The sequence below is a fragment of the Flavobacterium foetidum genome (assembly GCF_004634245.1).
Classification (GTDB): Bacteria; Bacteroidota; Bacteroidia; order Flavobacteriales; family Flavobacteriaceae; genus Flavobacterium; species Flavobacterium foetidum.
The window spans coordinates 288,356-403,698 of the sequence record NZ_SJTF01000003.1 but is presented as its reverse complement, the minus strand read 5'-3'; the positions used below and the strand labels follow the sequence as shown (position 1 = coordinate 403,698).

Annotated in this window: 76 protein-coding genes, 1 tRNA gene and 2 pseudogenes (2 of these 79 running past the window's edge); 45 read left to right on the top strand and 34 right to left on the bottom strand. The window is 35.6% G+C overall.

Annotation, left to right across the window (positions count from 1 at the left end; all coding sequences use genetic code 11):
• From E0W73_RS06365 to E0W73_RS06325, 9 genes are all read left to right on the top strand, one after another.
• Positions 1-1,903, top strand: the 3' portion of a protein-coding gene (locus E0W73_RS06365; protein ID WP_135221247.1) for a RagB/SusD family nutrient uptake outer membrane protein. The gene continues 197 nt to the left of window position 1, outside the view; 1,903 of the gene's 2,100 nt are visible here — the last part of the coding sequence; the start codon falls outside the window, past its left edge; the stop codon is at positions 1,901-1,903.
• A gap of 230 nt (positions 1,904-2,133) precedes the next feature.
• The gene (locus E0W73_RS06360; RefSeq protein WP_244248443.1) at positions 2,134-3,645 is read left to right on the top strand and encodes a sialate O-acetylesterase; all 1,512 of its coding nucleotides are present in this window, start codon (positions 2,134-2,136) and stop codon (positions 3,643-3,645) included.
• A 221-nt stretch (positions 3,646-3,866) separates the two neighbouring features.
• Positions 3,867-4,886: a family 43 glycosylhydrolase gene (locus E0W73_RS06355; RefSeq protein ID WP_135221246.1), complete on the top strand. Its 1,020-nt coding sequence runs from the start codon at positions 3,867-3,869 to the stop codon at positions 4,884-4,886.
• A 3-nt stretch (positions 4,887-4,889) separates the two neighbouring features.
• Positions 4,890-5,219: an L-rhamnose mutarotase gene (rhaM, locus tag E0W73_RS06350; protein WP_135221245.1), complete on the top strand. Its 330-nt coding sequence runs from the start codon at positions 4,890-4,892 to the stop codon at positions 5,217-5,219.
• A gap of 109 nt (positions 5,220-5,328) precedes the next feature.
• Positions 5,329-6,663, top strand: a complete 1,335-nt coding sequence (locus E0W73_RS06345) for a glycoside hydrolase family 88/105 protein (RefSeq protein WP_135221244.1) — start codon at positions 5,329-5,331, stop codon at positions 6,661-6,663.
• Between the two features lie 245 nt (positions 6,664-6,908).
• Positions 6,909-8,249 (top strand): TolB-like translocation protein, encoded by a 1,341-nt coding sequence (locus E0W73_RS06340; RefSeq protein WP_135221243.1) that lies wholly within the window; start codon positions 6,909-6,911, stop codon positions 8,247-8,249.
• Positions 8,250-8,309: 60 nt separating this feature from the next.
• The gene (locus E0W73_RS06335; protein WP_135221242.1) at positions 8,310-9,713 is read left to right on the top strand and encodes a family 43 glycosylhydrolase; all 1,404 of its coding nucleotides are present in this window, start codon (positions 8,310-8,312) and stop codon (positions 9,711-9,713) included.
• Positions 9,714-9,733: 20 nt separating this feature from the next.
• The gene (locus E0W73_RS06330) at positions 9,734-11,062 is read left to right on the top strand and encodes a rhamnogalacturonidase (protein ID WP_135221241.1); all 1,329 of its coding nucleotides are present in this window, start codon (positions 9,734-9,736) and stop codon (positions 11,060-11,062) included.
• 244 nt (positions 11,063-11,306) lie between these two features.
• Complete coding sequence (locus E0W73_RS06325) at positions 11,307-13,748, top strand: glycosyl hydrolase 115 family protein (RefSeq protein ID WP_135221240.1); 2,442 nt, start codon at positions 11,307-11,309, stop codon at positions 13,746-13,748.
• A 242-nt stretch (positions 13,749-13,990) separates the two neighbouring features.
• Here E0W73_RS06325 and E0W73_RS06320 read toward each other — a convergent pair whose 3' ends face one another.
• The 3 genes from E0W73_RS06320 to E0W73_RS06310 form a co-directional block, all read right to left on the bottom strand.
• A complete protein-coding gene (locus tag E0W73_RS06320; RefSeq protein WP_135221239.1) occupies positions 13,991-15,499 on the bottom strand; it encodes a rhamnogalacturonan acetylesterase in 1,509 nt (502 codons plus the stop codon).
• Between the two features lie 168 nt (positions 15,500-15,667).
• Complete coding sequence (locus tag E0W73_RS06315) at positions 15,668-18,535, bottom strand: glycoside hydrolase family 2 TIM barrel-domain containing protein (RefSeq protein ID WP_135221238.1); 2,868 nt, start codon at positions 18,533-18,535, stop codon at positions 15,668-15,670.
• 17 nt (positions 18,536-18,552) lie between these two features.
• Positions 18,553-19,911, bottom strand: coding sequence for a rhamnogalacturonan acetylesterase (locus E0W73_RS06310; protein WP_244248442.1), 1,359 nt, complete (start codon positions 19,909-19,911; stop codon positions 18,553-18,555).
• Positions 19,912-20,156: 245 nt separating this feature from the next.
• Between E0W73_RS06310 and E0W73_RS06305 the strand changes: the two genes are divergently transcribed.
• The 13 genes from E0W73_RS06305 to E0W73_RS06245 all read left to right on the top strand — a co-directional run bounded on the left by E0W73_RS06305 (position 20,157) and on the right by E0W73_RS06245 (position 47,419).
• A complete protein-coding gene (locus E0W73_RS06305) occupies positions 20,157-23,774 on the top strand; it encodes a DUF4450 domain-containing protein (RefSeq protein ID WP_135221237.1) in 3,618 nt (1,205 codons plus the stop codon).
• A 202-nt stretch (positions 23,775-23,976) separates the two neighbouring features.
• Positions 23,977-26,103, top strand: coding sequence for a hypothetical protein (locus E0W73_RS06300; protein WP_135221236.1), 2,127 nt, complete (start codon positions 23,977-23,979; stop codon positions 26,101-26,103).
• A 151-nt stretch (positions 26,104-26,254) separates the two neighbouring features.
• Entirely contained in the window at positions 26,255-28,105 is a 1,851-nt protein-coding gene (locus E0W73_RS06295) for a rhamnogalacturonan lyase (RefSeq protein ID WP_135221235.1), read from the top strand.
• A 251-nt stretch (positions 28,106-28,356) separates the two neighbouring features.
• Positions 28,357-29,727 (top strand): glycoside hydrolase family 28 protein, encoded by a 1,371-nt coding sequence (locus E0W73_RS06290; protein WP_135221234.1) that lies wholly within the window; start codon positions 28,357-28,359, stop codon positions 29,725-29,727.
• Between the two features lie 17 nt (positions 29,728-29,744).
• Entirely contained in the window at positions 29,745-31,334 is a 1,590-nt protein-coding gene (locus tag E0W73_RS06285) for a family 43 glycosylhydrolase (RefSeq protein WP_135221233.1), read from the top strand.
• 234 nt (positions 31,335-31,568) lie between these two features.
• Positions 31,569-32,168, top strand: a complete 600-nt coding sequence (locus E0W73_RS06280) for an RNA polymerase sigma factor (RefSeq protein WP_162847671.1) — start codon at positions 31,569-31,571, stop codon at positions 32,166-32,168.
• Positions 32,169-32,303: 135 nt separating this feature from the next.
• Positions 32,304-33,452 carry a FecR family protein gene (locus E0W73_RS06275; RefSeq protein ID WP_135221231.1) on the top strand — a complete coding sequence of 383 codons (1,149 nt, stop codon included), beginning with the start codon at positions 32,304-32,306 and terminating at the stop codon, positions 33,450-33,452.
• 101 nt (positions 33,453-33,553) lie between these two features.
• Complete coding sequence (locus E0W73_RS06270) at positions 33,554-37,144, top strand: SusC/RagA family TonB-linked outer membrane protein (RefSeq protein WP_135221230.1); 3,591 nt, start codon at positions 33,554-33,556, stop codon at positions 37,142-37,144.
• Positions 37,145-37,154: 10 nt separating this feature from the next.
• Positions 37,155-38,552, top strand: coding sequence for a RagB/SusD family nutrient uptake outer membrane protein (locus E0W73_RS06265; protein WP_135221229.1), 1,398 nt, complete (start codon positions 37,155-37,157; stop codon positions 38,550-38,552).
• A 65-nt stretch (positions 38,553-38,617) separates the two neighbouring features.
• On the top strand, positions 38,618-40,612 hold the full coding sequence (locus E0W73_RS06260) for a TlpA disulfide reductase family protein (protein WP_135221228.1): 1,995 nt from the start codon (positions 38,618-38,620) through the stop codon (positions 40,610-40,612).
• A 24-nt stretch (positions 40,613-40,636) separates the two neighbouring features.
• Positions 40,637-42,028: an alpha/beta hydrolase family protein gene (locus E0W73_RS06255; protein WP_135221227.1), complete on the top strand. Its 1,392-nt coding sequence runs from the start codon at positions 40,637-40,639 to the stop codon at positions 42,026-42,028.
• 248 nt (positions 42,029-42,276) lie between these two features.
• Positions 42,277-44,346: a protein-disulfide reductase DsbD family protein gene (locus tag E0W73_RS06250; protein WP_135221226.1), complete on the top strand. Its 2,070-nt coding sequence runs from the start codon at positions 42,277-42,279 to the stop codon at positions 44,344-44,346.
• 250 nt (positions 44,347-44,596) lie between these two features.
• On the top strand, positions 44,597-47,419 hold the full coding sequence (locus tag E0W73_RS06245) for a M16 family metallopeptidase (protein ID WP_162847670.1): 2,823 nt from the start codon (positions 44,597-44,599) through the stop codon (positions 47,417-47,419).
• A gap of 364 nt (positions 47,420-47,783) precedes the next feature.
• Here the strand turns inward: E0W73_RS06245 and E0W73_RS06240 are convergent, their stop codons facing one another.
• The 4 genes from E0W73_RS06240 to E0W73_RS06225 are packed head-to-tail and all read right to left on the bottom strand — an operon-like array spanning position 47,784 to position 50,523.
• Entirely contained in the window at positions 47,784-48,437 is a 654-nt protein-coding gene (locus E0W73_RS06240; protein ID WP_135221224.1) for a response regulator transcription factor, read from the bottom strand.
• A gap of 3 nt (positions 48,438-48,440) precedes the next feature.
• On the bottom strand, positions 48,441-49,214 hold the full coding sequence (locus E0W73_RS06235) for a sensor histidine kinase (RefSeq protein WP_135221223.1): 774 nt from the start codon (positions 49,212-49,214) through the stop codon (positions 48,441-48,443).
• Positions 49,211-49,849 (bottom strand): hypothetical protein, encoded by a 639-nt coding sequence (locus tag E0W73_RS06230; protein ID WP_135221222.1) that lies wholly within the window; start codon positions 49,847-49,849, stop codon positions 49,211-49,213. Before E0W73_RS06230 ends, E0W73_RS06235 begins: the two co-directional genes overlap by 4 nt.
• 11 nt (positions 49,850-49,860) lie before the next feature.
• On the bottom strand, positions 49,861-50,523 hold the full coding sequence (locus tag E0W73_RS06225; protein WP_135221221.1) for a hypothetical protein: 663 nt from the start codon (positions 50,521-50,523) through the stop codon (positions 49,861-49,863).
• A gap of 317 nt (positions 50,524-50,840) precedes the next feature.
• Between E0W73_RS06225 and E0W73_RS06220 the strand changes: the two genes are divergently transcribed.
• The 7 genes from E0W73_RS06220 to E0W73_RS06190 all read left to right on the top strand — a co-directional run bounded on the left by E0W73_RS06220 (position 50,841) and on the right by E0W73_RS06190 (position 63,807).
• The gene (locus tag E0W73_RS06220) at positions 50,841-51,248 is read left to right on the top strand and encodes a hypothetical protein (RefSeq protein ID WP_135221220.1); all 408 of its coding nucleotides are present in this window, start codon (positions 50,841-50,843) and stop codon (positions 51,246-51,248) included.
• Positions 51,249-51,280: 32 nt separating this feature from the next.
• Positions 51,281-52,393, top strand: coding sequence for a matrixin family metalloprotease (locus E0W73_RS21515; RefSeq protein WP_208730528.1), 1,113 nt, complete (start codon positions 51,281-51,283; stop codon positions 52,391-52,393).
• 96 nt (positions 52,394-52,489) lie between these two features.
• Entirely contained in the window at positions 52,490-52,915 is a 426-nt protein-coding gene (locus E0W73_RS06210) for a hypothetical protein (RefSeq protein WP_135221219.1), read from the top strand.
• Between the two features lie 237 nt (positions 52,916-53,152).
• Entirely contained in the window at positions 53,153-56,851 is a 3,699-nt protein-coding gene (locus E0W73_RS06205; RefSeq protein WP_135221218.1) for a two-component regulator propeller domain-containing protein, read from the top strand.
• Between the two features lie 176 nt (positions 56,852-57,027).
• Positions 57,028-59,997 carry a SusC/RagA family TonB-linked outer membrane protein gene (locus E0W73_RS06200; protein ID WP_135221217.1) on the top strand — a complete coding sequence of 990 codons (2,970 nt, stop codon included), beginning with the start codon at positions 57,028-57,030 and terminating at the stop codon, positions 59,995-59,997.
• 15 nt (positions 59,998-60,012) lie between these two features.
• Positions 60,013-61,755 carry a RagB/SusD family nutrient uptake outer membrane protein gene (locus E0W73_RS06195; protein ID WP_135221216.1) on the top strand — a complete coding sequence of 581 codons (1,743 nt, stop codon included), beginning with the start codon at positions 60,013-60,015 and terminating at the stop codon, positions 61,753-61,755.
• 258 nt (positions 61,756-62,013) lie between these two features.
• Positions 62,014-63,807, top strand: coding sequence for an alkaline phosphatase (locus E0W73_RS06190; RefSeq protein WP_135221215.1), 1,794 nt, complete (start codon positions 62,014-62,016; stop codon positions 63,805-63,807).
• Between the two features lie 139 nt (positions 63,808-63,946).
• Here E0W73_RS06190 and E0W73_RS06185 read toward each other — a convergent pair whose 3' ends face one another.
• Genes E0W73_RS06185 through E0W73_RS06155 form a run of 7 tightly spaced genes read right to left on the bottom strand, consistent with a single transcriptional unit; the run spans position 63,947 to position 69,310 of the window.
• Positions 63,947-64,444, bottom strand: a complete 498-nt coding sequence (locus tag E0W73_RS06185) for a 4'-phosphopantetheinyl transferase family protein (RefSeq protein WP_135221214.1) — start codon at positions 64,442-64,444, stop codon at positions 63,947-63,949.
• Positions 64,441-64,695 carry an acyl carrier protein gene (locus tag E0W73_RS06180; protein WP_135221213.1) on the bottom strand — a complete coding sequence of 85 codons (255 nt, stop codon included), beginning with the start codon at positions 64,693-64,695 and terminating at the stop codon, positions 64,441-64,443. The genes E0W73_RS06185 and E0W73_RS06180 overlap by 4 nt, the downstream gene beginning before the upstream one ends.
• 4 nt (positions 64,696-64,699) lie before the next feature.
• The gene (locus E0W73_RS06175; protein WP_135221212.1) at positions 64,700-65,974 is read right to left on the bottom strand and encodes a beta-ketoacyl-[acyl-carrier-protein] synthase family protein; all 1,275 of its coding nucleotides are present in this window, start codon (positions 65,972-65,974) and stop codon (positions 64,700-64,702) included.
• Entirely contained in the window at positions 65,971-66,408 is a 438-nt protein-coding gene (locus E0W73_RS06170; protein WP_135221211.1) for a 3-hydroxyacyl-ACP dehydratase FabZ family protein, read from the bottom strand. The genes E0W73_RS06175 and E0W73_RS06170 overlap by 4 nt, the downstream gene beginning before the upstream one ends.
• Before the next feature lie 18 nt (positions 66,409-66,426).
• Positions 66,427-67,479: a type III polyketide synthase gene (locus E0W73_RS06165; RefSeq protein ID WP_135221210.1), complete on the bottom strand. Its 1,053-nt coding sequence runs from the start codon at positions 67,477-67,479 to the stop codon at positions 66,427-66,429.
• Positions 67,476-68,147, bottom strand: coding sequence for a methyltransferase domain-containing protein (locus tag E0W73_RS06160; RefSeq protein WP_135221209.1), 672 nt, complete (start codon positions 68,145-68,147; stop codon positions 67,476-67,478). Before E0W73_RS06160 ends, E0W73_RS06165 begins: the two co-directional genes overlap by 4 nt.
• Positions 68,148-68,179: 32 nt before the next feature.
• Positions 68,180-69,310: an NAD(P)/FAD-dependent oxidoreductase gene (locus tag E0W73_RS06155; protein ID WP_135221208.1), complete on the bottom strand. Its 1,131-nt coding sequence runs from the start codon at positions 69,308-69,310 to the stop codon at positions 68,180-68,182.
• A 300-nt stretch (positions 69,311-69,610) separates the two neighbouring features.
• Here E0W73_RS06155 and E0W73_RS06150 point away from each other — a divergent pair, with 300 nt between their 5' ends.
• Complete coding sequence (locus E0W73_RS06150; RefSeq protein ID WP_162847669.1) at positions 69,611-70,144, top strand: YceI family protein; 534 nt, start codon at positions 69,611-69,613, stop codon at positions 70,142-70,144.
• A gap of 69 nt (positions 70,145-70,213) precedes the next feature.
• Here E0W73_RS06150 and E0W73_RS06145 read toward each other — a convergent pair whose 3' ends face one another.
• From E0W73_RS06145 to E0W73_RS06135, 3 genes are all read right to left on the bottom strand, one after another.
• Positions 70,214-70,477: a hypothetical protein gene (locus tag E0W73_RS06145; protein WP_135221206.1), complete on the bottom strand. Its 264-nt coding sequence runs from the start codon at positions 70,475-70,477 to the stop codon at positions 70,214-70,216.
• Between the two features lie 161 nt (positions 70,478-70,638).
• Positions 70,639-72,459 carry a M1 family metallopeptidase gene (locus E0W73_RS06140; protein WP_135221205.1) on the bottom strand — a complete coding sequence of 607 codons (1,821 nt, stop codon included), beginning with the start codon at positions 72,457-72,459 and terminating at the stop codon, positions 70,639-70,641.
• Between the two features lie 174 nt (positions 72,460-72,633).
• Positions 72,634-75,348: a S8 family serine peptidase gene (locus E0W73_RS06135; RefSeq protein WP_135221204.1), complete on the bottom strand. Its 2,715-nt coding sequence runs from the start codon at positions 75,346-75,348 to the stop codon at positions 72,634-72,636.
• Between the two features lie 496 nt (positions 75,349-75,844).
• Here E0W73_RS06135 and E0W73_RS06130 point away from each other — a divergent pair, with 496 nt between their 5' ends.
• Positions 75,845-76,675, top strand: coding sequence for a M57 family metalloprotease (locus E0W73_RS06130; protein WP_135221203.1), 831 nt, complete (start codon positions 75,845-75,847; stop codon positions 76,673-76,675).
• An 867-nt stretch (positions 76,676-77,542) separates the two neighbouring features.
• Here the strand turns inward: E0W73_RS06130 and E0W73_RS06120 are convergent.
• The 3 genes from E0W73_RS06120 to E0W73_RS06110 are packed head-to-tail and all read right to left on the bottom strand — an operon-like array spanning position 77,543 to position 79,067.
• Entirely contained in the window at positions 77,543-78,526 is a 984-nt protein-coding gene (locus tag E0W73_RS06120) for a HipA domain-containing protein (protein ID WP_135221201.1), read from the bottom strand.
• Positions 78,527-78,528: 2 nt separating this feature from the next.
• On the bottom strand, positions 78,529-78,852 hold the full coding sequence (locus E0W73_RS06115) for a HipA N-terminal domain-containing protein (RefSeq protein WP_135221200.1): 324 nt from the start codon (positions 78,850-78,852) through the stop codon (positions 78,529-78,531).
• On the bottom strand, positions 78,849-79,067 hold the full coding sequence (locus tag E0W73_RS06110) for a helix-turn-helix domain-containing protein (RefSeq protein ID WP_135221199.1): 219 nt from the start codon (positions 79,065-79,067) through the stop codon (positions 78,849-78,851). The genes E0W73_RS06115 and E0W73_RS06110 overlap by 4 nt, the downstream gene beginning before the upstream one ends.
• A gap of 892 nt (positions 79,068-79,959) precedes the next feature.
• On the opposite strand from E0W73_RS06110, the pseudogene E0W73_RS06105 reads away from it, so the two are divergent.
• The 7 genes and pseudogenes from E0W73_RS06105 to E0W73_RS06085 all read left to right on the top strand — a co-directional run bounded on the left by E0W73_RS06105 (position 79,960) and on the right by E0W73_RS06085 (position 87,874).
• Positions 79,960-80,625, top strand: a pseudogene (locus E0W73_RS06105) (IS6 family transposase).
• A gap of 78 nt (positions 80,626-80,703) precedes the next feature.
• A complete protein-coding gene (locus E0W73_RS21385) occupies positions 80,704-80,877 on the top strand; it encodes a hypothetical protein (protein WP_162847668.1) in 174 nt (57 codons plus the stop codon).
• Positions 80,878-81,235: 358 nt separating this feature from the next.
• Positions 81,236-82,834, top strand: coding sequence for a helix-turn-helix domain-containing protein (locus E0W73_RS06100; protein ID WP_135221198.1), 1,599 nt, complete (start codon positions 81,236-81,238; stop codon positions 82,832-82,834).
• Positions 82,835-82,967: 133 nt separating this feature from the next.
• Positions 82,968-83,132, top strand: a complete 165-nt coding sequence (locus E0W73_RS21380) for a hypothetical protein (protein ID WP_162847667.1) — start codon at positions 82,968-82,970, stop codon at positions 83,130-83,132.
• Between the two features lie 12 nt (positions 83,133-83,144).
• Positions 83,145-84,827 (top strand): S8 family serine peptidase, encoded by a 1,683-nt coding sequence (locus tag E0W73_RS06095; protein WP_135221197.1) that lies wholly within the window; start codon positions 83,145-83,147, stop codon positions 84,825-84,827.
• Positions 84,814-87,006: a lantibiotic dehydratase family protein gene (locus tag E0W73_RS06090; protein WP_135221196.1), complete on the top strand. Its 2,193-nt coding sequence runs from the start codon at positions 84,814-84,816 to the stop codon at positions 87,004-87,006. The genes E0W73_RS06095 and E0W73_RS06090 overlap by 14 nt, the downstream gene beginning before the upstream one ends.
• Positions 86,957-87,874: a thiopeptide-type bacteriocin biosynthesis protein gene (locus E0W73_RS06085; RefSeq protein WP_135221195.1), complete on the top strand. Its 918-nt coding sequence runs from the start codon at positions 86,957-86,959 to the stop codon at positions 87,872-87,874. The genes E0W73_RS06090 and E0W73_RS06085 overlap by 50 nt, the downstream gene beginning before the upstream one ends.
• Positions 87,875-88,217: 343 nt before the next feature.
• Here E0W73_RS06085 and E0W73_RS06080 read toward each other — a convergent pair whose 3' ends face one another.
• From E0W73_RS06080 to E0W73_RS06065, 4 genes are all read right to left on the bottom strand, one after another.
• Complete coding sequence (locus E0W73_RS06080; RefSeq protein ID WP_135221194.1) at positions 88,218-89,873, bottom strand: hypothetical protein; 1,656 nt, start codon at positions 89,871-89,873, stop codon at positions 88,218-88,220.
• Between the two features lie 82 nt (positions 89,874-89,955).
• Positions 89,956-90,957: a grasp-with-spasm system SPASM domain peptide maturase gene (gene gwsS / locus E0W73_RS06075; RefSeq protein ID WP_135221193.1), complete on the bottom strand. Its 1,002-nt coding sequence runs from the start codon at positions 90,955-90,957 to the stop codon at positions 89,956-89,958.
• Positions 90,947-91,129: a hypothetical protein gene (locus E0W73_RS06070; protein WP_135221192.1), complete on the bottom strand. Its 183-nt coding sequence runs from the start codon at positions 91,127-91,129 to the stop codon at positions 90,947-90,949. Before E0W73_RS06070 ends, gwsS begins: the two co-directional genes overlap by 11 nt.
• Positions 91,119-91,424: an ATP-grasp domain-containing protein gene (locus tag E0W73_RS06065; protein WP_135221191.1), complete on the bottom strand. Its 306-nt coding sequence runs from the start codon at positions 91,422-91,424 to the stop codon at positions 91,119-91,121. Before E0W73_RS06065 ends, E0W73_RS06070 begins: the two co-directional genes overlap by 11 nt.
• Positions 91,425-91,565: 141 nt before the next feature.
• Between E0W73_RS06065 and E0W73_RS06060 the strand changes: the two are divergent.
• Positions 91,566-92,231 (top strand): annotated as a pseudogene (locus tag E0W73_RS06060) (IS6 family transposase).
• Here the strand turns inward: E0W73_RS06060 and E0W73_RS06055 are convergent.
• The 4 genes from E0W73_RS06055 to E0W73_RS06040 form a co-directional block, all read right to left on the bottom strand.
• Positions 92,174-93,301 (bottom strand): site-specific integrase, encoded by a 1,128-nt coding sequence (locus E0W73_RS06055; RefSeq protein ID WP_135221190.1) that lies wholly within the window; start codon positions 93,299-93,301, stop codon positions 92,174-92,176. The pseudogene E0W73_RS06060 and the gene E0W73_RS06055 overlap by 58 nt on opposite strands.
• A gap of 415 nt (positions 93,302-93,716) precedes the next feature.
• A complete protein-coding gene (locus tag E0W73_RS06050) occupies positions 93,717-95,027 on the bottom strand; it encodes a site-specific integrase (RefSeq protein WP_135221189.1) in 1,311 nt (436 codons plus the stop codon).
• A gap of 281 nt (positions 95,028-95,308) precedes the next feature.
• Positions 95,309-95,393: transfer RNA gene (locus tag E0W73_RS06045), tRNA-Ser, on the bottom strand.
• A gap of 237 nt (positions 95,394-95,630) precedes the next feature.
• Positions 95,631-99,695, bottom strand: a complete 4,065-nt coding sequence (locus E0W73_RS06040; RefSeq protein WP_135221188.1) for a hybrid sensor histidine kinase/response regulator transcription factor — start codon at positions 99,693-99,695, stop codon at positions 95,631-95,633.
• A gap of 717 nt (positions 99,696-100,412) precedes the next feature.
• Between E0W73_RS06040 and E0W73_RS06035 the strand changes: the two genes are divergently transcribed.
• From E0W73_RS06035 to E0W73_RS06010, 6 genes are all read left to right on the top strand, one after another.
• Entirely contained in the window at positions 100,413-103,355 is a 2,943-nt protein-coding gene (locus tag E0W73_RS06035) for a SusC/RagA family TonB-linked outer membrane protein (protein ID WP_135221187.1), read from the top strand.
• 10 nt (positions 103,356-103,365) lie between these two features.
• Positions 103,366-104,973, top strand: a complete 1,608-nt coding sequence (locus E0W73_RS06030) for a RagB/SusD family nutrient uptake outer membrane protein (RefSeq protein ID WP_135221186.1) — start codon at positions 103,366-103,368, stop codon at positions 104,971-104,973.
• A gap of 28 nt (positions 104,974-105,001) precedes the next feature.
• Positions 105,002-106,069, top strand: a complete 1,068-nt coding sequence (locus E0W73_RS06025; RefSeq protein WP_135221185.1) for a SusE domain-containing protein — start codon at positions 105,002-105,004, stop codon at positions 106,067-106,069.
• 331 nt (positions 106,070-106,400) lie between these two features.
• A complete protein-coding gene (locus E0W73_RS06020; RefSeq protein WP_244248441.1) occupies positions 106,401-107,498 on the top strand; it encodes a glycoside hydrolase family 53 protein in 1,098 nt (365 codons plus the stop codon).
• A gap of 75 nt (positions 107,499-107,573) precedes the next feature.
• Positions 107,574-108,533 (top strand): glycoside hydrolase family 53 protein, encoded by a 960-nt coding sequence (locus E0W73_RS06015; RefSeq protein ID WP_244248440.1) that lies wholly within the window; start codon positions 107,574-107,576, stop codon positions 108,531-108,533.
• 143 nt (positions 108,534-108,676) lie between these two features.
• Complete coding sequence (locus tag E0W73_RS06010) at positions 108,677-111,112, top strand: DUF4982 domain-containing protein (RefSeq protein ID WP_135221184.1); 2,436 nt, start codon at positions 108,677-108,679, stop codon at positions 111,110-111,112.
• Positions 111,113-111,677: 565 nt separating this feature from the next.
• Here the strand turns inward: E0W73_RS06010 and E0W73_RS06005 are convergent.
• The 6 genes from E0W73_RS06005 to E0W73_RS05980 form a co-directional block, all read right to left on the bottom strand.
• A complete protein-coding gene (locus tag E0W73_RS06005) occupies positions 111,678-112,073 on the bottom strand; it encodes a hypothetical protein (RefSeq protein ID WP_135221183.1) in 396 nt (131 codons plus the stop codon).
• 145 nt (positions 112,074-112,218) lie between these two features.
• Positions 112,219-112,773, bottom strand: coding sequence for a YceI family protein (locus E0W73_RS06000; protein ID WP_135221182.1), 555 nt, complete (start codon positions 112,771-112,773; stop codon positions 112,219-112,221).
• A gap of 6 nt (positions 112,774-112,779) precedes the next feature.
• The gene (locus E0W73_RS05995) at positions 112,780-113,187 is read right to left on the bottom strand and encodes a c-type cytochrome (protein WP_135221181.1); all 408 of its coding nucleotides are present in this window, start codon (positions 113,185-113,187) and stop codon (positions 112,780-112,782) included.
• Positions 113,188-113,207: 20 nt separating this feature from the next.
• Complete coding sequence (locus E0W73_RS05990; protein WP_135221180.1) at positions 113,208-114,050, bottom strand: DUF5777 family beta-barrel protein; 843 nt, start codon at positions 114,048-114,050, stop codon at positions 113,208-113,210.
• Positions 114,051-114,059: 9 nt separating this feature from the next.
• Complete coding sequence (locus E0W73_RS05985; protein ID WP_135221179.1) at positions 114,060-114,461, bottom strand: OB-fold protein; 402 nt, start codon at positions 114,459-114,461, stop codon at positions 114,060-114,062.
• Positions 114,462-114,686: 225 nt separating this feature from the next.
• Positions 114,687-115,343 carry the final stretch of a TonB-dependent receptor gene (locus E0W73_RS05980; RefSeq protein ID WP_244248439.1) on the bottom strand. Its footprint extends 1,794 nt past the window's final position, so 657 of the gene's 2,451 nt are visible here — the last part of the coding sequence; its start codon lies off the right edge, out of view; its stop codon occupies positions 114,687-114,689.

Genomic DNA, 115,343 nt, shown 5'->3' with positions numbered 1-115,343 from the left:
TTATGGTAACACATTGTATGGTACAGATGAGTTTACCAATGCAAATGACCTTACCAACGAAATGTGGAATACTTATGATAATCGTTTTGGACCAGTAGGAGCATCAACTGCAACGGGAGCAGCAAATGGAAATGCAACGAATCCAAATGCACTTTGGGACGAAATGTATTACGGTATTGCATCTTGTAATACGATTATTGCTAAAGCAGAAACGGTAATTTCAGATTTAAAAATCAGAAACCGTTGCTTAGCTCATGCTTATTTTTTAAGAGGATATAACTATTACAGACTTGTTGCGCAATACGGAGGTGTTGTGCTGCAGACAAAACCTATCGAAGGAGTGGTTCGTAACTACGAGCGTGCCACGGAAGAAAAATGCTGGGAACAGGTAATATCTGATTTCCGTAATGCTTATGCTCTGTTTGAAGGTGAAGTTTTTACTTATGGAAAAGGAATTACTTGGACAAAAGCTACTGCTGCACATTTCTTAGCCAAAGCATTGTTGTTCCGTTCTTCTGAGCGTAATGACGCTTGGAATGCTGCTTATAAAGATACTGATCTAAAAGAAGCAATCGATGCTTGTTCGTATGCCATTACAGCACGTGGACCGTTGACGCCTAATTATAGTGATTTGTATGCTAACTGGACAGGGATTGACTGTCCGAATGAGCAGTTAAACGAAATTTTAATGGCTGCAGGTCACAATGGAGATGCCTCTACTGTAGGTCGTTTTGGAAATCGTACATATAGCTATTTTGCTCCTCAATTTTCAAGTTTTTCAGGAGGATGGGTGAGACGTGGTGTTTGGATTGGAAGTATGGATTTTCAGCGTTGTCGTCCAACGGAATATACATACGGAATTTTTGATCACGTAAATGATGCCCGTATGTGGAAGACCTTTAGAACTGTTTATGGTGCAAATACTGTTGTGACTGCAAGTGCAGGGGTGAAAGTCGGAGATCCTGGTATTGTAATGATTTTGAATACTAAAAATGACAATACGTATAACAATGCTAAATTTGGTTGTAGCGTACAGGCGCCAACTTGGACAGATGTCAATGGTCGTCTTCCTGAGTGGAATACTGGGGCAAGACAAACTGCTACTTCGGGGACTTTAGCAGTTAAAAAAGGACAATTTGTACCTAACTCTTCGGTATTATACCAAAATGGAGTCTATGTAGCACCGACATTTAAAAACCAGCCAATTTGTAACTTCTTTGCGGGTATTAATAAAACAGAGTGCGGATCTCGTACAGCCGAAAGAGGTGATTCACATCGTGATGTAATTATGGCACGTCTTGCCGAAACTTATTTAGTGCGTGCAGAATGTTATGCTCGTTTGGGGCAGTATGGAAATGCAATGCAGGATATCAACGTAGTGAGAGTTAGAGCGCAATGGAAGGCTGGAGAAAACAGATCTTATTATAATGATGGTTCTCAGGCGTTCAAAGTAAATCCTTTAAATACGGGAACTTCGGCTACAAATTTTACAGCTTCTAATTTAGATATGAATACCTATTATTTATCTAATCCAACGCTTGCAGTTACTACTGCAGCTTCAGATTTAAGATTAACTACTTTCCCTAACAACCTTCCTCCAGAAGACGAAGCGGTTATGGTTAAAATTGGAGCTTCAACAGATAAAGAACGTGCTATAAACTTTATTCTAAATGAGTCTACTCGTGAGCTTTTAGGAGAATGGCAACGTTGGGAAACGCTTTCTCGTACTGGAATGCTTATTAAACGTGCTAAAGCATTTAATGCTGAAGCAGCGCCAAATATTACAGCTAATAAACACGAACTTCGTCCAATTCCTCAAACGTTTATTGATGGTTTGTTAAATGATGATGGTTCAAATTTATCTAGTGCACAAAAGGCGGCATGGCAGAATCCGGGTTATTAAGAAAAAGATTTCTATATTTTGTTTTTTTTGAAAAGAGCCGCCTCGTTTTAGGCGGCTTTTTCATTCGTTTCGAAAATCCGTGGAAATTCTGATTTTTAAGCGGAGCTTTAAATGAAATTGTGTTTTAAAATTGAAAATATCAGGACAGGGCACTACAGGATACGGAAAACGATTTAGTGTCATATCTTTAAAATTTTAGGAGTAAAATTGTGTAACTAATTATTTATTCAGTGAAAAATTTTGTATTACTTATTTTTTTTGGAATAAGGCTGGACCTCGCAGCACAAGTAAAACTGCCTGCTTTGGTAGGGGACAATATGGTCTTACAGCAAAATTCGAAAGTGAATTTATGGGGATGGGCTTCTCCGAACGAAAAGATAAATATCAAACTAGGATGGCAACAGAATCCCGTCGAAGTTGCAACAAATCTAGATGGTACATGGAAAACAGCTGTACAAACACCACAAGGAACTGAAAAGGCATATGAAATCACCATCGAAGCTTCAAATAAAATCATTCTTAAAAATATACTGATTGGAGAAGTCTGGGTTTGTTCCGGACAGTCAAATATGTACTTTCCTGTCGGAAAAGAAGACGGTACTTGGAAAACAGGTGTTAAAAATTACGAACAAGAAATTCAAAACGCCAATTTTCCATCCATCAGATTATTTACCGTTCCGACCAAAGCTTCTCAAAAACCTTTGGATGAGGTCGGTGGAAACTGGAAAGAATGTTCACCAGCCTCCATCAAAACATTTTCGGCCGTGGCTTATTTTTTTGGACGCGATTTGTACCAAAATTTAAAAGTTCCGATTGGATTAATTTCGTCTTCTTGGGGAGGAACAAAAGCAGAAGCTTGGACTTCGCAGAAAGTATTGGAAGAAAATCCAGACTTTTTGGGAATATTAGAAAATGATGCCAAAAATGAAAAGCTATTTCAAGAGAAGCTGGAAAAATATTACGCCGATTTAAAAGCGGAAAGAATTTCAAACAATAACGATGTAACCAAAACGGAGCTTAAAAAACCGAAAAAAGAAGAAAACAAAACTTCGTATGTGTTGTACAATGCCATGTTGCATCCTTTAATCAATTACACAATAAAAGGAGTGATTTGGTATCAGGGAGAAAGTAATGCCGGAAGCGCCTTTTTGTACAGAAGTCTTTTTCCTGCTATGATAAAAAATTGGAGAAGCGATTGGAATCAGGGAGATTTTCCGTTTTATTTTGTTCAGATTGCACCGCACAAAGGTCAGAATCCTGACATAAGAGAAGCTCAATTATTGGTTTCAAAATCGGTTACAAATACTGGAATGGTCGTGACTACAGATGTTGGAGATGAGAACAATATCCATCCTATCGATAAACAGACAGTTGGTTATCGTTTAGCTTTACTGGCGAAATCTAAAACGTATAACGAAAAGAATCTAGTAAATTCTGGACCAGTGTATAATCATATGAAAATCAAAAAGCAGAAAATTCAGTTGTTTTTTGATGAGGTGGAGAACGGATTTAAAAAGACAGCCGATTTAAGAGAATTTGAAATTGCAGGAAGCGATCACGTTTTTTATCCAGCTGATGCAAAAATTGACGGAAAGACCATTGTTGTTTCTTCATCAAAAGTAAAAAATCCAGAAGCGGTGCGTTTTGCATGGAAAGCCGTTCCGAATCCAAATTTATTTAATGCCGAAAATCTTCCAGCATCACCTTTTAGGACTGATGACTGGGTGAATACTAAAAATTAAAGATTAAGAATTAAAAATTAAAAGTTTGTAGACTTTGTAAAAAATTAAGTCCAGTTTGTCATTCCGAGGAACGAGACTCGAGCGATAGCGAATAGGCGGAGCAAATCACACTAGTAATTCCGCACAGTAACCATACAGTAATTCGTCAATCTTTGTTGAGTTGCGATTTTTATTCCTCGTTCGTCGGAATGACAAAATTGAGCAAAAAATGACAAAACCAAATGAAAAATAAACTAAAAAATCTTTTTCTAAATCTTGCAATTGTGTTGTTCACTTTGACAATTTCGGCTCAGAATGAAAATAAAAAAGATTTGAAACATACGGCGCCAAAACCATTGTATCGCGACCCCATTTTTGACGGTGCAGCCGACCCAACAATTATCTGGAACAAAAAAGAAAAACTGTGGTTTATGTTCTATACCAATCGAAGAGCAAATGATTCGACGGTCAAAGGAATAACATGGGTTCACGGCACTAAAATCGGAATTGCAGTTTCAAAAGACGGCGCAAAGTGGACGTACAAAGATACTTGTAACATCGATTATAAACTTAAAGATATAACCTACTGGGCTCCAGATGTAATTGAGTATCAAAATAAATACCACATGTATCTAACGATTGTACCTGGAATATTTAATGACTGGTATCATCCGCGTTCGATAATTCATCTTACCAGTACTAATTTGATGGACTGGAATTTTGAATCAGAATTAAAATTGGCTTCTGAGCGATGCATTGATGCTTCGGTATTTAGACTTCCAAATGGAACATGGAGAATGTTTTACAATAATGAAAATGACGGAAAATCAATTTATTATGCAGACAGTAATGATTTGTACAATTGGAAAGACAGCGGTACAAAAATTATAAAAGACCGTGGCGAAGGGCCAAAAGTCTTTGTTTGGAAAGGAAAAAACTGGCTGATTTCTGATTCATGGAGAGGATTGAATGTATATTCTTCAGAAGATTTTCTTAACTGGAACCGTCAGGAAAAAAATATACTGCAGGTTCCGGGAACTGGTCAAGATGATAAAGTAATTGGAGGACATGCAGATATTGTGGTAAATGACGGGAAAGCGTATGTGTTTTATTTCACCCACCCGGGAAGAACTCCAGAAAACAAAGGAGTTGACAACTATGAAACCAAAAGAAGTTCTATACAGGTGGCAGAGCTTGAATATAATAACGGAGAAATCAGCTGTAATCGTGACAAATCAGTTCAAATCAATTTAAAACATTAGAAAATGGAAAATAAAAGTACCATTAGGAATGCTTTCAAAATGAAATTAAAACCGGGTTTTGAAGCAGAATATAAAAAAAGGCATGACGAAATCTGGCCAGAATTACAGACTTTATTGTCTGAAACTGGCATACAGGATTACAGTATTTTTTTAGATGAAGAAACACTGATTTTATTTGCAGTTCAAAAAATCAGTACCGATTTTGATGAAAAGCATCTTCCGAACCATCCATTAGTAAAAAAATGGTGGGCTTATATGGCTGATATTATGGATACCAATCCAGATAATTCTCCGATTGCCATTCCGTTAAAAGAAGTTTTTCATTTAGATTAAAAAATAATTTTTATAACTTCTTCGCTTTCAATGACAATAGACCACTTTGGGAAACCAAAATTGTTATTGCAGCGTTAAATTGAATCTTATTTAACCAAAAATACTAACTATGAACCATTCATCTGTAAAAATACTTGCCTTAATCGCATTTGGGGTTTTTGCTTCCGCGAATGCGCAGACAAATGATGTAACCACACCTTTGCATGCCATGCAGCCGGATTATGTAACGCCATATGTTGTTCCGGAAAAAAATAATATTGAGGCGGTTTTAAATCGAGTATATAATTTCCTTGAAGAAAATACCGCTTCAAAAGTGCTGCATGCAAATGACAACTCAGAAGTAAAAGATTTTAAAAAAGCAAAAGGGAAACTTATTTTTTCTCCCAGCTCTTTCAGGCTTACAAGCTACGAATGGGGCGTTACCTATGCCGGAATGCTTTTAGCATCTGAAGCAACAGGAAAAAAAGAATATGCAGAATATGCCAATAAGCGAATTAAATTAATTGCTGATATGGCTGAAAATTTTAAAAGTGAAAATCTACAAGATTCACCAATTCGCACCGTTTTAAAGCCACATGCATTAGACGATGCGGGAGCGCTCTGTGCTGCTTTCATCAAAGCAAAAAAAGCGGGATTAAATGCCAATGTTGACCCCGTTATCAATAACTTCATTAAATACATAAGCGAAAAAGAGCATCGTTTAAAAGATGGAACACTAGCCAGAAACAGACCGCAGAATAATACATTATGGCTGGATGATATGTTTATGAGTGTTCCTGCCTTAGCGCAAATGGGCAGTTATACAGGAGATAAAAAATATTTTGATGATGCGGTAAAACAAGTCAATCAGTTTTCAGAAAGAATGTTCAATAACCAGAAAGGAATTTACAAGCACGGTTGGGTAGAGTCAATGCAGGTGCATCCTGAGTTTCATTGGGCAAGAGCAAATGGATGGGCAGTGATGACTATGGTCGAATTATTGGAAGTGCTTCCCAAAAACCATCCAGGATATTCTCAGGTTCTAGCACAACTTCAAAAACATATCGGTGGGCTTATGCAGTATCAAGACGGAACTGGTTTCTGGCACCAATTGCTGGACCGAAACGATTCTTATCTTGAAACTTCAGCAACTGCCATTTATACGTATTCTATTGCAAGAGCGATTAATCGTGGTTATGTAGATAAACTGGCTTACGCACCAGCAGTTTTATTGGCGTGGAATGCGGTAGCCTCTAAAGTAAATGAAAAAGGTCAGGTAGAAGGAACCTGTGTAGGAACCGGAATGGCATTTGACCCTGCGTTTTACTATTACCGCCCTATAAATTTATATGCTGCTCACGGTTACGGACCCGTTTTATTGGCTGGAGCCGAAATAATTACGCTTTTAAAAAATAACCAATTTGAAATGAATGACAGTTCTATTCAGTTGAAAATTAAGGGGTAGGGGAGTTATGAGTTAAGAGTTATGAGTTAAGAATTATGAGTTAAGAGTTATAAGTTAAGGGTTATGATTTGATGGTTATATGGTATGCGAAAGAGTTTACCGTTCCAATTTTAAAACATAGCCCATAGTTTCAACTATGGGAATGCGATGATTTGTGCAATATGCTTTTATCATTTTAATTTTAAAACATAGCCCATAGTTTTAACTATGGGAAAACCGTGCTAAGGTTAATCAAAAACAAACAGATGAAATTCAAATCAATCTCCATTATATTTTTATTTTTTTTCTCGGCGACAGCTTTTAGTCAGATTGGGAAACGTTTTCCATCTGAGAAAAAGATAATCAAAGATCCTGTCACGGGTGTCGATTTGATCTTTTTGACTACGAAATCGGCAGGTGATTCGAAAACATATCCAACTCATCCGCAATGGACAGCAGACGGCGAGTGGCTTATTTTTAGAACTAAAAGAGCCAATGGTGATGCAGTTGCAGTCAATGAAAAATCGGGCGTGATGGTTCAGGTTACAGAAGGTGGTTACAGCGGTACTTTGTGTATGGCGCAAAAATCGATGAAATTGTATTATATGCGCAAAGGCGAAGAAAATACAATGCAGATTGTAGAAGTAAATCTGGACAACGTTTTTAAGGATAGTCAAGCTGGAAAAATGAAATCAGTTGCAGCTTACGAACGTATTTGCGGGATAATACCTTCAGAAATGGGAGCATCGGGAGATATGGCTTTGGATGCCGACGAAGACCGAGTCTATTTTAGAATCGGAAGAGAAGAAGCGGCAAAACATTTGGATCCGAACATTAAAATTGAAAAAAGCTTTGGTCCCAGAAATATGGGCGCAGGACCGGGCGGTATTGGCAGTATGAATATAAAAACAGGAGAGTTGAAACATGTAGTTTCGGTGCCGTTTCAGGTAGGCCATATTCAATCGAATATCTGGAATCCTGGCGAATTGGTTTTCTGCTGGGAAACTGGCGGTAAATCGCCTCAGCGCACTTGGACGGTTATGGCAGACGGTTCGGGTTTAAGGCCTTTGTATCCTGAATCGGATTATGAATGGGTGACACACGAAGCGGTAATTTCTAAAGATGAGGTGGCAATGGCTATTATGGGACACCGAAAAATAGATATTCAAAAAGAAGCTCCAGTTGAAGTTACCGAAAGTACAGAAGTCAGAAACCCGCAGAATCCAGGTCAAGAAAGCAATTGGGGAAACTCAGGAACACGAGAAAAACCAACAGGTTTAGCGATTGTAAATTTAAGAACCCGCGAAATGATTATTGCTGGACAAACTAAAAGTGGCAGCGGATTATGGCATGTACACGGTTCTGCTGACGGAAGATGGGCGGTTGGGGATGATTTCTCCAGAAGTTTATATTTAATAGACCGTAAAACCAACGAAATGATAATGCTGACAACAGGTCACAAACAAACCGCTGCAGACCATGTACATCCGACTTTTAACAGGGACGGAACTAAAATCCAAATTCAGTCGGCCATGCTTTCAGAAGATAACAGGACTATGAATATTTGTATTGTAAATGTGCCTAAAGAATGGTTGAAGAGGAAATAGCTTTGTAAAAAAACATCAAATTTTAAACCCCAAATTCCAATAAAAACAAAAATATAAACAATGAAAAAAACAGTATTCTGGATTATTTTCCTTGCCAATATCATTATTTCTTCTGCTCAAAAGTTGGAGAGGATGGATGCTGTTTATTCTGGAGTACCATGGTTTGACCAGAACGGAAATATTGTAAGCGCACACGGAGCTTGTGTTGTAAAAGAAAAGGAGACTTTCTATCTTTTTGGAGAAGCTCATTCTGACGATAGCAATGCATTTGCTGGATTTAATTGTTATTCTTCTAAAGACCTTTACAATTGGAGGTTTGAAAACATTGCACTTCCAGTACAAAAAGAAGGTAAACTAGGCCCAAATCGTGTTGGAGAAAGAATAAAAGTGATGAAATGTCCCAAAACGGCTGAGTATGTAATGTATATGCACGCCGATTCTTTAACCTATAAAGACCAATTTGTAGGTTATGCTGTTTCAAAAAACATAGAAGGACCTTATACATTTAAAGGCCCGCTTTTGTTTGAGGGAAAACCAATAAAAAAATGGGATATGGGAACTTTTCAAGACGATGACGGTTCAGGATATATTCTGGTTCATGGTGGTGAAATTTATAAATTAAGTGATGATTATAAATCGGTTACAGAAAAAGTGAACGAAAACATAACAACAGGTTTTGAATCGCCAACGATGCTTAAAAAAGACAATTTGTATTATTTTATTGGCTCGCATCTGACCAGCTGGGAACGAAATGACAATTATTATTACACTTCAAATTCAATTAAAGGGCCTTGGGAATCCCGTGGTTTAATCGCTCCCGAAGGAACATTGACGTGGAATTCCCAGTCGACTTTTGTTTTGCCTGTTCAGGGTTCTAAAACAAAAAGTTATATATTTATGGGAGACCGCTGGTCTTTTCCAAAACAGGCTTCTTCGGCAACTTATGTCTGGCAACCGCTTACTATTTCGGGAACTTCTTTAAAAATCCCAGAATATAAGGAAAGCTGGCAGATTGACTTACAAACGGGAATTGTAGCTGTACCAAAAAATGCAGATAAAATTGTAAAGAATACAGATTCTAAAATTAAATATTCTGGCAAGTGGAATCATGCTGTAAAAGAGAATAGGATTTCAGAAAGCAAATCAGATGATAAAGAGGCTTCATTTTCGATTCAATTTAAAGGACAGCAGATTGGTTTTTCGAGTTTTGTTGGTCGTGAAAATGGTTATGCCAAAGTTGTTGTTACAGATGAAAAAGGAAAAATAGTTAACAGCGCAACGGTAGATATGTACAGCAAAAATGCAATGGAAGCAACAGTTTATAAATCTCCAGTCTTAAAAAAAGATAATTATACATTGACAGTTTATGGAACTGGAGAAAGACCCAATTGGTCAGACAAAAGAAAATCAAATTACGGCAGTACAGGAAATTACATATCTGTAACTCAAATTGCTATTAGATAATAAAATAAAAATAGGATACAATGAAAAAGTTTTTCACTTTAGTTTTTTGCGTTTTGGGAATGGTTCAAAACGCTTCTTCACAAAAATACAGCAATGACAAGTTTCCTGATGGAAGCGAAATTACGCCATGGTTTAAAGATTATACCAAACTGGAACTTAAAAATCTAGGCAAACAGTATAAAATTACAGACCATGGCGTGAGGACAGACAGTACCAAAATGCAGACAGCGGCCATTCAGAAAGTGATAGACAAAGCAGCTGCAAACGGCGGTGGCGTAATTGTGATTCCAAAAGGCGTTTTCCTAAGCGGTGCTTTGTTTTTTAAGCCTAAAACAAAATTGTATATCAGCGAAGGCGGCGTCTTGAAAGGTTCAGATAATATCGCTGATTTTCCGATTATGGCTTCTAGAATGGAAGGGCAGAATTTAGATTATTTCCCAGCTTTGGTCAATTCGTACGGAGTTGATAATTTTTCAATTTCAGGAAAAGGAACTATCAACGGAAACGGAAAAAAATATTGGGATGCTTTTTGGGCGCGTCGTAAAGAAAATCCAAAATGTACGAATTTGGAAGTTTCGAGACCAAGATTGGTATTTGTGTGGAATTCAAATAATGTGCAGTTTCAGGATGTGAAATTGATTAATTCTGGTTTTTGGACGAATCATTTTTACAAATGCAACAATGTTAAACTGCTCGATTTGTATATTTTTTCTCCGCATATTAAGGACAAAGCACCAAGCACTGACGCTATTGATGTAGATATCTGCACCAATGTTTTAGTTAAAGGCTGTTATATGTCGGTTAATGATGATGCCGTTGCGCTTAAAGGCGGAAAAGGTCCTTATGCAGACCAAGACCCAAATAATGGAGCAAACAAAAATATTATCATCGAAGACTGTAATTTCGGTTTCTGCCATTCAGCTTTGACTAATGGAAGCGAAGCAATTCACAATAGAAATGTAATTATGCGTAATTGTAAAATTGACGGCGCTTCAAGATTATTATGGCTGAAAATGAGACCTGACACGCCACAGCGCTACGAATACATCAGAGTTGAAGATATCAAAGGAGAAGCAAAAACAGGATTGGCGGTTTTTGCCTGGAAACAATTCTTTGATTTAAAAGGACGTCCCGATATTCCGCTTTCTTACGGCGATAATGTGACTATGAAAAACATCGAATTGAAATGCGATACTTTTTACGGAGTAGAAAACGACCCGAATGTTCGTTTGTCTAATTTCACTTTTGAAAACTTAAATATAGAATCTGCAAAAACAAATATTGATAAAAGTTTGATAAATGGTGTGACTTTTAAAAATGTTTATTTGAATAAGCAACTTGTGGATTAAAGGTTCTAAGATGCTAAGCTTCTAAGGTGCTAAGGTTTAGAATTGAAAAAATCCAAAAGATGAAAGAGATTAGTTTTGATTTTTACAAAATTTAACCCAAACCTTTAAAATTAAATTGAATTGCCTCCATCTTTAGCTGGAGGTATTGAACATGTCATGCAAAAATGGCTTTAGCCAAATAATGAGTTTCCTAAAAAATGACTTTGTGCCTTAGCGCCTTCGTGGCAAAAAAAAAACAACAATAATGAAAAAAACACTGCTATTAATTTTCTCAATTTTATCTATAAATGTCTTTTGCCAAAATAAAAATGCAACTGAGTTTTTAATTGCAGATTCCAATCATGCAGTAAATATTTTCATTGACAAAAACACGGATTCACTAATAGTTTGGGCTGTAAACGAACTCGCAGATGACATTAAGGAAATAACAGGAAAACGTCCTGAAATTGTTACTGTAAATGACGTTTCTAAAAAAGGAATTTATGTTGGTCAGGTTTCTTCAAAATTATTTCAATCCAAAAGTAATGAGAAAGAATTAGCGAATCACTGGGAAAAATTTTCCATTAGAAAAGAAAAAGATAATCTTCTGATTGTTGGTTCAGATGTCAGAGGAACAGTTTATGCAATTTTTGAAACCACCAAACGTCTCGGAATTTCTCCTTGGAAATGGTGGGCAGATGTTCATCCGTTAAAAAAAGAAAATCTTTTGTTGCCTCTTCCGTCAAAAGGAATTGTTGAAGCGCCATCAGTACAATATAGAGGTATTTTTTTAAATGACGAAGACTGGGGATTACAACCATGGGCAGCCAAAACTTTTGAACCAGAAACAGGAGATATCGGCCCTAAAACCTATGAGAAAATTTTTCAGTTGCTCCTGCGTTTAAAAGCGAATACAATCTGGCCCGCGATGCATCCTTCTACAAGAGGTTTTTTTACCCTTTCGGGGAATAAGGAAATGGCGCAGCGATATCGAATTGTGATTGGTTCTTCTCATGCCGAACCTATGCTTCGAAACAATGTTGACGAATGGAAACCGAAAATTTATGGCGATTACAATTATTTTACGAATAAATCTCAGGTCGATAAATATTGGCAGGAGCGATTGGATGAATTAAAATCGGCTCAAAATGAAACAATTATGACCTTAGGAATGCGTGGTGTTCATGACAGTAAAATGGAAGGCGCAAAAGATTTAAAGGAATCGATTTCAATGGTCGAGAAGATTATTCTGAATCAACGCGAAATGCTTTCAAACACTTTTAAAAAACCGCTTTCAGCCATTCCTCAGGCTTTTGTTCCGTATAAAGAAGTATTGGAATTATACGATAACGGACTCAAAGTTCCAGACGATATAACCCTTGTCTGGCCTGATGACAATTACGGTTACATTCGTCGTTTGAGCAGTCTCGAAGAGCAAAAGCGAACAGGAGGAAGCGGTGTGTATTACCACATTAGTTATTGGGGACGTCCTCATGATTATCTTTGGCTGAGCACCACACAGCCAGGTTTGATTTGGTACGAAATGACAAAAGCCTATCAAAATGGTGCAAAAAAAATGTGGATTGTAAATGTTGGAGATATTAAACCAGCAGAATACGATACTGAGTTTTTTCTGGATTTAGCTTGGAATGTCAACAGTATTAAATCGGATGGAATTGATGAATATCTTAAAAACTGGACAGCAAGAGAGTTTTCTGCCGAAGTAAGTGAAGAGTCAGCATTAATTATAAAAGAATATTACCGTTTAGCAATGCTCAGAAAACCTGAATATATGGGATGGAGCCAGACAGAACCGACAACTCCCGTTAAATTTTCTGATTTTTCTGAAGAAGAGTCCTTAAACCGAATAAAAGTTTATGAAAATCTAGTCCAAAAAATAGACGAACTGGAAAAGCTTATTCCTGAGGAAAGGAAAGACGCTTGGTTTCAGTTAATGGTTTATCCTGTTAAAGGTGCTGCTTATATGAATTATAAATTTTTATATTGGAATTTAGCAGCTATGGTTTCAGATGTAACTCAAAAAGAAAAGTATAATACTTTGGCTACTCAGGCTTTTGAGAAAATTCAGGAATTAACTCGTTTTTATAATGAAAAAGCAAGCAATGGCAAATGGAATTATATGATGTCGATGCAGCCGAGAAAATTACCTGTTTTTGAAGCAGTTAAAACTAGTGAGGTTTCTAAAGAAAAGGCAGTAAAAACATCGAATAGAATTTATATTCAAGCAGACCAATTTACTTCCAAAAAAGAGGTAGAAAATTATCAATGGAAAACAATTCAAGGTTTAGGATATAGTGATAATGCGGTGACTTTATTTCCGTTTACGCAGCGTTATTTTAAAAATGAAAAACCGTCTGTTTCTTATGAATTTGAAATTGAAAAAGCCGGAGATTATGAAATTGAAGTACGTCTGCTTCCAACTCATTCCAATAATTTTGACCATGAAATCGGAATTAAGGTAGACGGAAATAATACAGAATACTTTAAAATAAACACAAAAGACCGAGATAAAACTTGGAAAGAAAATGTGCTTAGAAATAGTGCAATCGTAAAAATTCCAGCCACAAATCTTTCAAAAGGAAAACATAACGTTAAGATTGAAGTCAATCAAACTGGAATTGTACTTGACCAATTAGCAGTTTACTTAGCTGCTGAAGGAGGAACTTATGAAATTCCATTGAAATAAAATTTAGCTCAAAAGCAAAACTCTCTTTTTGTAAGCTTCGGAGAAGCGAAATATTTATAGAAAAATTAAATGTTTACAATGGAAAGCTCCAGAGGAGCGACATATAGTGCGGATTGTAAAAATCATGTTGATAATCTAAAGTTTATTTAACCACAAATTACACAAATTTTCGCAAATTAATTTGTGGGAATTTGTGGCTAAAACAAGTTTCCAACCTTAAGAACTTCGAGTTACTGCCTGCTTTATTTCGGGATTTCAATATAATCCCTCAAATTGCAGTTTTTTAGTTTTTGAATGCTTTCAGCCACAGTAAGCGCGTTCATTTGTGCGCCTTCCAAACCAGTATGCGTATGGTCTTTTGGGAAAAAAGCTTTTACCTTTTCTTTTCCGAGTAACTCATATTTTTGCGCCACAATTTCATTCAAATCAATGTAGAGAACATTTTGTTTTTCTGCAGCAATTTTAGACCAATTGCCATAAGTATCAGTTCTTCGTTGTACTTTATCATTTGGCCATTCATTTCGAGGCGTCTGGCTAAGAACGATTGGAATTGCGCCTTTTTCTTTGGCTTCGCGAATGAATTTCTCCATATACCAGCCAAAAGTATGAACAATTTCTTTAGTTCCGTCCGGACGAGTAACTTCCTGTGTTTCTTCGCCGTTTCCTTTCAAAGAACCTCTGAATTTTTCTTTATCAATATCGCCGGCATCATTATGTCCAAATTGAATCAGAATAAAATTTCCAGGTTCCAGCTGGTTTTTAACTTCAGTCCATAAACCTTCATAGTCAAAAGTTCTGGTGCTTCTGCCACCACGTGCTTTATTGATTACTTTAATTCTGGTTGTATCGCAATATTGAGGAAACGGAACTCCCCAACCCACAGCATCAGGATTATTGTTATTGTTAGCCATAGTCGAATCGCCTATCAAAAAGACTTTTTTCTTGGTAGGAAGTACAATTTTTGGATTGTTTAGAATGTATTTTTTTAGGGAATTTTTACTGTTTTTCAGTTCATCAATAATAACAGAAGCCGAAAGAACAGCTCCTTTTGCCGAAGTATGCGTGTGGTCTTTTTTATAGAAATAAGTGCCTGTAACTTTTGTTTCTCCAAATTTTTCCATTTCGAGAGCCATTTTTTCGTTCAGGTTGATAAAAGTTACCTTTTCCTTTTCCGCAATTTGTTTAGCCCATAATCCGTAAGATTTATCATTTCGTGGTACTTTTCCGTCCTGCCAGTCATTGCGTGGAATAGGAGAGCAGATAATCGGAATGGCGCCTTTTGATTTTGCTTCACGAACTACCTTCTGAATATACCAGCCATAAGTATGTACAATTTCATGTTTTTTGGTCAAGATATTGTCTATTTCTTCGGTTTCAGAACCAATTCCTTTAATGGTTCCTCTTGCACGCAGACTGTCATTTACGGGGCCATTGTCATTATGTCCAAACTGAATCAGTACATAATCTCCTTTTTTTAGTTTATTTAAGACTGCCGTCCAAAGTCCTTTATCCTGAAAGGTACGGCTGCTGGTGCCTCCCAAAGCATGATTTTCAATCCTGATTTTTGTTGTATCCAGATATTGCCCAATAAAATCTCCCCAGCCCCAAAGACCGCCGGCTCCATCTCCTTTTCCATTTTTCACAGTCGAATCTCCAACCATAAAAAGAGTAGGTTTATTGTCTTGTTTTGATGTAAAATTGAAAAATAATACAGCCAAAAGTAGTACAGAAAGTATTTTAAATAATTTCATGTTTTGAATTATAATTTATGAATAATGTTGTGCTTGTTTGCTTAACCGCAAAGTTCGCAAAGGTTTTACGCAATGAGCGCAAAGCTTTGCGAACTTATTTTTTTCAGTATAAGCAGATAAAATCTTTGCGTTCTTTGCGGTTAAAAGATTTAGTCCTTAAACTTGAAATTAAATCTTATCTCTAAAATCAAACCATAGATTCATTTTTATCCCGTCATCTCCGCTTTTGATGCGGATATTGGTTGGCTGACTTTGAGGTCCTTGCTGTTCAAGAGGTTTAAAATCTCTCATGGCCGGAATTTCATACATAAACGAAATATCTCCCTCAGGAAAAGCTGGCTGTGGATAACTGCCTGGGAAACCATTTTTAGGTAAATCAGGAGTAAATAATCTCAAAAATAGATTATCTGATTCGCTGAAAACTTTAAAAGAAGAAGCTCCAGCTTTTAAATTCGCTCCAATGACATTAGCATGATACCCTTTAAATTCAGGATACACCAAATTTTCAAAACTTTCTCCTGTTATCGTAGTATTATAATCTTTCTCCCAAATTCCGTAGGTTGTGCCTTTTATTCTATTTTTCCAAACACGATATGGCCCTCTTCCAAACCATTTCATTCCCGTAACATCCTTTTCAGGAAAACTGAAAGTAATTCCGAAAGAATTGATTTTATCTTCAAAAAATGCTCCGTCAAAACCATCAAAACCGCTTGGTGCTTTTTCGTTTTTCAGTACAATCATTTCCATTTTAAATCTTCCGTCAGCTTCCATAGTCCATTTTATAGTTGAAATTCCACCAACATAGGAAACCAGACAAACTGCTTTATCTCCTTCTTGTGAAACTTGAATGTCTTTTAGTTTCGTTTTCATCCCGATAGGACGCGGGCCATTTGTTAATGGAATAGTTGCAATTCCGTTTTTAACAGAAGTAATTTCTCCATTAGCAGCATTGAGAACGACGTTAACATCATTTCCTTTTAAAATAACTTCGGTTGCAGTTTTAATTGCCGACGCTTTTGCTTTTGTATTTTGAACGGCTAAAAACTTATTGGCGTAAAAAAGCGCTTTATGAATCGGCCATGTCCAAGTATAAATTTCTTTATTAAACTGGTCATAAGCGGTAATGGAAAGTACATCTCCTTCTGCAAAATTGTTTGGAACGGCAAACTGAATTTTACGTGTTTCTCCCGGATTTATATCTGGAATTTGAATTTTACCAGAACTTATTGTTTGTGCATTTTTATTGCTGTACAAAACGTCTGCATCAGATTTTAGGACTTTAAATTCCATTCTGCAAGAGTTCAGATTACTAAATAAATAATCATTCGTAATCAGAAAAGAACCGTCAAAATCTGGAGTTACTTGTTTTGGTTGAAACTGTATTGGTGCCCAAACTTCCTTTACAGTATAATAACTACCTTCTTTTTCGCGATGAGGCCCTAAAATTCCATCGGCGGCTAAAGAACCTTTCGAATCAAATTTTACATCTCCGGTCCAGTCAGAACGTTTTACGGCTTCGTCGAGCATTGCCCACATAAAGCCTCCAGCAAAAAGCGGACTTTCTTTGTAGCGGTTCCAGAAATCCTCCAATGCGGCTCCATGTCCGTTATCATAAGTTCCGTGCATGAATTCGGTTGGAAAAAACACATTCTCGCCCGCATTAAAACGATGCATTCCGGTTAAGTAAGTTGGATAATGATGCGTATCCCAGCCATTAAAATCAGCCCATGGATGAATCACAATTCGTTTCTGCGGGTCTTTTTCAGCAAAAACTTTATCAACTTCATAATTCCAGCCGCCTTCATTTCCATTGTCCCAGATAATTACAGATGGATGATTGACGTCACGTGTTACCATTTCGCCCACCAGTTTTGTTCCCGTTTCAGTATCGTATGAGTTTTGCCAGCCTGCCAATTCATTCAAAACGAAAATCCCAAGAGAATCACAAACCTCTAAAAAGTGTTCGTCCGGAGGATAATGCCCGCGGACAGCATTCATATTCATATCTTTGATTAGTTTTCCGTCCAGTTCACTGATGCGTTTGCTGGTGCTTCGTCCTCCTTCAGGCCAAAACGAATGACGGTTAATTCCCTTCATGACAATTTTAGTTCCGTTTACATAAATCCCGTCCTGTTTTTTAAACTCTAGAGTCCTGAAACCAATTTTTTTGCTGTATTCATGAATTACATTTCCGTTTTGTTTTAAAACCAATTGTAATTCGTATAAATTTGGGTTTTCCGGATTCCAAGGTTTAATGTTTTTCCATTGTGCTGCTATAGTTTCTTTAGTAGTTTTCGCTTTAAGCGGAAAAGAAAAAGTTTCCAGATTTTCTCCATTTAAACCTTTTAAAGATGCTTCTAAAGTACTGTTTTTCGCAATGTTTTTTAAGTCCAAATCAACTGTGATGCTACCATCCATTTTCGGATTTACAGCTATATGCTGGATATTGGTTTTTGGAGAAACTTCCAGCCAAACCGGACGATAAATGCCTCCAAACAACCACCAGTCGGCTCTTCTTTCAGCTGCATTAACCGATTTATTGGCAGAGTGTTTCCAGACATGAACTTCCAAAGTGTTTTTGGCACCATAGGTCAATAACGACGAGATATCATATTTAAACTCATAAAAACCGCCTTGATGAATAGCGCCTGCCAGTTTTCCGTTTACTTTTACCTCAGTGTCCGTCATGGCACCGCCAAAAACAATCTTCATTTCCTTGTCCTTGTAAGACGCTGGAACTTCAAATTCATATTTATACAAACCCTCTTCTTTGCTTGGTTCTTTTTGGTTTAGTTCTTTATACCAGCGTCCGTAGGTATATTCTCCAAAACCTTCCAATTCCCATTGAGAAGGGACATTTATTTTTGACCATTTTTTACTGTTATTACCGTCGGTGCAGTAAAAATCCCATTGTACAGGATGTTCAAAATCTTTTCCCGAAAGATAAATTTTGTCAGTCTGCTGCGCTGTACCGTTTAGTGAAATAAAAATAGCCAGTGCCGTAATAAACTGAATTTTAAGTTTTTTTAGTTGCATAAAAGTGGGTTCTTGGGTTAGTTTCCATCTGGTTTAGAAATTTCAAAACGGGCACTCATTGGCAGTGTCCAGCTTGAAATATAGTTAGGTTTGTTCGGATTATATTCCGGAATATCTTTTTTGATTTGTTTTTTCAAAGGAACGTCAAGCTGACGAATTCCTCTAATTACACAAAGTGCAATTTCGTTGGCTCCAAAACTATTAAAATGTGTGTTGTCATCTAGTGCTTTTTCCTGACCAGGAAAGGTGTTGGCAGGATATTGCACAAAAGCTTTTCTGGATACTTCGTCGCCCCAGGTTTCGTAAAGCTCGGTTGTCATTTTTGTAATATCAATAAGAGCTGTATTGTTTTTTTGAGCTACGGTGCGCATAGCTGGAGGAAAATCGCCATGTGTATCTTTTAATGTACCATTTTCATTAAAAAAACGGCGCTGTGTTGGAGTAACTAAAATCGGAATTGCTCCTTTATCTTTAGCAACCTGAGCAAATTCAGTCAGTAAATTGGAATACGATTCCCATGGGCCGTTGCCGGCCCCTTTGATTTTTTCATCATTATGACCAAATTCCACAAAAAGATAATCTCCTTTTTTGATTTGGGAAAGTATTTTTTTCAAGCGGTTACTGGCTTTAAAAGAACTCAAAGAAGAACCCGAATACGCATAATTTGCCACAACAACATTTTCATTAAAATAGTTCGTAATAAATTGTCCCCAAGATGCCCAAGGCTCTACATCTTGGTCGGTAACTGTAGAATCTCCGGCTAGATAGAGAACCGTTAAATTGTCTTTTTTTGTGATTTTGATACTTTGAACGGCTGTTTCGCCTAAAAATTCCAGTGTCAGTTTATCATCCCAATCTAAGATGTCTTTTTCGCGGTCTTTAAGAGTAACACTCAGATTGTCATCAATTTTAGGATTTCTAACATTTACATTAAAAATCTGTAATGCTGATTTTCCTTTTGCAACAACAAACTCATTAACCATTAATCGACGAGATTCTGCTTTTATGGTTGTTTTAAGGTCTTTTTGAGGATTTCCTAAAACTACTTCAACTTGATAATTCCCTTCAGGAAGTTTTACAGAAAAGTAGACAGGTTTTTCAATAGAAAAAGAATTGGAGTTTAATTTTAGGTTGGACTCGGTATTAAAATCAAATCCATATCCTAAATCAGATTGGTATTTTAAAGATTTTGTTACCGCAATTCCTTTTTTGATTTTTAAATCGCTGCCAAACTGAAAAAGCCATGGCTTTTTTATACTGTCTTCCAAAACGGTTTTGGCCGTGTAGCTATTTTTAGCAGAGCTGCTCGCAAACACAGGAAACGACATCAAAATAGAAAACAAGAATAAATACGAATATGTGAAAATTTTAGTCAAATTTTTAAGATTTTAATTTATTTCATTTTCAAATCTAATTGTTCTTGTTTTTAATAGTATCCTGTACTATGATGTTAAAAAATGATGAAAAAAGTAAGGATTTATTGCATAAGTCAGGTATGTACAGGATACGATGTATATAAAAAACAAAGAAATTGCATCAATATAATATTGAATTGATAAAAAAATCAATAAATATTTTCGTTATGTGTTTATTTTAAAAATATAACTTTTTTCGCCATTCTATGAAAGCTAAAACATGCCGTATTGCTGTATTTTCTGCCATTTTTTTCTTCCATTCCTTAATAATAATCGGACAGGAGAAAACGGTGCGCAAGATTCATTATGCACCTGAAGGAAATAGTTTTGTATTAAAAAACGGCACTAGAAAATTTAATAGAGCACTTTATGGTTCCAATACCGCATTTAGAGCAGAAGCGGGAGATTTGCCAGAATTTGCGCTGTACATGCCAGGAATGGGCGGCAATCTTAAATTAGGTTTAATAAGCGGAAAAGACAGCAGATGGATTACTGAATCATCAAAAATTCAAACCAGTTATGTTTTAGGAACCATGCATTATGAAATTCAAGATGCTCTTTTAGGAACTGGAAAACTGTCGATTGATGCCGTGGCTTTACGAGATAAAGAGGGTTTTATTTTGAAAGTATCAGGTGTCAATGTGCCAAAAGATTGCAGTCTCGTCTGGGTTTACGGTGGCGCGACAGGGAAAAAATTCAGTCGTGACGGAGATATCGGAGCCGACCCTGAATCGGTTTTTTATCTGAAACCCGAATATTGCGTGAACAATAAATATACTTTACAAAAACAGTCTTTTTTGCTGGAATATGGTTCAGAAAGCAACAAGGAAAAAACGGGAAACAACAAGAGTTTAAGAGGATATTTTCCGGATTCCACAGTTCGTTTAGCTAATGCTGAAAAACAGAATTCGCCTTTAGAATTGCTCAGTTCTGAGTCGCAATCGCTTATGGTTGTTACGGGAAAAGTAAACAGCCTTCAAAACGAAAATTATTGGCTTCTGACACCTGAAAAAATACAGAATCTTACGCAAAAAAATATTGCATCACTTTATGAAGAAGCTGTTCAGCAGACAACAGTTTTAGCCAATAGAGTAAAGGTGGTTACTCCAGACCCTTATATCAATACATTGGGTGGAGCCCTTGCAATTGCTTCTGACGGAATATGGGAAAGTCCAGCTTACTTGCATGGCGCAGTGGCATGGAGAATGTACCTCAATGCGTGGCGTGGTGCTTACACGGCTGACCCTTTGGGTTGGCATGACCGTGCAAAATCTCATTTTAAGAGTTATAGCAACTCACAAGTTACAACTCCTGAGAGTGGCCCAGTTGTGTTTGATGCTGAAAAAAATCTTGCGAGACAGAAAGAAGAAATGGGAACATCCATGTTCAGCAGCGGCTACATCAGCAGAAATCCAAACAAGAATACTGTTGCTCATCATTATGATATGAATCTCGTTTTTATTGACCAAATGTTGCGTCATTTTAAATGGACTGGAGATACCGATTTTATGAAGGAAATGTGGCCTATACTTCAGAGGCATATTAACTGGGAAAAACGAAATTTCGATGCAGACGGCGACGGCCTTTATGATGCCTATGCCTCAATCTGGGCGAGCGATGCGCTTCAATATAGTGGAGGTGGCGTAATTCATTCTTCGGCTTATAATTATTATGCTAATAAAACCATTGCCGCTGTCGCTCAAGAATTAAAGGTTGATGCGCTTCCGTTTTCAAAAGAAGCTGATAAAATTTTAAAAGCTTCGAATCAGATTTTATGGCTTCCTAAAAAAGGAATTTTTGCAGAATATAAAGACGCTTTAGGAAATAGATTATTGCATGAAACTCCTGGAATCTGGAGCATTTACCACACGATTGATTCAGAAATGGCTACACCTTTTGAGAGTTTTCAGATGTTAAATTATGTAGATAAACAGATTCCTCGCATACCTATTCAAGCAGAAGGATTAGATAGGACTGACTTATTCACTATCAGTACGACCAATTGGCAACCTTATACGTGGTCGGTCAATAATGTGGCATTAGCGGAACAATTGCACACCGCTTTGGCTTTCTGGCAGGGAGGACAAGCTGAAAAAGCGTATCATTTATGGGAAAGTGCTTTGATAGAAAGTATGTATCTCGGAGCTTCGCCAGGCGCTTTCGAACAGCTTTTGTACCAAGATGCGATGCGTGGCGAGTTGTATCGTGATTTTGCCGACCCAATCGGAATGGCTTCAAGGACTTTGGTTGAAGGACTTTACGGAATTCAGCCTGACGCTTTAGCAGGAACTTTGACTATTTCTCCTGGTTTTCCTTCTCAGTGGAATCAAGCTTCAATTGAAATTCCAGATATTTCATTTTCTTTTAAGAGGGAGAATAAAAAAGACAGTTACAAAATCGAAAATCGTTTTGCGTCCAAAATGAGTTTAAAGTTGCTTTTGGATGCGCCCTATGATAAAATCCAAAGTATCATGATAAATGGCAAAATTGCTTCCTACAAAGCAATTTCAGAAAGCATCGGAAAGCCGAAAATTTGTATTGAATTGCCGTATAGTGCTGTTTATGATGTGGTTGTGAATTGGAAAGGTTTTCCATTAGAAACAAAAAAGCAGACACCATTTTATACCAGCGGACAAGATTTGCATATGATGACTTTTAAAGCCGAAATTCTTTCGGTTTACGACCCGCAGTCGGTTTTGAGTACTATTTCGAAAACTCAAAATGAGCTTCATGGCAAGGTTAATGGGGAAGGAAACAGCGTGTTTTTTATAAAACTGAAACAAGGCGAAATGTCTTGGTGGCATCCTGTTGAAGTTAATTTTAAACCAAAATTAGAATCTACAGCCAAACTTACAGAAGGAAATACTTTAGAAATTTCCATTAAAAACAATACTGTAAAAAAGATTGTAGGTTCTTTGGTTTTGAATACGAATGAAAAAGCCAGTCAGCCAATTAATTTTAATGTATTAGAAAAGAAAACAGTTCAAATTCCAATTCAGGATTTAATGCCGGGAACTAACAGATTTGAGATTAAGAACGGCAATTCATCCATTCAAAATATGGAAATAATCAATTGGGATATTCCGTTTTCGGCTTCCAATAAACAGGAATCGATAATTCTTTCGTCTTATTTTAATGCTAAAGTTACCGATGTTTTTACCAATGAATATCTTTCACCAAGACCTAAAACAACAACATTACAGCTTCCTAAACAAGGAATTGGCAATTGGTGTTATCCCAATTTGGAAGTAAAAATTGACGACAACGGCCTTCGTGAAAAAGCCAAAAATAAAGACCAAATAACTTCTCCCGAAGGAATTGTATTTAACACACCTTCTGCATCAGACAAAAAAAATATTGTTTTCACTTCCATGTGGGATAATTATCCAGAAAGTGTTTCGATTCCGTTATCTGGAAAAGCTTCGCATGTTTATTTTATGGTCGCGGGAACTACAAATCCAATGCAGAGCCGAATGACAAATGGCGAAATCACAGTAAATTACACAGACGGGACTTCGGAAGTTTTAGTACTTAAAAATCCAGAAAACTGGTGGCCAATTGAGCAGGATTATTTTATTGACGGACTTGCCTTTACCACCGATGCTCCAAAACCACCAAGAGTTTATCTAAAATCGGGAGAAATTTCGAGAGATTTTAAAGACTTTAAACCGATAAAAGGACTGACTAATTATGGTGTTGAAGGCGGTGCGGGAACGATTTTGGATTTGCCTTTAGATAATAATAAAACATTAAAAAGTTTGACTTTGAAAACCATTGCGAATGATGTGGTCATTGGTTTGATGAGTTTGACTTTGATTAGATAATAATATGAAACAGCTTGAGATTTAACCGCAAAGCACGCAAGTTTTTTTTGCTTTTGGAATTCTAAAAAAACGCAAAGTCCGCAAAGCTTTGTGTAGATAAAGCTTTGCGGACTTTGCGTTTTAAAACGTAATGTTTAGTAAAAAAACTTGCGTGCTTTGCGGTTAAAATTTCATTTCAATTAGAAACCAAAAAACTAACCCAATGAAAAAATATCAATTAATTATCGCAGCTTTATTTTCGATTTCGTTGTCGGCACAACAGAAAATAAACCGCAAAGCCTTGGTAACACGACATAATGTTCAAATTACAGCCATCGACACACTGGCTTCTTTAACAGTCGGGAATGGCGCTTTTGCCTTTACGGTAGACGCAACGGGATTGCAGACTTTTCCCAAAACCTATCAAAACGGAATTCCATTAGGAACACAGTCAGAATGGGGTTGGGACAGTTATAAAAATGTAAACGGTTATAAGTTTTCAGAGACTTTAAGAGATTACAAACAATACGGAAGAGATATTTCATACACGGTTCAGATTAAGGAACCGGCGAGAAGAGTGGAGGCGGTAAACTGGTTTAGGCAGAATCCGCATTTATTGCAATTGGGAAATTTAGGTTTTGAAATCACTAAAAAAGATGGAAGTCTTGTGCAACCAAGCGACCTTAAGGCGATTTCTCAAAAATTGAATTTATGGACAGGCGAAATTGAAAGCTATTTTGAAGTGGAAGGAACTCCGGTAACCGTTTATACTGCTTCGCATCAGGAAAAAGACGAAATAGGAGTAAAAGTAAAATCGACTTTATTGAAAGAAAAACGACTGAAAATCAGTTTACGTATTCCTTTTCCAACAGGAGATTGGGCTGATATGGGAACAAAATGGGAAGGCAAACAGGATTATAAAAGTACTTTGTCTGAAAAATCTAAAACGCAGGTGGTTGTAACCCATGTGATGGACAGCATTTCATACAATGTGAGTTTAAACTGGAAAGGAAACGCGCAGATTAAGAAAACAGGGGAACATTATTTTGTTTTAGAACCTTCAAATACAGATACTTTTGAATTAAGCTGTTTGTTCGCTTTAGCGGAAAAACCAGTTTCAAATTCTTCTTTTTCGGTTATTGAAAACAGCAGCAGCAAAGGCTGGGAACAATTTTGGAAAAGCGGTGCAGCAGTTGATTTTTCGGGAAGCACAGACCCTCGTGCCAACGAATTGGAACGCAGAGTAATTTTGTCGCAGTATCTAACCAAAGTGCAATGTGCAGGAAAAGTGCCTCCGCAAGAAACGGGTTTAACCTATAACAGTTGGTATGGAAAACCGCATTTGGAAATGCATTGGTGGCACGGTGTTCATTTTGCGCTTTGGAACAGAGCAGATTTATTAGAAAAAAGTCTTCCGTGGTATCAGAAAGTTTTTGATAAAGCAAAAAATATTGCCAAAAGACAAGGTTTTGAAGGAGCAAGATGGCAGAAAATGACCGATCCTGATGGTAACGAAAGTCCGTCCTCTGTAGGTTCGTTTTTGATTTGGCAGCAACCGCATTTTATTACCTATGCCGAATTGCTGTATCGCAATAAACCCGAAAAAGCAACTTTAGATTTATACAGCGAAAGAGTTTTTGCAACCGCAGATTTTATGGCTTCGTTTGCGAATTACGATGCTAAAAAAGACCGTTATGTTTTAGGGCCGGGCGTTATTCCTGCGCAAGAACGTTTTAAGGCAATGGAAACTTTTAATCCGACTTATGAGTTGGCGTATTGGAACTGGGCTTTGAAAACGGCAATTGCATGGAAGAAAAAATTAAACCAAAAAGTACCTGAAAAATGGGAAACGGTTTTGGCGAAATTGTCTCCATTGCCAATTTCAGATAACGTTTATCTGGCGACAGAAAGTGCAACAGATTCGTATACCAATCCGGAATTTAAAACCGACCATCCTTCCGTTTTGGGAACTTTCGGAATGCTTCCTGAAACTTCTTTATTGGATAAAAAAATCATGAAAAACACTTTCGATTTAGTTTGGAATACTTGGTCTTGGGATAAAACTTGGGGTTGGGATTTCCCAATGACCGCCATGTCTGCCGCTCGTCTGAAAATGCCAGAAAAAGCAATTGATGCCTTGTTTATGAATGTGACAACGAATACCTATTTAAAAAACGGGCATAATTATCAAGCAGAACGTTTAACGCTTTATCTCCCTGGAAATGGCGGATTGCTGACCGCAGTAGCGATGATGTGCGCAGGCTGGGATGGAACAAATGAAGAGAATCCGGGTTTCCCTAAAGATGGAACATGGAAAGTAAAAAGCGAAGGATTCCAAAAAATGTTTTGATTCTAAAGGCTCTAAGTTCTGAGATTTTTTGTCTTATTGTTAAGTACAGTTTGTCATTCTGGTTTCTATGACAAGAATACCTGAAAAATCTGTGCTAATCTGCCAAAATCATTTTAAATCTGCGTGAAATTTTCATAATAAATCATCAATCATGAAAAATATAATTCTATTAATAGTTTCATTTTTAACGGTTTCTGTTTTTGCGCAAAGACAGATGGAAGACCTAGACCGCGGTCTTATTGCCATTAAAGACAAAGGACAGTTTTTTATCAGCTGGAGGGTTTTAGGAACAGACCCAGACGATTTGGCTTTTAATTTATATCGAAAAAACGGTTCTGGAAAAGCAGTGAAATTAAATGACAAACCGATAACTGGCGCAACAAACTTTGTAGATACCAATGCTAATCCTCAAGAAGAAAATACTTGGTTTGTAAAAACGGTTTTAAAAGGAAAAGAATCTGATGCAAAAGGAAGCTTTACGATTCCGGCTTCGAGTCCTGATAAAGATTATTTGTCGATTGTCTTAAAACAAATTGAAGGTTATACGGCAAATGATCTTTCGGTGGGTGATTTGGATGGTGACGGAAAGTACGATTTTGTGGTGCACATGACCGGTAAAGGACACGACAATTCTCATACCGGAATTACCGATCCGCCTATTTTTCAGGCCTATACTTTGGAAGGTAAATTTTTGTGGGAAATCAATTTAGGAAAGAACATTCGCGAAGGCGCACATTATACGCAGTTTATGGTGTACGATTTGGATGGAGACGGAATTTCGGAGTTTGTATGCAAAACAGCAGATGGCACCAGAGACAGTCAGAATAATGTTGTAGGAGATGCAACAAAAGACTGGGTTGATCGAGATTCAAATTCGCCAACTTTCGGAAAAATTTTGAAAGGCCCTGAATACCTTTCTGTCTTTAACGGAAAAACAGGAAAACTCATTACAACAGTCGATTATATTCCCGAAAGAGGCGACTTGGCTGGTTGGGGAGGATATGGTGGCAGCGGCGGAAATGATACTAAAGGAAACCGTATGGACCGTTTTTTGGCTTGTGTTGCTTATCTCGACGGCATTCATCCAAGCGTTGTAATGTGCCGTGGTTATTATGGAAGAACAGTTTTGGCAGCATGGGATTTTAAAGATCAAAAACTAACTTCAAGATGGGTTTTTGATAGTAAAGATTCTGAGAATCCCTATTCGGGAATGGGAAATCATAATCTTACAGTTACGGATGTGGATAATGATGGAAAAGATGAAATTATTTACGGTTCGATGTGTGTTGATGACAACGGAAAAGGGTTGTACACAACAGGTTTCAGACATGGGGATGCCATTCATGTTTCAGATTTAGATCCGGATCTTCCAGGATTAGAAGTTTTTGGAATTCATGAAATAGAAAATGGAACAAAAGGGCCTGGGGTTACTATTTTTGCCGCTGCTGATGGAAAAGTCTTATTTACCGATTCTCTAAATGAAGATGTCGGCAGAGGCGTTGCAGACAATATTGATCCAACTAGAAAAGGCGCTCAGTTCTGGTGGTCAGGTTCTGCTAATTTATATGATATGAAAGGCAATGTCATTGGAAAAGCACCAAGTTCAATTAACTTCTTAATTTATTGGGACGGCGACACATCACGTGAAATACTGAATTCAAATTATATAGATAAATATGGTAAAGGCCGTTTGTTTACTGCCAATGGAGCGGTTTCCAACAATGGCACAAAATCGACACCGGCACTTTCGGCCGATATTCTGGGCGATTGGCGTGAGGAATTGATTTTGAGGTCGGAAGACAATAAAGAGCTGCGAATTTATTCTACCACAATTCCGACCGAAATCAGACAATATACGCTCATGCACGATCCGCAGTACAGATTGAGCATTGCGTGGCAAAATGTTGGCTACAATCAGCCTCCGCATACTAGTTTTTATATGGGGACAGACATGAAGCCTGCTCCAAAACCAAATATTGTATTGGTATCAGATAAGAAATAGTTGAGAGCTAATGCACACGACATTCGCATTTAAAAGTTTCCGCCACGAATTACACTAATAAACACGAATTGTAACTATTTTTTTATTACACAAATTCTTAAGAACAGACTGAATTAGTACAATTCAATTTTAAATTGGATAAAAATTAGTGACAATTCGTGTAGTTCGTGGCCAACTTTTTTTTATTTTTTAAAAGCGAATGCCCTGGCTAATGCAAGAAAATAATACTTAAGATTAAAATCAATTTCATCATGAAAAAAATAATATTTTGTACGGCTTTATTGATTTCGTTTGTTTTTGTATCGTTCAAGAAAAACAAGTCAGGAGTAACTTTAAAAGAAGTGACTGTAAAAGCGCCTTTTGAAATGCCAGCGATAAAAATTCCAGATTTTAGCAACTGTAAAGAATTCCCGATTACAGATTTTGGTGCTGTTGCGGGAGACTTGAATAAAACTTCTGAGGCCATCAGTAAAGCTATTGCTAAGGCCAGCAAATCGGGTGGCGGAACAGTGGTTGTTCCGGAAGGAGAATGGTTAACAAAGAAAATTCATTTTAAAAGCAATGTAAATCTGCATTTGAAAAAAGGCGCGGTTTTGCTTTTTTCAGAAAATCCAAAAGATTACCTGCCAGCCGTACGTTCAACTTGGGAAGGTTATGAATGTTATAATTATTCGCCTTTGATTTATGCTTATCAATGTAAAAATATTGCCATTACGGGAGAGGGAGAATTAAAAGCCAAAATGGACGTTTGGAAACAATGGTTTGCAAGACCCAAAGCACATATGGAAAGCTTGAAAAGGTTGTATTATCTGGCTTCTTACAACAAACCTATGAAAGACAGACAGATGGTAAATGATACAGCCAATTTTCGTCCGCAGTTTATTCAGTTTAACAGATGCGAAAATATTTTGATGGAAGGGGTGACAATTACCAACAGTCCGTTTTGGACGATTCATCCTTTTCTGTCTAAAGATGTAGTGCTTCGAAATCTGAATGTTTACGCTCACGGACATAATAACGATGGTGTAGATCCCGAAATGAGTCAGAATGTTTTGATTGAAAATTGTGTTTTTGACCAAGGAGACGATGCTATTGCAATTAAATCGGGAAGTAATCAGGATGCTTGGAGATTGAATACGCCTTCAAAAAATATTGTAATGCGAAACTGTACCGTCAAAAATGGACATCAATTAGTTGCTATTGGAAGTGAACTTTCGGGCGGTATCGAAAATGTTTTTATTGATAATTGTACGGTGGTAGATGGAGCCAAACTCAATCATCTTTTATTCATTAAAACCAATGAACGAAGGGGCGGTTATGTAAAGAACATTCACATGACCAATATAACTTCAGGGAAAATCGACGAAGGAATTCTCGGCATTGAAACCGATGTTTTGTACCAATGGCGAAATTTAGTTCCGACAATCGAAAGAAGACTTACACCGATTCAGAATGTGTATCTTGAAAATGTAAAAGCCACAAACGTCAAATTTATCTCTAGAATTTTGGCGCAGAAAGAACTTCCAGTTGAAAATGTTTTTCTTAAAAATGTGACGGCCCAAAATGTTCAGGGAGAAAAATCCATTCATGAAAATGTGAAAAACTTTAGCACTCAAAACTGATTTAAATTTTTAGAAAGATGAATAACAATACCCTTTTGTTCAAAATACTTTTAATTTTTATATGCTGTTTTAACGGTTCAGTTGTTGAAGCGCAGTTGTTGAATATTAAAAATGATTCTTTTTGGAAGACCAAAGACGGAAAACCCATTTACAGTCAGGGTGGCGGTATTTTTAAATTTAAAGATCCTATAAGCGGTATTCAGAAATATTATTGGTATGGCGTTCAATATGAAGAGGCAGATGTTTATCGCAATAATCCTGCGGTAACGTTGCCAACATCAACTTTTCAGGCGGTAACCTGTTACAGCTCTACAGATTTGGTTAATTGGACTTTTGAAGCCGATGTTTTGACCAAAGAAAAAGTAAATAAAAACGGCAAAACCTGGGTCGGACGTTTGGGTGTTGCTTACATCAAAGAATGGAAAAAATATGCAATGTTCGTACAGCACGACTCAGAAGTATTGATTACACTTTCGGACTCGCCGACGGGTCAGTTTGAATGGCATCAGAAAATCAATATGGAAAAAATGATTGGAACGAGCAACACTGGCGACCAGACTGTTTTTACAGATGAAGATACGGGAAAGTCCTATTTAATTTATTCTTACGGACGAGGTCGAAATAAAATCTATGTTTCTGAAATTGGTATTAAAGACGAAAAAATAAATCTTTTGGATTGTACAGAGGTTTTTAAAGGCGAAAGCCGTGAGGGAAACTGTATGTTTAAGTACAAAAACAAATATTATATGTTTGCGTCCAATATTTATGGCTGGGATGCCTCTTTTGCTTATTATTTGGTAGCAGACGATATTCGTGGAACTTATGTTCCGACAAATGATATGCAGGTAATGAAAGGTACAGAAGATGATTTTGCCCACATTTCTCAAACCGGATTTTTCTTCTCTGTAAAAGGCAGTAAACAAGAAACGATTGTGTTTTGTGGCGACCGCTGGGCCAATTTTGCTGGAAACGGATTAGGTTATAATCAATGGTGTCCCATTTCGTTTGAAGGTACAACTCCTTATTTTAATTCGCTAAATTCATGGAATCTGGAAGAAAAAACGGGAAGATGGGAAGTAGCAAAAGATAATAACTACATAAAAAATGCCAGTTTTGAAGCCGACCGCAGGCATATTCCGAGTCCTGTAAAACCGGTTCAGATTCAGTTGACGGGCTGGTTTTCTGAAGTGATTCAAGGCAATAAGATTTCGTTAGATTCAATTTCGCCAGTTTTAAATCATTTTAATACCGAAGAAGAACGAAAAACGGTTATTGGCGAAAAAAGTCTTGAAATCAGTGATAAAATAGATTTTAAAAGAAAGATTTTTCAAACTATCGCTTCTTCGCCATTCGTAAAACTGAAAGACGGTGTTTACACGCTTTCTGCCAAAATAAAAAACAGCACCGATTTTACGAATTTAGAAATGTATGCGCTCAGCAATAACAAGAAGTTCTCTTATACTATTAAAGGGGAAAACGCATTGTGGAAAACCATTACCATTTCGAATATCATTGTTAAAGAAGGAAAGGTAGAGATTGGTTTTTTGGCTGATGGAAAAGCGAATGCATATTGTTATGTGGATGATTTGGTTTTGGTGGAGAAATAAATTGCACAGAAATAAATGTTTCAAAATAGTAAAAGGCTTTAAATAATATTGTTTAAAGCCTTTGGTTTTTCAAATTTTTTGAAATTTAAGTTTAAGGAAAAGCCAGTTCAAAAACTATAAGAAGTAATTACTTACGGATTCAAAATTTTTAACCTCAAGTTAAATAAGCCATATCCTTTTTACGACAGAAAAGAAGATGACTCCAGTTTGATGATGTTGTAAAATTATATAGATTTGTTTTTTACTTTTAAATCGGCTTTACTTTTTATTTTGGAAATTAATATTGTTTTAGAAGAACTTAAGAAACAAAATAAAACTGTTTATAAAAATGTTTTTGATCATTTTTATAAAGGGCTGGTCGTTTATGCCAATAATTTTCTTTTTGATCAGCAGGCCAGTGAAGATGTTGTTCAAGATGTTTTTATTTCGCTCTGGGAAAATGCGCAAACCATTGAAATTAAAACTTCATTGAAATCTTATTTGTTTGCCATGACCCGAAACAGATGCTTAAATTATCTTAAAGCATTAAAAATTACAGACGATTTGAATTTGATAGATTTAAATTCGATGTTGGTTTTAGATGAAGATCTTGACTTGATTACCGAAGAAGAAAAAAACATTCTGTACCACCAAATTTTAAAAATCATTGAAACTTTTCCCGAAAGTATGCAGCAGGTTTTTAAACTAAAATTTATCGAAAATTACAGCTATAACCAGATTGCAGACGAACTTGGCATTTCTGTAAATACCGTAAAAACACAACTGCAAAGATCTAAAAACAAGATCAGCCAATCTTTGGTTGTAATTCTTGCTTTGCTGTCTATCCGCTCGTAAGAAAATTATTTGGCTTTATCCAAAATTTAATTTTTTCTTCATTTTTTCTTAAACTTTTGTCACCCATATACAGAATTCGATTGTCTTAGATGTAAATTACCATCAAGTAATTGTTAATTTAAAAGAATTCTCAAAATGGATTTTAAACTGATCATCAAGAAAATAAATGATACTCTCAGCCCCGAAGAAGCATCAATTTTTGCTGCATGGTACAATGAGTCTGACTCAAACAGGGAATATTTTGAAAGAGTAAAAAGAAATTATGAAAATGATATTGAGTACATAAATCTGGGTGAAGCTTGGAAGTCTATCAATAAAAGAATCTCTCCAAAGAGAAATCTAAGGCCTTACTATAAATATGCAGTTGCAGCTGCAGTGGTTTTACTTATTGGAATTGGATATTTTGCCCAGACTACAAATTCGGTACCGAGCGTAAATGTTGAAAAAGAAGTAATTCTGACCAACAGAAGTGAAAACGATATCATCCTAACTCTTGCCGATGGTTCGAAGGTAGTTTTAAATGATCAGAAAAATGGAGTCGTGGCAAGTCAGGAAAATGTAGTAATTACAAAAGACCAAGACGGACAGATCAGTTATGATGATAAGGCTGCTCCTCATCCTGGAAAAGCACAGTACAATACGCTATTTATTCCGCATGGAAGAATTTTTCAAGTCAAACTTCCAGACGGTACTAAAGTCTGGTTGAATTCAAAATCGTATTTAAAGTATCCGGTAGAATTTGTTGGCGATAAGCGAATGGTGACTTTAGATGGAGAGGCGTATTTTGAGGTGGCAAAAAATCCCAACAGCCCTTTTACGGTAACAACCAGGTCAGGAAATGTTACGGTTTTGGGAACTCATTTTAATGTAAATGCTTATACCGAAGATCAGAGTTTTGTAACCACTCTCGACGAAGGAAAAGTAGAAGTTTCGGAAACAGGAAAAGATCATGCATCTGTAGTCTTGACTCCGGGGCAACAAGCGCTTTCTGATAAATCATCCTTAAAGGTAAAAAACGTTGCCGTAGGTGTCTATTCGGCATGGAAAGACGGAAAAATTTACTTTGAAAATGAGAATCTTAAAAACATTTTGACGAAAATGGCCAAGTGGTACGACTTTAATGTAAAGTTCGAGCAAAAATCGTTAGAGCAGATTAAGTTTACAGGTCTTGTCTTAAAAGACCAGCCTTTGAATGATTTTTTGAACATCATCAGTAAAACATCCAATATAAAATATAAAATAAACAAAGTAAACCAAACGTATGAAGTAACCGTAAGTAAGTAAAAAAAGAAAACCGGAAAATGTTGCAGCATTTCCCGGCCAGTATTTGTTCAGTCGAAAAAAAGAGTTCGAAATCTATTAACCAACCAAAACATTTTAAAAGTATGAAAAAAAACCTATCCGCAAAAGATTGTGGGGTAAAATCCGCGCTTTGGGATAAATTTCTTGACCTAATGAAGAAATCCCTAATATTAACGATTTTTCTTTTCAACATAGTTGCTTTTGCTTATTCCCAAAAAGTAAGCATAAACGCAAGAAACCTTTCTGTGTCGAATGTTTTAAAAACAATTACGAAAAAAACAAATGTGGAGTTTTTTTACAGTGATGACGTTTTTGATGCACAGAGAATCGTAAATATAACAGTAAATAATGCTGATGTGCTGGCGGTAATCAAAGAATTGATAGGAGATGATTACAAAGCAGAATTTGTCAACAGCAAGTTGATTGTTATATCCTTAAATGCAAAAGCAAAATCAGGAACTGCTTCTGTAATGCAGGAAAAAGTAAAAATAAAAGGAGTCGTAACCAATGCCAAAAAAGAATTTTTGATCGGTGCCACTGTTTGGGTAAAAGGTACAAAAGATGGTGCAATTACCAATTTTGACGGTTCTTATGAAATCATGGCTAAAAAAGGAGACATTCTTGTTTTTGAATATTTAGGCTATAAAAAACTAGAAGTTGCTGTTACAGACAGCTTGATTATTAATCCAGTTTTGTTAGAGGATGTAAGCAAATTGGATGAAGTAAAAATCGTTTCTACAGGATACCAGAAAATTGATAGAGAGCGCTCTACAGGATCTTATGTTGCCATAACAGCTAAAGATTTAGAAAAAGTTCCTGTAAATAATGTGCTTCATAGATTGGAAGGTCAGGTTGCCGGTCTGCAATTAAATATTGAAGATTCTGACAACACTTTTGTTTACGGAAATACGAGAGGATCAGTTGAGGGAAATGGGAGTTATAAAGCTTCCATTAGAGGAAGATCTACTTTTGAGAATGCCGGATCCAATGCAATGCCGTTAATTGTACTGGATGGTACGCCAACTGAGTTGGATATTAGAACTATAAACCCTAATGATATTGAGAAAATTACGTTCTTAAAAGACGCTGCTTCGGCTTCTATTTACGGAGCAAGAGCGGCAAACGGAGTAATGGTAATTGACACTAAAAAAGGAAAACAAGGACAAACGAGAATTAGTTTCTCGCAAAATTATGGTTTTTCAAATAAGCCTTCTTTATCAAAACTACCGTTGATGAATTCATCTCAGGTTTTAAATTTAGAACAAGAATTTGTAGATAAAAATTTAGTTACAGACCCGGCAAGTATAACTTATATGTTGGCTCCTCCTATTAGTCAGGGAATGGACTTGATGTTTCAATACAAACGCGGTGCTATCTCTGAAGCTCAGAGAAACGCTGGTCTAGATGTATTGCGAAATCGTAATACTTATGGACAGGCAGAACAGTATTTATTGCAGGCGGCAACAACTCAGAATTATAATTTATCGTTCAGCGGTGCACAAAATGATTATTCTTATTTCATGTCTGGATCATATTCTAAAGAAGAAACTCAGGCACAAGGAACCAGCGGACAACGTTTGACTTTGTTATCGAATCAGGACTTTAAGCTTTTCAATTATTTAAAAATGACGACAAACTTAAGAGGTTCTATCTTTAAATATAATGAAAATGGTTTAGGACTTAGGCCGTTAGGAATCGATTCAAATACGTTATTGCCTTACAATCAAATTATTGGAGACGATGGGAATTCAGTAAATTATTACCAGCGTTATTACAGCGTACAAACTATTGCGTTGGAACAAGCTGGATATTTACCATGGACTTACAATTATGTAGATGAATTAAACAATAGTGATAGAACCTCAAACGAATTAAATTTTGGTGCTACCATTTCGGCTACAGCTCCTTTATTAAAAGGTTTAGATGCGGTAGGAACTTATTCTATAGAAAATTCGCGTACATCAAATGATAATATGTACAATGAAAATACGTATTACGCACGTGATAGAATCAACTCAGCAACTTCTATAAACAGTAACGGTGATTTAGTACATGCAATTCCGTTAGGAGGTATTTATCAAAATAACGAATTTGGAACGAGCAGTTACACGATGAGAGGACAGTTAAATTATGATGGTATTATAGGCCAGGATCATTTGATTAACGCAATGGCAGGTATTGAAGCAAGAGAAACGAGAGAAAGTCAAGACAGTAGAACATTATTCGGATATAATCCAAAAACGCAAACTTCTGTAGATATTCCATCAATGAATTATGTTGACGTAAACGGATTTAATTATACGCTGCAATATGGTAACCAGCATAAAGATGTTCGTAGAAGATTTTTATCATATTATGCCAATGCAGGTTATACTTACAAAAATAAATATACACTTACAGGAAGTGCCCGTTTAGATGATTATAACAATTTTGGAGTAGATAAAAGATTAAGAAGAACGCCACTATGGTCAACAGGAGCAAAATGGAATGTTAAGGAAGAATCTTTCCTAAAAGACAGTAACTTATTTAACAGTTTAAGTTTAAGAGCGAGTTATGGTTATAACGGAAATATCAATTTAGAGGTCTTTCCTTTTACCAACATAACATTAAATAATTTGGATGATTTTTCACAGCTGCCTTATGCGTCAATAAGTAAGCCGGCAAATCCTAATTTACGTTGGGAAAAAACGGCAATTTTAAACTTAGGAGTAGATTTTTCTATCTTAAACAACAGATTGAACGGTACTGTAGAATATTATAAAAAGAATAGTAAAGATTTGATTGTCGAATTTCCAATTTCTCCATTCTACGGAGTTCAAAATAACACGTTAACGCAAAATGCGGCAACATTATCTGGAAATGGTGTCGATTTAAGTTTAAGCGCGACGATTTTAAAAGCAAAAGATTTTTCTTGGAATTCAGGTCTTGTCGTTACTTATAATACTACAGAAGTAACCGATTCTCGTTTTCAAAATTTCAGTCAGTATTTAAATGGATCAGGAGGAACACCACCAGTTGAAGGCTATCCGTTGAACAGTATATTTGCTTTTAGATCAGCAGGATTAGATGTTACCGGTAGAACCCAAGTATACGATAAGTCTGGTAATATTGTAAACTCTTTTACTTCATTAAAAGACATTGAGGACCTGAAATATATGGGAACAAATATTCCTTCGTATTTTGGAAGTTTTAGCCACACCTTCACGTATAAAAAATTATCATTATACATTTTGGCAACTTATAAGTTTGATTATGTAATGTTTAAACCAACTTATGGAGGTTATGTAGACAGATCAGGAAGATTTAGCAGATACGACTTAAATACAGATATTGACCAAAGATGGAGAAACCCAGGAGATGAGGCTACGACATCGGTTCCAGGAATTGTGGGTTCAAGTGGTACAAGTCTCGTGAGATATTTGTCTTCAGATAACCGTATCATGGAAGGAGATCATATCCGTTTTAGAGAGCTTTCATTAAAATACGATTTAAATGACTTAATCAATAGAGGTTCTATAACAGGTGCTTCGGTAACTTTTACGGCTAGAAATCTTGGTTTCTTTTGGAGAAAAAATAAAGACGGTTTAGATCCTGACTTTTTGCCTTACACAGGAACAAACATGAAATTACCAGCAATGGCCATATACTCAATTGGTTTTAATGTTAATTTTTAATTTTTTAAAGATGAAAAAATATTTAAAATACATCACGATAATAGCTTTGGGAGCAGTTGTTTTGAGCTGTGATAATTACGTTGATATCAAAACAGAGGGTAGATTAATACCTGAAGAAACTGAAAATTACAGATATTTATTAAATAATAGTTACACATTTGACATCAATTATGGAGCTTTAGATGTAGCATCAGATGATATCAGTTTTCAAAATGAAGCACAGACTACTGCATTAAGTGCTTCAGATTACTATCGTCCTTTTGTAAATCAATATAAATGGGCGAATCAAATTTATTTTGATGGTGAATTAGATTATAATATGAATACTATGTATAATGCTTTGTACAATGCTAATGTCGTAATCAATGAAGTAATGCAAAGTAAAGAAGGTACAGAAGCTGAAAAACTAGCCATTAAAGGTGAAGCACAAGTACACCGCGCTTTTATTTTTCTAACCCTTGTAAATGCTTTTGGAAAAGCGTATGATGCTACAACTGCTGCAACAGATTTGGGAATTGTACTTTTTACAACTCCAACAGTTTCAGAAGATATCAAAAGAACTTCTGTCCAAAACGCTTATGATATTATTTTAAGTGATTTGAATGATGCTGTAAATTCAGGATTAAAACCAATTAATTCGGGCAATAATGTAGCTTTTCCTTCTAGAGCCGCAGCTTATGCACTTTTGGCGAGAACGTATTTGTATATGCGCAATTATCCTTTGGCTTTAGAAAATGCAGAAAAATCATTGGCGATTCAAAATACCTTAAACAATTTAGAAGATTATGAGTTTGATGCTTTTCCAACCAGAAGATTTGACAAAGAATTAATTTTATCAAAATGGAATGGCTATAGTTCTTTCACTTATGCGCCGCAAATTCTATCATTAAGTGATGAATTAATTAATTCATTTGATACCAATGATTTGCGTTATGTATTGTTTACACAACCAACCAGTACTTTTAGTTCTGATTATACAATAGGAAGAACTTACGCTAAAGAAGGTTTAACAGGAGAAAGCCGAAATGGAGGTCCAACAGTAGCGGAAATGATGTTGATAAAAGCTGAATGCCTTGCAAGAGCTGGATCAGCTGAAGCTGCAATGGCTGAAATCAATAAGCTTAGACAAAAAAGATTTAGGGCAGCACAATATGTTGCCATGACAGCAACAGACAGCAAAGATGCCTTAATTAAGGTATTGGCAGAAAGAAGAAGAGAGTTAATGGGGCACGGCAATTTTAGATGGTTTGATTTGAAACGATTAAACAAAGAACCAGAATTTGCCAGAACAATTACGCATACTTATGCTGGACAAACATTTACACTAGCACCAAACAGCGATCGCTACCAGATGCCTTATGCTCCAATTTACTACGATTACGCACCAAACTTACAGCAAAATCCATAATTAGATTAATCATACAAGTGCACTCAAACTTTTTTGAGTGCACTAAATTTCAAAAAACAAAAAAAATGAAAATACTAAAACTAGCAGCACTTTTTTTGAGTGTTAATGCAGCTTCTTATGCACAGGGTGAAGCAAAAAGATTTGCTGTTTCTCCTGAAGCTCCAAAATCAGGAGAAGAAATTACCATTACTTACGATCCTGCTGGTACAATTTTAAAAGATGCTAAAGAAGTATCTGGAAGAATGTATACACACGGAAGTTTTAAATGGAAAGTGAGTGACGTTACGTTAAAACAAACTGCCGATAAAAAATGGCAAACCAAAATAAAACTAGCAGATGATGCTGCGCTGATAAACTTTGTTTTTGTTTCGGATACTTTATTAGACAGAGGCGGCAAAGAAACCTATTCTTGGATGATTCCGCCAACCAAAAGCAGTTATTCGGGCTGGGGATTAATGAGAAACGAATCTTTTGCAGACCAGCATCCAAACGTATTAGATCCTGTTTCAAGCATCAATGATACCATTAGTTTGATGTGGATCAATTACGAAATGCAGTACCATCCAGAAAGCCGTAAAGATATTTTTTACGAAGGGTTAAGATTGATGAAAAGCGCAAAACCTGGCGATCCTACAAAACGCATCAAAAGCGAATTACGTTTTATTTTAGCTGATAATCTAGACAATGAACATCAGTATAAAATGCAAAAGGCATTAGATCTTTTAGAACAGCCAGCCAATAAAGCTTTTACCGATTCTGTACAGCAAGTTTTATTGACTAAGTATCCTAACGGTGTTTTGGCTCGCGATTTAGAGATCAAAAAAATATTCAACGAAGCCGATTTCAACAAAAAGGTGGCTCTATATAATGCTTTTGAAAAAAACTTCCCGCAAAGTAAGTTTGAAGATGTTTTAACCGACACGGAAAGCCTTTTCTATGACAAAATGGTTAAGGGAATCATGTATAATTATATCGTAAAAAATAAAGATTATAGTTTTACTTTAAACAGCGTTAAAAATGTTTCCTACTTTATGTTGGTAGATTATGCATGGCATTTGATTTCAATTCCTTTTGACAGAGATCAGGAAGGCAGCGAAAAAGCATCATTAGAAACACTTAAAAAATATGCTGACATCATTATTCCGGAGTTAGAAAGCAGAGAAGCATTTTTACCTAAACAATACGTAGGCAAATTATCTCCTAAAGAATGGCAAGCTCAAGCACTGCAGAATGCAGCAAGAGAATATTTTACCTATGCTAAACTTTTGGAAGTTTTAAAGCAGTATGATTTATCTAAGAAATATCTAGAAAAAATTAAACCTATCATGAAGTTTGATGATGCATCTTACAATGAAGTTTATTCTAGAATGCTTTTGAGAGAAGGAAGAGTGGCTGAAGCAAATGCCTACTTGATTACTGCTGCAAAATCGAATAAAATCACGCCAACATCAATTACAGCTTTAAAAGATTTATATGTAAAAGCAGGTAAAAAAGAGGCAGATTTTGAGGCTTATTTTCATTCTTTAAAAGCAGAAACAAATGATGAGCATAAAAAGAAATTGATTTCAGAATTAATCAATCTTCCAATTGATGGATTTGAAATGGAAAGCAACCGTGGCGGAAAAGTAAAATTAGCCGATCAAAAAGGTAAAATTGTGGTGCTAGATTTCTGGGCAATGTGGTGCGGACCTTGTAAAAACGCAATGCCGGGAATGAATATGGCTGTAAATAAATACAAAGCCGATGACAATGTGAAATTCTATTTTGTGGATACAATGGAATACATCAAAGATTTTAAAGCACAGACTCAGGCTTTTATTAAAGAAAAAGGATTCGATTTTACGATTTTGTACGATAGCAAAAATCCAAAAACTGGAAAGTATGATGCTGTATATGACAAATATTCGAAAGCATTTCATTTTTCTGGAATTCCAGAAAAAATGATCATCGACCAAAACGGAAAATTAAGATGGATGTCGAATGGTTATTTTGGAAGCCCAAGCGAATTGGCTGACGAAATTTCGATTATCGTTGAATATTTAAAAACTGAGAAAAAATAATTTAGTTAAAAAAAAGGTTAAGTAATGAAAATTGTTCATTTTTTATATCTCAGTTTTTTAGTATTGTGCTGTCAGATTGGTTTTTCACAAACCATCTGGCAGGGCCAATACCACTCATCAAGAATTATTGTAAAGGGAGATTTCGATGGTAAAAAGGATTCGCTTTTGTTGAGTATTCCCGAAATGTCTTATGATTCGATTAAAGTCGGTATCAGAAAAAAACAGGATAGCATTTTCTTTAAAAATGAAATGTATAATTTTGTTTTTAAAGGAAAATACAATTCCGATAAAACTGCAATTTCTGGAATTTTCAACAATTATTCTTTTCCGAATGCCGCAATTGTACTGAAAAAACAAAACGAAGTAACGCCTTTGTTTTTTGCGCAACACCCGAAAAAGCCTTATCCGTATCAGGTTGTCGATATGACTTTCTTAGGAAAAAACACCAAACTGACTTACGGAGGAACATTGACGATTCCGAAAGGGAAAAAGAAATATCCGTTAGCGATTTTAATTTCAGGAACGGGGCAGCACGATCGCAATTATACCTTTATGGGAAGGGAATCTTTTACGGTTTTAGCTGATTATCTGGCAAAAAACGGAATCGCTTCTTTGCGCGTAGACGACCGCGGTTTTGGCAAAACAACTGGAGATTTCCAAAACGCAACCACTGGAGATTTTGCCGATGATGTAGAAGAACAGATTGCGTATCTAAAAAGCGAGAAAAACATCGACGCCTCTTTTATTGGTTTGATTGGCCACAGCGAAGGCGGTATGATTGCCTCAATTGTAAGTTCAAGAAACAAAGATGTCAAATTTATGATCAGTCTTTCAGGTGTGGGCGTAAGCGGATTAGAAATGCTGAATCTTCAAAACACAGCCATTCTTAAAAGTTATAAATTCTCAGATAAAGTGGTTGCCAAACAAATGGAAATGTACAACATCATGTTTAATATTGTGTACAATACCAAAGACGGAGAATCGGCACAGCCAGCCATGGAAGTCAAGCTGAAAGAGTGGATGCAAAAGCAGGATTCGACTACTTTAAAAGAAGTACAGTTGTTAGACGGACGAGATCAGACTTTCTTGTACCGTTACGGAAAAGATGCCGACAGAAAGTGGTATCGCTACACCATTCATTACAAACCAGAAAACTATCTTCCGAAAATTACAGTTCCGGTATTTATAGCAAATGGAGATAAAGATATACAGGTTCCAGCTGCTGAAAATATAGATTCATTCAAAAAACATCTCGGAACAAAAGATTTGACAACCAAAATTTATCCGGGATTAAACCATATGTACCAACATTGCAAAACCTGTACACAGAGCGAAGCCAAAGAAATTGATGAAGTTTTTGCCGAAGAGGTTTTAGATGATATTGCAAAGTGGATTTTGGCTCGATATAAAAAGTGACCTAAAATTTTTAAACACATAGAAACATAGGTTTTTCTTTCTTATTAAAAGATAATAAAAGAGAAACTCGTTTCTCAACACATAGCTTTGTGTAAGTATTGCAGGCAACTTTGACAAAGTTTAAAAATCTAATATCTATGCTTATTTAAACAAATGAAATGCCTTTTACAGACAATCAAATTCTATGATTCTATGTGTTTAAAAAACATTTAGATAAAAAAATACAATCAGTATATTTCTCTAACATCATGAAAAAACTAGTCCTTTTTATCGCATTTTTCTTTGCGATCAGTAACCTTACTGCCCAAATTTACGACCCAGTTTCGTTTACTACTTCGGTAAAAGAAATTGGAGAAAACAGATATACTTTGTCTATTATTGCTAAAATTGACAAGGGCTGGCACATTTATTCTCAAAAGGTTCCCTCTGGCGGACCAGCGCCAACAAGTTTTACTTTTCCAAAGTCTAAAAACTACAAAACAATCGGCGCTGTAATCGAGCCTGCGGGACATGAAGTGGATGATCCTGTTTTTAATATGCGAATTAAATACTTTGCAGATAAAGCAGTTTTTACACAGAATATCGAAAGAAAAACAAACGACGCTTTTACAATCAATGCAACTATATTTTTTATGGTTTGCAATGATAACAGCTGTCTTCCTCCAGGCGAAAAAGAAGTGAAATTTACCTTCAAAAAATCAGATAAACCAGTTGTAAACGACGAGGTGGCAAACGAAGCAACAGCAGCAAAAAATACTGATTTGTCTGCAAAAGACGAATCGACTACTAAACAGGATACGACAAACAACACAACAGATTCTGTTAGCATTGCCGGCAAAGACGCTCCTGAAAGTTTGAAAATGGAAAAAGAAACTGCTTCGGGAAAAACAGCCCCTGAAGAAAGCCTTTGGACTTTATTTTTCTTAAGCTTTTTAGGAGGTCTTGCGGCATTGTTTACCCCTTGCGTTTTCCCGATGATTCCGATGACGGTGAGTTTCTTTACCAAACAAAGCAAAAACAAAGCGACCGGAATTCGAAATGCAATAATTTACGGCATTTTTATCATCATAATTTATGTGGTTTTAGGAAGTCTCGTGACCGCTATTTTTGGTGCCGATGCCTTAAATGCTTTGGCGACAAACGTAGTCTTTAATCTCGTTTTCTTCTTGCTTTTATTGGTTTTTGCTTTATCTTTTTTGGGCGCTTTCGAAATCGTTCTGCCAAGTTCATGGCTGACAAAAATCGACCAGAAATCGGAAATGGGAGGTGTTCTCGGAATCTTTTTTATGGCATTGGCTCTTGCTGTAGTTTCCTTTTCTTGTACAGGACCCATTGTTGGAACTTTATTGGTTCAGGCGGCAAGCCAGGCGGGAGTGGCTCCGATTGTCGGGATGCTTGGGTTTTCTTTAGCAATTGCATTGCCTTTTGCCTTATTTGCGGCTTTTCCGGGATGGATGAATTCCTTGCCAAAATCGGGTGGATGGCTGAATTCGGTTAAGGTGGTTTTAGGCTTTTTAGAATTGGCATTGGCACTTAAATTTTTAAGCAATGCCGACTTGGTGCTGCAATTGCATTTATTAGAAAGAGAAGTATTCCTAGCCATTTGGATCGGCATATTTACGGTGTTGGCTTTTTATTTATTTGGAAAAATCCAGCTATCGCATGATACGCCTGTAACTCATATTTCTGTGGGGAGATTGAGTTTAGGAATTATCGTTGTATCATTTGTAGTCTATATGATTCCGGGACTTTGGGGAGCTCCGTTGCAATACATCAGCGGATTTCCGCCGGCAAAACAATACAGCGAATCGCCAAATGGTTTTGGAAATGCAGTAACTCAAAATACAGAAAAATCAAATCTTCCGGAAGGTGCAGAAAGTGGTCCAAACGGAATTCCGACTTTTCACGATTATGACAAAGGTTTGGCGTACGCGAAAAAAGTAAACAAACCCGTAATGATTGATTTTACAGGGTATGCCTGCGTAAATTGCCGTAAAATGGAAGAACGTGTTTGGCCGGATCCAAAAGTTTTGAAGGTTTTAAATAATGATGTAGTGCTGATTTCATTATATGTTGACGACAAAAGACCTTTAGCAAAAGAAGAACAAGTGGTTTCTAAAATTACAGGAAAAGTTCTGAAATATACAGGGCAAAAATGGAGTGAACTCCAGATCCTGAAATACAAAACCAATGCACAGCCGTATTACGTTTTGATGGATCATAACGAAAAGGATTTGAATAAGCCATCGGCATACAATCCGGATATTAACGAATACTACGAATGGCTTCAGGAAGGAGTCCGGAATTTTAAAAAATAACATATAACGTCGTGGTTATTGTTTTTAAACACATAGAAACATAGTTTTTTTCTTTCTTGTTAAGCGATAATAAAAGAGAAACTTGTTTCTCAACACATAGCTTGGTGTATGTATTCCATTCAATTTTGACAAAGATCAAAGACCCTACACCTATGTTTATTTAAACAAATGAAATGCCTTTTATAGACAATCAATATCCTATGATTCTATGTGTTTAAAAAAATTAAACCCAACAACAAAATCTAACAAAATGAAAATCTTTGAATCAAAATATTGGCTTTCTCTCCTTTTAATCGGATTTAAAAGCGTTGCCCAATTTTCGACTACAGTTCCGTTAAGCAAAGACGTAGTTTCGGGAAAATTAAAGAACGGAATGAAGTATTATGTCCTGCATAACGAATTTCCAAAAGATCGTGTCTGTTTTTATTTTGCTCAAAATGTTGGCGCTATTCTCGAAAACGACAATCAAAACGGATTGGCACATTTCTTAGAACATATGGCTTTCAACGGAACTCAAAACTTTGAGGGAAAAGGTATCATAGATATGTTAGAGAAAAAAGGAGTAAGTTTTGGTGCTGACATTAATGCTTACACCGCACAAGACCAGACAGTTTACAATTTGAGCAATGTTCCTGCAAACGATTCAAAACTGATTGATTCTTGTCTTTTGGCTTTACACGATTGGTCTGGTTTTCTTTCTTTAAAAGATGCAGAAATTGATGCAGAACGTGGTGTAATTCGAGAAGAATGGCGTACCAGAAGAAATTCGGATTTCAGGCTTCGTTTGGAAACGGATAAAGTTTTATACAAAGATTCTAAATACGCGAAACGTGATGTAATCGGCGATTTGAATTTGATCAATACTTTTGATTATCAAGTTTTAAGAGATTATTATAAAAAATGGTACCGTCCAGATTTACAGGCTGTTATTGTGGTTGGAGACATAGACGCAAGAGAAATTGAAAAGAAAATCATCGAGACGTTTTCGTCTATCGAAATGCCTAAAAATGCGGCTGAACGTTACTATGTTTCTGTTCCTAAAAACAAAGGAATAAATTATGTTTTGGCAAAAGACAAAGAAGCGCAAGAAACCAATGTTGTTCTGTATTTTAAAAAGGATTTCGATAAGGTAAAAAGCAACGAAACCATTCGAAGAGATTTGGTAAATAATCTGTGCATCGACATGTTGAACAGACGTTATCAGGAATTTATTCAAAACAATGAAACCGCTGTTTTGGCAATCGGAACAGGAACATCTGAAGTTTCGAGATTGACGGATTCTTATTATTTGTATGTTACTCCAAAAAATAATAAAACACTCGAAGGTTTTAAAGAAATGATGGTTGAAACTGAAAGGGCTGTTCGTTACGGATTTTCGCAAAAAGAACTAGACCGCAACAAAGAAGCAGTTTTGAGTTCGTATGAAAACTTATTGAAGAATAAAGACAAGTTTGAAAATGATGCACTGTCAGAAGAATTGGTGAATTATTTCCTAAAAGCAACTCCGTTTGAAAGTATTGAAACACAATATGAAAATGTGCAAAAGAGACTGGCTTCTATCACCTTGGCAGAAATCAATCAGGCGGTCAAGAAAGTGCAGACAACAGATAATATCGTGATGACTGTTACGGGGCCAGATAAAAATGATGCCGTTTATCCTTCAAAAGAAGATTACATCAGCATTATGACATCAGTTAAGAAAATGCTGCTTGATAAATACAAAGAAACAGATACTGATAAACCATTGATTGCTGCAGAATTAAAAGGCTCAAAAGTGACAAAAGAAGCCTCAATTGAAGGAATCTCTGGAGCGAAAAGTTATGTCTTAGAAAACGGAGCAAAAATTGTTTTATATCCAACGACTTTAGCAAAAGACGAGGTTTTGTTTTCAGCTTTCAGTTTTGGAGGAAGTTCGCTAGTTAAAACAGAAGATATTCCGTCGTCGCAGATTGCTGTGAGTTTGGTAGAAAGTTCAGGTTTGGGCAGTTTTAAAAGCACTGACTTGAAAGACAAACTAAACGGAAAAATTGTTGAAATTAAACCGTATATCACAGAATTAACAGAAGGATTTAGAGGTTCGAGCAATCAGAAAGACTTTGAAACCTTATTGCAATTAGTATATCTATATTTTGAACAGCCAAGATTTGATAAAGATTCGTATACGCGTATGCTGACCAATTTCAGCAATTCATTAGAAAATACTTTGAATACGAATCCGAAAGTTTTTCAGGATACAATTTCGCAGTTAAATTATAATCACAGCAAGCGCGTTCCTTTGTTGAATGAAGAATTTCTGAAGCGTTTGAGTTTTGAAAAAGCATCGGAACTTTATAAGCAAAGAATTCAAAACGCAGCCGATTTTACTTTTGTATTTACCGGAAATCTTCCTGAAAATGCCCTTGCATTATTAGAAAAATATATCGGAAGCATAACATCAGATGCAAACAAAAAAGAAAATTTTGCAGACAATCATCTGAATCCTGCTCCAGGAGTTGCCAAGCAATTGTTGGTTCGTGAAATGAATGTGCCCAAGGCAAGCGTTTACATTCGTTTTGTGAAACAATTTCCATACAACTACAAGAATGTATTTACAATGCATATTTTATCTGAATTACTGTCTAAAAAGTATTTGGATTTGATTCGTGAAGAAGAAGGCGGAAGTTACGGTGTTCATGTTTCCAATTCAGTAAGCCGTCTGCCGTCTGATGAATATTCAATGACGATTAATTTTGATAGTGATCCTGCAAAAGAAGAGAAACTAACTAAAATTATTTACGAGCAGATAGATTTAATTCAGAAAAAAACACCAAAAGAAGAAGATGTCCAAGCTGTTAAAAACACGCTTTTAAAAGCAAGGGCAGAAAAGATAATGACCAACGCATTCTGGCTAGGAAATCTCAATAACATGATGCTCAATAATGAATCGTTTAAAGACGACACGATTTATAAGAAAACCTTAAACGAGGTTACGGCTGAAGATATAAAAGCTTTTGCAAAAGAGTTTTTTGCCAAACCAAGTACGGTTGAGGTTATTATGAAATCTAACTCTACCGTTGCTGCACCGCAATATTAAAATAACCCGTTGGGTGTAATTAAAAAATAAAAGCATTTTAACACATAGAGGCATAGTTTTTTGTGGCGAAAAAAGAAAATGGACGAAACAAGTTTCCACACATAGCTAAACTATGTGAATTTAGACTAGTGAAACGCCTTTTTTAAGTTTAGTTAAACTATGTTTCTATGTGTTGAAAATAATTTCACCCAACGAGTTAAAATATTGGTTTTTCATTTCATTTTTTATTTTAGTATTTGAATTAGTAAGCTTGTACACTACATGAGAAACCTATAAAGAGCTGTTTTTGCCAACAGCTCTTTTTTTATGAATATATTCCAAAAAATAATGAATAGACGTTCGAGAAGAATGACTTTTTCCCTGTTTATAAAAAAGGCTCAGTTAAGCGGTGTTTATAAGAAAACAGTACAAGTCCGACTTTTGATTTGATATTGTATTTTTCAAATAAGCTTGCTCTATAGGCTTCGATAGATTTTATGGATAGATTCATAATTTCTGCCATTTGCTCATAGGTTAATTCTCTTTCATCACAAACCAATCTCAGGAAATCAAATTCACGCTGTGTCAAATTAATATTTTCTTTTTTTCCACTATTGTTGTCATACTTGCGTACGCGTTTAAGAATTTCAGAAACGTTGTTGTAACCTATTTTAATGATGTTGTCTATAGCAAATTTCAAATCGTGCGCTGTGCAGTTTTTATGTAAAAAACCTCTAGCGCCATGATGATAAGCGGCATCTATTATTTGTTCGTCAAAATGTTGGGTCAGCAATAGTATTTTGTACTCTTGCTCTTTTTCTTCTAGAGCTTTTAACACTTCAATGCCATTCATGCTAGGCATAGAATAATCCAGAATATAAATATCGGGAGACGGATTTATGGGTAATGCCTGCAAAAAATCATCGCCATTGTCAAATTCATTAATTACTTTGTAATTGCCTATTTTATGCAATAATTCCTTTAGGCCTTGCCTAACAATAGCATGATCATCGATTATACAAATAGTAGTCTGTTCCATACTTTAAATACGTTTATTTTCAGAAAGGGTAATTGCGGTGCCAGACGCTATCTTGCTTGTTACTGTAAAATTGTAAGCAATACTGTCGGCTCTGTTTGTCATATTGATCAATCCCAAAGATAATTTGTCTTTTTTGTCGGAAGAATCAAATCCTTTGCCGTTATCTTCGATGATCATTTTAAAATCTGGGCTTGTGGTTATTGAAATGCTCATTTTAGAAGCTTTGGCATGTTTAAAAACATTGTTGATGCATTCTTGAAAAATGCGATAAATAATGATTTTTTCATTGTCATTGAATCTTTTGACTTCAATTTCTTCAAAAGAATATGAAATGTCGATTTTACTGTTCTTTTTCAGGCGTTTTATTTCTGTGGCTATAGCTTTTATCAGATCTTGCTGTAATAACAATTGGCTGTTCAAGGCATGACTGATGTTTCGTATCGATTTTGATAAATTTCCTAATGATTGTGATATTGGTTCTAATTTTTCTTCCAATTCGGGAGAATCCAACTTCATGTTTTCTATTTGAAAATTGATGTACGTCAGCTGCTGTCCGGCATCATCGTGAAGATCCTGAGAAATGTTGTTCAGTACCTGCTCCTGAGTTTCGATTACGGTTTGAGTAATAGCTTTTTGGAAATTTAGATCTTTCTCATGTAGAATTTCTGTGTATTTTTTTATCTTATTAAAATAAAGACGAATCAGAATAACACAAAAAAACAGTATTAAACCAATAAAAAGAAAGGCGATTATTATTCCTATTACGACTTGATTCATTTGTAGTTATTTTTTTCTCTGTAGATATAAATATTGATTAAAGAATAATAGGCGATACAGACTATATTAACAATGAAAACATATAGCGTAACCTGACCAAATAAAAGCATTTTTGTAACTCCCAAGGGTTTGAATCCCAACAGCAAGCCCATACCGAAAAAGAAATACACTGGCGCAAACAAAAGCAGATAATTGTTGGATAAAAAATACATAAGATTTTCTTCCTTCAACTGCTTGTAGCTTTCATAAATGAAAAGCGAGACATATAAAAGAGCGCCCAAAACGAAGGTGTAATAATTATATTCGTCTACTATTTCTATAATTATAAAGTTGACAACAGAAAAAAGCGCAAAAAGACAGAGTATTACATTGGCCAATTTTTTTCGATTGATGTTTTCTCTAAATGCGAGCATCCAAAAAATGTCGTGAAAAATAATACTGATATTAAATGGTATTCGAATGGGTCTGTTATTGTATACTAGAATAGAATTAATCAATTCTGTAAAAAAAACTACAAAAAGAATGTAAAGCAGATAACGATGCATTTTAATTCTCCGTCGCAGATTCCATAAACCAAAAAGCAGCGTTATTACAACGCATGCTTTTATCGGATTTATGATGTCTAGTATATTCAAATTGTGTTGATTTACAATGGTATATTAAGATTAAGACTTTGATCTTTTTTTGAAGGGTCAGTTGAATAATCGAAAAATGGCGTCTCATTTACCGATTGTCCGTTACGAGAGTTTGCATTGACCTGAATGACAACAACAGGTTCTGTAGATTGATCAATCATGGCGAAACTGAATTGAAATTGGGCATTATCATTGTTTTTGCCATATTCTTTTGCCAAACTTCGTATTAAAGCTGTCGAAAAACGATAATGTGGCCCACCTTCTTTGGATATATATTCATATACCATCTTCACGGTATTAATTTTATCTTCTTTATATTCTATATTTAAATAGGCATCATATCCATGATTTTTTATTACTTTTTTAAGTTCTCCCCAAGTAATAACATACTTTTCTTTTTGATTAGTTATGGTGCCATTTACTTTATGATCTTTTAAAACAGCATCTTCTAGTATTTTGCGTTTAACTCGATCACCATTCTTTTTTAACCATTTTGCTTTTTCTTCGATATTGGTTAATTTATAATAATCGTCCAAAGTCAAAGAATCTATCGTAGAAGCTGAAACTGACGTATCTACAGTAGTTTCAGGAGCAACACCCGTGCTCTCTTCTTTTCCATTTTTACAAGACACAATGGTTAAAATAACCATTAAAATTAGGGTACATTTTTTCATGATTAAAGTTATTTAAGGGTTAATAATTTATTCTTCAAATTTTATAATTATACTCACCTTCATAGTGGGGTAAAACCCTATTTAATCAGATTTTACCCCTATTAATCATTTCGTTAGCTAAAGTAGCGATTTTCCTGTAAATAAAACATAGATTGTTAAAATCTAATAAATTAGTTAAAAAACTACATTTTTCTTGGGTATTTACCCTAGTCGCTAAATTATTGGCAGTGATACTTTTGGAGTGCATATTAGTTTAAATGCAGCCAGGCAGCCGAAAAGGGAATTATAGAGTAGGCAACAACTAAACATTAAAAGTTATGTCTAGAGAAATTAAATCGGCTCCACAGTTGCAAGTGCAAAATGTAGCTCCAAATGATTTTAAAGATCGATTAATAAAGCTGATTCCTGCAGAAATTATCGCTGCTTACATTTCGATATCAGGTTTGATAATAGCTTTTGCGAAGCAAAAACCTGAAGCAGAAAAGTCTCATTTGTTATGGATCATTATCCTTATTCTAATGATTCTTACGCCTGTTTATTTGATTAAAGTTTTGGGAATTTCGAAAAAACGTCAAATCCTGTTTTCGACAATCGGGTTTTTAATTTGGGCTTTTGCAACAGCTTCACCTTATACAAACGATGTACTTGGCTTTTCTTTTGAGTTAATTACTTCTGTAATCTTGATTTTGTACACTTTATTGATACCGCTTTTCTATAAAGGATAAGTAGAGAATATAAATTATTAACTAAAATAAAAATGGAAACAAAGAAAACACCCACAACAGATTCGGCTTTTGATCTGAATACAGCGACATTTCTGCCAGCAGAAGAATATCGACATATTTACAACAACAAGGTAATCTGCGTTACCGATTCTAAAGGTTATCCTGAGCCAGATAATAGAAATCCGAATAAAATTAGGGTAGACGCTACAGACGGTTTTATACCGCTCTGGGATTTCGGGGTAGTGCTAAACTGGCGATTCAGTAAATCGTTTGATAGTTATTTTAAAAATCCTGAAACTGCCAAAAACGGCGTCCGAGATCTTTTTCTGCAAGCAACAACAGGTTGGAAAGATGCCTGTCCTGTTAAATTTCATGAAGTCAAAGACGGATGGGATTTTGAAATCGACATGCATATAGAAGACTGCGATAAATCGGGCTGCGTATTGGCCTCTGCGTTTTTTCCTGGAGCAGGTCAAAACACATTGTACATTTATCCCACCATGTTTAAGCAATCTTATCAAGAGCAAATAGAAACGATGCAGCACGAAATGGGGCATATTTTTGGATTGCGCCATTTTTTCGCCAACATTACGGAAACGAAATGGAAAAGCGAACTGTTTGGAACAGATACTCCTTTCTCTATTATGAATTATGGTGAGAAAAGCAAATTAGAAAACAGCGACATTCAAGATTTAAAAAAATTATATCAATTGGTATGGAGCAACCAATTAACTGAAATTAACGGAACTCCGATAAAGAAATTCGTTTCGTACCATATGACCGAAAATGGAAAAACTGGCTCTTTGGATGAAAATGGGCTAAATCTTGTACAAGTAAATGCTGAAGCTACTTCGGATGGATCTATAAACTACCTACGAGCAGATAATTATTATGTAGATCAGTTCTCGTGCGTAGTGCATGGTTATAGCTACTACAGACTTACCAATATGCATAATACCAGTGCAATTACTGGTTGTGTCACCAAAAGATGGCTTTACGAAGGAAGAGAAGTTTTTGAACACGTACCCTTTACTCTAGAACCCGGAGCATGGAAAACATTTGGATGTTTTTTTGTAACGCCTAGCCAACCAATAACCTTTAAAATCTGTTCCTTTTATGGAAATGTACAAAAATGCAATTGTTGAGAAAATCAGCGAAGTAGCATTATGTAATGCCTTTTAATAAAACTACCAAAAACAATTTCTCCTAATAATCGAATTAAAAACACTAATCCAATAATTATGAAACAAAAAGATTTAAATGTAACTGCTAAGTATGAGGCGGCTATTTATACAAGCGACGTACTTAAGATTGAATTTATTTTGAACAAAGTCATCCATGATCCTGATTCGGTCATTCTTGTTGAACCTGGTAAAAATGAATATTATCTTTTTTATACGGGAACAGCATCAATTCCTGAAGAAAGTGTTGACTTTAAAAGTTTCAAGGCTGAAAGCAGCGAAGTTAAAAAGATTGATCTTCCTAAAGAGTCGTCGACAACTAGAGATCGCTGGACCTCAGAAGTTGTTACGATTCAGCGAGGCGAATTCTTTTTTACAGACATTTGTAATGCAATAAATAAGATACGAAATAAAAATAGCATCAGGATAGCTGTAGAACAAGGCGAAGATGTAAACCGTAAACTGTATTTTTATTATAAAAGATAAAAAATGCTAAAAATGACTTTTAGTCTTCCCTAAAATCACTGAAAAATAAAAACTCTTGAAGATACAACGCACAAGGGTTTTTATTTTTTAGCCTTTTATAAACCATGCGTGATCACAGATACAGATTCTGTCCGTTCAATTGCCTGCGTTTAATTTCATGCTTATTTTTAAACTTAACGCATTATTTATAATTAGATAAAGTGCGTATTGTATCCTTGCGAGTTAAAACAACAAGCAATGAATAGGTCACTTCTATTATTTTATCTTTTTACATTATTCTCATTTGGGCAGCATAAAAAATTTGAAAATTTTACTACAAGCCAGGGCTTGTCCAACAATTCGGTAGCAGATATAGAAAATGATAAAGATGGCGGATTATGGATTGCTACTTGGGATGGCCTAAATTATTTTGACGGATATAACTTTAAGGTTTTTAAAAATAATTTAAACAATCCTAAATCAATCTCTAGCAACTATATTACCCGACTACAAAAAGATAAAACCGGAAAAATTTGGATCATTACGAAGGAAGGTTACGTAAACTGCTATCTCGGAAATGACGAATTTGAAGAGTTTAAGTTTAAAGCTACACCTAAAAATATTTTTTTATCGCACAAAGAAAATATCGTAGTGCAAACTGCTGCGGACTATTACGAATACAACAACAAATCGTTTACAGAAATAGCTCAAAACGATGTAAAAAAAGCCGACTTCGATAATCTGAAAAAAGCTTTGCTTTCTAAATATCCTACATTGATTATCAATGATGTGCTAAAAGATAAATTTGGAAATACATGGTTTGCGACTCGCGAGAACGGATTGTATATCATAACCAATAAAAATAAAATAGAGCATCTTACGGCAGATTTGTATGCACCGTACTCTTTTAAGAATAATGAAATAGAAACCCTTCATCAGGATGGTTTCGGAAATATATGGCTAGGTCAGAAGGATGGAGGTCTAAGTATGGCATTTACAGGTTCTGAGCAAATGAATTCAATTCTGCCGCATCCTGTTAAGCAGCCTTATCTACCAGACGAAACAATTCGAGCAATTACAAAAGATAATAAAGGAAAAATCTGGTTGGGTTACTACACAAGAGGACTCTATTTTTATAACGATAAAAATCATTTTTTTGAAAAATTCGAAATAAGCAAAACCGCATCGCATCCAGATTGGCAAAGAGTAAGAAGCTTGTTTGCATCAAGCGATGGAAGCCTTTGGGCGGGAACTTACAAGGGAATTTTGCGTATTCAGAATAATACATGCACTAGCTACGAAAATAACATGACAGACGGTGTTTCTGTTACTAGGTGTTATTCATTTTATGAGGATCAAAACAAACAGCTCTGGATGGGATGCTGGGGAGGATTAGCCAAATTTAACTTGACGACCGGACGCTTCGAAAAGTTTAAAGGGCAGGAATTGCTGAGTAAATATCACATAAGAAATGTTAAGAAGAATAATGATAATCTCGTTATTTCGACCGAAAATCATGGCGTAATTATCTTTAATCTTGCAAACAATTCCTTAAAGCAGATCACCACAAAAGAAGGCATTTTAGGAAACAGTATTTATGCTGTATTGGTAGACAAGAAATCTAATAATTACTGGATTGCTTCTCTCGGAGGAGTAACGGTTTTTAATGAAAAGACGGGTGTTGTAAAGAATATTACAGAATCAGAAGGATTGCCAAGTCATATGGTCTACGGACTTATCGAAGACGGCGATAAGGTCTGGATGAGCACTACAAAAGGAATTGCTTCTATAGATAAAAATAAATACACCGTTACGGCATATCCTCCTAACCAAGGATGGCAGGGCACAGAATTTTCCGAAGGGGCCTATTATAAGGATAAGGAAGGGAAATTGTTTTTTGGAGGAGTAGAAGGTCTTAATTATTTCAATCCAGAAAATATTTATGCCAGCAATGCTAAAGCGAAAATTAAATTGAAAATCGACGGTGTCGAAAATTCATCAAAAGCAATCAAAAAAAGTTTTAACAGCAATTCTTTAGAAATCGAGGTAATTCCGATTGTTTTTCCGAGGAACAAGAAAACCGATATTTATTATAAACTGGAGGGAAGGGATGAAAAATGGAAGGTGCTGCCTCCAAATAATAAAATAGAATACTCGAACCTTTATTCTGGAACTTACAGCTTTGTTATCAAACAAGGCAAAGACGGAAAACCAGAACCAGCTTATTTTTCTCTCCGCATTGGCAAAGCATTTTACGAATCGATATTTTTTTATATACTCTTGTCGGGTATAATTTTGATAATCTGCATTATAGTGGTTTATGTAAAAAACAAAGCCGCAATTGCACAGCAAAAATATCTGGAAGAACTAGTTGCGGCCCGAACAGCTGTCATCGAAAACCAGAAAAAGGAAATGATAAAAGTAAATGAAGAACTGGATAAAAAAAACAGAAAAATCATCGAACAAAAAGAAAAACTTCTGATTCTTCATAGCAACTTAAAAAAGGAAAATTTCGAAATAGAGAAGTTTAAGGCTTTTATGTTGGCAGAGTTTCAGGAACCAATATCTAAAATTCTTAAAATTTCAAGCACTTTTAAAAAAGATGCAGAAACGCATCGCGATTTAATACTGCAATCAAGCAAGCTGGTAAAACTTATTTCAGAATGGAATTACCTCGAACATGCAAAAGACCTTGGTCCGATAAAAAAATCAACTGCAGACCTTTTTCCTGTCTTTAAGAATAATGTCGAAAGGCTAAAAAAAGACCTACAGCGAAATGAAGTCAATTTTACCTGCGAAATAGATAATTCGGAATGTTTTTCTATCGTAGACGTGCTGCGTTTAAAACTGGCAATGCAGTATTTTTTTAATGACTTGAGCAAGTATTCAGACAGAGACAGCACTCTGAATATTGCGATCGCCTACAAAAGCAATTTTATCGAAATCAAAGCGACTTCGGATAGTATTATTCTGAAAGACAATTGGTACAACATTTCGCACTACAGCCCGTATTTTAAAGCCTTGCAGATTTTACTGGAAGATTTAGATGGAAAATTGGTTCCCTTTTCAGGAAACGATTTTGGTATGACTTTGTGTATTCCGATAGAAATTGTGGATCCTGAGATTAATTTCAAAGAAACCATTTCGTGGAAAAATTTTAATAATGCTGATCAATTTTCGTCTGATAAAAAATCACTTCTAATTTTCGGCGACACCTACAATAATGCGGCGGCGAGCCAAGTCTTGGAAAGCGAAAATTTCAATCTGATTTTTGAAAATTCTGTTTTCAATTTGAACTCAATAATGAAACAAATAGATATTTCGGCTTTGGTTTTGTATCAGGCAGAATTTTCTAAAAAATTGGTTGACTTTCTAAAATTAAATAAAGAAAATTCGAATATCCGAATACCTATGATTTATATCTCAGAAGACATCAATTATGATTTGAATGAAAAACTGTTAGAAATCGGAATCGAAACCCACATTCAGCTTCCGGCTAGCGCATCATTTGTCAGAAAAAAAATAGACAGTTTGATTAATCACAATATTGAGCCTCTGAGAGAACACAAAATCCAAGAGAAAATATTCGAGATTCTTACGGAAGACAATACACATGTCACAGCAAATGAAAAACTCCTGAGAAGGGCTTTAGAAATAATTAAGGAGCAATTGCATAACCCTTCTTTTAATGTCGAAATGCTTGTGGAGGAATTGGGGACTTCGAGAGTAAAATGTTATCGCATTTTCAAGGAAACTTTAAATCAGTCGCCTTCAGATATCTTAATGTCGCTTCGACTGCAAAAGGCTGAGGTTTTGTTGAAAACCAAAAGATTAAACATTTCAGAAATAAGTTTTGAATGTGGATATAATGATCCAAAATATTTTGGACGTTCGTTTAAAAAGTATTTTGGAAAAACCCCGAAAGAATTTAAGGAACTTAAAGAGTACACCGTTTAAAATTTTTGTTAGCCCTGTATTTGTAGAAAGTTAGGGCAATGTTAATGTGCAAAATTCCTCTTTTTTGCTGTTAATCCTGCCCTAAATTGAATTAAAAATCCTCTTTTGGAAAACAAAAATCCTCCCTTTGGCGAAACCGTTAAAATACTTTTGGCAAAACAAAAAAACTATTTTAAATGAAAAAAATTTATGCATTATTACTTCTTGCCTTCGGATGTATGTCATACTCCTATGCGCAGGTAAATGTATCAGGAGTTGTGGTTTCTGATGTAGAAAAAGTGCCGGTTCCTGGCGTCTCAGTTCATATTAAGGGAGAACCTAAAGGAGCTGTTACAACAGATTTTGACGGGAATTTCGTAATTAAGGCACAACAAAAAGAAGGTATTTTGGTTTTTTCTTATGTTGGATTTCAAACAAAAGAAGTTTCTTTCTCAGGCACTCAAAAACTGAATGTCTCTTTGGCAGAAGAAGTTAGTACTTTAAACGAAGTAGTAGTGGTAGGTTACGGTTCTCAAAAGAGATCGGATGTAACGGGAGCTATTGGTTCTGTAAAAAGCGAGAATTTTAACAAAGGAGTTGTGGCCAATGCCGGACAATTGATTCAAGGTAAAGTTGCCGGAGTCAATGTTATGGCGGCGAGCGGTGAGCCAGGAGCTAGTCAGGATATTATTATTCGTGGAGTTGGAAGTTTGCGTTCTGGAACAACACCTCTTTACGTAGTAGACGGATTTGTTCTGGACAATTCAAGCAATGGTGTTGCTACAAACCCTTTAAACTTTATCAACCCACAAGATATCGAGAGCATTGATGTTCTTAAAGATGCATCGGCAGCGGCTATTTATGGTTCTAGAGCTGCGAATGGAGTAGTGGTAATTACAACTAAAAAAGGTTCAAAAGGTCAGGCGAAAGTCAACCTTTCTATGACAACTGGTTTTTCTTCTTTAGCCAATAAAGTAGATGTTTTTGGCGCAGATGAATTTAGAAGACAAGTTGCTGCGGTAAACGGAACTTTACAAGATGGAGGAGCAAATACAGACTGGCAGGATGAATTAACAAGAACTGGAGTTTCTCAAAACGTTAATCTATCGATGAGCGGTGGCACTGAAAAATCAACTTACGCAGCTTCTGTAGGTATGGATGATCAAGAAGGTATTTTTCAAAATAGTGATTTAAAACGTTATTCAGGACGTTTGAATTTAAACCAAAAGGGGCTAAATGATAAATTTAATGTTGCTTTTAACTTGACAGCAACTAAACTTGAAAATTCGAGACCAGATGCAAGAAACGTTGTTGGAAGCATGCTGACCATGAATCCTACGGATGCAGTATATGTTAACGGACAGCCAAATGTTAACTTAAGCAACGATGCTGTAAATCCTTTAATCAGTCAGAGAATTTATTCTGATGAAACAAACAACAATCGTATTCTTGCCAATATTAGTCCGTCGTATGAGTTTATAAAAGGATTAACGTATAAATTTAACCTTGGAGTTGATTATTCTATGTCTGAAAGAGACATTCAAGTTTTGCCATATACTTCGGCTACTAATACAACTGAAAGTACTTTAAACAACATTGTTACGAATAATAATAACGTTTTGTACGAAAACACTTTGACGTATAATTTCAATGTTAAAAACCATAATTTCACGGTTTTAGCTGGTCAATCTTACCAGAAAATACAAGTAAGTCAGAAGAATTATGATTTTAAAGGATTTCCGGATAATGGTGTAGAGCCTAAAAATCAAATTGGAGCAGCAGCTGAGCTTAGAAGAAAATCTTCATCGTCGATAGAAAATGAGCTTCAGTCTTTCTTTGGTAGATTAAACTACGGATATGACAACAAATATTTATTGACTGCAACGATGCGTGCAGATGGTTCTTCTAAATTTGGTAAAAACAACAGATACGGATATTTTCCATCTGTAGCATTAGGTTGGAATATTACAAAAGAAGATTTCTTAAAAGAATCTGAAACGCTGAACAACCTGAAACTAAGAGCGAGCTGGGGTCAGACTGGTGTTCAAGAGATTCCTTCAAAAATTACCAAAACAAGTTATACAGAAAGCAACAGTGGCTATGATACGTATCCGTTAGATCCAAGCGATACAGATTTAGCTAGTTATCCTTATGGTTCAATCTATACTCGTTTGGCAAATCCAAATCTGCAATGGGAAGTTTCAACACAAACAAACGTTGGTTTAGATTTTAGTTTATTCAATAACAGATTATCAGGTACAGTAGATTATTTTAACAAAGTTTCAGATAATATTTTGTTAGAGGTTGCTCCTGTAGATCCTATCCAGCCTGCATCAAAGTACTGGACAAACATTCCTAATATGGAAATCCAAAACAACGGTATCGAAGTTGCTTTAGATTACAGCAGTGATAAAAGTAAAGAATTCTCGTACAGCATTGGAGGAAATATATCTTTTACAAACAATAAAGTAGTAAACTCTCCTTATAAAATATTGACTACCGGAGCGGCGCAAGGTGGCGGTCAGACTGGAGCAACTATCAACGGAGTTTTAAACGGACACCCAATTGGTTCTTTCTATATGCTTGATTTTACAGGAATTGGTCCTGACGGTCAGAATCAGTTTGCAGATACCAACGGAGATGGTTCTATCCTTGACAACGATCGTATTGTTGCAGGAAGTGCATTGCCAGATTATATCTATGCTTTTTACTTGAATTTGAAATACAAGAATTTTGATTTTGTTGCTAATTTTAATGGTGCAGCTGGAAATAAAATCTACAACCACGTTGCGATGACATCATTCAATAGAGGAAATTTAGCAAACTCTTTTAATACGACAGACAGAGCTTCACAATATTTAAACGAAGCGTCTACAAACTCTAATACAGTTTCTACAAGATACTTAGAAGATGGAAGTTTCTTAAGATTGAATAATGCGAGTTTAGGATATAATTTAAGTCCAAAATTAGTTGGACTTGGCGATGTGATGGACAACATTCGTCTTTCTGTAACAGGTCAGAACTTATTTGTAATCACAAAATACAGCGGTTACGATCCTGAAATCAATACTGGAACTTCTGTGGGCGAAATTCAGTCTTTTGGTATTGATTATTTCAGTTACCCACGAAGCAGAACAATTGTATTTGGCTTAAACGTAGCATTCTAATCAAAAAAAGAAAACATGAAAAATAAAATAATTATAGCAGCTCTTGCATTAGGTGTATTATTTACCTGGAGCTGTACAGATTTAGAAGAAAAAGTGCTTGACGAATCCTTAAACGGAGCCGGACAAGCAGAGGCAATCAGCGGTGCGATAGCTCCCGCTTATGGACAATTAAAAGCGACATGGTACCATACCAATAATTTTGGTTTGCAGTTAATTGCCAGTGATGAGGGTATTTTGCCTTATAGAGGAGGAACAGACTGGTACGATGGAGGTAAATATTTAGCAGTACATGCGCATACCACAACACCTACAAATGACTTGGTTACTAGTACGTGGAATGCCCTTACTAAAAACATTTCGAGAACATTATCTGCTATTGAAGTACTGACTCCTCTGGCAGAAGGCGGCAATGCAGAAGCACAAGGAGCGCTTTACGAAATGAAGGCTTTAAGAGCTTATTTGAATATGATGACATTAGACAGCTGGGGATTGGTGTTCAAAAAAGAATCATCGGCGTCTACTTCAGAAATTTTAAGAGGACAAGATGCTGTGAGTTATATTGAAAATGAATTACTTTCTGTTGCAGATGTAATCAATACAGATAAAGGTCCAGGAAGAATGACTCAAGCTGCGGTTTGGGGACTTCTGGCGAGATTAAATCTAAATGCTGCCGTATATCGTGATCCTTATGGAACTCCATCATTTACTCCTGCAGACATGGATAAGGTTATTAAATATACAGATAATATTATCAATTCTGGTAAATTCAGTTTTTCTCCTGAGTATTTTGACTTATTTGATGACAGCAATGACAAAAACAAAGAAGTTATCTTTTCAATAGATCAGCGTGGAGTTTTGGCTGATGAGCACAACCGTTGGGCCTATTGGTCAATTCCGGGATCTATGTTCCCAAGACCTGAGTCTATCAATGCAGATGGTACAGACGGTCCTGCTATTACTTCAGATTTTTATCGTACATGGGTAAATGCTTATGGTTCTGTTGATCCAGCCGATGCTGATTCAAGATTTTATAAAGACAATGCTAAAGTGCCAGCTCATTTGAAAGATCTTACAGGGCTTTCTCCACTAAATGATGAAAACCACTACTACTGCGTTAAAGCGGAAGATTTTGAAATCGACAGAGGAATTATGAGAGGTATTCCGTGGGCTGCCAGAAAAGATAATAACGGAGCGTTCTATAAATGCGATGGCGGATACAGAATTTATCCCGTAAAACAAATCAAAGGAAATGGTCCTGATAAAAACGTTGGTTATGTAAACCTTACAGAAAAAGTTGATTTTACTAAAGAAGGAAGTATGCACTATTCTGGATTTAGAGTATCGAAATATCAATTTAGCCACACTTCTCCTGACGGAAATACATATAGCAGTGTTGACATGGTTATGCTTAGATATGCTGAGATTTTTATGATGCGTGCTGAAGCTAAATTAAGAAAAGGCGATAACGCTGGGGCATTAGCCGATATGAACGCAGTTAGAACTTCAAGAACAGCTCGTGCTCCAATTCCTGCTGCGCTTCCTGCAATCAATTTAGATATTTTGTACAGAGAATATGGTTTCGAATTTTACTGGGAAGGTTTAAGAAGAAATACTCAAATCCGTTTCAGTCATTTTGAAGATAAATGGACTGAAAAATCAGATGCAGATGTAAACAAGAGATTGTTCCCGATTCCACAGGTAGCAATTGATGGTGCATCTAACACTCCAGGTTATTTAGTACAGAATAAAGGATATTAAGTTTTAGTTTATTTTTTTACGTTTGAATTGAAGACTGCCGTTTTATAGTGCTCTATTGTAAAGTAGGCAGTCTTTTTTGTGTTAGTTGTTAAAACAGGGTAGTTTTTGAACCTTTAAGAAAACACCCTGTTTTTTTTAATCCTAATTTTATTTTTAACTTTTTTTCGGCTGATTAGTTTCAGTTGACAGACCTTTTTTGCCCCCAACCCATCTACTACCTTTTATTTTGTTCTTTCAAAATCCATCAATTTATTCCAAATGAAAATATCATTTTTATTCCTCTGGCTGTCCGTGTTTTTCTGGGGAGCAGAGAATCAGCTATATTCTCAAAATTTAGTTACAGTACATTCTCATAACGATTACAATCAGGCGGTTCCTTTTTGGAATGCTTATGCAAACGGCGCTTCGTCTATAGAAGCCGATATTTTTTTGAAAGATAATATGTTATATGTCTCTCATGATGAAAAAGGAATTTCTGCTGCAAGAACTTTAGAAGATTTGTATTTAAAACCGTTAGAAACGGCTCTAAAAATGGATTATAAAAAAGAGCACAAATTAGTTTTACTGATTGACATTAAAACAGAAGCAAAAGCTACTTTAGATAAGCTTATTTCTGTTCTAAAAAAATATGAAACCATCACAAGAAATAAGGATATTAAAATCGTTGTATCCGGAAACAGGCCAGATGCAGAAACGTATAAAAAATACCCCGATTTTATCTGGTTTGATTATCAGGAAATAGACCAAACGATTTCAAAAGAAAACTGGGAAAAAGTGGCCATGATCAGTGTAGATTATAAAAAATATTCGGTTTGGAATGGTTTAGGACGATTAACACATGACGATTACAATAAAGTAAAATCAGTAATTGCTAAAGCAAAAGCAAACAACAAACCATTTCGTTTTTGGGGTTGTCCAGATACTAAATCGGCTTGGAAAGCCTTTTTAGAATTAGGAGTTGATATCATTAATACCGATTCGCCTTATAATTGTGTTCAATATCTGCATTCTTTCCCAAAAAGACTGGTTATGGCAAGCAATTCTTCAAAAGTGTATGCGCCAACCTATAAAACAGATCAGAAAAACGTTCCTGTAAAAAATGTAATTCTTCTAATCGGAGACGGAAATGGTTTGTCGCAGATTTCGTCGGCTGTTTTGGCTAATAACGGCGCTTTATCTGTTACGCAGCTGAAAAGCATCGGTTTCATCAAAACACAATCGGCAGATGATTTCACCACCGATTCCGCAGCAGCGGGAACGGCATTGGCAACAGGTCAAAAAACAAATAACAGAGCAATCGGGACAGATAGTCTGCAAAAACCGATTCCGAATATTTTGGAAGTTTTGCAAAAAAGAAATTTCTCAACCGGAATTATTACGACAGATGAAATTACCGGAGCAACTCCAGCGGCTTTTTATGCCCACACCGAAGAAAGGTCGAATACACAAATTATAGCTCAAGATTTAGTAAAAAGTAAATTGAATTTGTTTGTTGGAGGCGGTGCTTCTACTTTTAAAAATACTACACTGGCTTCTAAATTCAAATTATTGAATTCGGTTCAGGAAATGCAGGCCGAGAAAAATGATGCCGTTGGTGTTTTCATTTCACAGCACAGGGTTCCATCTGTTTTAGAAGGAAGAGGAGTAGTATTGGCTGATGCCGTAAAATACAGTTTGGAATTTTTAAACAAAAAGAATAAACCTTTCTTTTTAATGGTCGAAGGCGCACAAATCGACAGTTTCGGCCACGTTAATAATGCTGCCGGAATCGTATCAGAAACTATTGATTTTGATACAGCCATTACTCAGGCTCTGGCTTTCGCCGATAAAAACGAAGGAACTTTGGTTATCGTAACTGCTGATCATGAAACTTCGGGATTTGCCATTCCGCAAGGAAATGTAAAAAAACGAATAATCGAAGGCGATTTTATAACCAACGATCATACAGCGACCATGGTGCCTATTTTTTCTTATGGCCCGCATTCGCAAGATTTTCAAGGTGTTTATGAAAATAATGAAGTGTTCACTAAAATACTTTCATTACTTCAATAAAATTGAGGAAGACCCGAAACCAAAATGTAGATTATCGATTTCCTTCAATATGCAAAATCATTAAGAACAGTCGGAAATTACTCCAACATTGGTGAAAGTTATAGGTTGTAAAACGAATTCTTCTCGAAAGGCTCAACCTTCAAATCAAGGTCACGCATATTTCAAAACGTCCATGATGACTTACAGAAGCATCATGGACTATTTTTTTTGAGCAAACAAAAAAAGGAATATTATCCCTGTCTTTTTGAATCGACTTTCTTTTGACTTCTTTGACTTTGCTTAAATTCTCTAGCAAGCTTACAGCGATCGTATGAATCTGGTTCTTAAAAATCGTTGTTTTTGTATAATAGGTATTCTCATGGCAAGAAACAATACCTTTTATGCAAGAGACGCCTTCTTCCTCCAATCTGCATTGCAGTTTTGTGGGAATGTACTCTCTTATTTTAGTTCTACGATTATAGACCTTATATGCAGCCTCTTTCATGCTCCAAAGCACCCAAATCATAATTTCTGAGTCTTGCGCATTTGCAATAATCGACTGTTCCTCGTCGGTAAAAAGCTTTTCTACAAAGCCTTTGCGTCGCCAATTGCTTTCAAGCCGCGAATGCTGCAGGTCTATGACGTCATTTCCGATCACTCTTGCGAAAGTTTTGTTTCAATGATTTCCACAGCTGCTTTAACGCTCAGCATGCGCTCCATATCTGTGTTGTCAATCACGATATTAAAATTTTCTTCAATATCCAGTACAATGTCAACCAAGTTTGCCGAATTTATGCGTAAATCATTAATGAAGTCAGTGTCTTCTGTGAGATTTTCATACGCCTCAGTATCGGCTGCATACGGTTTTATAATTTCTCTAAGTCGGTCTATCAGTTCTTCTCTATTCATACGATTATTTTACAAAATTTCTTAAAATTATACAGGCATTCACATCTCCAAAACCAAAACTTGCCTTGGCAATAATTTCGGGCTGGAGATCAATGGTTTTTAAAGGCACTTTCACAGGGTCAATCAATGCGGTAATTTCGGGATGAAGATCTTCGCAGTTTGTATTTCCAAATATAAAACCTTCATGAAGTTGCAGTACCGAAGCAACGCTTTCAATGCTTCCGGCTGCACTCAAACAGTGTCCTGTCATGCTTTTTATAGAATTGATATACGGAAAATCAGCTCCTTTTCGATTCAATGCCTTGATCCAGTTTTCGATTTCGAGACTGTCCTTTGTAGTTGCTGTTAAATGTCCGTTTATGGCGTTAATGTCCGCTGAGGCGATACCTGAGTTACGAATCGCATCTGTAATGCATCGCTGTACAGCAGTACTGTTAGGTGCGGTCATGCTCCCGCTGCCGCGCTGTCCGCCCGAGTTTACGCTGCCTCCTAATATTTCGGCATATATGGTTGCTTTACGTTGTAGAGCAGTTTCTAAGTCCTCGATAACCAGCGCTCCGGCACCGCTTCCGGGAACAAATCCAGATGCCGATGCACTCATCGGGCGGGAACCTTGCTGGGGATCATTATTATATTTGGAACTGCATACCCGCAAGGCATCAAATCCTGCCCAGATATAAGGTCCGCTGTCGCTTGTACTTCCTGCAAGTATGCGTTTTGCTTGCCCAGATTGTATGCGGTCATAAGCCAGAATGATAGCTTCAGTTCCTGTTGCACAGGCAGAAGAGTTGGTCGTAACCTGATTTCCAAGCCCCAGTTTGCCTCCTAAAAAAGCGCTTACACCGCTGTTCATCGTTTGGGCTACCACGCTGCTTCCTAATCTTCGAACCTGGAGTTCGTCTATCTTATAAATGCTTTCGCGGAATTTGTCTATGCCCGATGTTCCCGAACCGAAAATCGTACCGCTGTCCCAATCGGGTTCTTCTTTGTTTTCTATTGGGAGTCCTGCATTTTTCCAAGCTTCCATTCCGGCAATAACACCATACAAAATTCCTGTACTGTTAAAGCCTCGGAGTTCGAGTTCTGTAAAATAGTGCGATTTGAGTTCTTCAGATATCGGTGGAGTGCCCGCAATCTGGCAGGAGAACTGCAATTTTTCCAGTTCGGAATCATGCTGAATTCCAGAAAGCCCATTTTTTATGGCATGACTGAATTCTGCAATTCCGACACCATTAGGAGCAGCCACGCCTAGTCCTGTTATCACAACCCTTTTGCTCATAATTTATTGGTAATCATTCCAGATAAAATGCCTTTGCAGACCTCTTGCCCAGTTTCGTTTTGCATTACAACCTCACATTTTAGTTTTCCAAATCTAAAATATGATTTTTGAGAAGTTACGGTAACTTTTTCGTTCGGATAGACTGGTTTTAAGAATTGCATGTCGGCAGATGTAAAAGCAACAACAGTATTTTTGTTAAAAGCATCGCCCAATAAATAAATCCCTAAGCATACCATACCGATTTGTGCCATGCATTCGGTTAAAATGACTCCTGGAGTTACTGGATTATCTTTAAAATGACCTTTGTAAAAATCTAATTCTGCATCGAATGTATAAGTTCCTACAGCGCTATTTTCATCAACATGAAGCAGTTCTTCTACAAATAAAAAAGGTTTGCTGTAGGGCAACTGTGCCAGTATATTGGTTAATTCCATTTTTAATAAAGTTTTAGATTACCATTGCAGTAAAACTCTTTGTGCAGAAAAACCAGGGCCAAAACTAAGCATTAGTCCTTTTTCTCCCGGTTTTGGTTTTCTGTCCATAATTTGCTCCAAAACATATAAAACTGTTGCGCTAGACATATTGCCATAGTGTTTAAGAACTTCTTTGGTATCGTTAATATTTTTTCCAAGTCCAGAGAAGAGAGCTTCAACAGTATTGATTATTTTTTTGCCTCCCGGATGAAAAATCATATGATCTACATCGTCTACCGTCAAATTGTTTTTTTGCAAAAAGGGATGAATAATAGCTCCGAAATGGGAGGCGATAGTATCTGGTACTTCAATATCTAGCACCATTTGCAGTCCTGTATTGGTCAATTTGAATCCCATCATGTGTTCGGCATCATAAAAATGATACATTTCCTCGTTTAGAATTTCCGGTCCATAATCATCTTGATGTGAAGACAGCAGGCAACAGGCGGCGCCATCCCCAAAAATAGCGGCGCTGACAATATTGGGCATTGAAAAATCATTGAGCTGAAAAGTTGCAGTCGGCGATTCTACCGCAATTACTGCGGCACGTTTTCCCGGATTGGCTTTCAGAAAATTTTTGGCATAAATAATTCCCGATATTCCGGCCGCACATCCCATTTCTGTTACCGGTAACCGCACAATATCCTGCCTGAGCTTCATTTTATTGATTAGGTACGCATCCAAAGAAGGTATCATAATCCCAGTACAGCTAACAGTAATGATATAATCCAGAGTCTCTGGAGCCCAGCCAGATTTTTTAAGTGCTTTTTCTAAAACCTGCTCACCGAGAATAATAGATTCTCGGCAGTAAATATCATTTTTTTCTTCAAAAGACGTAGCCGTAAAGACTTCTTCGGGATCCATAATAGAATAACGTTTGTCTACGGCTGCACCTTCAAAGATTTTTTTGACTTTTTTGACAAATCGCTCTTCTTGCCCTTCCAGCCAGTTGTCTAGCAGCGGGAGTATGTCGGCTGTTTGTCTTGAGTATTTCGGAAGCTGCTTGGCAGCTGTTATAATTTTTACGCTCATTTTTTTGAGATTATCCACTGGTAGCGAAAAGCCCATTTCCAGTTTATGGTATAGTTTTTTAAATTTAGTTTTTTAGAGAATTCCTCCAATTCATTTTTCTTAAAGCCCCTTAGAATAGATACTAATCCGTCTTCGCGCGACATTTTTTTTAGATTAAAAACAACACAGATCAATTCAAAAAGCCTATAAGCTAGTTTGCTGCGATGCAGGTCGTTGATAACGATGCCGGTTTTGGCATTCCTATTAAAGATACTAATAATATTTAATATCTCCTCATTGGTAAAGTGATGCAGGGTTAGGGTGCATAAGGCAATATCATACTCTAATGTTTTAAATGCTTCGCTAAAAATATCCAAGCATTTATATTCAATGTTTGGATATTCTTGTGATAGCTTTCGAGCATAGTTTACCGTAAAAATATTAGCATCTACACCAATAAGTTTTAATTTAAGGTTATTTTTTGCTCCAAATTCTGCAAGCATCCGCAACATATCTCCATTGCCACAACCAATATCTGCCACGGTGATTATTTGTGACGCATCAGTTTGCTTTAACAATTTCTTTAATCCGTTTAGAGTTAAAAGATTGCCGCCTAGCAATTGGTTGATGCGTGCAATTTGGTCCAGCGCCGCCCGTAGTTCTTCTCCCTCAAGAGAAAAATCATCCATTATTTCGGTTTTCTGGGTTCTATATTTCGTGTTCATTCTTTTATCGTTATGGGATTACCATGTGTTTGTTTTATAATCGCCGGCAGTAATCCTGGAAAAGATACCGCCAAAAAAACAAGCAAACTGGTAAGCTTTTTATGAATTAATATTCGGGCTAGTATTCTGCCCATCAATATTCTTCTTCCAAAATGTCTTTTCCATTCTCTAGCGTAGTTTTTTTCTAATGTCTCACGTGATATTTTGCTGTCTGAAAAAAAATCCAATAACTGCTCAGAGACAATTTTTGCACTATGAAAGGCCATTGCCATGCCATTGCCGCATAGCGGATGAATAAGTCCTGCGGTATCGCCAATCATCAGAATGTGGTTTTCTACTGATTGCTTTTTCTCAAAACAAATCTGGCTGATGGATAAATGTTTATCGAAAAGAAGTGTGCTGTTTTGAAAAATTGATTTAAGATGCGGATTTTTATACAGTATGTTTGTTTGATAATCCTCAATATTCTTATACTTCTTAAAAGTTTTGTAGTCGGCTAGATAACAGATGTTTATAATATCGTTTTCAACTTTTGAAACGCCGCAGTAGCCACCGTTAAAATTGTGCAGAGCCACAAGTTCACTATCTAGATTTCCAGAATAATGCGCTTTTACGGCCAGCCATGGAGATTTTTTAACAATGAATTTTCGATTCAAAACTTGATCCAGATTTGAACGTTTTCCAAAAGCACCCAATACTATTTTTGATGTCAGAACCTGTGATGTTGTCGTGACAGTAAATAATTCGTTTTCGAAAGCGATTGCAGTAACCGTATCTTTAATAATTGTACAGTTGTGCGCCAAGGCTTTTTGATACAAAAAATAATCAAGCGAATATCTGCTTACGCCAAATCCTCCCAACGGAAGTTTTGCTTTTGCAATTTTTCCGTCATTGGTGCTGAATTCAAATTGAGATATACTTGCTGGAAAAAGTTCAGATACGTCTGCGTCTAGCCATTTTAGGTAAGGCAGAATTTCATTCGAAACATACTCGCCACAGACTTTATGGCGAGGATAGGCCGATTTTTCGATTAGCGTTACATTCAGTTTTTTTTTGGATAAATGTATTGCTGCAGCCAGTCCGGCAAGTCCTCCGCCGATAATTAATACGTCGCTGTTTTGTTTCATACTACCAATTTAGAAAATATATCCCGAATAATTGCGGAAGATTATTTTTATTACTGATGTTGGACAAGTTTTTACTGATACAACCCAGAAACGACAATAATCTTGTTAGGCAATCAATTATAAAACAAAGAGAAACGGTGTAATTATGATGTTATAGCAGCGATTTTACAGTAGAAATGGTGTGTAAAACAATTGATATTGAATCTGCTAAAAGTTCAATGAAATTAAAGGTTTTGTGGGATAATAATCTAACATCAAATGTTTTATTTTTGTCTATCTCTTGGTATTAATTTGATTAACATGCGAAAATTAAACAGCATTATATTTTTTGGTTTATTTGTACTAATAAGCAGTTTCACCATTCTTGCGAGCAGCTGGAAAATTGATGATAATTTTAGAATACATTTTGCAGGCAATAGTGTTGAAGGGATTTTCGAAAATTTCAGTGGTCAGATTATATTTGATGAAAATGATTTAGCGTCGAGCAAATTTTCTTTAAATATTAAAGTAGAATCCATATCAACAGGAAACTGGTTGAAAAACCGACATGCCAAGAACGATAATTGGTTCGATTCAGAAAAATATCCCAACATAGTTTTTAAGTCATCTAAATTTTCTAAAACAGCTAACGGCTTTAACGTAAAGGGATTTTTGAAAATGCATGGAATCGAGAAAGAAATCGCGATTCCGTTTACATTTGTAAATAACACTTTTAAAGGTAATTTCAGTGTCAATAGAATCGATTATGGAATCGGAACTTTAGAGGGAATGTCTAAAAAAGTCTCAAACGAGATCAAGATAGATTTTGTTGTACCAGTCACAAAAGAAAAGTAATTTTTTTTGATTTTCATGACTATAGATTTTTGGTCAGTCTGCAAAAAAACTCTAGCAAAAAGAAGAAAATCAATTTCTGCAGATTTTATTGATAACGCTTTCGTCTGTAGCTTGGTCAAGAGTGATGAGGTTAATGTCTGAAAGAAAAATCAATATATCCATAACGCGGGTTTGGTAAGCTTTTTCAGCTGAAAAAACTTCGAAAGAAAAGGCAGCTTCGCTTCCCAAGGTATAAAGAAAGAGACACAGTTCCTGAAAAGGGACAGGACGATTTTCGTTTAGGGAAAGATATTTGTATATGGCAGATGGCAGATGGTACGAATTTGCAGTCATGATTGATTCTCTTTTATTCCATATACGGAATCTGTTCTGGATTGGTTTTTAATAAGATGCAATACAATTCTTAGCATTTAGAATCTTTTATCGATACCTCTACTTTTTAATGTTTGTTGTGAGTTTAATAAAGGTGTTTTTCTCAGAGTGATGACTGTCAATTACTTCCATACATTATCCTCAGGATTTATATCAACATCAAAGGAGTCTCCCAGATTTATTTGTGAAATAGTTTTTTGGGTTGGAAAAATAATACTAACATCGCTGTAGTCTTTTTTCCAGCAGTATATCTTTTTAGAAATTGTTTCCTTGCTTCCGTCAGAAAAGGTAATTGTTAAGTGAATTGGCATTAGCAATTTGCCAGGGCTTGAAATCGTAATGTTATAGTCTTTTTTATTTTTTTTGACCTTAGTAATTGCCAAATCGGGAACATTCTTTTCAAAATACCAATTTTTCCAAAACCATTTTAAATCAACTTTGCTGTCATTTTCAAAACTATTAAAAAAATCATATGGTGTCGGATGTTTACCAGCCCAGTTCTTAATGTAATTCTGAATACATTTATCAAACAATTGTTTTCCCAGCAATTCCTGAAGGTAGCGGTGCGCCAATGCCGGTTTTAAATCCTTATTAGAGAAACGTGCTTTGCCGTATAGCTGAGGAGTCGGTGTCATAATCGGCATATCTTCGGCCGTTCCGGCACTCTTGTTTACAGCGCTGATGTCATATTCTAGTGCCACAGACGAATCGATAAGTGGAGAGAGATAGAATTCTGTAAAAGTCGCCCATCCTTCATCCATAAATGAATATTTTGTTTCATTTGTTCCCACATAAAATGGAAATATGCTATGAAAAACTTCGTGTACTGTCAATTCCAGCAGCTCAGTATGATCTTCAAATGGCAGCATATTGACCATCATAGGGTATTCCATAGCATCTAAACCGTCAAAAACTGTCTGATGAGAATATGGAAAGGGAATATTTGGGAAATAATTACTGATCAAATCTACGGTTTTGGCAGTATAACCTACGACTTTACTGTAATTGCTATGCTCCGGATTAAATACTGCGTCTACGCGGGTACGGCGCTTATTAAGAGGATCCACTAAAACACTCGACGCCTGCCACACAAAATGATTGCTTAAGCCAAACGCAAAATCGGTAATATTTGACGCTTCAAATTTCCAGGTATTGAATTTGTTTTTTCTTGTACTATTCTGATTCTTGATATCTGAATCGGTGATAATATCAATTACTTTATCTCCTGTTTCAGCGAGTTTAATTCTATCTAGAATATGAGGTTCGTAAACCGTTTCAGGATTTTTAAGATCACCAGTCGCCCAGACCTGATAATTGCCGGGAACTGTAATCGACACCTTAAAGTTGCCGTAATCATTATAGAATTCTTCCTTGCCTAAATATGGATAGTCATCCCAACCGTCAATATCGTCATATACAGCAACTCTTGGAAAGAAGTAGGCAATAAAGAAACTCTCAGGATCAACTTGCCCTGTTCTTACAAAAGAACCTTTGTTTACGGTATAGTCGTACTCCATCTCAATTGCAGTATTTTTTCCCGGCAAAATGTTTACCCCGGTTAAGTACATATTAGTCCCTCTTATTTTACGCTTAAAGTCTTTAAATTCAAGCCCATCAATAGTAATGAAATCTATGTTGATGCCAGTGCCTAAATCTTCAGAAGCGACAGGCATATTTCGCATTGAATTACTTTTGTAGAAATTAGGAAATAATTTGATCATCAGCAATTTCAAGGTGTCCGGACTATTGTTTTTGTAGGCAATGCGTACTTTTCCGTTAAGCTTTCTTGTCGAAGGGTCGAATTGCACATCTATAGAATAATCTCCGCTATTCTGCCAATAATTTGCTCCTGGTGTTCCTATGGCATTTCGGGTTTTCTTTAGATTAGCTTTTTCTATAGTCTTTAACAACGGAATAGGTTGCGCGTACAGATTTGGCTTCAAAATAAATAGAATTGCAAGGGGAAGTAATTTTATTTTGTTCTGAAATAGGTCGTATAAATTATGCATAATTACGAAAGATAACTAAAGGATATAGTGATTGGCAGTTATTTTGTAAAGGAATAAAAAAAAATCGTCTTCACGATTAAAAATTTTTAATATTGAAGTTGAAATGCATTATAAGATAGCAATTTTTCCTGTTACAGTTTTTCCTAAACTTGTAACTATCTTGTAGATATAGATTCCTGAAGCCGTATTTTTTAAATTGATGCTATTGGTTTTAGAAAGCAAGGGGTAAGTTATAGTATTTTGTCCATCAATGGTATACAAATAGAAAATAGCGTTATCTTCTTTTTGGGTTTCAATATTTAATTCTTCATTTTTTGCTAATAGTGTAGGGTAGACAAAAAATAGATCGTCGCCTAAATAATTGGTTTCTAGAATTAGGGAACTTATTACATTATCGTTTTCTAATATTATGTTTATTTTGTATTTATTACTGCCTTTTGCTGGTGCGGTATCCAAAAAAGAGAAAGTTTTTGAGCTTAGATCATTTATTGTACTAATGACATTTTCAGTATCATTACTAATTTTTACTAATTCGATTCTCTTGATATTGTACAAGCTAAAAAGGCTCGCATCAATCTTTACATTATTTTCCTGAAAAACCTCTGCGGCTGTTAGTTCAAAATAACAATTTGAGTTTTGAGCGTATCTTAACGTAGCTTCACTTTTAATTCCTTCACCATTATCAAATACAGCAGAAACAGTATAAATTGTTTCGTCACTATAAATGTAATTGGTATTGGTTGTTTGCTCTCTAAATTCTAAACGGCCATTGATCAATTGATAGATATTAAATGAAGAAATATTGGCAGGTTTATCCCAATTAATTTCTGTTGTCCCGTCGCAAACCAAGCTGGTATTGATATTTAAATCATAAGAAACAGTGAAGCTGTCAGACATATAATCAACGCCATTTATCGTCATTTTTAATTTTGCCTTCGAAAATTTTTTCTCTGAAGGTGAATAAGTAAATTGCTCATTATCGAGATTTATGCCATCTGCAATAATCTCCCAGCTGCTCCCATCATCATAACTAATAGACAATTGTCCCGAGGCTCCAGAAAACGAGGAACTCCATTTTAGCGGAGAAGGTGTCCTGCCATCATACGGGAAATTATCATTACGTACGGGGTAATTCCACTCAAATTTATTTTCTGTTTCATATTCATAGGCAATAGCGTATTCTTGAGAAACAGTCGAAATATATGCTCCAATAACATTAATAAGGTAAGTTCCAGATAATGGTTTTTCAATAGTCACCTGCTCAATAGTGTTAATCTTATCTTTTCCTCGAATAGCTTGCTTTTCTGGAGAATCTGGATTAAGAATCCATGGTAAAAAGGTATTTTGATCAGCCGTCAGGATTTCGAGGTCTATATCGTTTACCAAACCCACATTACTGTTGATTGCAGCAGGCAAATCGTTCCAAACTAATGTGACTTTTAAGTTTTTTGCATGCTCAGGAACAATAATAGAATGAGATTTGGTTTGTCCGGAAGTTATATTGCCAGTCGCTATTCTATTTTCGCTGATTGTTTTTAAACTTTTGTAGGCATTGATATTGCCATAGCCATAAGTGAAATCGGGGCCAATAGTGCCCAAATCTTTTGCGCTATTAATTAAAATGGCTTTAGTTAATGCATTGTTTAAGTAATTGTTGTTTACTGTTTTGTAATGCTGTTTCATAAGTGTTATGATTCCTGTAGCCAGTGCGGTAGAATTTGAAGTTCCTTGTGTACTAAAGGCTACTAGATCAGGCTTTATTCGTCCGTCGTATGCTGGACCTTTTGAAGAAAAAGGCATTATTACCTCATTTTGGCTAATACAACCCACTACAATACTGTTTTTAGATTGCTTAAAATTGCCCGTCAGAGATTGATACCCTTGAAGACCGTTATTTCCAGATGAAAAACAATGCGTCAGATAAGGATTTTCGGCTAATTGAGCGTCATAACTATTGGCAAGAGAACCGTAAAAATTCTCAACAACTGTACCGTAAGAATGATTTTGTGTGACGGCGCCTTGCAAATCAGTTACGTCATCAGGATAAATCGTAAGATAATCTGAGGACTGTATCTTCGCTTTGCTTGCAACACCTTTGCCTAATACAGAACTATTTCCTAATCCGGAAACAATAGTGGCCATGGCCGTAGCATGTTCTGATACGGTAGAAGACTCAATTGTTGACGGAATGTGCTTGTCTAACAAATCGACATCATTGACATCAAATAAATCATCTTTGATAGAAACGATTTGATCCTCTCCAGTCAAAAGAGGAAAATCAGCGATAGCTTTATTTATACAATTGACGCTGAAATTTTGGTCAATTATTTTAGATTCCATTTTAGGTTCTAATGATTCTTGGGTTATTGATGAGACGCTGCTCAAACCTATAATAGCATCTTTAATTTTTTGAGAATCGCTTTTTAGCAGCACAAGATTGTTGTTGAGTATTTTGATATCCGAAATGGCTATTGATTTGAGATCTCTAATCAACTCATTAATATTGTCAGTAGAAATTATATACTGTTTTTCTCTTTTATGGTTGGAGAAATCCGCAGGCAGTTTCCATAGATTATTCACAGGTTGCACTAATCGAGAAAGCTGATCATGTTTTATATTTTCCTCTCCAACAATACAAAATGTGTTGTCCAGTTTTTTTACAACCCGATATTTTTTTTGATGAGCATTTTCTAAAGAAGTAAAATAGTATTTATCAGATTTTGGATTTTCTTCATTTTTGAGGTATTTGCTCCATTTCTCAGAACTTTGAGAAAGGCAAATTGTAGTGGTCATTAAAAATAGAAAAATTATCTGTTTCTTCATTTAGTGTAAAATTAGGGGCTATTCAAAAAAAGATTCTCTTCTGCAGTTAAGAAAATTATTTGTTTGGATGTTGTTTCTTTTTGGAAATATTTTACTGTGACAATTGAATCAAATTTAGTAAAATATTTGTTAAATAGTGTTGTTTTTCATTTTTGCAAAAAATCACATAAAAAATTACAAATGTGATTTTATTCGATATGGTTTTATTTTAAATTAATACTTATTGTAAGATTATATTTAACTATATTTGCAATCTTCAAAAAATGCTTAAGATTATTTTTTCTTATTTACCTGATTTACATTTGATTAAAATAATTTGTAATTAACTGTAAGAATAAATTTACATAAATACAACAAAAAGTAATATTTTTGTTAAAATTCTTATTATAGGTATTTTAATGTTAAAAAATTTTTAAATTGGGGTATAAATAGTATTAATATTTTGTAAAGATTTCCAAATTTATCAACTTATTTAACAACCAAGTAAGAACCTATTATGAAAAAAAACAAATCATTTTTAGTAATGTTATTTATGACATTAACCTTGTTGTCGTGCAGCAAAGAAGATGCGACAACTCAATCAGACCAAGGGTCGCTTAAAGTAACACCAGACGTATTAAATAAAATTAGTTCCCTCTCGCTGAACAATAAAGATGTTCAAGTGATAAAAAACACTAATTTAGATGGAACTACTGAGGATGCCTTTCTAATAGAAGGATGTATCGTCATGACAGAAGACCAATTAAACAAAATGGATCTTCACGGAGGTATTACCACAGAACAATACCGCACGACAAATTTAGTATCTGCACCCAGAACCATAAGAGTGGTGGGATTATCTGGCACTGGTACAACAGCATTGACTACCAATATGCGTGCTGGATTGCAGGCTGCAATTAATAGATATAATAATTTAGGTTTGTCTATTAATTTTACCCTTACTTTCAGCTCGTCGACTTCTGGTGCCAACATTGTTGTAAGAAGACAGGTCGGATCTGCAGGAGGAGTAGCAGGTTTTCCGTCAGGCGGAAATCCGTATAGTTCAGTTACTTTGTATTCTGGATTAGACACTTATTCGACAGGAGTAAATGCACACGTATCGGCACATGAAATTGGTCACTGTATTGGTTTACGCCATACAGACTGGTTTAGCCGTCAAAGCTGTGGGCAGAATTCCAATGAAGGAACGGCTGGTGTTGGAGCAATCCATATTCCGGGAACGCCTACAGGATACGATGCAACTTCTTATATGCGAGCATGCTTTAGTTCAAGCGAGACGGGAGCTTTCAATGCTAACGATATCACAGCCCTGAATTATTTATATTAAAAGTTGAGTTAAAGTTGTCTTTACAAAATAGGAGAAGGCTGTTTCATAGTATATGAAGCAGCCTTTTTTTGTGTAATCAGTTTAAGTGCTTATGTTGTTATTGATCAAATGACTTTTTTGACAACTTAGTATTGGATTTAGAGGAGTTTCATAACTTGCCTCTAATGTTAGAATTCAAAGTGTTGATTAAGAGTCTGTTTTCAATAAGATTGCTTTTTCGGCTCCAATTTTCCATTTGCAACAACCAAAATGGTTTAATAAAAATTTAAGACCTTATTTAGAAACAGTGTTAATGCAATGCAAAACGCTATTATTAGCAAAGTTGTCGTTGCTCTAAAAATCCATCGTTTTTGAGAGAAATCGTAATCTATATATTTAGTGATTGCGACCGAAATACCCATGATAAAAAACCAAACAGAAAAGAATAATGACAATTTCCGTCTCAATAATGTTGTTACGAAATCGTGAACCAATCCGCAAAAAACAAATGTCAGAATTAAAGCAATTGCAACTGGAAATATTCGTTTAAGAGGTTTGAAAATTTTTGTTCCGAGATAATATCCGAAAATAGGATTCCAGTGATTCCAAAATGCAGAAAAGTTTTTTGCTCCAAGCGATCTATACAAATTATTCCGAAGTGACTTAGAATGCCCTATTGGTACTCCATTTCTATTTTTTACATATTCGGATAAATTCATTTGTTTTTTAATTACTAATTTGAAATCTAATAGGAGTAAATTTATTAAATAAAAATTTATGGTACAGGACTTTTTTGCATTACTTCTAATAAATCGTAGGGTTAGCAACCTCTGTAAAAGTCGAAAAATCTTGAAAACCTTGTAAAAAGTCAGAATTAACACTGACTTTCTATTTTAAAAATTGCTTTAAACGCCCTTGATAAGACTGTAGGTAATTTCTTTTAGTTCTGTTTTCAAGATAGGACGCTTCAATAAGCCGATATACTTTTTCTGACTGTGAAGCCATGGAATCAAACAGAACATTAAATGTTTTTTCCTCTATCTGGGCTTCTTGCGAAAGTTTAAAAAATTGGCTTTTGATACTGCCTTGTGACCACTTCCTCGGCAGCAGTCCTTCTTCTAAGGCAAAAGGTTTGTCTTCAATATGAATTCTGCTGTTCAAGAGGTCATATGCAGGGCTGAGACGAAAGTCTCCCATTGGGGTTTCGAGCAGGGAGAAGTTTTTAAAGTGTGCATCTCCGTTAGAAAACAGATAATTAAACATAAGTATCTTCAAAAGTTTTGGTGCCTCGATTCTATATACGGGAAGATACTGTTGCATGAGTTGAAAAATTTCAAGATAATTTCCCTGATATTTGTAGTTTTCTCCATGTGTCTGAGGTGTTCTTTGGGCAAGTGAAGCAAAATCGTCCTGAGCCAATTTGGATCCGTCTTCCTGTACGTCAAAGCGTTTGGTAATATAAGCGGGGCTTCCGTCACTAAAAAAAATAAGTGCGTTCTCGGCTGTTTCAATTCCGTATACCTGTCTTGCTATCTGCATGGTGACGTGCTCATTGGCCGGCATCTCATGAGGAATCCTACCTGCATTTGGAATGGGTTTTAGAATGTAGGTTCCTTTTTCTCCCTCGGAGATTAGCCTTAATTTATTTTTATCAAGCAGTACTGAAAATTTCTCCTGTACGCCTGAAATAGAAATATTCATGCGGTTTTCTTCGAAGAGTTTGTCCATTTCTACATTAGAGGCGGGAGATGAATATGGGAGAATATGAGATACTTTTCTACCGTTGAAAACTCTGTTTAAAGCAGTTCTGCTGTAAGTGTCAAATTCTGGTGCCAGTGTGCCTGGGCAAAAATGTATTTCAGGTAAGCTCATCCTTATTCTATTTTTAGTACTCTAACAGCTCCAATGCTGTCATTTTTTGCAGTTGTCATTAAAATGCCGAAGTAATCATCTCGGTCAATTTTATTGTACCTGCAGACAATTTGTTTATTGGACCCTTCTGGCAGCATATGGTAGAAGAAAGGAAAAAGAAAATCGGCTTTATACGGTGCGTCAGATTTAGGAAGCGTTAGGCTGATGGCAGGTGCATTCAAGTCTTCAATCCAATGCTTATGGTATTGGAATGTAAAACTGCCGTCATCATGCTGGGTAAGTATTCCGGCGGGACAATCCTTGTATAAAATTTCCGCTTTTCTCATTTAAATGGTTTTATATTTTTTACTTGAAGGGTAATTTCAAGCCCAAGTACGTCAGCAAGTTTAGAAAGGGTAAGCAGAGTCGGATTTCCTTTGCCACTTTCAAACTGCTTGAGCGTGCGGAGACCAACCCCGGACAATTCTGCCAGTGTTTCTTGAGTAACCTGAAGGGTGTCTCTTCTATCTTTGATAATTTTAATAATCTCTTCAAAGTGCATTATAAAGCTCTTTTTTATGTAAATATAATAGTTTTTTGTTCAAATATCATTTAAAAGAGCATTATAAAGCACTATTTGCCATCTTTTTTCATTCTGTGGCTTTATTGTTGTTGAATAGTGCGTTAAAATGCACTATTTAGTTGCTCTTTTTGTTGTGATTGGGTAATCCATCCAAAGGTTGTCCGTAGCCACTGAAGATAGCCAGCGGTTTTAACTGCGCGGGCGAATACGAATAATCGTTGTGGTAACGTTGAATTCAAGCGGTTGAAACCGCTGGCTATATTTGATATACTGAAAGTTTAGTTTCTGGGGTATCGTTTCACTATCTGAGTAATAGTTTTGAACCTTTTTTTCTCTTCAAATTATTCAATCTTTTTGCCTAATCCCCAACTTTTGCGATTAATTCGATAATTTTACATTTTAAAAATACTCAAAATGAATTTAAAAGAAGAAACCCTGCAAATCGTTTGATATGCAGGGTTTTCCGTGAATTTTAGCCTTTTTTGTAAACTTTGAAAAGTCTCTTTTTAAGCTTCCAGCGGAGAAAGAGGGATAGCAACTTTTTGCTAATTCCTCTTATATACTGCATTTCTTATATTTTTTTCGGTGTTGCGCCACGATTCTGCCACGAACTTTTTATGCGTTTTTATGCATTATGAAAGTTCTATGATAGCTTAATCTTGTTTAAATTGTGATATAATTCATTAATTATATAAAGACAAAGTTACATTATTAAAATCAGTAAAGGGAAGTAAAACTGAAAGAGTTTTTAAGATTTGATTTAGATTTGAAAATTTAATTGAGTTTTGTGGTGGAAATTAATAAATTCCTATTTTCGGCTTTGTCGCATCTATTTGAAACTTATTATCTTTCGAGCTTCAAACAATATTAAATGAATACCAAAGGTCATTGTTATCCCAAAGCCATTATTTTGCAGGCAGTCTATTTCAAATTGCGATTTACATTGAGTTACAGGGATGTTGAGGAAATAATGAAAATGCGTGGAATACAAGTTGATCATGCTACGATTCAACGTTGAGTGTTTAAATTTAGCCCAATGATTGAATCTCAGATGAAAAAGCGAAAGAACAGAGTGGGAGTGAGCTGGAGAATGGATGAAACCTACATAAAAGTTAAAGGTATTTGGTGTTATTTATATCGGGCTGTTGATAAATGTGGTAATACGGTGGATTTTCTTTTGACCAGAAGAAGACAGAGAATGAGCGCACAGTCATTTTTAATAAAAGCGATAAAGAATAATTGCCGGCCAACGGTAATAAATATAGACAAAAGTGGCTCTAACACCAGCGCAATAAGGGTTTACAACAAACGATCATTTTCGAATATAAAGATTAGGCAGTGTAAGTATCTGAACAATATTGTTGAGCAGGATCATCGTTTTATAAAATGGCGGATACAGAACGGTCTGGGTTTTAAAAGTTTTGAATCGGCCAGACGAACATTAAGTGGAATAGAAGTTGTACATATGTTGAGAAAAAATCAGATGCTTAAGCCAGGAATAAGCATGTTCAAATCATTTTGTAAATTGGCTGCATAATTTCCGGGTTTCTGATTTCTTTCGAATTTACATGCCAGATGCGACAGAATCAAATCTCAACATGTTAAAAATTCTATTTTGACTAAAAAGAATAGAGAAATTATTGGAATTTTGGAAAGCTACTCTTTCGAGACGAATAAATGCTTCTTTCATCTTGAATTTGAAGATGATGAACCTGCTTTTAAAGGTTCATCTGATTCAGAAGCGGATTCGAACTTAACCGCTCAAATCGCTTCTATGCTCAAATTGTAAGCCGTCAGATATTTATATTTATTGGAAGCGACTGGAGAGTAAGCCGATTCAATACTGCCGCTGCGGGTAAATAAAAAGAAGAAATCATTTGAGGTTGCATAAGGGGAATTTCTTCATGAGCACGTCCCTCCTGGGCTCAGGGAGCGTCATTCCTGAATTATAAGTTTTTGGTTAGTTTGTAAGGCTTTTTTTTAAGATTTTTTCTCTTAAATTTTAGTTTTAAATTTACTTTTGTCAGAAATTAAAAGTTCCATATGCCACGATTTAGAATATTGACGAATTTATTCTTAATGCTATTTCCTTTTTTGTAGCCGCCCAGAGGTCAAACCAAGATTTCACCAATCTTTCTTATGAGAAGTTGAAAGAGCTTTATAAAAGCAGCGAGAAGAGCCAAAGCAGACAGCAGCTGTATGCTGATGCTTATTTAGCGAAAGCCACTAAAGAAAATAATTCTCTTGAAAAGGCGAGGGGCTGGTACTTGCTTGCGCTGCTGTCCAGCGGACAGAAAGCAATTATTTATCTGGATAGCACGATTTATTATTCTAGAAGTCTCAACGATGCAAAGTATCCGGCATACGCTTTTTCGAGAAAGGCTTACGAACTAATGTATCAGTTTAAGTACAAAGAAGCTACCGATAACTTTCTGATGGCTGAAAATGCCGCTAAAAAGAATAACAATGACTTTTATTATAAAGTAAAATATTCGATAGCGGTTTTAAGATCTGAACAATTAGGAGAAATCAATGAGGCCCTCAAATTATATAGAGAATGCTTTGATTATTACAAAGAAAAGGATGTGAGAGATCCCAAGTACTCGTACGCCTATCAGGATGTTTTGTTTGGACTAGCTGATGCATATAAAGCACTAAAACAGTTGGATTCGGCAACGTACTACAATAAGTTGGGTTATGAGGAATCAAAACTTACCGAGGATTATGAATATAATGCGCTTTTTATATTAAATGAAGGGGCCAATTTGGTAGAAAGGAAAAGGTATAATGCGGCAATAGACAGCATAAGTAAAGCTTTGCCGAAAGTGGTCTTCTATAAAAATTCAGAAAATATGCTGGCTTCCTATTATTATTTAGGGAAAGCATATTATGGATTAGGCAAAAAAGATAAGGCTGTCGAAAATTTTATAAAAGTAGATTCTATCTACAGCAAAAGAGGAAAGATCACTCCTGGGTTTACAAGCGGGTATTTGCTTATGATTTCTTATTTTAAGAAGAAAAACGACAAAGAAAGGCAACTCAGATACCTTACTCGATATATGTCTATTGACAGTGTGCTGCAGTCGAATTATAAAGAGCTTAGTAAAAAACTGCAAAACGAGTATGATACTCCTAACTTAGTTTTAGAAAAGGAAAACCTGATACAGGACCTTAAAAATGACAAAACCATATCTTATTGGAAAATGGGAATATTATTTTGCTTACTTATGATTACGACAAGCTTTGGTTATTATCAATATAGAACAAAAAAGAGGCAATACTCCCAATTTCAAAAATTAGTGTCACAACCGATTAATAGTGAAAAAGAAATTAAGAAAGAAGTCAAGACCATAAAGCCTGAAACAGAAAACATTGGAATCAATGAAGAGTTGGTCAAACAGATTTTAGAAAAGTTGAGCCATTTTGAGACAACTAAAGGCTATCTGATTTCAAATATTACGGTCCAGTCAGTGTCAGATAATTTTAAAACTAACAGTAAATACATCTCTAAAGTCGTAAATACCTACAAAGAAAAATCGTTTACGCAATATGTCAACGATTTAAGAATCGAACATGCTGTAAAATCCATAAAGGAAGATCATAAACTACGAAAATATACTATTCAAGCGTTATCTATCGAGTTTGGTTTTAATAATGCTGAATCGTTTTCGACTGCATTTTACAAAAAAGCAGGCATTAAGCCAGCTTATTATATTAAGCAGCTAGAGAAAAACAGTAAAGTTTAATGTGTTGGTAATGAGGGTTTTTTGCGGCTTTATTGATGTCGGGATTCAGGAATTTCGACAAACAGAATTGTTATTGAATATCATCTTGCCAAACAAAATTTATATTTGTGGCATAACATTTAAAAAGGATAATATGAAAAGTAAGAAGAAAAAAAAAGAGGCTAAAAAATTTGATTTGGAAAAAATGAGCTTTGCAAAACTGAAAAGCCTGCATTTGATTGTTGGGGGCGGGGGCGGAGATGACCCAAACACAGGAACGGCAACTAGCAAAAACTGTAATGGAGGAGTTGATCATTAAGATTAGAATAGAATGAAAAAAATATATGTTGTTTGCTTTGCTTATCTTATTATGTGTAGCTGTAAGTCATCAAGAGAAACCGTTAATTTAAAATCTGGAGATTTAGAACAAAATTGGTATCAAAAAGACTACAATTCTACTAATACACCAGGTATTTCATTAGAAAAATGGTACGGTGAAAACGGGAGCAAAGCAAAAAAGACTATTATCGTTGCAGTAATAGACACTCAAATTGATAAAAACCATGAAGATCTAAAAAATAAAATTTGGTTAAACTCTAAGGAAATTCCTGACAACAATCTTGATGATGATCAAAATGGATATATAGATGACATACAAGGGTGGAATTTTACTGCAAAAAACGACAGTTATGTAGTTTGGGGAAATTTTGAATACGTCAGATTGGTAAGAGAACTTCAAGGCAAGTTTGAAAATAAAGCTGATTTTGAGATTTCTAAAGATAATATGCGTGCATATAAAGAATATTTGAGGGCAAAAAAAAGCCTCGAAAATCAATTAAAATATTATAAAAACAAACTAAAATCACAGCAATACAGTAAGATAATCTTTCCAATCGCCAAAGATAGCTTAAAACGTTATTTCCCTAAGGAAGATTACACATATGAACAATTAGACAGTTTGTATAAAATTCATAAAATTAATGATAAGACTTTTCGTCAGCGAAGGGAAGACGATGATCGAGACCTAGGAGCGATGATTGGTTTTATGAAGTTTAGATTTGATCAAGATGAAAAGACACTAGCTGATGTTATCGAAACTGAGATACAGACAGACTCTATTGTGAACAAAAATTTGAATTTGGATTTTAATGAAAGAAGTTTTATTGGAGATAATCCTAATGTTCTCGAAAAAGGATATGGAAGTAAGTATATAAGTATTTCTAAAAAAGGACATAGGTCTTTTCAGGATCATAATACAAAAGTATCGGGCATTATCGTTGCCGAAAGAAATAATGCTGTCGGAATTAACGGAATTGTAGATAACGTAAAAATTATGCCATTAACGATTTCATATTCAGGAGATGAACATGATAAAGATATCGCAATGGCGGTCTACTATGCGGTTGACAATGGAGCAAAAGTAATTAATTTGTCTTTCATTAAGGAGTTTTCGTTAAAACAGGATTGGGTTTCTGAAGCTTTTCGCTATGCCGAAAAAAACAATGTTTTAATTGTTCACGCTGCTGGAAATGAATCTCTTAATGTTGATGAAAATCCTGTTTATCCGAGTGATAACAATTTTGATGGATTTGAAGATATCTGCAATAATTTTATTAACGTTGGCTCAATATCAAATAGGCTTGACAATACATTTGTTTCTCGTTTTTCTAATTATGGTAAAAAGAATGTCGATTTATTTGCTCCAGGAGAAGATATTTATACCACCGCATCCGGTAATACTTATAAATTTGATTCAGGGACTTCATTAGCGGCTCCAATGGTTTCGGGAACTGCCGCATTAATCTGGTCTTATTATCCTAAACTTACTGTTCATCAAGTGAAACAAATTATTCTGGATTCAGGAACAGTTTATAATCTAGAAGTATTGGTCCCTGGGACAAAAGACAAAAAAGTGCCATTTTCAGAATTGTCAAAATCAGGTAAAGTTCTAAATGTATACAATGCGATGAGCCTAGCCAAAAAAGTGAACCGAAATAAAAATGATATCCAATAGCAAGATTTCATCATTCGAGAATTATGTATTAAGAACGCCCTTATTTCCATTATCTCTATATCTTGACACAGCAGAAAATTATTCTGCTGAAAAAGCAAAACTTCATTATCAAAACCCATTGATAAGAGAGGCGATTAACTTGGCTTCTCCAGATTTGAGAAAAGAATTGGACAAATGGGCTAAATCAGATTCAAACCTATCCGGTAAAAAGGCAGAAAAGCTAGAACTTACATTTCTGAAGTATTTAGCAAGGATGTCTTCCAGATGTACACCATTTGGCCTTTTCTCGGGTTGTTCTGTGGGGAGAATAGCTGACGAAACGAGAATTATTCTGGAGGATTTGGAGAGCTTTAAACGCTTTACTCAATTTGATATGCAATTTTGGATACTGCTGCTTCAGGAATTTTCGAAAAAAAAAGAAACAGTGCCGCATTTAAAATTTTATCCAAATAACAGCATTTACAGAATTGGAGATTTTTACCGCTATATCGAATATAAAAGTATAGAGATGAAGCGGGAACATAGCATTTCGGCATTAAGAAAGTCTGCTGTATTGGTGGCATTGCTTAATGCAGTACCGCAAGGAATGACTATTGAGGAAATGGTCGCATTTTTATCAGATGATGAGGATGAAAAACAGGAAGCTCAAAAATATATCTTAAAGCTTATTGATTTTCAATTTTTAGTAAGCGAGTTAGATGCAGCCGTTACGGGAAATAACGATTGGAACAGTATATTTGCTGTTTTGAAAGAGATTCCGGAACTGGAGAAAGAATATCGGATATTAGAAAAGACGTTAAGACAGCTTTGTTCTTTAGATGAAAAACTGGTACCTTCCGAAACTAACTATCAGGAGATTAAAAACAATATTAAACAAATCGGACTTGACTTTGATGAAAAATATCTTTTCCAAACAGATTTAAATTTAAATACGTCCACAAATACCCTAGACAAAAGTGTTCGAAAAAAAGTTCTTCGTGCGATTGCGTTTTTAAACGGTATTCAAATTAAGCAGAAATTTAAAAGACAGGAAAATTTTAAAAAAGCATTTATCCAAAGATATGAAGACAGAATGATGCCGTTGACAACAGTTCTGGACACAGAGATAGGAATTGGCTATCTTCAAAATCACGCGATGAATGACTGCCACGAACTATTAGAGTTTCTTTTAGTTAGGCCTAAAGGGATTGAGAATGAATATTGGACATCTTATGATTTCATCTTGCAGAAAAAAATGCAAGAGTGCATATTAAAAGGAGAAAGTGAAATAGCATTAACTGAAAAAGATTTTCCTAACTTCAATAGTGATTTCAGCAGTGTGCCAGTCACATTTTCTGTAATGTGCGAGGTTGTTGATGAAGATAAAGTTGTAATCGAACCATCAGGAAATATAAGTGCCGCGAAACTCTTAGGACGGTTTTGTAATGGTAATCTTTCTATCGATAAGCTAACTAGAGAGATTGTACAAAAAGAAGAAGTTTTTTATGCCGATCAGATCATGGCGGAGGTTGCCCATATTCCTGAATCCAGAACAGGAAATATTTTACGTCGACCTGTTTTACGGAATTATGAGATTAGTTACCTGGCAAAATCAGGAGTGCCGGAAAATTGTACTATTAATTTAAACGATTTATGGATTTCTATAGAAAAAGATACCATAATACTATTTTCAAAAAAACACAATAAAAGGATAATTCCATGTTTGTCAAATGCTCATAACTTTTCTAAGAATTCATTACCTCTTTATCATTTTTTATGTGACTTGCAATTTCAGGATATAAAACCGATTTATTCTTTTGATTGGGGAGCTTTAAAAGAACATTATAAATTTTTTCCAAGAGTAGCTTATAATGATACAATTTTATCAAAATCTTTCTGGGTTGTAGAAAAGAAAGAAATTGCATGTTTTTCTAAAATGAATAATAAACAACTGACAGAAGAATTTTTAAATTGGCGCTCACAGAGAAGTATTCCTCGTTATGTCAATTGGGTAAATCATGACAATACACTTTTGTTTGATTTTGAAACTGAAATTGGAGTTGATTTATTCTTAAATTCAGTTAAAAATAAGCAGGAAATCATCTTAGAAGAGTTTTTGTTTGCCAAAAAGTCTGTGGTAAAAAATAAAAATGCGGATAGCTATTGTAACCAGTTTATATTATCGTTTTACAAAGAATAAAATGCAAAGAAATTTTTGTTTGGGCAGTCAGTGGTTATATTACAAAATTTATACTGGCGTGAAAACAGCCGATTACATTTTAGTAGAAAAGCTAGCTCCTGTTATAATTCACTTAGAAAAAAAGAAAAAGATTCTAAAATGGTTTTTTATTAGATATAGAGACCCTGAAGAACACCTGCGAATTCGTTTTTTAGTTGATGATCTTGATGATATTAGTTTGCTTGTGAAAAGTTTATATGCTGTTTTTAAGGAACTTATGGATGAAGATGTAGTTTGGAAAATTCAGACAGATACTTATCAAAGAGAAATAGAGCGATATGGTAAAGAAACTATGTATGATTCTGAATTCCTTTTCTGGCAAGACAGCAGGATAATCTTAAAATATTTGAATATAAAAACTTCTTTTACTGATAATGAAACTCCTGTTTTTTTTAGTTTTTTAATGATAGAATCTTTCTTAAATTCGTTCAAGCTGTCAAATTTAGAAAAATCAGCATTAATGAATAAACTTCAAATTACCTTTAAAGAAGAATTTGAAATAGATAAAATTCAGAAAAAAGAAATGGATAAAAATTATCGCATATTTTATCCCAAATTAGAAGTTTTTTTGAAAGAATCGAATCAAGGCCAAAGCGGCTTTTCAGATCTTTTTTTCATTGTCGATGAAAAATCTCGACAAATCGAAAAAACGGCTCTTGAAATTATAGGCAAAATTGAGCTTCCTTTAAATGATTTTTTGTCTAGCCACATACACATGATGATCAACAGGCAATATACTTCAAGACAGAGAATGTATGAACTTGTTATTTACGATCATTTGCATAGGTATTACAAGACTCTGAATTATAAAATGAATAGGTCGGTTTGACTGATAAATTGATTGGTTATATGACATCCGGCATGTTCTCCTGAATATTTGAATATTGGCTAGTCCTGCCTATTTTCTTTTTTTTCTTTCTGCAGGCTTTCAGATTTTCAATGTGTCGCCGCAATCCTGAGTTTAGGGTGTATGCAAGAGCTAAAGTTGCGGGAGCGGAATTATGGCTTTACGGCATGCGAGCATAATGCCGACATATCGCAAGCATTCTAGACATCTTCAGGACGTGGACTGTATTAAGTACTTTGCTTCCTGTGATACTGATTATGAAAGCGAAGCGATTCCAACCTTAGTGGCTATCTCCTAATTGTGGATGACCACTAAGGCTAAATGATTATTTATTAATAAAATCATCAAATTTAAACACCTCTCCGTTATTTGATTTCACTGATACATAATAGTTGCCAACAGGTAAATTAATTTCGATTTCATCCCCTTTTGGAACAGCAAGAATTGATTCGATTGGAACTAATAAATCCGCATTCTTAGTTTTATCATACTCTTCCAGTTGAAAAACATCAACTAATAGTTCCTGATTTTTAAAAAACCTAAATTTTTCGTTTTTCAAAATAGCTTTTCTAAAAACGTCATTAGGATAGACCGATTCTAGGTTTGCCGAAAGGTTATTTACTAAAAAATAATCGGCGCTTGATTTCATTAAAGTGTCTTTCACAAATACGGATTTGGGAAGTAAAACCAATTCTTCTTTCGTCTTGGTCATTACTGTCTCCTGGTTGATTGTAACCGGATCTATATTAGAATATTCTTTTAAATAACTTGCCATGGCACGTCTTTTTCCTTCCTTTTCCAAATGGCCGTGACCTACATAAATGAAGATTTTTGCTTTTGGATCTCTCTCCAGCAGTTTCATGATGTTCTTGGCCTGTCCAGCTTCTCTATCTATGCTGCTCTCATAATTTTCATGTCCCAGAAGGTTAAAACCCATAGCATTTGCTTTTCTGATAAAATGGCCAAAATAGGGGTCTTTAATATAAAACCCATTATTAGAGTTTGGAACTATCGTACTATCGCCCTCTTCGTTTGGTACAAATGTTTCTAGGGAAATACTTGTAAATCCATTTTGTTTTAAGACATCCAAAAGCAGCATGGCAAATAATCGATGCCTAGGATAAAAATGATCTTCATTGAGTATGATTATCTGATTGTCTCTAGCTATTTTGGCAATTTCATTGTATACATCACCATTCTTCTTAACTTCATTTTTTGACAAGGAGCTTTCTACTGTTGCATCATAATGATTTTTCTCATTTTCATAGCCCTTGATCAATAAATCGTATTCTTCGTTGCCATTCATGAAAGAATTGAGAGTGAAATACAATGGCTCTTTCATCATGAGTTTTCTAGAATCCTTTATGGGAGCAGTCTTTATTTTTTCTCTTCCTTGAAGAAAATTTTTATTTGGCTCCTGCGTATAATGATTAAACATTTTCATGTAGGACAGCTTATTGAGGTTGGTAGAGTCTAAATAGACTTTTTTTATGTTTTCGGAAGCCCTTTTCAAATTATTTACACTATAGGTCAATGCGCGCGTAATGCAGATAATTTTTTTTGCTCCCTTTTGCTTTTCAAAAACGAAAATCCTATTGATGCTGTCATTTTTCACAAGCTTTTCATGTACGATTGTATCGATTGGATTTTTTATTTTTTCGAAGAAATAAAAAATCTCAAAATTTTGATCCGCTTTGCAGCTGACGATCAGATTTTTGATGGAGACATTTCTGACGGCCCTGATTTCTTTTTTTAATTTGATGCTTCTTAACTTTGAAAAATCATTATAAGTCACGTTTCCTAAAATGTCGATTGAGACATCGATTAGATCGTTATAAAGCAAATCTCCATAATTGCTTTCTCCAACCACATAATTATGTTTTGTAATATCCTGGTTCGCTGTTTTACATCCAAACAGTGCAAGAAAACAAGCTGCAGAGAAATAGTACCTTATTAAATTGATTTGTTTTTTTTTTGACATCACTTGTAGTTGTTTTAAATATAGTACCTGATTATTATGTGCCTTGAAATTATTTTGAAGTTTTCCCTTTACCGCTAAGATCCTATTGCATGGCATTCCATTTATTAGTATATGGACTGTAGTTGCAGCTATTTGAAGAAGAATAATATTTTTCTTCGTCGATTTTGAAAGGGATACTTCCATCTGGGCAGATATATCTGAATTCACAGTCTCTGCAAATCTTTATTTTATCCTTATTAATTTCCCAAAAACTTATTATTTCGCTGTTAAGGACAACTTCCCTTAAATCATCCTTAGCCACATTGCCGAAAATTGACTCATCTTCAACGTATCGCCGCACATTTCCAAGATCATCAATAAAGACTGTTCTGTTGTAGGCGGAACTGTATTTTAATGATTCATTAAAATTTGCGATGTTCAATAAAAAATCATCTTGATCACTGATTTTCATAGCCAGTATTTCTGCCAAAGAATTCCTCTCGTAAATAAAATTACTTTCTCTAGAATCATTTCCTTTTTCAGCTTCATAAAAAATAATTTCAGCTATTCTGGAAAACTTATCTTTAAGTTTCACTAACTCATTTTCTGATACGTTATTGTGCTTTATATATAAGACAACAGACTTAATTCTAGATTTGTCAATAATTTTAAGTACTTCTGCCAATTTCTGTAAATTGAAATCCCCAGAGATTAATTTTAAGCTAGATACACCCAAATTATCAATTCTTTGTTCTAGGAAATCTTTTAAAATTGAGGTGCTAAGATTTAGATCCAAAGTTATTGTGTCAATACTGTATGGACGCTCAAAATGATTGCTTATTGCCGGGAACCTTCTTATATCATCACTGACAATGATTAATTCATTTTCAATAAAAAAACGGATATATTTTTTTAGGATCGGCTTGTCGTTCTGAAAATCTTTGAACAGCTCGTATACATTTTTTTCGGAATACTCGCTTATAAAATCAATGACTTGATTGGGTACTACAAAATAATTTTCTCTCTGAAAGTCAATTATTATTCCTCGATTTATTCCCTTTACAGTTAGACAGTTTGAAAATAGTTTGAATTTTTTATTTATCATTGGATTTTTTTAGATAAATGGGTTTATGAAATTCACTGCAAATAATCTTTGAACTTTGGTAAAACCTCGATTCAGCATATCTGTAATAGTTTCCAGGACCTTCTGTCAAGATAAGATTTTCTTTAGCTGGTTCTGCAATGACTGGCAAACTTATTTTTAGTTTATTTTTCATTGTTAAGCAAAATTAAATTTTCAGCGACTATCTTATGAAGTGGAAAATTACAAGGAAAGGCAGTCATTCCAAATTGCCCAGATGGATTAACCTCTAAAAAATAATAATCACCGTTTGTGGAGGATTTAATTAAATCGATTGAGCCAGTATTTAGGTTTAGGTTTTTCATGAGCATCTCTATTTTTGCTTCGATATGTTCAGGAAGTTGGTACGGAATGAATCTATTAGGATTATCCCAGTCGTATGCTCTAAAATCTAATCGGGTTTGTGGATTGCTTTGTGAAAATATTGCCATTGAGTAGCATTTGCCCATTATGTAAAAAACTCGGAGTTCAATTTCTTTCTCGATATATTCCTGAAAAAGTGAAGGGCTAAAAAATTGGCTTTGTCGCATCTATTTGAAACTTATTATCTTTCGAGCTTCAAACAATATTAAATGAATACCAAAGGTCATTGTTATCCCAAAGCCATTATTTTGCAGGCAGTCTATTTCAAATTGCGATTTACATTGAGTTACAGGGATGTTGAGGAAATAATGAAAATGCGTGGAATACAAGTTGATCATGCTACGATTCAACGTTGAGTGTTTAAATTTAGCCCAATGATTGAATCTCAGATGAAAAAGCGAAAGAACAGAGTGGGAGTGAGCTGGAGAATGGATGAAACCTACATAAAAGTTAAAGGTATTTGGTGTTATTTATATCGGGCTGTTGATAAATGTGGTAATACGGTGGATTTTCTTTTGACCAGAAGAAGACAGAGAATGAGCGCACAGTCATTTTTAATAAAAGCGATAAAGAATAATTGCCGGCCAACGGTAATAAATATAGACAAAAGTGGCTCTAACACCAGCGCAATAAGGGTTTACAACAAACGATCATTTTCGAATATAAAGATTAGGCAGTGTAAGTATCTGAACAATATTGTTGAGCAGGATCATCGTTTTATAAAATGGCGGATACAGAACGGTCTGGGTTTTAAAAGTTTTGAATCGGCCAGACGAACATTAAGTGGAATAGAAGTTGTACATATGTTGAGAAAAAATCAGATGCTTAAGCCAGGAATAAGCATGTTCAAATCATTTTGTAAATTGGCTGCATAATTTCCGGGTTTCTGATTTCTTTCGAATTTACATGCCAGATGCGACAGAATCAAACCGCACAAAATTGCTATCTCTTTCAGATATTCATTCATCTTTTGGTTGGAAGAAACAGGCAGGACAGTTCCGCGCTGAATGCAGAGTTTATGTTCTTTATATTTATTAATGATTTTAAGTGCCTGAGGCAGAAGCGGTACATTGGTCGTTGAATTTGTTTTCTGTCTTTCTGACATAATCCAAAGATTTCCGTCAATGCCTTCCTTGATATCAGTTTTTTTTAACTGGTAAGCATCTATGTAAGCAAGTCCAGTGTAGCATTGGAATACAAACACGTCCCTGACAACATTGAGCCTGTCAGTGGTAAAATAATGCCTTTCCAGTTCATACAGTTCCTGGGTGGTAAGCGGTTTCTTCACCAGTTTTGTTTTTCGCCCCTTAAAGTTCTTAAAAGGATCCTTGGAGATTAATTCCTTATCAATCGCGCGGATTACAATCTTTTTGAAATTTGCAATGTACTTAAGCGTTGTGTTATTGCTGCAGTCGCGCACTGTTCTGAGATAAAACTCAAAGTCCTTGACAAACTCAAGATTCAAATCCGAAAATTCAACATCTTCTTTTTTAAACTTGAATTTAATGAAAGCTGTCAAATGGTTTTTAGTGATTGTAAATCTGTCAAGAGTGCCTTTTGCATAACCTTTTCCAAGAAGCGCCTGCATTTCATCGTTATGCTTTTGGAATTCTTCCATCACTTTGATCTTTGGTGCAGTTCTTCCAAGAATTTGATCCATGATTTTTTCAGCAGTTATTGATTTTCCGCTGTACAACATTTCAGTTTTGATTTCATTGATTTTTATTGTCAATGAATCTAGGAAGAAGTTTAAAGACTTTGCATCTTCTTTAGAGCCGACTGCTCGTTCTCCCTTTTGGTCCCATCGCGTAATGTCCCATTTTCTCTTTGTCGATGCTTCTTTTGGAATGCCGTCTACGGTTATCCTGAAATAAACCGTTCTAATTTTACTCTCTTTGCGGGGTATTTTCAAAAAGAAAACCAACCCAAAACTGTTTTCTAACATAATTCAGCTTTTTAGATTAATAAATGTAGAATTATAGCGTCAAAAAAACAAGTCGTTAACCTCGTTAACCCCTTTGTTTGTAAGGGATTGTTTCAAATTCTGTGGCACATTTTCCCGACACATGAAAGTGCCACGATTCTGCCATAGAGATTTTGGGCAGTTTTAAAAAATATGAAAAGCAGGATGAAATGAAAAAAGCCTGCGAATCATTAGATTTGCAGGCTTTACCACGTTTTTTATGGGTTTTTGAAAAGATTGAAAAACTTTCGTTTCGGCTTCTTTTACCCATTTTGTGGGGAGAGCAGTACTCGAACCCATGAGGTATCTTTTTAACATTTTAAAGGTGCTAATATTTGGATGATTTATAAGTTAATTGTTCTTACAAATCCGTATGTTGGTTAGACCTCATTTTGTGTCAAAGGGCTGCATTTTTATATTTATTTTTAATTAATTGAATTTCTTTTTCAAGCTTCTCAAGCGTGGTTAAATCTTTTTTGGAAATCTCATTTGTATGCGGATTGAGTTTTTGATTTAGTATAGACATTTCTCTTCCTATAGTTGTCTGCTCTGTTATGGCATAAGCTTCTGTCTGCTTAACAGAGGAGTGCCCAAGCAGTTCTTTGACTACGTTAATTGGGACATTATTGTTCAGGGTTACCGTGCTTCCAAATGTACGGCGTGCCATATGCGTGTTAAGAGGGAAAGGAAAACCGCATAATACGGCAATTTCTTTAAGGTAGCCATTCATTTTCTGATTGGAATAAACAGGCAGGAGAGTCCCTCTTTTAATACACAGAGGATGATCTTTGTATTTTTCAAGAATTCTGGCAGCATGAGGCAGTAGCGGAATCTTTGCAGTTGAATTAGTTTTCTGCCGTTCAGAGATAATCCAGGGTTTTCCATCCACTCCGTCTTTTACATCAGCACTTGTGAGCTGGTAGGCATCAATGTATGCAAGTCCTGTATAGCATTGGAATACAAAAATGTCGCGTACTATACTGAGTCTTTCTATTGAAAACTGATGGGCTTCCAATTCAGCTAATTCTTTTGCAGAGATAGGCTTTTTGACAATTTTAGTTTTTTTGCCTTTAAAGCTTTTAAAAGGGTCTTTTTCTATAATTTCCTTATCAAGTGCACGTATCACAATTTTTTTGAAGTTGGCAATGTACTTAAGGGTTGTATTATTGCTGCACTTACGTGCGGACCGCAGGTAAAATTCAAAATCTTTTACAAATTCAAGATCTAGATCGGCAAATTCTAAATCATCCGAATTATACTTGAATTTTATAAAATTGGACACGTGGTTTTTGGTTATGTTAAACCTCTCCAGCGTTGCACCGGTGTAGCCATTGCCTATAAGAGCTTTCAGTTCATCATTATGTTTCTGAAATTCTTCAAGCACTTTTACTCTCGGTGTTATTCTTCCCATCACGTAGTCCATGATTTTCTGGGAAGTTATTGGTTTTCCGCTGTAGAGTATCTCTGTTTTGATATCGTGGATTTTTGAGGTGAGCGAGTCCAGAAAAAAATTAAGTGACTTTGCGTCTTCTTTTGTGCCGACTGCTCTTTCAGTTTTCTGGTTCCATCGCTCCAGATCCCATTGTCGTCTTGTAGATGCTTCTTTAGGAATGCCGTCAACGGTGATTCTGAAATAAACGGTTCTAATTTTACTCTCATGTCGGGGAACTTTCAAGAAGAAAATTAACCCAAAGCTGTTCTCTAGCATAATTCAATTTATTAGATTAGTAAATGTAGAATTATAACCTTATTTAAACAAGATGTAAACGTGCTTAACCCCTTTGATATCGGGACTTAAGATAAAATCTTGTGGCACACTTTAAAAATCTTAGCCTGCGCCACGAATGCGCCACGAAGATTTTGTCTGTTTTTGAAAATATTGAAAAGCGGTATAAAAGAAGAAACCCTGCAAATCGTTTGATCTGCAGGGTTTTCCGTGAATTTTAGCCTTTTTTGTAAACTTTGAAAAGTCTCTTTTTTAGCTTCCAGCGGAGAAAGAGGGATTCGAACCCCCGGACCTGTTACAGTCAACAGTTTTCAAGACTGCCGCATTCGACCGCTCTGCCATTTCTCCAGTATGTCGCTATCATTGCCTGATTGCGGGTGCAAATATAGAATGTTTTTTTTATTGTAAAAAACTTTTCGCTACTATTTATTAAATAAATTTATGATAATAAAAAAAGAGCCTTAACAAAGCTGATGCACAGATTTTCGCGGAGAAAGAGGATTCAAAAAAATGCCACAAACTACTTTTATGTAGTGCTGCTTTTTTGCTACTGTATGAAATGCGATGTAGTTTTCATGCAATTCATTAGATTTCCTTTTTCTGAATGATGTTTAATTCCCTATTAAAAGAATTTCTATACTTTTTGATATATTCAGAAGGTTTCATTCCAAACAATTTTATGAACTGCTGACGGAAATAGCGCTGGTCTTCTATTCCGACCTGAGGTCCGACTTGGGCAATATTCACATTTTCGGTAAGCATGATTACAGCAGCCCTGCGGATTCTGATTGATCGGATAAAAACATTTACGGTCTGGCCCGAAATTGCTTTGATTTTCTTGTAAAGGCTAGAATGACTCATTCCCATTGCGGCAGAGAAACTCTTTAAATTGAATTCGCTGTTTTCAAGATTGGCTTCAACAATTTCGATACATTTATCCAGAAATTCTTTGTATTCGGTTGGAACTTTATTTGCGTTTTCACGAAGCGTAATGCTGTCTAAGAAATACTTGCGCAATTGCCCTCGGTTTCTAAGAACGGAATCTACTCGCGCTAAAAGTATATCGCTGTCAAAAGGTTTGGTCACATAATCGTCGGCGCCTTCTGTTATGCTTTGTAAATGAATGTCATTGCTGGTCGTAGCGGTAAGCAGTATAACAGGGATGTGGCTCAATTCATCGTTTTGTTTGATTTTTTTGCACAAATCCAATCCATTCATCCCTTCCATCGAAATGTCGCTCAGCACAATGTCTGGAATATGTTTTTCTACCAGTTTTAATCCTTCAATACCATTAGCTGCAGCGTAAACAACATAGTTTTTAGAGAAAAGCTGTACCAGATAATGATTCATTTCGGGATTGTCTTCAACAACCAATAGCGTTTTTTTCGTGCTGATTAATTCTTCCTGAAGATTCTCAGGATAAGATAATGGCGTACTTTTTTCATAAGTATTTTGATGTGCGGCGGGCATTCCTTCAAGAAGTTCTCCCACAAGCGGCGACATGTGCGGGTGATTTTCGTTGATGTTCATTGATGCAAAATGGCTGTTTCCTTTTGGTAGCGTGATGATGAATGAAGTGCCTTCTCCTACCTTACTTTTACAGATAATTTCCCCATGATGTTTGTTGACAAAATATTTCGCGATGTAAAGTCCGATTCCAAAACCATTGGTGGATTTAGACTTAATTTGCTTGAATTTTTCAAAAATAGTTTCAATATCATTTTCAGCGATGCCGCTTCCAGTATCCGATATAACTATCGAAACGTCAGCACTATTCTCGATTACTTCAAGTGTGATTGATCCTTTATTAGGAGTGAATTTAAAAGCATTTGAGATTAAATTGAACAGTGTAATTTCTATTTTTTCGTAATCTCCATAGATTTCAACTGCTGTTTCATTTTCAATAAATTGATAGTTTAGATTTTTACCCGCCGCCATTTGTGTAAAGCTCTCGTAAATTTCTTTACAAAGCAGATTTAGGTTAATCTTGGAAATTTTGAGTTCGTCAAGATCAGTTTCTGCTTTTCGAAACAGCAGTAATTGATCTGTCAGACTCAATAATCGCTTCGCATTTTTGTAGGCAAGATTTAAATCTAAATCATCTTCAGTGCGGTTTTTTCTTTCCATTGCACTTTTAAGCGGATTTATAATCAAAGACAAAGGAGTGCGCAATTCATGAGCCATATACGTGAACATAGAAAATTGTTTCTCAGCATGTTCTTTGTCTTTGGTATGTTCCATTCGCGCCAGTTTTATTTCGTAGCGAAGTCTTTCCTTGTTTTTGTGATAGCCGACATAAGCGTAGATAGCGCCAATTATACCTATTAAATAAAAGGTATAAGCCCACCAAGTTCTGTACCAAGGCGGAAGGATGGTTACTGTTGCCAATGTTACTTCATTGGTCCAATTTCCAAACACATCGGTTGTTTTTACTTTAAAAACATAAGTTCCTTCAGTTAGTCGGGAATAATTTGCTCGGTTATTTTTTGAAGCATAATTCCAGGTTTTATCCCAGCCGTCGAGAAAATAAGCGGTATTGATTTTTTCAGAATTAACATAATCCAGATAAACAAAATCAAAACTCAATGCCGATTTTTCATAAGGAAGCTCGACACTGCTAATCATTTCCAGATTTTTTTCAGTGATGTAAGGACTGTTCAATGGTAAAGATTCATTGTTTACCAGCAAATCATTTAATAAAAATCGGCCTGTATTTTTTTTGTCTTTTATGTTGTCCGGATGAAAAACATTAAATCCATTTATACCTCCAAAAATGAATTCTCCTGTAGAAAGTTTTGTTCCCGAATTCCAGCTGAATTGATTGCCTTGAAGTCCGTCGGTGGTTCCGAAATTTCTGAAAGTATTATTCTTTGGGTTAAATCTTGAGATTCCATGATACGTACTCATCCATAAATTTCCTTCATTATCTTCTAAAAGACGTAATATGGTATTACTTGGAAGGCCGTTTTGAGTGGTGTATTTTTTGGTCTTTCCTGTTTTTCTATCGAATAAAAGCAGACCTCCTTCTACAGTACCAATCCAAAGATTATTGTTTTTATCTTCGGTTATGCATCTAACATTGTAATCAGAATGGAAGTTTTTAATTTTTTTTGTTTTGGAATCTATCTCAAAAAAAGAATTGAATGTACCACCCCATATTTTGCCGTCTTTGGTTTCGTACAGACAAGTTACATCGCGCAAAGTATTACTATAGCAGCTAAATTTATTCTGTTTTCTGTCAAATTGATAAAATGCGCCTGCATTAGTTACGGCAAGCCAAAGTGTTTTTTTTGAATCTAAAAAGAGCAACCATGATTCTTGTTCCGCTTTTTTAGTATATTGATTGTAAATGGAATAATTTTGAATTGCTTTTGATTTTGGGTCGATACGACATACACCGCCTTTCCACATCGCCACCCAGATAGCATTGTCAGAATCTCTAACGATACTGGTCACAAAATTGCTTTGAAGTTTTCTGTTAGATGATGATGTGGTAGAGTAAACATCGTAGGTATTTTGTTTTCTGTTCCAGTATCGCATTCCAGCGCCATCTGTACCAATCCAAATGTTTTTCTTTTCATCTTCACAGAACGAAAGCATGAAGTTTGCTGCAGGATCTTCGTCTTCCTTATTCGTTTGTGGATTTTTGCTTTTGTAATGATTAAAATAGAGCGGTTTTTTTCCCATCATACTGACACCACCACGCAGTGTTCCGAACCACATTTCTCCGTTTTTGCTTTCAAAAATATCATACAGCGATTTGCTTTTCAATAAGGAAATTGGACCATTTGCCTGATATGAAATAGGAGTAGACTGATTTTTTGTAATAGTGTAAAGACCAGCTCCATCTGTAGCAATCCAAAGTCTGTTGTCTTGCTGAAAAAAATCACGGACTACTGTTTTTTCCTGAAAGTAGTTTTTAGAATACGTATTCAGGCTTGCATTATACAAATAGGCACCTTCATCTGAGCCAATCCAAAGTCCTTCATTAGTGAGTTTTATGCAATTTGCACCTGTAATACTATTGTTTAGAAGTGTTAGTTTTTTTGATTTAATATCATACTGGCAAAGACCTGTTCCAGTTATAAAAACATAAAAGATTTTTTTCTTGGCATTGTAAGCGATAGAACGGGCTATGTAATTTAGTTTCCCATTAAATGGTATTGCTGTTCCAGTCTTCTCGCCTTCTTTATAAAGTACAATTGCTTCTTTTGTTGCAACCAGAATGATATTTTCAGAGTGTACTGCAATGATTTCGTAGGCAGTAATTTGTAAAGGTTTGACTTTTTTATCAATTCCAATATATTTCAACGGACTAAAAGAAGAGCGTTCTGCATTAAAAATAACGGGTCCAGCTGTTGTTCCTATCCACAAATTGTTTTGATAGTCGCCTTCGATGCAGCTTATAGCGTTTCCTTGAATAGAATTTGGATCAGTATGGATATGGCGGTAAATCTTAAAATCGTTTCCGTCATATCTATTAAGTCCGTCAAAAGTTCCAAACCACATATATCCATTTTGATCTTGATAGATTGACGCAACAGAATTGTTCGAAAGTCCTGAGGAGATATCAAGATGCCTTATTGGATAGTTCTGCCCCAATACAACTATAGAAACAAGATTAATAATAAAGAAGGCTAACTTATTCATAGAATTTTTTTAAGCTTACTGCTCTATAATTATACGAAAATAGAAGGAGTGTGGTCTGAAAGCTGAATCAGTTTTTTATATGGATATGCGAGATTGGTCTACCTTGCGAAAATAATAATTTATTGTATAATGTTTAAAAAGTACTATTCGTTTTTTAGATTGATTGCGGCGACCTGCTTCGATATTTTTTCTTCAAAAGAGCAGAATCGGCCAGATGTAATAGATTGTTAAATATGTTTTTTTAGTGTTGAATTATTCATTTTGTCATTTTTTTTGGATTAAAAAAATGAAGAATATGTTTTTGCAATCTGCTCTATTTGTGATTTTACGAAATTGTCCCCTTTTATAAATGAATTTTTCCCTGTCTTGAAAACCCAACGTAGCCTTAATTTGCAATGTGAGTTGATTACTATAACGATTGAATAATAATGTTTTATTTTTTTGTGTAAAGTGAGCCAATCAAAACACCTAGCTAATTATCTTAACCAAATAATAATTTAAAAAATGACCAGCACTCCAATTAAATTTTACAGAGGAAACCTGTCCTCATTCTAAAGAAAAGATTAAGCTTATTTTTAAAAAGAAAACAGTTTATAATTCTAAGAAGCAATAAGTGTAAAAACTTATCATTGTTTCTTTAGGTTTATTCCGTGCATCTTTTTTTTGACCTAAACAGAATTAACAAAAACTAACTTAAACCAAACCAATTCAAAAAGTATGAAAAGAATTAAAACCAAATTTTTACTTTTATGGCTCTTGCTTCCCTTTTGTGTTTTTGCTCAGAACACAATCAGCGGTGTCGTCTTGGAGAAGGGTTCCAATCAGCCCATACCAGGAGCAAATGTTAAAGTACTAGGAGCAAACATTAGCACTTCTACTGACTTTGATGGAAAATTTCAGTTATCTGGCCTAAAAACAGATAGCCAGATTACATTTTCCTTCACCGGTTATGTCAATCAGACTATGAAGGTCGGCGGGCAGAAGAGCATTACTGTATATTTAGAAGAAGATACCAATCAGCTGAAAGAAGTAGTTGTGCAGGTAGGATACGGAAGCGTAAAAAAGAAAGATGCCACAGGGTCTGTCACGGCGCTTTCTACAAAAGATTTCAATAAAGGAAATAATATTACAACAGAAAATCTGCTTAACGGAAGAGTAGCGGGTTTAACAATAAATTCAACAGGCGCTCCAGGTTCTAGCTCTCAAATTAGAATTCGAGGCGGAAGTTCGCTTTTTGCCAGTAATGATCCACTTATTGTGATAGACGGATTGCCTCTTGATAATGCTACCAATACTGGTTCTTCTTCTTTTTTAGCCTCATTGAATCCAGCAACTGTTGAATCGATTACGGTTTTAAAAGATGCATCGGCTTCAGCCATATACGGTTCGCGTGCGGCAAACGGTGTAATTATTATTACCACTAAAAAAGGGAGTAAAACATTATCTGTAGATTACAATGTGCAGTATGCCGCGGGTTCGTTGACTAAAACCGTTGATGTTTTTAGTGCTGACGAATTTAGAAGTGTAATTGCAGACAGAAGAAGCGATGATTTGGATAAACTAGGAACTGCAAATACAGACTGGCAAAAAGCAATTTATAGAAATACGGGAACAGTAGATCAGAGTTTGGCTATCAGAGGAAATTTATTCAATATCATTCCAACCAGTTTAACGCTTGGAAATACCGATCAGCAGGGATTACGTTTGACGAATAATTTTAAAAGAAACACCGTTGGTTTAGTAATGAATCCGACGTTTTTGGACAATCATTTAAAAATGAGACTTTCGGCGAATTATACAAACGAGATTAACCGATTTACGGATGCTGTTGAAGGATCTGCTATTGGCTTTGACCCAACACAGCCAATCAAAGTCGAAGGCGCTCCTTACGGAGGATATTTTGAATATACGACAGGTGTAGATGCCAACGGAAATTATCCGTTAGTAGCCACCGTTGCCAGAAACCCTGTTTCGCAATTACTGAATACCAATGACAGGGGAACGAACGACAGAATTTTTGGAAATTTTGAAATCGATTATAAATTCCACTTTTTGCCTGCTTTAAGAGCTGTTGTAAATGTAGGTTTCGATGAATCGAATGGAGAACGAAGAAGATTGGTTGGTGCCGATGCAGGTTCTGCGCCATCAAACAACAACATTCCGTACGGAACAAATGAATATACCGAACAAACTAGAAGAAATAAATTATTAGATACTTATTTAGTGTATAATAAAACGTTTAATTCTTTGAATTTTGAAATGACGGGAGGTTATTCCTACCAAAAATTTCAAAGCTCAAAATTTGAAACGGGTAATATTTTAAATCCCGATTTACCATCTACATTTCCTGAAACTACTTTGGATACCGATGTTGTTTTGCTAGGATTTTTTGCTAGAACAAACTTGAATTTTAGAGATAAATATTTATTAACGCTGTCTTACAGAAGAGACGGTTCATCTAGATTTGAAGAAGCAAACCGTTGGGGAAATTTTCCTTCTGTGGCTTTTGCATGGAAAATCAAAGAAGATTTTTTTAAAAACAGCACCACATTATCAGATTTAAAATTAAGATTGAGTTATGGTATAACAGGACAGCAGGATATTCCTGAACCAAACGGATACTTGCAGAAATACCAAGTTGGAGGCGGAAATGCTCAATATTATTTTGGAGATAGTCCAGTTCCGGTTGCGCTTCCTTCAAAAAGAACAAATAATCTAAAATGGGAAGAAACCACTTCATACAATGCAGGTCTTGATTTTGGATTTTTAGACAATCGTTTATCTGCAGGTCTTGATGTTTATTATAAAGAATCTAAAGATTTATTAGTAAACGCAGCAATATCTGATGGTAGTAATTTCTCTAACCGTGTTTATCAAAATGTTGGAAGTTTTACCACAAAAGGGGTTGAGTTTACGCTTAACGCGAATGCAGTTAGAACAGAAAATTTTAACTGGAATATGAACTTTAATATCGCCAAATTCGAAAGAAGAATCAAAAATCTAGTGAACGGAACCGATATCTTTTTAGGAGATAATATTGCAGGAACAGGAACTCCGGGACAAATTTTTAGAGAAGGCTACACGCCATATTCTTTCTATGTATACAAACAATTATACAACAACGAAGGGAAACCAATTGACGGCGCGTTTGCTGATTTAAATGGCGATAATATCAAAAACGATTCAGATAAATACATTTACAATAATCCAGATCCAGATTTTACACTTGGGTTTGCATCGAATATGAATTACAAAAAGTTTGATTTTTCATTCAATTTACGTGCAAGTATTGGTAACCGAATTTTTAATGCTGTAGATGCCAGCAGAGCACAATATGATGCTATGGAAAATGGAGGTGTTTTAAGTAATATTCCGTCTCAGGTATTGGAAACCAATTTTCAGACTACTTCAAATGTAGTATTATCAGATCTTTATATTGAAAATGCTTCATTTTTAAAATTAGACAACATTACGTTGGGATATACTTTATCAAACTGGCTAAACAGCAAAGCATCATTACGAGTATCAACGGGAGTTCAGAACGTTTTTGTGATTACAAAATATAGTGGTTTAGATCCTGAAATCACAAATAATGGTGTCGACAAAACGATTTATCCAAGACAACGATCAGTATTGTTTGGTCTTAATCTTAAATTTTAACAACAAAATCATGAAAAAATATATAGTAATAACCATAGTGGCATTGTCTGTTATGTTTCAGTCCTGTACAGATGATCTAAATGTTGTCTCCAAAGACGACGATGTACTTTCTTCTGATGTATTGTTTTCTACTCCAGATGGATATAAAAAAGCATTTGCTGGCGTTTACGGCAATCTGACTTTGACTGGGGTTATCGGCCCAAACGATTCTTCGCTTGAAGGTGTCGATGCAGGAACGAGCCAATTTACAAGATGTTTGTTGTACATGCAGGAATTAACGACAGACGAACTGGTTTGGAGTTATGAAAATGATGGAGGAACGGCAGAATTACAGCGCAATATCTGGACACCAGCAAATCCGGTTATTTTAGGAATGTTTAGCAGAACTATGGTTTCTGTGGCTTATGCAAATGAGTTTCTACGCCAAAGCACACCAGACAAATTAAGCGCAAGAGGCATTACAAATGCAGCTACTTTGGCCGATATAGCACTTTATCGTCAAGAGGTTCGTGTTTTAAGAGCCTATGCTTATTATATGATGATGGATTTATTTGGAAAAGCGCCAATGTATACCGAGAACGATCCTCTAAATTTTACAGGACCAGAAGTAAACAGAAAACAATTATTCGATTTCATCGAAACTGAATTAAAAGCGGTATTGCCCGATTTGAAAGCTGCCAGAACAAACGAATACGGAAGAGTAGACCAATCTATGGCGCGCATGATTTTGGCTAAAATGTATTTGAATGCACAAGTTTACATTCAGGCCAATCGTTTTAATGATTGTATTACCATGTGCAACGAAATCATAGCAAGCGGCTATACTTTGAAACCAAAATATTTGGACAATTTTAAAGCAGACAATAATACTTCTGAAGAAATCATATTCGGAATCCAGTCAGACGGAGCAGTTTCACAAAACTGGGGAGCCACAACTGTGTTGACAAACGGACAAATTGGTGCTTGGGAAAACAATGGTGCCGATTTTGGAATTGGCGGCTGGACAGGAGCGCTGAGAATCAGAAAAGAATTTGCTCAAAAATTTGATGGTGCAAAATTCAGTCAAGACACTAGAAATACAATAGGTAAAGGCGTGCCGGGAGATCCAGCAAAACAAAGGTCTATTGATATTGACGATATTGGTGTAAAAACACAAGGTTATATTTTGTCGAAATTTTCTAATAAAACTTCTACAGGAGTAAACGGAATAAGTTCTACGTATGCGGATACCGATTTTCCATTATTCAGATTGGCCGATGTGTATTTAATGTATGCAGAAGCCACTTTGAGAGGTGGAAACGGAACAACTACTCAAGCATTAAATTATGTAAATGCTTTAAGACAAAGAGCGAATAATAATTCGACTGTTGGGAACATTACTTTAAGTGAGCTGACGCTTGATTTTCTTATTGATGAAAGAGCTCGAGAATTGCACTGGGAAGCGCACAGAAGGCAAGATTTGATTCGTTTTGGAAAATATACTGGCGGTTCTTACAATTGGGCATGGAAAGGAAATTCTTCAAAAGGAATTGCGATTGCTTCTCATATGAGCGTTTTTCCTATTCCGGAGGGTTCATTGGGAGCCAACAGAAATTTGACGCAAAACACAGGTTACTAAAACTTTTTTAACTTAAACGATACACAAAATGAAACTTATATATAAATTTTTTATAGCTGTTGTTTTACTTACAGGATTTTGGTCTTGTGAAAACGAAGAAAATTTAATGATTCTAGAACCTCAAGAAGCTGCTTTTGCTTTGATAACTCCAGAAGGTGGCTCCTCAACTATTCTAAATAAGGAAACGCCCAACAATACGGCTTTGACTTTTACTTGGGAAAAGGTAAGCTACGGCACACCAACCATTGTGACTTACACTGTACAGTTCGCGGCTAGCAATACCGAGTTTGCGGCGCCGGTAGACATCACTTCTTCAACTTCTACGCACGCTTCTATTTCGGTTGCTGAGCTTAACACAAGAGCGCTTGCACTTGGACTTACGCCTGGCGTAGAAGGCACAATTGATGTGAGAATTAAATCTACTGTTGGTACAACACTTTCTGAGCCAAAACTTTCTACGCCAATTACAATCAATTTAACTCCGTATAGAGGTGTATTCCCTAAAGTCGATTTGTTTCTTGTGGGACCCGGAACTGCAGCAGGATGGAGCGTAACAAGCAACAATATGCCGATTTATAGAGATCCAAAAGAGAATGCAAAACACTATTATACAGGATTTTTTAACAAAGATGGGTTTAAATTAATAGAACAAATTGGATTCTGGGCTCCGTTGTACGGAACAAATGGTGCTAAAGTGCAATACAGAGCTACAGAAGCAGATACGGATCCAGGTGTTTTCCCGACTGCTGCTTCCGGCTATTACAGCTTTGAAGTTAATCTTGAAGAATTGACATACAAAATTACGCCGTACACAGGACCAATGACAACCTATGCAACAATTACGCTGACGGGATCGGTATTAACAGGCGATGATACGGGCTGGAGCCAAGATGTTGCTTTAGTAAAATCAGCATTTGATGGTCATATCTGGAAAGTTACTCAAACCTTGAAAGCTGGAAAAATGAAATTCAGAGCCAACAATAGTTGGGACGTAAGCTGGGGAGACAATGGCGGAGATATTATTGTTGAAGCCGGAAAATACGAAATCTGGTTCAATGACTTAGATGGCCGTTATATGTTTATTTCAACGCCATAATTGAATTAAAAAATAAGAGAGGTTGTCCGAAAAAGGATTGGACAAGAAAAAACGCTTCGGAGAAGTGAAATATTTATAGAAATTCATTTATGTCTATGTAAAAGAGCTCCAGAGGAGCGAAATATATAGTTTGTGTAGAAAAAATGTCGCTCCGCTGGAGCTTTGCTATCGATAACAATTCAATTTCTATAAATATTTCGCTCCTCTGGAGCTCATTAAAATATACAGATATAAAAACATAATAGATTGCCTAATGCATTTCGGTCAGCTTCTTTTTTATAGTAAAAGAACTTATTTTAAATTCAAAATTTCACTATTTATAACTTCTATCATGAAAAAATATATAAAGATTCTTGGAGTACTTGCTATAACTGCAATTCAATTTTCATGCTCCAATAATGATAATGCAGACACAGAACCGGTTAATCCGCCAGATGCAAGTGATACTTTTATCCGGGCATCAGATGTTTCTTTTCTGCCACAAATGGAATCTCTGGGAACTAAATTTTACAATAACGGAAAAGCCGAAGGGATGCTTACCACGCTAAAAAATGCAGGTTGTAATACGGTCCGAATTCGTTTATGGAAAAAACCTGTAAATGGACGCTCTGGTTTGAGCGAAGTAAAACAATTGGCTCAAAAAGCAAGACAAGCGGGTTTAAGAGTATGGCTTACGGTTCATTATTCTGATGATTGGGCAGATCCAGGTGTTCAGACCACTCCAGAAGAATGGAAAAATCTAAATTTTACCGATTTAAAATCGGCTGTTACGTCTTATACATCGACAATTATTACCGAAATAAATCCGGATATTATACAGATCGGAAATGAAATCAACAGCGGATTATTATGGCCACAAGGAAATCTTATCAGTAACGAAAAACAATGTATCGAAATATTAACTGCTGCAAGTGAAGTAGTTCGCAGTAAAGCGCCCAACACAAAAATAATGATTCATTATGCTGGTGTAAATGGCGGCGGTACAGATTGGTTTTTTACCAAAATGAAAAGTATTGACTACGATTATATCGGATTATCATATTATCCTGTTTGGCATGGTAAGGATTTAAATGAAGTAAAAAATACTATTGATGCTTTAGGAAAGAAATTCAGTAAAAAAGTTCTGATTGCAGAAACGGCTTATCCTTTTACTTTACTGCATAATGATCAGACTAATAATATTGTAGGAACAAGTGATCAGCTGGTGCCAGGATATCCTGCCACTCCTGCTGGACAAAGAACTTTTGTTATGGATATTAAAAACATAGTAAAAACATCGCAATATGGACAAGGCTTTGCGTATTGGGGCGGTGAATGGGTTGCATTTAAAGGACCGCAATCTACAAGTGGTTCTACATTTGAAAATCAAGCTTTATATAGTTTTGATAACAATGCCTTATCTGTAATGCAAGCTTTCAGTAAAGACTAAATCATGAAAAAAACGCTAAAAACTATTTCTTTTTTAATGCTAATTGGTGTTGCTTTTACTTCGTGTAAACCAAAAATGATTAGCGAAAAAAATTCCTTTTCAAAAGGAGCAGATGTAGGCTGGTTACCACAGATGGAAGCAACCGGTTATAAATTTTATGATGCAGACGGTTCTCAAAAAGACTGTCTGCAATTATTAAAAGACCGCGGCATAAATACCATCAGGCTTCGAGTTTGGGTAAATCCGAATGATGATAAAGCCAGCGGACACTGCAGTCCCGAAGAAACCGTTGTGATGGCGGTTAGAGCACAAAAAATGGGAATGCGCATTATGATCAATTTTCATTACAGCGATTCGTGGGCGGATCCAGGCAAACAAAACAAACCTGCAGCATGGGCAAAACATTCTTTTCCAGAATTATTGACAGATGTTTACCAGCATACTTATGACGTTTTGAAACTGTTAAAAAAAGCAGGAGTAACTCCAGAATGGGTTCAAGTCGGAAATGAAATTCCAGGCGGTATGCTTTGGCCGGAAGGCAGCACAGATAATTTTGGTCAGTTGGCGCAATTGCTCAATAAAGGGTATGAAGCCACAAAAGCGATTGACCCAAAAATTAAAGTGATAGTGCATCTGGACGAAGGGAATAAAAGTGAAAAATTCAGATGGTTTTTTGATAAAGCAACCGAAAACAAGGTCAAATATGATGTAATTGGTTTATCCTATTATCCATATTGGATCAAAACCGATTACCAAAGCACCATTTTAGATTTAGAAAATAATCTAAAAGATATGGCTTCGCGTTACAACAAAGAAGTTATGGTTGTAGAAGTCGGTGGTGATTTCGAAGCAGTACAAAACACAAAAGAACTGCTTGAGGCAACTATAAAAGCCGTAAAAAGTGTACCTAATAATAAAGGTTTAGGCGTTATTTATTGGGAACCGCAAGGCGAAAAAAGCTGGAGCGGTTATCAGCTTAATGCTTGGCTTCCTGACGGAAAACCTTCGCCTGCATTGGATGCTTTCAAAAATTAAATATTAAATTTACCATTAAGGAGTGAAGTTAATTAAGTCAAGATTTGTCAAGAAAATTAAGCATAACTTAATTTTCTTAATTATTAATGACAAAGCAGCGGCAAAGCTTTATTACCTTAATGGTGAAAAAAAGTAAAAAGAAAATGAAATTAATTATTAGGTCAATATTATGCTCCAGTTTGCTGTTTTTTTCATCTGGAAAAATGATGTCACAATCTACCACAGTTGTTTTAAAAGACAATTGGCGTTTTTCTAAAGAAGTTAAAGAAGACGCTTTTTCTGTAGATTTTAATACTTCTAAATGGGAAAAAGTCTGCGTACCTCATGACTGGGCTATTTACGGACCTTTTGACAAAGAATGGGACAAACAGGTTTCGGCAATTGAACAAAACGGAGAAAAAATTCCAACAGAAAAAACAGGTCGTACCGGATCATTACCACATATTGGAACGGGGTGGTACCGTAACACATTCTCTATTCCGCAGTTTAAAAAAGGAAAAAAAGCACTTCTTATTTTTGAAGGTGCTATGAGTGAACCACAAGTTTACTTAAACGGAAAAAAGATAGGAGAATGGGGTTATGGCTACAGCTATTTTTATATCGATATTACGAATGATTTAAAAGCAGATGCGGAAAATCTATTGGCTGTTAAATTGACTAATTTGCCTTTTTCGTCAAGATGGTACCCTGGAGCCGGACTATATAGAAATGTTAGTATTGTAATAAAAGAAGAAGATAGTTTTAAACAATGGGGAACTTTTATTACAACTCCTGAAATGAAAGACGATCATGCTGTTGTCGATATTAAAGCTGCATTTCAAGGCAGTAACATGTCGATGATTACGCAAATAAAAGATGCCGACAATAATGTTGTAGCGACACAAAAAGGCGGAGAAACGAAAGATCAAACAATCCATCAAATAATAGTGGTCGCAAAACCTCATTTGTGGAGTCCTGAAACACCTTATTTGTATACAGCGACAACCAAATTATATGCTGCAGATGGAACTTTAAAAGACGAACAAAATATAAAATTCGGTATCCGTTTTATTAAATATGAAGCTAATAAAGGGTTCAGCCTTAATGGTAAAGTAACGAAATTTAAAGGAGTTTGTCTTCATCATGATTTAGGACCTCTTGGTGCGGCTATAAATAAAGCAGCGCTTAGAAGACAGCTTACGATTCTAAAAGATATGGGATGTAACGCGATTAGAAGTTCTCATAACATGCCTTCTTTTGAACAGTTGGAACTGGCCGACGAAATGGGATTCATGTTTCTGGCAGAAAGTTTTGATGAGTGGGCAAAGCCAAAAGTACAAAACGGATATCATCGCTTTTTTCAAGAATATGCCGAAAAAGACATTGTAAATTTAGTGAGAGCTACACGCAATCATCCTTGTATTGTAATGTGGAGTTCAGGAAATGAAGTTCCGGATCAATGGGGCGCTGAAGGAGTAAAACGCGCGAGATGGTTGCAGGACATTTTTCACCGTGAAGATCCTACAAGGCCTGTGACCGTTGGTATGGATCAGGTAAAAGCCACTATGGAATCTGGTTTTGGAGCTTTGCTCGATATTCCGGGATTAAATTATAGAGTACATCTTTACGAAGAAGCGTATAAAACATTTCCGCAAGGACTTATATTAGGTTCTGAAACGGCTTCAACAGTGAGTTCAAGGGGAATTTATAAGTTTCCTGTTGTACAGGCAAAAAATAAAGAATACGATGATTTTCAAAGCTCTTCATATGATTTAGAAGCTTGCAGCTGGTCCAATGTTCCTGATGAGGATTTTGTGCTTCAGGATGACAAACCTTGGGTTATTGGAGAGTTTGTTTGGACTGGTTTTGACTATTTAGGAGAACCAACGCCATATGACGAAAAATGGCCTTCAAGAAGTTCTTATTTCGGGATTTCAGATTTGGCAGGACTTCCTAAAGACCGTTTTTATCTTTACAGAAGCAGATGGAATACAAAAGAGAAAACGCTTCATATACTCCCGCATTGGAACTGGAAAGGAAGAGAGGGAGAAATTGCTCCAGTTTTTGTTTATACCAATTATGACAGCGCCGAGCTTTTTGTAAATGGAAAAAGTATGGGTGTTCAAAAGAAAAACAATTCGACGCCACAGAACCGTTACAGATTGATGTGGAACGATGTAAAATATGAACCTGGAACCGTAAAAGTCGTAGCATTTGATTCAAATGGGAAAATAGCGGCAGAAAATGAAATTAAAACCGCTGGAGATCCTTATAAAATTGTGCTAGAAGCGGATCGTAAAACAATCAAAGCTGACGGAGATGATATTTCTTTTGTTACAGTTTCGGTGGTAGACAAAAACGGAATTCCATGTCCAACGGCTGTCGACGAACTGGAATTTAAAGTTACTGGAGCCGGAACTTATAGAGCAGCGTGTAATGGAGATGCAACATCATTGGAAATATTCCATGACAATAAAATGAAGCTTTTCAGTGGGAAATTGGTAGTGTTGGTTAAATCTATTAAAAATGCTGGCGAAATCCAATTGGAAGTTACGGGCAAGGGGCTTCAGAAGGGGAAAATAAAAATAAAGTCCGAATAGTGATTGCGCAGAGTTGTTCAGTTGCTCGTATGTTTATTTAATCTTTTTTGAGCCTTTAAATTAAAAAAGGTTATCGTTATGTTGCAAAAAGATGTTTCGAAATTAAAAATGCATTCTTAAAAATAAAGATATCTGAAAGCAATAAACAAATTAAAAATAGCATCATTTAACCCGTTGGGTGAAATTATTTTTTTCAATTCTATTAAATCAGCTTAGATATAAATCTGTCTAAATCTGCTTTAATCTGTATGAATCTGCGTGAAAAATTTATAAACAAAAGAAATTCACGCAGATTTTAGCAGATCTAATTAGATTTTAATTCTTAAATGAAGTTATTTTTACTCAATTTCACCCAACGGATTTATTTTACGCTAAAGATACACTTGGCGCACAATGGAGAAATAGCAATTATGCTATACATACAGGCAATATTTATGGTTTACCGACCAAGGTATTAGCATCTTTTGGCGCTCTTTTTTGCGCTTTACTCCAGTAAGCAGTATTTTAATTTGGTACGAGTTTTAAGAAAAAACGAAGCGCACAACTTTAGCTAATGATTTAACCATTAAATTTTAGGATAGAAATGTCTGAGAATGAGTTGTGGAGTTTTAATAACTTCTTTGCTGATTGGGTCAAACCATTTTACTTCTTTTGTAACTTCGGCACAGCACTCGTTTTTGGAGTTAAAAAAATAACTTTTTAGGTTTATTTTATCATCTATAGTACAATGTTTCAGTTCAACTAAAAAATGTTCGGTAAACATCAAATCTTTATGAGAAACTAATTCATGATTTCCTTCCTGCAAACTTAAATGCATATAATTGAGCCTCTCTTTTGAAAACCCGTTATAAAACAAAAAATGATACAACAATCGAAGGGTGTAGGATGCATATGCAGCATTTTCCATAACCATATAATCATTTACATCCTCTCCAGTAACAACGTAATTTTTGTAGATCATTTTAATTTGGTTTAAGGTTAAAAAAGAAGACCGGTATAATACAGTTTACCGGCCTCCAGATTAGTCATGTTATTAATCATTCAGATCCAAAGAGAATATATTGAGATGATTGCGTAATCTGAATGTATTCTATCCTTAAAAAAGATTATTTGATTAATAAAAAATTGTAACTAACTTTTATTTTTTCTGCAATTTTTTTTCTGACAAGACTTGGTATTTCGATATCAAAATCTTCTGGTTTAACTTCGAATGAGCCAACTGCATTAACTCCGTTTTGGACTTTAGAAATTTTCACAATCACAGAAATAGGTTTTGTTTTTCCATGAACAGTAAGGTCTCCCTTTAATGTGAAATTCTTGGGAGAGTTTGTGATTTTAGAAATATCAAAATCTTCTATTTTGCCTTTGAAAGTGGCTTTTGGAAATTTTTCAGATTCCATGTAATTTTCATTAAAGTGCTCTTCCATCAGCGCAACTTTAAATCGAAAACCCTTTATCAGGACCAGGCCTGCAAAATCTCCCGTTGTCTGATCAAGAATTGCCGAAACTGATTTGTTTTCGGCAGCAACTTCTTCGTATGAAGGCATAGACGCCTGAAACTTTATATTTCCTGTTTTTGTAATTAGTTTTTGTGCAAATGCTTGTGAATTAAAAAACATGATCAGTAGCAATGCAAAGAGATTAATGAATGACTTTTTCATAATTGTTTAATTTTCCTTTAGTCCGTCTGTATTCCATTTTACAATCAGGTCAATGTTAGCCTGAGACATTCTTCCACCTTGAGGCATAAGTCCCTGCTGTCCGTTTTGCAATTGAATTCGGTTTAATAAACCAGCACTTTCGACTGCCGCTTTTACCTGTGCAAAAGTGGTCAGCGGTCTAAAAGCCGCAGATCTTCCGCTGGAGTGGCAGCTTACACAATTAGCATCGATAATAGATTTTACATCTTTATTGTAAGTGACAGATGTTGTCGGGTTAGTCGGATTTGTCGGGTTAGTCGGATTTGTTGGATTTGTTGGCGAAGTAGGCGGATTTTCTATGTCCTCAAAAGTGTCAGAGTCGCTACAGCTTGCAAATACAGCCATTAAAATTGTAAGTAAGATTGCTTTTTTCATGATTTTTATTGTTTTAATTGTTAGAATACTCTGTATAGGTTAAAGCCAAAGAAGAAATCTCCTTTGCCCCAGTCACCAGAGGCATTAGTTAGGTAGCCGCTCTCACTCATAGATTGTGAGTTGGTAAAGATCAATTGAAATACATGTCCGCCTGTTTCAATATCTAAACCTACAGACAATGGATTTTTATAAAAGTCGGGCTTGTCAAAATTGTGCATATACTCTAAATTGACTGATAATCTTTTGGTGATTTTATAGCGCCCGCCACCTCCAAAAGAAAACTGGTTATCTCTTTCTATATCGGGATTGTAAAGGTTTTTGTGCAGAAAAGACGGTACTAATTCTAATGAGAATTTTTCGCTGACTTTTCTGGATATCAAAATTTGCTGCACATACGTCATACGATGTTTAAATTCTAATCCAGGATATTGGTCTTTTTCTAGAAAAGTATTGATATCTGCCACAGTGTATCCTACAATGTCCAAAGGAAAGTTATCACTTTGTCTTGCTACACGGTACTTTAGTCCGGTTTCGTACATTTTGTTTAAAGTATGTCTAGAAAGGCTTACTGAAAACCAATCTGTAACTCCGTAAATACCACCAAGTTTTGTGGTAGCATTGTCAAGGCCAAAAAAACTGTCAAAACCATCTTTAACAGTGCCGAAACGATGTGAGACCACAAAATAAAACTCTTTTTTAGCAGGCATTTTTGTAGTCTGCAAGGTTACCATTTGTAAAGCTTTAAAAGTTGCTGTAGCATAATTTTCTTCTACTTGTGTAGAATCCAGACTTTTTAGTAAATCATCCTGAGAATAAGCCAATGTTGCTAAAAACAGGCAGAACGGAACTAGAATTTTCTTCATAAATAAATATTATTTGTTTAGTTTATTAACACTGCATTGGTCTATTTTGACTTCTTGAAATAATTCGTCATAACCAATGCATTTGCCTTTAATTGTGATTTTTTGATCAATCATTTTGGTGTTTAATCTTTCTTTGAAAAGACAGAAAACCCCATTTTCAAGTATAATTACCGAATCGGTTTCTTTGGTTGCCTTACCTGTTATTTCGATGGTTTTGTTGAGGTATGAAGAATCTGCTTTTTTAGTATTAGAATTATAATCGTCAAGTAGTTTTTTTGCCGTTATACTACAATCAGGAGCTTCTGATTCTATGTTACGGGCTTCCTTGAAAACAATTCCATAAACATAGATGCCGGCAGAAACCATTAGGAGTAGCACTGCGGCTACAATTGCTGTTTTTTTTCTTTTCATAGGTTGTTTTTAATAGATAAACATTAGTTCAGATTTTGATTTTTGATGCAAATCATTTCTGTCGTTTATCGGATGTTGAATTTCATGCTTTAAACTGTGGCAAATCAAATGATGATTCTATAGTGAAACAGCCTTAGTACAGATTACCCTACCAAAGAATTGTGATTTTTTGAAAAAAAATAAAAAATAAACACAAGAGTTTTAAAAACTCTCGTAGGAATAAGGTTAATATGAAATTCTAAAACTCAGATTTGGAGTTCTTTGCAATGAAAAAGTATCAACTTCTTCTATAGAATTGGTTAAAGAACTAATTCTGTAATATTCGCTGATTTCATTCTTTCTGTTGAGGATGTTTAGGATAGAGATTCCTATTTTGTATTGAATTCCGTTTGCGGTTTCCCACTTGTAGGTTGACGAAAGGTTGACCTGCGAAAACATATGTAGATTGCTGTTATTGGGCCTATTGTAGACCAATACCGGATCAGAAAGATCAATTTGAGATACGTTTGGAGATGTTTTTGGTCGTCCAGAAGACCATTTTGTTCCTAAAGCAATCTTGAAATTGTTTTTCTCATAAATTCCTGCCAAAGATAAAGTATGGGTGAGTTCGAAGTTGTTTGGAAAACGCTGATACTCATAATTAGGAAAATGATAATTGTTCTCATTGTACGTATAACTTAGCCAGGTAAGAAAGTGATTGATTTTTTTCTGAATCAACATTTCTGTTCCCCAGATTTCATAATCGCCCGTTGTTCTAACAAATTCAAGCTGATTCTGAAAACCTTGGCTAGAGGTCGTTATTCCGGTCACTTTTTTGTAAAAGTTTTCGATGTCCAAAAGCCAGCTGTTTTTTTGATAAGCCAAGTTCAAAGACAGCTGTCT

Coding starts and splice junctions, on each gene's coding strand:
- E0W73_RS06000 (WP_135221182.1), bottom strand. CDS start 112,773: ATGAAAAAGTCATTCATTAATCTCTTTGCATTGCTACTGATCATGTTT.
- E0W73_RS06165 (WP_135221210.1), bottom strand. CDS start 67,479: ATGAGCGTAAAAATTATAACAGCTGCCAAGCAGCTTCCGAAATACTCA.
- E0W73_RS06080 (WP_135221194.1), bottom strand. CDS start 89,873: ATGTCAAAAAAAAAACAAATCAATTTAATAAGGTACTATTTCTCTGCA.
- E0W73_RS06315 (WP_135221238.1), bottom strand. CDS start 18,535: ATGCAACTAAAAAAACTTAAAATTCAGTTTATTACGGCACTGGCTATT.
- E0W73_RS06065 (WP_135221191.1), bottom strand. CDS start 91,424: ATGGCAATATTTTCACAAAGCAATCCACAAACCCGATTAGATTTTAGA.
- E0W73_RS06200 (WP_135221217.1), top strand. CDS start 57,028: ATGAAAAAAATTTATGCATTATTACTTCTTGCCTTCGGATGTATGTCA.
- E0W73_RS06175 (WP_135221212.1), bottom strand. CDS start 65,974: ATGAGCAAAAGGGTTGTGATAACAGGACTAGGCGTGGCTGCTCCTAAT.
- E0W73_RS06225 (WP_135221221.1), bottom strand. CDS start 50,523: ATGAAAAAATGTACCCTAATTTTAATGGTTATTTTAACCATTGTGTCT.
- E0W73_RS06005 (WP_135221183.1), bottom strand. CDS start 112,073: ATGATCTACAAAAATTACGTTGTTACTGGAGAGGATGTAAATGATTAT.
- E0W73_RS06330 (WP_135221241.1), top strand. CDS start 9,734: ATGAAAAAGTTTTTCACTTTAGTTTTTTGCGTTTTGGGAATGGTTCAA.
- E0W73_RS06090 (WP_135221196.1), top strand. CDS start 84,814: ATGATATCCAATAGCAAGATTTCATCATTCGAGAATTATGTATTAAGA.
- E0W73_RS06265 (WP_135221229.1), top strand. CDS start 37,155: ATGAAAAAATATTTAAAATACATCACGATAATAGCTTTGGGAGCAGTT.
- E0W73_RS06270 (WP_135221230.1), top strand. CDS start 33,554: ATGAAAAAAAACCTATCCGCAAAAGATTGTGGGGTAAAATCCGCGCTT.
- E0W73_RS06180 (WP_135221213.1), bottom strand. CDS start 64,695: ATGAATAGAGAAGAACTGATAGACCGACTTAGAGAAATTATAAAACCG.
- E0W73_RS06325 (WP_135221240.1), top strand. CDS start 11,307: ATGAAAAAAACACTGCTATTAATTTTCTCAATTTTATCTATAAATGTC.
- E0W73_RS06095 (WP_135221197.1), top strand. CDS start 83,145: ATGAAAAAAATATATGTTGTTTGCTTTGCTTATCTTATTATGTGTAGC.
- E0W73_RS06245 (WP_162847670.1), top strand. CDS start 44,597: ATGAAAATCTTTGAATCAAAATATTGGCTTTCTCTCCTTTTAATCGGA.
- E0W73_RS06220 (WP_135221220.1), top strand. CDS start 50,841: ATGTCTAGAGAAATTAAATCGGCTCCACAGTTGCAAGTGCAAAATGTA.
- E0W73_RS06250 (WP_135221226.1), top strand. CDS start 42,277: ATGAAAAAACTAGTCCTTTTTATCGCATTTTTCTTTGCGATCAGTAAC.
- E0W73_RS06205 (WP_135221218.1), top strand. CDS start 53,153: ATGAATAGGTCACTTCTATTATTTTATCTTTTTACATTATTCTCATTT.
- rhaM (WP_135221245.1), top strand. CDS start 4,890: ATGGAAAATAAAAGTACCATTAGGAATGCTTTCAAAATGAAATTAAAA.
- E0W73_RS06255 (WP_135221227.1), top strand. CDS start 40,637: ATGAAAATTGTTCATTTTTTATATCTCAGTTTTTTAGTATTGTGCTGT.
- E0W73_RS06115 (WP_135221200.1), bottom strand. CDS start 78,852: ATGAGAAAAGCGGAAATTTTATACAAGGATTGTCCCGCCGGAATACTT.
- E0W73_RS06195 (WP_135221216.1), top strand. CDS start 60,013: ATGAAAAATAAAATAATTATAGCAGCTCTTGCATTAGGTGTATTATTT.
- E0W73_RS06235 (WP_135221223.1), bottom strand. CDS start 49,214: ATGAATCAAGTCGTAATAGGAATAATAATCGCCTTTCTTTTTATTGGT.
- E0W73_RS05995 (WP_135221181.1), bottom strand. CDS start 113,187: ATGAAAAAAGCAATCTTACTTACAATTTTAATGGCTGTATTTGCAAGC.
- E0W73_RS06070 (WP_135221192.1), bottom strand. CDS start 91,129: ATGAAAAATAAACTAAAAATAAGTTTGCCAGTCATTGCAGAACCAGCT.
- E0W73_RS06340 (WP_135221243.1), top strand. CDS start 6,909: ATGAAATTCAAATCAATCTCCATTATATTTTTATTTTTTTTCTCGGCG.
- E0W73_RS06150 (WP_162847669.1), top strand. CDS start 69,611: ATGCGAAAATTAAACAGCATTATATTTTTTGGTTTATTTGTACTAATA.
- E0W73_RS06160 (WP_135221209.1), bottom strand. CDS start 68,147: ATGGATGATTTTTCTCTTGAGGGAGAAGAACTACGGGCGGCGCTGGAC.
- E0W73_RS05985 (WP_135221179.1), bottom strand. CDS start 114,461: ATGAAAAGAAAAAAAACAGCAATTGTAGCCGCAGTGCTACTCCTAATG.
- E0W73_RS06130 (WP_135221203.1), top strand. CDS start 75,845: ATGAAAAAAAACAAATCATTTTTAGTAATGTTATTTATGACATTAACC.
- E0W73_RS06170 (WP_135221211.1), bottom strand. CDS start 66,408: ATGGAATTAACCAATATACTGGCACAGTTGCCCTACAGCAAACCTTTT.
- E0W73_RS06335 (WP_135221242.1), top strand. CDS start 8,310: ATGAAAAAAACAGTATTCTGGATTATTTTCCTTGCCAATATCATTATT.
- E0W73_RS06355 (WP_135221246.1), top strand. CDS start 3,867: ATGAAAAATAAACTAAAAAATCTTTTTCTAAATCTTGCAATTGTGTTG.
- E0W73_RS06050 (WP_135221189.1), bottom strand. CDS start 95,027: ATGCTAGAGAACAGCTTTGGGTTAATTTTCTTCTTGAAAGTTCCCCGA.
- E0W73_RS06320 (WP_135221239.1), bottom strand. CDS start 15,499: ATGAAATTATTTAAAATACTTTCTGTACTACTTTTGGCTGTATTATTT.
- E0W73_RS06285 (WP_135221233.1), top strand. CDS start 29,745: ATGAATAACAATACCCTTTTGTTCAAAATACTTTTAATTTTTATATGC.
- E0W73_RS05990 (WP_135221180.1), bottom strand. CDS start 114,050: ATGAAGAAAATTCTAGTTCCGTTCTGCCTGTTTTTAGCAACATTGGCT.
- E0W73_RS06260 (WP_135221228.1), top strand. CDS start 38,618: ATGAAAATACTAAAACTAGCAGCACTTTTTTTGAGTGTTAATGCAGCT.
- E0W73_RS21515 (WP_208730528.1), top strand. CDS start 51,281: ATGGAAACAAAGAAAACACCCACAACAGATTCGGCTTTTGATCTGAAT.
- E0W73_RS06055 (WP_135221190.1), bottom strand. CDS start 93,301: ATGTTAGAAAACAGTTTTGGGTTGGTTTTCTTTTTGAAAATACCCCGC.
- E0W73_RS21380 (WP_162847667.1), top strand. CDS start 82,968: ATGAAAAGTAAGAAGAAAAAAAAAGAGGCTAAAAAATTTGATTTGGAA.
- E0W73_RS06345 (WP_135221244.1), top strand. CDS start 5,329: ATGAACCATTCATCTGTAAAAATACTTGCCTTAATCGCATTTGGGGTT.
- E0W73_RS06190 (WP_135221215.1), top strand. CDS start 62,014: ATGAAAATATCATTTTTATTCCTCTGGCTGTCCGTGTTTTTCTGGGGA.
- E0W73_RS06295 (WP_135221235.1), top strand. CDS start 26,255: ATGAAAAATATAATTCTATTAATAGTTTCATTTTTAACGGTTTCTGTT.
- E0W73_RS06010 (WP_135221184.1), top strand. CDS start 108,677: ATGAAATTAATTATTAGGTCAATATTATGCTCCAGTTTGCTGTTTTTT.
- E0W73_RS06025 (WP_135221185.1), top strand. CDS start 105,002: ATGAAACTTATATATAAATTTTTTATAGCTGTTGTTTTACTTACAGGA.
- E0W73_RS06155 (WP_135221208.1), bottom strand. CDS start 69,310: ATGAAACAAAACAGCGACGTATTAATTATCGGCGGAGGACTTGCCGGA.
- E0W73_RS06145 (WP_135221206.1), bottom strand. CDS start 70,477: ATGACTGCAAATTCGTACCATCTGCCATCTGCCATATACAAATATCTT.
- E0W73_RS06275 (WP_135221231.1), top strand. CDS start 32,304: ATGGATTTTAAACTGATCATCAAGAAAATAAATGATACTCTCAGCCCC.
- E0W73_RS06040 (WP_135221188.1), bottom strand. CDS start 99,695: ATGAATAAGTTAGCCTTCTTTATTATTAATCTTGTTTCTATAGTTGTA.
- E0W73_RS06030 (WP_135221186.1), top strand. CDS start 103,366: ATGAAAAAATATATAGTAATAACCATAGTGGCATTGTCTGTTATGTTT.
- E0W73_RS06035 (WP_135221187.1), top strand. CDS start 100,413: ATGAAAAGAATTAAAACCAAATTTTTACTTTTATGGCTCTTGCTTCCC.
- E0W73_RS06210 (WP_135221219.1), top strand. CDS start 52,490: ATGAAACAAAAAGATTTAAATGTAACTGCTAAGTATGAGGCGGCTATT.
- E0W73_RS06085 (WP_135221195.1), top strand. CDS start 86,957: ATGCGGATAGCTATTGTAACCAGTTTATATTATCGTTTTACAAAGAAT.
- E0W73_RS06300 (WP_135221236.1), top strand. CDS start 23,977: ATGAAAAAATATCAATTAATTATCGCAGCTTTATTTTCGATTTCGTTG.
- gwsS (WP_135221193.1), bottom strand. CDS start 90,957: ATGATAAATAAAAAATTCAAACTATTTTCAAACTGTCTAACTGTAAAG.
- E0W73_RS06020 (WP_244248441.1), top strand. CDS start 106,401: ATGAAAAAATATATAAAGATTCTTGGAGTACTTGCTATAACTGCAATT.
- E0W73_RS06110 (WP_135221199.1), bottom strand. CDS start 79,067: ATGCACTTTGAAGAGATTATTAAAATTATCAAAGATAGAAGAGACACC.
- E0W73_RS06135 (WP_135221204.1), bottom strand. CDS start 75,348: ATGAAGAAACAGATAATTTTTCTATTTTTAATGACCACTACAATTTGC.
- E0W73_RS06305 (WP_135221237.1), top strand. CDS start 20,157: ATGAAAGCTAAAACATGCCGTATTGCTGTATTTTCTGCCATTTTTTTC.
- E0W73_RS06120 (WP_135221201.1), bottom strand. CDS start 78,526: ATGAGCTTACCTGAAATACATTTTTGCCCAGGCACACTGGCACCAGAA.
- E0W73_RS06015 (WP_244248440.1), top strand. CDS start 107,574: ATGATTAGCGAAAAAAATTCCTTTTCAAAAGGAGCAGATGTAGGCTGG.
- E0W73_RS06290 (WP_135221234.1), top strand. CDS start 28,357: ATGAAAAAAATAATATTTTGTACGGCTTTATTGATTTCGTTTGTTTTT.
- E0W73_RS06240 (WP_135221224.1), bottom strand. CDS start 48,437: ATGGAACAGACTACTATTTGTATAATCGATGATCATGCTATTGTTAGG.